At 65.4% G+C, this 113,284-nt stretch carries 105 protein-coding genes and 1 tRNA gene (2 of these 106 running past the window's edge); 54 read left to right on the forward strand and 52 right to left on the reverse strand.

The window, feature by feature from the left end:
* Window positions 1-715, reverse strand: partial view of a hypothetical protein gene (locus tag ACYVDN_RS14960; protein WP_460572977.1) — the 5' portion only. It extends 1,643 nt beyond the left edge of the window; the window shows 715 of its 2,358 coding nt (coding positions 1-715); its start codon is at window positions 713-715; its stop codon lies beyond the left edge, outside the window.
* Window positions 716-1,117: 402 nt separating this feature from the next.
* On the opposite strand from ACYVDN_RS14960, the gene ACYVDN_RS14965 reads away from it, so the two are divergent.
* Window positions 1,118-1,516, forward strand: coding sequence for a hypothetical protein (locus tag ACYVDN_RS14965; RefSeq protein ID WP_460572978.1), 399 nt, complete (start codon window positions 1,118-1,120; stop codon window positions 1,514-1,516).
* Here the strand turns inward: ACYVDN_RS14965 and ACYVDN_RS14970 are convergent.
* Window positions 1,513-4,200, reverse strand: coding sequence for an AAA family ATPase (locus ACYVDN_RS14970; protein WP_460572979.1), 2,688 nt, complete (start codon window positions 4,198-4,200; stop codon window positions 1,513-1,515). The two genes, ACYVDN_RS14965 and ACYVDN_RS14970, sit on opposite strands and share 4 nt — an antisense overlap.
* 725 nt (window positions 4,201-4,925) lie before the next feature.
* On the reverse strand, window positions 4,926-8,204 hold the full coding sequence (locus tag ACYVDN_RS14975; RefSeq protein WP_460572980.1) for a LamG-like jellyroll fold domain-containing protein: 3,279 nt from the start codon (window positions 8,202-8,204) through the stop codon (window positions 4,926-4,928).
* A 638-nt stretch (window positions 8,205-8,842) separates the two neighbouring features.
* On the opposite strand from ACYVDN_RS14975, the gene ACYVDN_RS14980 reads away from it, so the two are divergent.
* From ACYVDN_RS14980 to ACYVDN_RS14990, 3 genes are all read left to right on the forward strand, one after another.
* Window positions 8,843-9,853 carry a LacI family DNA-binding transcriptional regulator gene (locus tag ACYVDN_RS14980; protein WP_460572981.1) on the forward strand — a complete coding sequence of 337 codons (1,011 nt, stop codon included), beginning with the start codon at window positions 8,843-8,845 and terminating at the stop codon, window positions 9,851-9,853.
* 401 nt (window positions 9,854-10,254) lie between these two features.
* Window positions 10,255-11,073, forward strand: a complete 819-nt coding sequence (locus ACYVDN_RS14985; protein ID WP_460572982.1) for a carbohydrate ABC transporter permease — start codon at window positions 10,255-10,257, stop codon at window positions 11,071-11,073.
* A gap of 9 nt (window positions 11,074-11,082) precedes the next feature.
* A complete protein-coding gene (locus ACYVDN_RS14990) occupies window positions 11,083-12,858 on the forward strand; it encodes an amylo-alpha-1,6-glucosidase (RefSeq protein ID WP_460572983.1) in 1,776 nt (591 codons plus the stop codon).
* 364 nt (window positions 12,859-13,222) lie between these two features.
* Here the strand turns inward: ACYVDN_RS14990 and ACYVDN_RS14995 are convergent, their stop codons facing one another.
* The 7 genes from ACYVDN_RS14995 to ACYVDN_RS15025 form a co-directional block, all read right to left on the reverse strand.
* Entirely contained in the window at window positions 13,223-14,242 is a 1,020-nt protein-coding gene (locus ACYVDN_RS14995) for an aldo/keto reductase (RefSeq protein ID WP_460572984.1), read from the reverse strand.
* Window positions 14,239-15,294 carry an NAD-dependent epimerase/dehydratase family protein gene (locus ACYVDN_RS15000; RefSeq protein WP_460572985.1) on the reverse strand — a complete coding sequence of 352 codons (1,056 nt, stop codon included), beginning with the start codon at window positions 15,292-15,294 and terminating at the stop codon, window positions 14,239-14,241. Before ACYVDN_RS15000 ends, ACYVDN_RS14995 begins: the two co-directional genes overlap by 4 nt.
* A complete protein-coding gene (locus tag ACYVDN_RS15005; RefSeq protein ID WP_460572986.1) occupies window positions 15,252-16,217 on the reverse strand; it encodes a glycoside hydrolase family protein in 966 nt (321 codons plus the stop codon). Before ACYVDN_RS15005 ends, ACYVDN_RS15000 begins: the two co-directional genes overlap by 43 nt.
* Window positions 16,218-16,282: 65 nt before the next feature.
* Entirely contained in the window at window positions 16,283-16,984 is a 702-nt protein-coding gene (locus ACYVDN_RS15010; protein WP_460572987.1) for a hypothetical protein, read from the reverse strand.
* The gene (locus ACYVDN_RS15015) at window positions 16,981-17,898 is read right to left on the reverse strand and encodes a carbohydrate ABC transporter permease (RefSeq protein ID WP_460572988.1); all 918 of its coding nucleotides are present in this window, start codon (window positions 17,896-17,898) and stop codon (window positions 16,981-16,983) included. The genes ACYVDN_RS15010 and ACYVDN_RS15015 overlap by 4 nt, the downstream gene beginning before the upstream one ends.
* A complete protein-coding gene (locus ACYVDN_RS15020) occupies window positions 17,895-18,827 on the reverse strand; it encodes a carbohydrate ABC transporter permease (protein ID WP_460572989.1) in 933 nt (310 codons plus the stop codon). Before ACYVDN_RS15020 ends, ACYVDN_RS15015 begins: the two co-directional genes overlap by 4 nt.
* 7 nt (window positions 18,828-18,834) lie before the next feature.
* Window positions 18,835-20,178 carry an extracellular solute-binding protein gene (locus tag ACYVDN_RS15025; protein ID WP_460572990.1) on the reverse strand — a complete coding sequence of 448 codons (1,344 nt, stop codon included), beginning with the start codon at window positions 20,176-20,178 and terminating at the stop codon, window positions 18,835-18,837.
* Window positions 20,179-20,315: 137 nt separating this feature from the next.
* Between ACYVDN_RS15025 and ACYVDN_RS15030 the strand changes: the two genes are divergently transcribed.
* From ACYVDN_RS15030 to ACYVDN_RS15045, 4 genes are all read left to right on the forward strand, one after another.
* Window positions 20,316-21,335 (forward strand): LacI family DNA-binding transcriptional regulator, encoded by a 1,020-nt coding sequence (locus tag ACYVDN_RS15030; protein ID WP_460572991.1) that lies wholly within the window; start codon window positions 20,316-20,318, stop codon window positions 21,333-21,335.
* 308 nt (window positions 21,336-21,643) lie between these two features.
* The gene (locus tag ACYVDN_RS15035) at window positions 21,644-23,320 is read left to right on the forward strand and encodes a circularly permuted type 2 ATP-grasp protein (RefSeq protein WP_460572992.1); all 1,677 of its coding nucleotides are present in this window, start codon (window positions 21,644-21,646) and stop codon (window positions 23,318-23,320) included.
* Complete coding sequence (locus ACYVDN_RS15040; protein ID WP_460572993.1) at window positions 23,320-24,282, forward strand: alpha-E domain-containing protein; 963 nt, start codon at window positions 23,320-23,322, stop codon at window positions 24,280-24,282. Before ACYVDN_RS15035 ends, ACYVDN_RS15040 begins: the two co-directional genes overlap by 1 nt.
* The gene (locus ACYVDN_RS15045) at window positions 24,279-25,124 is read left to right on the forward strand and encodes a transglutaminase family protein (RefSeq protein ID WP_460572994.1); all 846 of its coding nucleotides are present in this window, start codon (window positions 24,279-24,281) and stop codon (window positions 25,122-25,124) included. Before ACYVDN_RS15040 ends, ACYVDN_RS15045 begins: the two co-directional genes overlap by 4 nt.
* Window positions 25,125-25,571: 447 nt before the next feature.
* Here the strand turns inward: ACYVDN_RS15045 and ACYVDN_RS15050 are convergent, their stop codons facing one another.
* The 3 genes from ACYVDN_RS15050 to ACYVDN_RS15060 all read right to left on the reverse strand — a co-directional run bounded on the left by ACYVDN_RS15050 (window position 25,572) and on the right by ACYVDN_RS15060 (window position 29,859).
* Window positions 25,572-27,029 (reverse strand): cation:proton antiporter domain-containing protein, encoded by a 1,458-nt coding sequence (locus ACYVDN_RS15050; protein ID WP_460572995.1) that lies wholly within the window; start codon window positions 27,027-27,029, stop codon window positions 25,572-25,574.
* A 167-nt stretch (window positions 27,030-27,196) separates the two neighbouring features.
* The gene (locus ACYVDN_RS15055; RefSeq protein WP_460572996.1) at window positions 27,197-29,191 is read right to left on the reverse strand and encodes a chloride channel protein; all 1,995 of its coding nucleotides are present in this window, start codon (window positions 29,189-29,191) and stop codon (window positions 27,197-27,199) included.
* 152 nt (window positions 29,192-29,343) lie between these two features.
* Window positions 29,344-29,859: a MarR family winged helix-turn-helix transcriptional regulator gene (locus ACYVDN_RS15060; protein WP_460572997.1), complete on the reverse strand. Its 516-nt coding sequence runs from the start codon at window positions 29,857-29,859 to the stop codon at window positions 29,344-29,346.
* 134 nt (window positions 29,860-29,993) lie between these two features.
* On the opposite strand from ACYVDN_RS15060, the gene ACYVDN_RS15065 reads away from it, so the two are divergent.
* From ACYVDN_RS15065 to ACYVDN_RS15090, 6 genes are all read left to right on the forward strand, one after another.
* Window positions 29,994-31,097 carry a cytochrome c oxidase assembly protein gene (locus ACYVDN_RS15065; RefSeq protein WP_460572998.1) on the forward strand — a complete coding sequence of 368 codons (1,104 nt, stop codon included), beginning with the start codon at window positions 29,994-29,996 and terminating at the stop codon, window positions 31,095-31,097.
* The gene (locus tag ACYVDN_RS15070; protein WP_460572999.1) at window positions 31,094-31,972 is read left to right on the forward strand and encodes a cytochrome c biogenesis CcdA family protein; all 879 of its coding nucleotides are present in this window, start codon (window positions 31,094-31,096) and stop codon (window positions 31,970-31,972) included. Before ACYVDN_RS15065 ends, ACYVDN_RS15070 begins: the two co-directional genes overlap by 4 nt.
* Window positions 31,969-33,240 carry a redoxin domain-containing protein gene (locus tag ACYVDN_RS15075; RefSeq protein ID WP_460573000.1) on the forward strand — a complete coding sequence of 424 codons (1,272 nt, stop codon included), beginning with the start codon at window positions 31,969-31,971 and terminating at the stop codon, window positions 33,238-33,240. Before ACYVDN_RS15070 ends, ACYVDN_RS15075 begins: the two co-directional genes overlap by 4 nt.
* Window positions 33,241-33,267: 27 nt before the next feature.
* On the forward strand, window positions 33,268-33,756 hold the full coding sequence (locus ACYVDN_RS15080) for a nitroreductase family deazaflavin-dependent oxidoreductase (RefSeq protein WP_460573001.1): 489 nt from the start codon (window positions 33,268-33,270) through the stop codon (window positions 33,754-33,756).
* A gap of 178 nt (window positions 33,757-33,934) precedes the next feature.
* Window positions 33,935-35,110, forward strand: coding sequence for an FAD-binding domain (locus ACYVDN_RS15085; protein WP_460573534.1), 1,176 nt, complete (start codon window positions 33,935-33,937; stop codon window positions 35,108-35,110).
* A 6-nt stretch (window positions 35,111-35,116) separates the two neighbouring features.
* Window positions 35,117-35,734: a TetR/AcrR family transcriptional regulator gene (locus ACYVDN_RS15090; protein WP_460573002.1), complete on the forward strand. Its 618-nt coding sequence runs from the start codon at window positions 35,117-35,119 to the stop codon at window positions 35,732-35,734.
* A gap of 51 nt (window positions 35,735-35,785) precedes the next feature.
* On the opposite strand, the gene ACYVDN_RS15095 is transcribed toward ACYVDN_RS15090, so the two are convergent.
* Window positions 35,786-36,349, reverse strand: coding sequence for a CGNR zinc finger domain-containing protein (locus ACYVDN_RS15095; RefSeq protein ID WP_460573003.1), 564 nt, complete (start codon window positions 36,347-36,349; stop codon window positions 35,786-35,788).
* Window positions 36,350-36,439: 90 nt separating this feature from the next.
* Between ACYVDN_RS15095 and ACYVDN_RS15100 the strand changes: the two genes are divergently transcribed.
* The 3 genes from ACYVDN_RS15100 (at window position 36,440) to ACYVDN_RS15110 (ending at window position 38,287) form a co-directional block, all read left to right on the forward strand.
* The gene (locus ACYVDN_RS15100; protein WP_460573004.1) at window positions 36,440-37,090 is read left to right on the forward strand and encodes a peroxiredoxin-like family protein; all 651 of its coding nucleotides are present in this window, start codon (window positions 36,440-36,442) and stop codon (window positions 37,088-37,090) included.
* Window positions 37,087-37,869: an SDR family NAD(P)-dependent oxidoreductase gene (locus tag ACYVDN_RS15105; protein ID WP_460573005.1), complete on the forward strand. Its 783-nt coding sequence runs from the start codon at window positions 37,087-37,089 to the stop codon at window positions 37,867-37,869. Before ACYVDN_RS15100 ends, ACYVDN_RS15105 begins: the two co-directional genes overlap by 4 nt.
* A 130-nt stretch (window positions 37,870-37,999) precedes the next feature.
* On the forward strand, window positions 38,000-38,287 hold the full coding sequence (locus ACYVDN_RS15110) for a putative quinol monooxygenase (protein ID WP_460573006.1): 288 nt from the start codon (window positions 38,000-38,002) through the stop codon (window positions 38,285-38,287).
* 263 nt (window positions 38,288-38,550) lie between these two features.
* Here the strand turns inward: ACYVDN_RS15110 and ACYVDN_RS15115 are convergent, their stop codons facing one another.
* The gene (locus ACYVDN_RS15115; protein ID WP_460573007.1) at window positions 38,551-38,754 is read right to left on the reverse strand and encodes a hypothetical protein; all 204 of its coding nucleotides are present in this window, start codon (window positions 38,752-38,754) and stop codon (window positions 38,551-38,553) included.
* A gap of 422 nt (window positions 38,755-39,176) precedes the next feature.
* Between ACYVDN_RS15115 and ACYVDN_RS15120 the strand changes: the two genes are divergently transcribed.
* Both ACYVDN_RS15120 and ACYVDN_RS15125 read left to right on the forward strand, forming a co-directional pair.
* The gene (locus ACYVDN_RS15120; RefSeq protein WP_460573008.1) at window positions 39,177-39,941 is read left to right on the forward strand and encodes an oxidoreductase; all 765 of its coding nucleotides are present in this window, start codon (window positions 39,177-39,179) and stop codon (window positions 39,939-39,941) included.
* Window positions 39,942-40,002: 61 nt separating this feature from the next.
* Window positions 40,003-40,467 (forward strand): MarR family winged helix-turn-helix transcriptional regulator, encoded by a 465-nt coding sequence (locus tag ACYVDN_RS15125; RefSeq protein ID WP_460573009.1) that lies wholly within the window; start codon window positions 40,003-40,005, stop codon window positions 40,465-40,467.
* 50 nt (window positions 40,468-40,517) lie between these two features.
* Here ACYVDN_RS15125 and ACYVDN_RS15130 read toward each other — a convergent pair whose 3' ends face one another.
* From ACYVDN_RS15130 to ACYVDN_RS15145, 4 genes are read right to left on the reverse strand one after another with little or no spacing between them, the layout of a single operon-like run.
* Window positions 40,518-41,945: a dihydrolipoyl dehydrogenase family protein gene (locus ACYVDN_RS15130; RefSeq protein WP_460573010.1), complete on the reverse strand. Its 1,428-nt coding sequence runs from the start codon at window positions 41,943-41,945 to the stop codon at window positions 40,518-40,520.
* A 46-nt stretch (window positions 41,946-41,991) separates the two neighbouring features.
* Window positions 41,992-42,705 (reverse strand): SDR family oxidoreductase, encoded by a 714-nt coding sequence (locus tag ACYVDN_RS15135; RefSeq protein ID WP_460573011.1) that lies wholly within the window; start codon window positions 42,703-42,705, stop codon window positions 41,992-41,994.
* A 16-nt stretch (window positions 42,706-42,721) separates the two neighbouring features.
* Window positions 42,722-43,357 (reverse strand): TetR/AcrR family transcriptional regulator, encoded by a 636-nt coding sequence (locus tag ACYVDN_RS15140; RefSeq protein ID WP_460573012.1) that lies wholly within the window; start codon window positions 43,355-43,357, stop codon window positions 42,722-42,724.
* Window positions 43,358-43,389: 32 nt separating this feature from the next.
* A complete protein-coding gene (locus ACYVDN_RS15145) occupies window positions 43,390-43,998 on the reverse strand; it encodes an FMN-dependent NADH-azoreductase (protein ID WP_460573013.1) in 609 nt (202 codons plus the stop codon).
* Between the two features lie 222 nt (window positions 43,999-44,220).
* Here ACYVDN_RS15145 and ACYVDN_RS15150 point away from each other — a divergent pair, with 222 nt between their 5' ends.
* The gene (locus ACYVDN_RS15150; protein WP_460573014.1) at window positions 44,221-44,829 is read left to right on the forward strand and encodes a CGNR zinc finger domain-containing protein; all 609 of its coding nucleotides are present in this window, start codon (window positions 44,221-44,223) and stop codon (window positions 44,827-44,829) included.
* Between the two features lie 11 nt (window positions 44,830-44,840).
* Here the strand turns inward: ACYVDN_RS15150 and ACYVDN_RS15155 are convergent, their stop codons facing one another.
* Window positions 44,841-46,055 (reverse strand): ROK family transcriptional regulator, encoded by a 1,215-nt coding sequence (locus ACYVDN_RS15155; protein ID WP_460573015.1) that lies wholly within the window; start codon window positions 46,053-46,055, stop codon window positions 44,841-44,843.
* 240 nt (window positions 46,056-46,295) lie between these two features.
* Between ACYVDN_RS15155 and ACYVDN_RS15160 the strand changes: the two genes are divergently transcribed.
* The 6 genes from ACYVDN_RS15160 (at window position 46,296) to ACYVDN_RS15185 (ending at window position 51,906) form a co-directional block, all read left to right on the forward strand.
* Window positions 46,296-47,639 carry a type 2 periplasmic-binding domain-containing protein gene (locus ACYVDN_RS15160; RefSeq protein ID WP_460573016.1) on the forward strand — a complete coding sequence of 448 codons (1,344 nt, stop codon included), beginning with the start codon at window positions 46,296-46,298 and terminating at the stop codon, window positions 47,637-47,639.
* A gap of 92 nt (window positions 47,640-47,731) precedes the next feature.
* On the forward strand, window positions 47,732-48,547 hold the full coding sequence (locus tag ACYVDN_RS15165) for a carbohydrate ABC transporter permease (RefSeq protein WP_460573017.1): 816 nt from the start codon (window positions 47,732-47,734) through the stop codon (window positions 48,545-48,547).
* The gene (locus ACYVDN_RS15170) at window positions 48,547-49,452 is read left to right on the forward strand and encodes a carbohydrate ABC transporter permease (RefSeq protein ID WP_460573018.1); all 906 of its coding nucleotides are present in this window, start codon (window positions 48,547-48,549) and stop codon (window positions 49,450-49,452) included. The genes ACYVDN_RS15165 and ACYVDN_RS15170 overlap by 1 nt, the downstream gene beginning before the upstream one ends.
* Window positions 49,453-49,486: 34 nt before the next feature.
* Complete coding sequence (locus ACYVDN_RS15175; protein WP_460573019.1) at window positions 49,487-50,620, forward strand: Gfo/Idh/MocA family protein; 1,134 nt, start codon at window positions 49,487-49,489, stop codon at window positions 50,618-50,620.
* Window positions 50,617-51,423, forward strand: a complete 807-nt coding sequence (locus ACYVDN_RS15180) for a ThuA domain-containing protein (protein ID WP_460573020.1) — start codon at window positions 50,617-50,619, stop codon at window positions 51,421-51,423. Before ACYVDN_RS15175 ends, ACYVDN_RS15180 begins: the two co-directional genes overlap by 4 nt.
* A 186-nt stretch (window positions 51,424-51,609) precedes the next feature.
* A complete protein-coding gene (locus tag ACYVDN_RS15185) occupies window positions 51,610-51,906 on the forward strand; it encodes a hypothetical protein (protein ID WP_460573021.1) in 297 nt (98 codons plus the stop codon).
* Window positions 51,907-51,927: 21 nt separating this feature from the next.
* Here ACYVDN_RS15185 and ACYVDN_RS15190 read toward each other — a convergent pair whose 3' ends face one another.
* The 4 genes from ACYVDN_RS15190 to ACYVDN_RS15205 all read right to left on the reverse strand — a co-directional run bounded on the left by ACYVDN_RS15190 (window position 51,928) and on the right by ACYVDN_RS15205 (window position 54,966).
* Window positions 51,928-52,572: a TMEM175 family protein gene (locus ACYVDN_RS15190; RefSeq protein WP_460573022.1), complete on the reverse strand. Its 645-nt coding sequence runs from the start codon at window positions 52,570-52,572 to the stop codon at window positions 51,928-51,930.
* Window positions 52,573-52,600: 28 nt separating this feature from the next.
* Complete coding sequence (locus ACYVDN_RS15195) at window positions 52,601-53,323, reverse strand: SDR family oxidoreductase (protein WP_460573023.1); 723 nt, start codon at window positions 53,321-53,323, stop codon at window positions 52,601-52,603.
* Between the two features lie 4 nt (window positions 53,324-53,327).
* A complete protein-coding gene (locus tag ACYVDN_RS15200; RefSeq protein WP_460573024.1) occupies window positions 53,328-53,858 on the reverse strand; it encodes a CGNR zinc finger domain-containing protein in 531 nt (176 codons plus the stop codon).
* Window positions 53,859-54,078: 220 nt separating this feature from the next.
* A complete protein-coding gene (locus ACYVDN_RS15205; protein WP_460573025.1) occupies window positions 54,079-54,966 on the reverse strand; it encodes an ArdC-like ssDNA-binding domain-containing protein in 888 nt (295 codons plus the stop codon).
* 673 nt (window positions 54,967-55,639) lie between these two features.
* Between ACYVDN_RS15205 and ACYVDN_RS15210 the strand changes: the two genes are divergently transcribed.
* From ACYVDN_RS15210 to ACYVDN_RS15225, 4 genes are all read left to right on the forward strand, one after another.
* Window positions 55,640-55,939 carry a hypothetical protein gene (locus ACYVDN_RS15210; RefSeq protein ID WP_460573026.1) on the forward strand — a complete coding sequence of 100 codons (300 nt, stop codon included), beginning with the start codon at window positions 55,640-55,642 and terminating at the stop codon, window positions 55,937-55,939.
* A complete protein-coding gene (locus ACYVDN_RS15215; protein WP_460573027.1) occupies window positions 55,939-56,169 on the forward strand; it encodes a hypothetical protein in 231 nt (76 codons plus the stop codon). The genes ACYVDN_RS15210 and ACYVDN_RS15215 overlap by 1 nt, the downstream gene beginning before the upstream one ends.
* Window positions 56,170-56,281: 112 nt before the next feature.
* A tRNA-OTHER gene (locus ACYVDN_RS15220) sits at window positions 56,282-56,360 on the forward strand.
* A 207-nt stretch (window positions 56,361-56,567) separates the two neighbouring features.
* Entirely contained in the window at window positions 56,568-57,578 is a 1,011-nt protein-coding gene (locus ACYVDN_RS15225) for an aldo/keto reductase family protein (protein ID WP_460573028.1), read from the forward strand.
* On the opposite strand, the gene ACYVDN_RS15230 is transcribed toward ACYVDN_RS15225, so the two are convergent.
* The 4 genes from ACYVDN_RS15230 to ACYVDN_RS15245 form a co-directional block, all read right to left on the reverse strand.
* Window positions 57,579-58,154, reverse strand: coding sequence for a hypothetical protein (locus tag ACYVDN_RS15230; RefSeq protein ID WP_460573029.1), 576 nt, complete (start codon window positions 58,152-58,154; stop codon window positions 57,579-57,581).
* A gap of 130 nt (window positions 58,155-58,284) precedes the next feature.
* Complete coding sequence (locus ACYVDN_RS15235) at window positions 58,285-58,575, reverse strand: Fe-S cluster assembly protein HesB (RefSeq protein ID WP_460573030.1); 291 nt, start codon at window positions 58,573-58,575, stop codon at window positions 58,285-58,287.
* A 102-nt stretch (window positions 58,576-58,677) separates the two neighbouring features.
* Window positions 58,678-59,388, reverse strand: coding sequence for a TMEM175 family protein (locus ACYVDN_RS15240; RefSeq protein WP_460573031.1), 711 nt, complete (start codon window positions 59,386-59,388; stop codon window positions 58,678-58,680).
* A gap of 71 nt (window positions 59,389-59,459) precedes the next feature.
* On the reverse strand, window positions 59,460-59,981 hold the full coding sequence (locus ACYVDN_RS15245; protein WP_460573032.1) for a hypothetical protein: 522 nt from the start codon (window positions 59,979-59,981) through the stop codon (window positions 59,460-59,462).
* Between the two features lie 166 nt (window positions 59,982-60,147).
* Here ACYVDN_RS15245 and ACYVDN_RS15250 point away from each other — a divergent pair, with 166 nt between their 5' ends.
* Both ACYVDN_RS15250 and ACYVDN_RS15255 read left to right on the forward strand, forming a co-directional pair.
* Window positions 60,148-61,296, forward strand: coding sequence for a Dyp-type peroxidase (locus tag ACYVDN_RS15250; protein ID WP_460573033.1), 1,149 nt, complete (start codon window positions 60,148-60,150; stop codon window positions 61,294-61,296).
* Window positions 61,293-62,102 carry a bacteriocin gene (locus ACYVDN_RS15255; protein WP_460573034.1) on the forward strand — a complete coding sequence of 270 codons (810 nt, stop codon included), beginning with the start codon at window positions 61,293-61,295 and terminating at the stop codon, window positions 62,100-62,102. The genes ACYVDN_RS15250 and ACYVDN_RS15255 overlap by 4 nt, the downstream gene beginning before the upstream one ends.
* Before the next feature lie 35 nt (window positions 62,103-62,137).
* Here ACYVDN_RS15255 and ACYVDN_RS15260 read toward each other — a convergent pair whose 3' ends face one another.
* From ACYVDN_RS15260 to ACYVDN_RS15270, 3 genes are all read right to left on the reverse strand, one after another.
* Complete coding sequence (locus ACYVDN_RS15260; protein ID WP_460573035.1) at window positions 62,138-62,272, reverse strand: hypothetical protein; 135 nt, start codon at window positions 62,270-62,272, stop codon at window positions 62,138-62,140.
* A 5-nt stretch (window positions 62,273-62,277) separates the two neighbouring features.
* On the reverse strand, window positions 62,278-62,544 hold the full coding sequence (locus ACYVDN_RS15265; protein WP_460573036.1) for a hypothetical protein: 267 nt from the start codon (window positions 62,542-62,544) through the stop codon (window positions 62,278-62,280).
* Window positions 62,545-63,137: 593 nt separating this feature from the next.
* Window positions 63,138-64,031, reverse strand: coding sequence for an SMP-30/gluconolactonase/LRE family protein (locus tag ACYVDN_RS15270; RefSeq protein ID WP_460573037.1), 894 nt, complete (start codon window positions 64,029-64,031; stop codon window positions 63,138-63,140).
* Between the two features lie 142 nt (window positions 64,032-64,173).
* On the opposite strand from ACYVDN_RS15270, the gene ACYVDN_RS15275 reads away from it, so the two are divergent.
* A complete protein-coding gene (locus ACYVDN_RS15275; protein WP_460573038.1) occupies window positions 64,174-65,619 on the forward strand; it encodes a mannitol dehydrogenase family protein in 1,446 nt (481 codons plus the stop codon).
* A gap of 56 nt (window positions 65,620-65,675) precedes the next feature.
* Complete coding sequence (locus ACYVDN_RS15280; RefSeq protein WP_460573039.1) at window positions 65,676-66,854, forward strand: glycoside hydrolase family 3 N-terminal domain-containing protein; 1,179 nt, start codon at window positions 65,676-65,678, stop codon at window positions 66,852-66,854.
* A gap of 216 nt (window positions 66,855-67,070) precedes the next feature.
* Here the strand turns inward: ACYVDN_RS15280 and ACYVDN_RS15285 are convergent, their stop codons facing one another.
* Complete coding sequence (locus ACYVDN_RS15285) at window positions 67,071-68,348, reverse strand: agmatine deiminase family protein (RefSeq protein ID WP_460573040.1); 1,278 nt, start codon at window positions 68,346-68,348, stop codon at window positions 67,071-67,073.
* Between the two features lie 213 nt (window positions 68,349-68,561).
* On the opposite strand from ACYVDN_RS15285, the gene ACYVDN_RS15290 reads away from it, so the two are divergent.
* Window positions 68,562-69,575 carry an NAD(P)-dependent alcohol dehydrogenase gene (locus tag ACYVDN_RS15290; RefSeq protein WP_460573041.1) on the forward strand — a complete coding sequence of 338 codons (1,014 nt, stop codon included), beginning with the start codon at window positions 68,562-68,564 and terminating at the stop codon, window positions 69,573-69,575.
* A gap of 13 nt (window positions 69,576-69,588) precedes the next feature.
* Here ACYVDN_RS15290 and ACYVDN_RS15295 read toward each other — a convergent pair whose 3' ends face one another.
* A complete protein-coding gene (locus ACYVDN_RS15295; protein WP_460573042.1) occupies window positions 69,589-70,890 on the reverse strand; it encodes a PucR family transcriptional regulator ligand-binding domain-containing protein in 1,302 nt (433 codons plus the stop codon).
* 280 nt (window positions 70,891-71,170) lie between these two features.
* Here ACYVDN_RS15295 and gabT point away from each other — a divergent pair, with 280 nt between their 5' ends.
* From gabT to ACYVDN_RS15315, 4 genes are all read left to right on the forward strand, one after another.
* Window positions 71,171-72,544 (forward strand): aspartate aminotransferase family protein, encoded by a 1,374-nt coding sequence (gabT, locus tag ACYVDN_RS15300; protein WP_460573043.1) that lies wholly within the window; start codon window positions 71,171-71,173, stop codon window positions 72,542-72,544.
* Window positions 72,534-74,000, forward strand: coding sequence for an NAD-dependent succinate-semialdehyde dehydrogenase (locus ACYVDN_RS15305; RefSeq protein ID WP_460573044.1), 1,467 nt, complete (start codon window positions 72,534-72,536; stop codon window positions 73,998-74,000). The genes gabT and ACYVDN_RS15305 overlap by 11 nt, the downstream gene beginning before the upstream one ends.
* Before the next feature lie 137 nt (window positions 74,001-74,137).
* Window positions 74,138-75,523 (forward strand): flavin monoamine oxidase family protein, encoded by a 1,386-nt coding sequence (locus ACYVDN_RS15310; RefSeq protein WP_460573045.1) that lies wholly within the window; start codon window positions 74,138-74,140, stop codon window positions 75,521-75,523.
* A 179-nt stretch (window positions 75,524-75,702) separates the two neighbouring features.
* Window positions 75,703-76,728, forward strand: a complete 1,026-nt coding sequence (locus tag ACYVDN_RS15315; protein ID WP_460573046.1) for an alpha/beta hydrolase — start codon at window positions 75,703-75,705, stop codon at window positions 76,726-76,728.
* Between the two features lie 130 nt (window positions 76,729-76,858).
* Here the strand turns inward: ACYVDN_RS15315 and ACYVDN_RS15320 are convergent, their stop codons facing one another.
* Complete coding sequence (locus tag ACYVDN_RS15320; protein WP_460573047.1) at window positions 76,859-77,245, reverse strand: nuclear transport factor 2 family protein; 387 nt, start codon at window positions 77,243-77,245, stop codon at window positions 76,859-76,861.
* Window positions 77,246-77,330: 85 nt separating this feature from the next.
* Here ACYVDN_RS15320 and ACYVDN_RS15325 point away from each other — a divergent pair, with 85 nt between their 5' ends.
* On the forward strand, window positions 77,331-77,684 hold the full coding sequence (locus tag ACYVDN_RS15325) for an ArsR/SmtB family transcription factor (RefSeq protein ID WP_460573048.1): 354 nt from the start codon (window positions 77,331-77,333) through the stop codon (window positions 77,682-77,684).
* Window positions 77,681-78,109, forward strand: coding sequence for an SRPBCC family protein (locus tag ACYVDN_RS15330; protein ID WP_460573049.1), 429 nt, complete (start codon window positions 77,681-77,683; stop codon window positions 78,107-78,109). Before ACYVDN_RS15325 ends, ACYVDN_RS15330 begins: the two co-directional genes overlap by 4 nt.
* 311 nt (window positions 78,110-78,420) lie before the next feature.
* Here the strand turns inward: ACYVDN_RS15330 and ACYVDN_RS15335 are convergent, their stop codons facing one another.
* Together ACYVDN_RS15335 and ACYVDN_RS15340 are read right to left on the reverse strand one after the other, a co-directional pair.
* Complete coding sequence (locus ACYVDN_RS15335; protein WP_460573050.1) at window positions 78,421-78,747, reverse strand: cupin domain-containing protein; 327 nt, start codon at window positions 78,745-78,747, stop codon at window positions 78,421-78,423.
* A gap of 197 nt (window positions 78,748-78,944) precedes the next feature.
* Window positions 78,945-80,399 (reverse strand): NAD(P)/FAD-dependent oxidoreductase, encoded by a 1,455-nt coding sequence (locus ACYVDN_RS15340; RefSeq protein WP_460573051.1) that lies wholly within the window; start codon window positions 80,397-80,399, stop codon window positions 78,945-78,947.
* Window positions 80,400-80,697: 298 nt separating this feature from the next.
* On the opposite strand from ACYVDN_RS15340, the gene ACYVDN_RS15345 reads away from it, so the two are divergent.
* Genes ACYVDN_RS15345 through ACYVDN_RS15355 form a run of 3 tightly spaced genes read left to right on the forward strand, consistent with a single transcriptional unit; the run spans window position 80,698 to window position 84,976 of the window.
* Window positions 80,698-81,561, forward strand: a complete 864-nt coding sequence (locus ACYVDN_RS15345; protein WP_460573052.1) for a MurR/RpiR family transcriptional regulator — start codon at window positions 80,698-80,700, stop codon at window positions 81,559-81,561.
* Window positions 81,562-81,568: 7 nt separating this feature from the next.
* Window positions 81,569-82,387, forward strand: a complete 819-nt coding sequence (locus ACYVDN_RS15350) for a serine hydrolase (protein ID WP_460573053.1) — start codon at window positions 81,569-81,571, stop codon at window positions 82,385-82,387.
* Window positions 82,388-82,441: 54 nt separating this feature from the next.
* The gene (locus ACYVDN_RS15355; RefSeq protein ID WP_460573054.1) at window positions 82,442-84,976 is read left to right on the forward strand and encodes a PKD domain-containing protein; all 2,535 of its coding nucleotides are present in this window, start codon (window positions 82,442-82,444) and stop codon (window positions 84,974-84,976) included.
* A 122-nt stretch (window positions 84,977-85,098) separates the two neighbouring features.
* Here the strand turns inward: ACYVDN_RS15355 and ACYVDN_RS15360 are convergent, their stop codons facing one another.
* From ACYVDN_RS15360 to ACYVDN_RS15375, 4 genes are read right to left on the reverse strand one after another with little or no spacing between them, the layout of a single operon-like run.
* Entirely contained in the window at window positions 85,099-86,757 is a 1,659-nt protein-coding gene (locus ACYVDN_RS15360) for a multicopper oxidase family protein (RefSeq protein ID WP_460573055.1), read from the reverse strand.
* Window positions 86,750-87,211, reverse strand: a complete 462-nt coding sequence (locus tag ACYVDN_RS15365; RefSeq protein WP_460573056.1) for a hypothetical protein — start codon at window positions 87,209-87,211, stop codon at window positions 86,750-86,752. Before ACYVDN_RS15365 ends, ACYVDN_RS15360 begins: the two co-directional genes overlap by 8 nt.
* A gap of 4 nt (window positions 87,212-87,215) precedes the next feature.
* On the reverse strand, window positions 87,216-87,680 hold the full coding sequence (locus ACYVDN_RS15370; protein WP_460573057.1) for a YybH family protein: 465 nt from the start codon (window positions 87,678-87,680) through the stop codon (window positions 87,216-87,218).
* 47 nt (window positions 87,681-87,727) lie between these two features.
* The gene (locus tag ACYVDN_RS15375) at window positions 87,728-88,921 is read right to left on the reverse strand and encodes an NAD(P)/FAD-dependent oxidoreductase (RefSeq protein ID WP_460573058.1); all 1,194 of its coding nucleotides are present in this window, start codon (window positions 88,919-88,921) and stop codon (window positions 87,728-87,730) included.
* A gap of 169 nt (window positions 88,922-89,090) precedes the next feature.
* Here ACYVDN_RS15375 and sigJ point away from each other — a divergent pair, with 169 nt between their 5' ends.
* Entirely contained in the window at window positions 89,091-90,032 is a 942-nt protein-coding gene (gene sigJ, locus ACYVDN_RS15380) for a sigma-70 family RNA polymerase sigma factor family protein (protein ID WP_460573059.1), read from the forward strand.
* Window positions 90,033-90,310: 278 nt separating this feature from the next.
* Here sigJ and ACYVDN_RS15385 read toward each other — a convergent pair whose 3' ends face one another.
* Both ACYVDN_RS15385 and ACYVDN_RS15390 read right to left on the reverse strand, forming a co-directional pair.
* Window positions 90,311-91,441 (reverse strand): dipeptide epimerase, encoded by a 1,131-nt coding sequence (locus tag ACYVDN_RS15385; protein ID WP_460573060.1) that lies wholly within the window; start codon window positions 91,439-91,441, stop codon window positions 90,311-90,313.
* A gap of 76 nt (window positions 91,442-91,517) precedes the next feature.
* Window positions 91,518-92,186: a TetR/AcrR family transcriptional regulator gene (locus tag ACYVDN_RS15390; RefSeq protein WP_460573061.1), complete on the reverse strand. Its 669-nt coding sequence runs from the start codon at window positions 92,184-92,186 to the stop codon at window positions 91,518-91,520.
* A 76-nt stretch (window positions 92,187-92,262) separates the two neighbouring features.
* Between ACYVDN_RS15390 and ACYVDN_RS15395 the strand changes: the two genes are divergently transcribed.
* Window positions 92,263-93,402, forward strand: a complete 1,140-nt coding sequence (locus tag ACYVDN_RS15395) for a Rossmann-fold NAD(P)-binding domain-containing protein (protein ID WP_460573062.1) — start codon at window positions 92,263-92,265, stop codon at window positions 93,400-93,402.
* 171 nt (window positions 93,403-93,573) lie between these two features.
* Here ACYVDN_RS15395 and ACYVDN_RS15400 read toward each other — a convergent pair whose 3' ends face one another.
* Window positions 93,574-95,292 carry an esterase-like activity of phytase family protein gene (locus ACYVDN_RS15400; protein ID WP_460573063.1) on the reverse strand — a complete coding sequence of 573 codons (1,719 nt, stop codon included), beginning with the start codon at window positions 95,290-95,292 and terminating at the stop codon, window positions 93,574-93,576.
* 152 nt (window positions 95,293-95,444) lie between these two features.
* Here ACYVDN_RS15400 and ACYVDN_RS15405 point away from each other — a divergent pair, with 152 nt between their 5' ends.
* From ACYVDN_RS15405 to ACYVDN_RS15420, 4 genes are all read left to right on the forward strand, one after another.
* Window positions 95,445-95,597: a hypothetical protein gene (locus ACYVDN_RS15405; RefSeq protein WP_460573064.1), complete on the forward strand. Its 153-nt coding sequence runs from the start codon at window positions 95,445-95,447 to the stop codon at window positions 95,595-95,597.
* A gap of 172 nt (window positions 95,598-95,769) precedes the next feature.
* Complete coding sequence (locus ACYVDN_RS15410) at window positions 95,770-97,182, forward strand: aspartate aminotransferase family protein (protein ID WP_460573065.1); 1,413 nt, start codon at window positions 95,770-95,772, stop codon at window positions 97,180-97,182.
* A 149-nt stretch (window positions 97,183-97,331) separates the two neighbouring features.
* The gene (locus ACYVDN_RS15415) at window positions 97,332-97,757 is read left to right on the forward strand and encodes a Rid family hydrolase (RefSeq protein WP_460573066.1); all 426 of its coding nucleotides are present in this window, start codon (window positions 97,332-97,334) and stop codon (window positions 97,755-97,757) included.
* 245 nt (window positions 97,758-98,002) lie between these two features.
* The gene (locus tag ACYVDN_RS15420; protein ID WP_460573067.1) at window positions 98,003-98,398 is read left to right on the forward strand and encodes a VOC family protein; all 396 of its coding nucleotides are present in this window, start codon (window positions 98,003-98,005) and stop codon (window positions 98,396-98,398) included.
* Between the two features lie 21 nt (window positions 98,399-98,419).
* Here ACYVDN_RS15420 and ACYVDN_RS15425 read toward each other — a convergent pair whose 3' ends face one another.
* The 6 genes from ACYVDN_RS15425 to ACYVDN_RS15450 form a co-directional block, all read right to left on the reverse strand.
* Window positions 98,420-99,016 (reverse strand): GNAT family N-acetyltransferase, encoded by a 597-nt coding sequence (locus ACYVDN_RS15425; RefSeq protein WP_460573068.1) that lies wholly within the window; start codon window positions 99,014-99,016, stop codon window positions 98,420-98,422.
* Window positions 99,017-99,096: 80 nt separating this feature from the next.
* Window positions 99,097-99,867 (reverse strand): TRIC cation channel family protein, encoded by a 771-nt coding sequence (locus ACYVDN_RS15430; RefSeq protein ID WP_460573069.1) that lies wholly within the window; start codon window positions 99,865-99,867, stop codon window positions 99,097-99,099.
* 113 nt (window positions 99,868-99,980) lie between these two features.
* Window positions 99,981-101,444, reverse strand: a complete 1,464-nt coding sequence (locus ACYVDN_RS15435; RefSeq protein ID WP_460573070.1) for an APC family permease — start codon at window positions 101,442-101,444, stop codon at window positions 99,981-99,983.
* A gap of 399 nt (window positions 101,445-101,843) precedes the next feature.
* Window positions 101,844-103,214, reverse strand: coding sequence for an LLM class flavin-dependent oxidoreductase (locus ACYVDN_RS15440; protein ID WP_460573071.1), 1,371 nt, complete (start codon window positions 103,212-103,214; stop codon window positions 101,844-101,846).
* A 61-nt stretch (window positions 103,215-103,275) separates the two neighbouring features.
* Window positions 103,276-104,520, reverse strand: coding sequence for an acyl-CoA dehydrogenase family protein (locus ACYVDN_RS15445; protein WP_460573072.1), 1,245 nt, complete (start codon window positions 104,518-104,520; stop codon window positions 103,276-103,278).
* Between the two features lie 43 nt (window positions 104,521-104,563).
* Complete coding sequence (locus ACYVDN_RS15450) at window positions 104,564-105,850, reverse strand: acyl-CoA dehydrogenase family protein (protein ID WP_460573073.1); 1,287 nt, start codon at window positions 105,848-105,850, stop codon at window positions 104,564-104,566.
* Between ACYVDN_RS15450 and ACYVDN_RS15455 the strand changes: the two genes are divergently transcribed.
* Both ACYVDN_RS15455 and ACYVDN_RS15460 read left to right on the forward strand, forming a co-directional pair.
* Complete coding sequence (locus ACYVDN_RS15455; RefSeq protein WP_460573074.1) at window positions 105,849-106,043, forward strand: hypothetical protein; 195 nt, start codon at window positions 105,849-105,851, stop codon at window positions 106,041-106,043. The two genes, ACYVDN_RS15450 and ACYVDN_RS15455, sit on opposite strands and share 2 nt — an antisense overlap.
* A gap of 233 nt (window positions 106,044-106,276) precedes the next feature.
* Window positions 106,277-108,136 (forward strand): ABC transporter ATP-binding protein, encoded by a 1,860-nt coding sequence (locus tag ACYVDN_RS15460; RefSeq protein WP_460573075.1) that lies wholly within the window; start codon window positions 106,277-106,279, stop codon window positions 108,134-108,136.
* 34 nt (window positions 108,137-108,170) lie between these two features.
* Here ACYVDN_RS15460 and ACYVDN_RS15465 read toward each other — a convergent pair whose 3' ends face one another.
* Window positions 108,171-108,518, reverse strand: a complete 348-nt coding sequence (locus tag ACYVDN_RS15465; protein ID WP_460573076.1) for an ArsR/SmtB family transcription factor — start codon at window positions 108,516-108,518, stop codon at window positions 108,171-108,173.
* Between the two features lie 65 nt (window positions 108,519-108,583).
* Between ACYVDN_RS15465 and ACYVDN_RS15470 the strand changes: the two genes are divergently transcribed.
* Window positions 108,584-109,795, forward strand: a complete 1,212-nt coding sequence (locus ACYVDN_RS15470) for an MFS transporter (protein ID WP_460573077.1) — start codon at window positions 108,584-108,586, stop codon at window positions 109,793-109,795.
* Between the two features lie 164 nt (window positions 109,796-109,959).
* Here the strand turns inward: ACYVDN_RS15470 and ACYVDN_RS15475 are convergent, their stop codons facing one another.
* A complete protein-coding gene (locus tag ACYVDN_RS15475; RefSeq protein WP_460573078.1) occupies window positions 109,960-111,243 on the reverse strand; it encodes an alpha-L-fucosidase in 1,284 nt (427 codons plus the stop codon).
* Window positions 111,244-111,511: 268 nt separating this feature from the next.
* Window positions 111,512-113,083, reverse strand: coding sequence for an MFS transporter (locus ACYVDN_RS15480; protein WP_460573079.1), 1,572 nt, complete (start codon window positions 113,081-113,083; stop codon window positions 111,512-111,514).
* A gap of 170 nt (window positions 113,084-113,253) precedes the next feature.
* On the opposite strand from ACYVDN_RS15480, the gene ACYVDN_RS15485 reads away from it, so the two are divergent.
* A protein-coding gene (locus tag ACYVDN_RS15485) for a magnesium transporter CorA family protein (protein ID WP_460573080.1) crosses the window boundary here: on the forward strand, window positions 113,254-113,284 show its beginning. Its footprint extends 938 nt past the window's final position; the window shows 31 of its 969 coding nt (coding positions 1-31); it begins with the start codon at window positions 113,254-113,256; the stop codon falls past the right edge of the window.

Consider the following 113,284-nt stretch of genomic DNA (forward strand, 5'->3'; position numbering starts at 1 on the left):
CACGCCCGATCTCGTCTGCAAGTCCGGCCCATTCGGAAGGCTCATTCGGGAGGTTTCGGAGAAGTCGCTCAAACTTGCCGCGTTCGGCGTTGATCGCCGCATTGTGCCCAGTGCTGAGAATTACGGAGTGCAACTTTCTACACACCGGGTCGTCACAATGGAAAGCTGGAACTCGCCGTGTTGACCTCAGAGTTCTCCGATACTCGCTCGTCCGTACACCTGAAGGGCCCACCACAAAGCGTCCATACTGAAAGACCCCGGGTGGTATCGAATCCAGGAGTTCGATCGTTTCCTCATTAGTTAGCAGGTCCTTTTCAACCTCGAACGTGGCCGCGAAGTAGTCGTACAGATCATTTCCGAAAAGGAAGGGAAAGCGGACTTTCCCGGCTGCGATTTGATCTGAGATGGCGCTAACAAGCTTAGATATATCGGTGTTGGCGACGTCGACAAACAGTTGGTCGTGGCCGAGAGTGAGAGCGCACATAAGATGGGCCTCCAGGCCAGGCACTTCCTCTTGGCGGATGAGGCGGCCCTTCATGTCACGTCCGGCATCCGTGAGTGCGATCGAGGTCGTGACTGCACTCGTCACCGAATACTTGTCCGGTATGATGCAGTCGGCCAGGAGGTCCATAAGGTCGACGACCTCTATGAAGCGCTGTCTCCACTCCGGGTCCTTGTGGATTTCAAGCAGTGTCTTCGCGGTCGTCCCGGCCATTGGTCCCTCAGTTCCTGAACTCGGCTTCTGATGGATACTCGTGGATGGTCACCATATGCGGCAAGCCCCATTTCGAGGCTGGGCAATCCGCTTGGGATGGTCCTGATATCGAAGTGGGGTCGGCGCTCGGACTCAATTCTGATGGGAAGAGGAGACTACCAGCGCGACCCTTCGCCGCGGTCTACAGTCACAGGTCGGGTGCCACGATCGAGCAGGTCTAATTCCAGACGGGGTGACGCGCCGCGATCGGAAGGCGGCGTCGTCGCATTGAGACTGCCATCTTTGACCAACGTCAACGTCCGGCTGGGCTCGCGCCGGAATCGAAGAGCCTGTAGAGATCTATCACAGCACCGCATGCGGGCCGCGGGAGCACGTGTCGCTCCCATGGGGGATGATTCTTCCGTGATTGGCGAACGCCCAGCCCCGCGACGCGACGGTGTCTCCGACAGTGAGGCGGTTGCGCTGTGCCGTCAGTGGATGGTGTATCTCGGCGAGACTGACGCGGTGGAGGCCGTCGGTCGTGTGGCTTCAGTCTGTGATCTTTTCAGTTCGCACTATGTCGCGTTGGTAGACAACAAGCAAGGGAACATCGGGCTCCCACTGGTCGAGAGGGGCATGGCCTTGGCTTCGGCTGATGGTCGACGCTGCGTGATCTTTCACTCTGGCGGTTGCCTTCCGAATGCGGGCCGGGCCGCGGATCAGGCCGGGATCGCGGTCATCATGTTCGATCCAGAGAACGGCGACATCGAAGCCACGAATCAGACGGCGGTCCCCGTCTGTCGCGGCTACCACCTTCCCTAGATGTGGGGTCCATCTCGTCGTACTGCAGGCGCGGTCACCAACGAGCCGGCCTGGTGCGAGGAGGCCGCCCTGCTCAGCTCGACCCTTGCTGCTTCCCGCGATGCATCCATCGTGGCTTCAACGCTGCCGCGTCGGAGCATGTCGACGAGTTCGGTCTTCGCGGCGCGTGTCGTTGGTGTCGTGAGGATGACATTGTTGTCGCGTCGGCCACGGGTCAGTCCGACATAGAGACCGGCAGCGTCGACGCCGGGGCCGACCAGTGATCTATCGGTGGTTTCGCCCTGAGCCCCGTAGACGGTGGAGGCGTAACCCAGGTGGAGGTGGTGCGCTGCGTAGCCGGGGTCGATCCTGCGCACCTGGGTGGAGTCGGTTGTTGAAGCGAGCACGATGGCATCGCCGGTGATCTGCGCGATGACCCAGTTCTGTCTGTTCTCGACGCCCGTTCTCGAATCATTGCGGCGAGTCTGGACGAAATCACCTTCCAGCAGCAACTGTCCGTCCTGGCCGGCCGCTGTCCGGTCGGTGCGCAGCGAGCCGTCCTGGATGCGACGGCTCTGGATGGCCTCGCTGACCTGCTGCGCCTCGGCATGCGTGGCGGTGACGAGCGAGATGGTCTCGTGACGGTTCGCCGCCTGGACCCAAGCGTCGACCATCGCACGCTGAGCCTCCAACGTGCTGGAAACCAGTTGGACGTGTCCCGACTCGATGAGATCTTCGGCGACCTTCTCGCGTTCATCTGCGCCCCGGGCCCTTCGCAGTCTGCGTGTGAACTCGGCCCAGGAAGCGTCCTTGAACCGATGAATATCGACAAGCTCAACACGGCCAGCACTATTGCGCCGGATGAGTTCCATGGCGCCTGAGTGGCCAACAGGAAGGGCTTGGTTCGGGTCGCCGACCGCGATGAGACCTGCCCCTGTCTCGCGGACAAGCGCGACAAGTGCGTTCGCCGCATCCAGCTCGAGCATCCCCGCCTCATCGACCACAATGCGGTCTTCAACGCGTACAACATGGTGACTAGGCCCGATGTACGGCTGCGCTGTCGCCGGATCGATCTCGCCAACGGACAGTCGGATCCAATTCGTCCGCCCTGCTTTGTCTTCAGGCCAACGCCATCCGTAGTCGTGGAGAAGCTGATGAAGCGAAGATGAGTCAGCGCCAGTCTCACGCCCGGCTACGCTCGCGGCCTTCTTCGTCGGAGCGACGAGCACCATGCGCCGGCCTTGCAGCCGCAACGCGGCCGCGGCCACTTTCAACATCGTGGTCTTCCCCGTGCCGGCGGCCCCAATGATCGTCGCGATCCCATGGCTACCGGCGATAGTGGCCGCGCCGGCAACCTGACCCTCGTCCAGCTGCTTGTCTGGGTCGAGCACGCCGGCGAGCTTGGTGATGTCCTCAAAGGAAGCTTCGACGCCATCGGCGGGGACGACCTCAAGTTGCCGCGCAAGCGAGTTCTTCGCGATCGCGGTCTGCGTGGCCACGAGATGCTTCACGTGGTTGGGGACGCCGTCCTCGTCGAGGAGCTGGACCGTGTGCGCGGCCACCGCCTGCTCGACGAGCTCGGCAATAACCGCATCAAGAGGTGCTCGATCGCTGACAATACCGGCGGTCGCCAACGCACGGAGAACGCCGGCGCGGACATCGAAAACACTGAAACGGCCACCAGTTCCCGTGGACCGGTCATCCGCATCCACGACTGCTCGCGCGGCCACCAAATCCAGATCAACGTCCGCCAACGCAACACCGCTCCGTGCGACCGCCGGCCGGACGACCGCCGCGGCGTCGACTGTATGGATCTCATCGCGGACAATGGCCGCCCAACTGTCCTCATCCAATTCGCGGGGTTTGTTCGGACGGCCGGTGGCCCACGCCCACCGGTCAATCTGGGTCAATACATCTCGTGATGCTTCCTCACCGGGATGCTGGGAGCGCCACCATTCCAACCGTTCGGCACGGTTCTGTTCGATCTGAGCCGACCGCTTCGACAACGGCCGCACCAAATGTGCGAGCTGCTCGACCTCTCCGTCCGCGTTCAATGTGAACCCCTTGGCCGCCAGCGCATCAAGCCACGCAGGATCAGTCCGTGCGGCCAGATCACCCTCGGCATTCACGACGTTCTGGAACCGCAATGCCACCCGCGTGTCCAGATTCGACCACCGGCCATCCCTGCCCTGCACCTTCACGCTCAGCCACAGATGACGGTGCTTATGCGGGTCCAACGACCTGGACCGTTCATGCTTCAACTCAACGACCTCAACCCTCGCGAGATCCTCACGGATCAGCCCACCGGCACCGCGCCTAGCGTTGAGCTCGGTTTGCCAGAGGTGGATGATGCGATCCCGTACCCGGTCCTGCAGATCCTCATACGCCGCATTCAACTCAGGGTCCAACAGGGCGGCGATGGAGAACGACTTCGGGGCGTTCACCGTCGCATCCAACACCAGATCCGCCACCGGAGACTCCAAGTCACGGCCCCGCCGTTCACCGGTGAGCGGATCGACACCATCCACCCACGCCCGCAGCTGCTGCCGGGTCAACAGATCATCACGGATCGACCCGTTCTCACAGATGTACCGGGTCATCGCCGCATCCGCGTAGTCGGCTGCGGCGATCACCCCAGCAGCATCTTTCGCGGTCAGTGTCGCGTCACAGACCCCGCCGAAGGCATACGCGACCGCTTGCTTCACTCCCTGCGAAGCAAGCCCACGCTTCCACCGTGCAACACCCCCACGCACCCCACCAGAGTACGCCTCTCACTGCAAAGTGCCTGCGTGCATTGCCAAAATCTATTCCAATACCACGTCCCTTCATCTGACCGACCTGTGTCCTTCGTGTCAGTTGGCCCTGTCGCAATCCTCAGTCCGATCAACCTCATCGGCAGTCCGGTCCGTCGTGTCCTAGCTGACTCCCTTCCGAGGAACGCTTCGTCCGAAGGGGAGTACCGAGAGCTTCGAGCTCGCGTTGCAGTTGGAGCACCCTTGCACGTGTCTGGAGGGCAAAGTCAGCTAGCGAGAATCTGGGGAGGCGGCGGATACGACCGCCGCGAAGGCGCTCCTCATCGTGCCGCAACGTGTTTGTCCCGGTTCATGGTCAGCGGATCGGGAATGGAACGTGGCGGCCAATAATCGTTGGCACAGACAAGTTGGGAGCGATATGGGCTAGCCGCTCCGCCTGGCGTGGAAGTCCCGTACCGTTTTCGTGTCGAGCTCCGCGGCAGGAGCTACCGTGGCGTGTTGGTGCGATAGCAGGGAAGGGTGCGAACGAGCCAGAGACAGGGGTTCATTCGCTCGGCGGCCGTCGTTGATCGGCGTTCAGCCTCGACCATGCGGCGGGGCAATATCTGAAGAACGGACTACAAATAGACGTCAGTTCGGGGTGGGCGAGTGGCGCCCACCCCGAACCAGGTGTGGTGCTAGCCGGTGACCTTGACGGTCAGGGGGTCGCTGGTAGTCGTGCCCGCAGCGTTCGTGAAGCCGACGGTGTAGGTGTAAGTACCTGCCGCCATTCCGCTCACCTGCAGTGTCGCTGTTTGAGCGTTCGGTGTGTCGGACTTCAGGGTGCCTTGACCGACGGCAACTCCGTCCTTGTAGAACGTGTAGGAGGTGGCGTTGGTTCCCCACCACAGGTTGGCTGTGATGGTGTAGGAACTCGCCCCGCTCTTCGCGTTGGAACTCAGGACCGGTTTTGCGGGGTTGGCCTGGGTCACTTTGACAGTGTCGTTGCCCGTAGCCGTTGTCCCCTTGCTGTTGATGAGTTCACCGCTGTACACGTAGGTGCCATTGATATTGCCACTGACAGGTACCGTGACGGTCTGCGCGCCCACTCCGTTGAATGTGAGCTTCTTCGTCGCGATCGGTTTGCCGTTCTCGTACAGCTTGAAGACCGAGCCCGTTTCACCCCACCACAGGTTCATCGTTACGTTGTAGGAACCGTCCTGAAGCCCTGTGTCCCATCCGTTGTCGTCCGAGAGCACAGCCTTGCCGGGGGCACTGGACGCGCCGTCCGGGATGGTGACCGAATTGGTCTGCGCCGAGTCGGGGCTTACGCCGGCCAGGTTCACGGCTTTTACCGTGAATGTGGCTGTATCCCCGGGCCAGACTCCCGTTATCTGCGCCGTCGTCGCGTCAGCACCTACGGTAGCCACGGGGTCCGATACGCCGACGCGGTACACCTTGTATCCGGTGATCGCGGTGCCGCCGTTGGATCCTGGCGCCGACCACGTGACGTCGATTGACGTTGCGTCCTTGTCGAGGGCTGCGGCTGCTGTCGGTGCTCCAGGAGCGGTGACAGCGTGCAGCGTCCAGAAGTGGTCGGCGGTGGCCGCGTCAGTGCTATCCGTTGTCGTGGTCTGCGTGCCGTTGACAATGGTGCCGTTCTGGCCCGTACCGGAGGAGTCGACCACAGTCGCGCCGCCGCCGGACTCATCGAACGCGTAGTGGACGACGTCCCCGGCTCCGGCCTGTCCCGAAGCCAGCGTCTGCACGTCAGTCGCGGACAGGGCTCGGTCGTAGATGTTGAAGTCGTCGACCGTAGCGTTCAGGGCAGGATCGCCGCCGTACTGAGACTTGCCGATGTAGTTGTTGGCGCTCGCCCCGAATGACGAAGGGCTGGCAGTCATGTTCGACTTCGTGCCGACAGCATTCCCATTGACATACAACGTCCCCGTCCCATTGGCAACGGTTACCGTGACAAGTGACCACTGGTTGAGTGGCAGGGTGTTGGTGGCGTTGATCTGCTGCTCACCGCCGGCGCCGCTTGTCGTGATCGCGTAGCGAAGTCCGCTTCCCGCCGTGAGCGTAAGGAACATGTATGCGTTGGTGCCCGTGCCGATGTCGAACACACGCGACCAGGTCGCGTTGCTTGCCGGGTTGACCCAAGCCGACACTGTGTAGTCCCCGGTCAGCGACTTCACGACGCCCGTGGGCATCTTCACATAGGCGTTGGTGCCACAGAACGACAGAGCCGTGCCGATCTTGCCAGGCTGCCTCGCACCAGCCGCCGTGCATGCGATGGTCGGGCTTCCGTCCGTCCATTGCTCCACCTGGGCCCCATCAGCCTTACTCATCCCGTCCACGGCGAGCACTAGGCCGGTGCCGTAGTTCGCGAAGCGGTAGTTGCCGTTGCCGTCAGGGATCGGCTGCCACAGGTGATCGTCGGTTCCCGCATCGTCACTCCACTCCACTACCGGTGCACCGTTGGTAGTCGATTGGTTCTGGATGCCAAGGTCCAGACCGCTTTCAGCATTCTGGATCTTGTAGAGGCCACTGCCAGCGTCCACCAGCTTCCACGTCTGTGTCGTGCTGCCGGCCGCCGTGGCCTGATTCACCAGAGTCCCCGAGGAGGACGAATCACCAGCAGTATCCAGGGCGAGTCCGCTGTTGACGTTGGTGATCGTGTAGATGCCCGCCAGGGTCGACTGCGTAGACGTGGCCGGTGTGACGACGATGTGGTACCCGTAGTCGGGATTCATCACAATGGGCACGTTGATCGATCCATCAGCTCCGACCTTGTACGTCACATTCGAGATCGTCGTCGGCCCTGCCACCGCTGTGGTGCGCCCGTGCGACGGCGTGTACTCGAGCTTCACATTCACCGCGCTGCCCAAGCTCGTCTTGTCCAGCCCGGCGATGTTGATCGTGGTCGCTCCGGTGGAACCACCTGTGATGACGTCCAGTTCCTTCTTGTCACTGGTGATAGAAGCCGCGGCGTCAAACGTCCCAGTCGTCGATGGTGGCGTGGAGGTGACCATGTCGCCGCTCATGTCCGCATACCAGGTGTATAGCCAGTACGCACCATTCGGCTTCCCGCCTTGGCCGGTAAGGAGGTCGCCGAGTGCTCCGGACTGGTTCCAGAACGCGAGTTCCGCATTCTGTACGCCAAGCCTCTCGAACTTCGCGAGATATCCCACCAACTGACCGGGGATACCCACCTGTGCCGGCGCGGCATATTCTTCGATGTCGATCGGGAGCGGGCCAATGCCCAGCGCCTTCTCATACCCCTCGACCTTGGCGATATCGCTGACGATCTTGCCCGAGTTCTCTAGCTCATGCCACGCCAGGATGTCCGGCACCGTATTGGTTGCCACTGCGTTCTGCAGGAAGTTCTGCATGTCATTGATGTTGTCCGACTCGCTCGGTCCTTGGATCGGCGTCGTCGGGTCCAAGCGCCGTACCTCGTTGTAGGTCTTCGTCCAGAAGTCCTCGAAAGTCCCGTTCTGGGACAGCCACGTATTGTCGGGCTCATTCCACAGCGCGTACGCCGCGAGATTCGTGATACCGGAAGCCTTTACCTGAGCTATCTGCTGGTCGACGACGTTGAACCAGTTGGCCCAGCTGAACTGGTATGGCCATCCTGGGTAGTAGTCCGAGAGCCGGTCGACGACCTTCGCGCCCGCCTTCTCCGCTTCCGGGTCCACTTGCAGGATGTCGCCGGTCGGCTGTTGAGTGCCCCCGGCAGGCTTCAGGACGAACTCGCTCGGCTTGATCGGCTCGACGAGTGAATCCGATGGAGTCGTCGCCGTTGCAAGGCCATAGAGAGAGCCGCTAGCGACATGGGTGACGGCGCGGAACGGCTCGTCTGCATGCACCGTGAGCGTGTTCGATGCGCTGGGCGCCGCTTGCGCCGGAACGGCGACAAACGAAAGCCCGGCCGCTGCCAGCACCGTCGCGCCCAGGGCTGCGCATGCCTTCAACGTGCGGCGCCCCTTGGCTCGCAAACGTGCATGAGAGCGTATCTGGTCGCCATCGGTCGCGGACCCGCCAGGTCGCGCACGGCCCAACCAAAGCGGATCCGGCCTTGATTTTTCTTGAGACATCATTGATCTCCGTTGTCTGGAACGCACCGTGCAGGGGGCACGGCACATGATTCAGGGAGTCACTTGAAGGGTCTTCATCGATGACACCTTCGCGTGACCATGACCATGCGTCGGACGTGCGCGCTTGGCGGACATTCGCTGTCGGCCGGAGGGCAGGATCCTCGACATTCCGTGCAGTCAGGTGCGTGAGCACGTGGCTCACTTCAGCGACGGCACACGGCTGGGCGACGGCGAAATCGTGTCTCGCGGAGGTCGCCTTCGCGGGTGCCTGAGGTGCACGCTAGCCGCTCCTCAAGCAGCCGTCAAGCGTCGAGGTGATGCGCTTCGACACCACCGGTTCACGAGTGCGATGATTCGGCGGACATTCCGCACCTCCCCGGAAATGCTGAAATTACAGGGGTGATCCGATGCCTGTTGCGATCCGGTCCTGTATGTGCATACACTCTCGTCGACGCGCTTCGACTATGCGCTTCGACTATGCACATTGACCAAGCGCTTCGATGAGGAGGTTCCCCGTGGTGACCAGCGCGGACGTTGCACGGCTCGCCGGTGTTTCGATGAGCACGGTGTCGTATGCGCTCTCGGGGAAACGACCTATCTCACAAGAGACCCGAGATCGGATTGAGAAAGCGATCGCCGAGCTTGGTTTTGCGCCGAACGCCGGTGCTCGAGCGTTGGCGTCGTCTCAGACTCATGTGCTTGGTCTGTTCGTGCAGTTCTTGCCCGACGAGTTCTCGCCGGCCATGTTGCAGTACGTGTTGCCGATCACCGATGCGGCACGTTCGGCGGGTTACGACACTCTCTTCGTCACGGAGGCTGATGGCCCGCACGCGCTGCAACGCATCGCGCAGTCGAACATGGTAGACGGGGTCGTGTTGTTGAACGTCGCCCACGAGGACATCAGATTGCCTGTGCTGCGCAGCATCCGTCAGCCCGGAGCGATGGTGGGTCTGCCGCGTAGTCCGGAGGGTTTCGACGTGTTCGACCTCGACTTCGCTGAGTCGGCGCGGATGCTCGTTGACCACCTCGCCGCGTTGGGTCACCGGGAGGTTATCCTCGTGACTCCGAATGAGCACGTGTATGAGCGTGGTTATGCGTATGCCTGGCGGTTCCGTGACGCCGCACTTGAGCGGGCGTCACGTCACGGCGTCCGGGTCTTCTCCTACCCTGGCCAGACCCAACAGCCCGGGCTGAATGAGCAGCTCCATCGCATTCTGGACGAGCGCCCCGAGGCGACCGCGGTGATCGTGCACAACGATGCCGCGATCGCAGCGCTCCCGTCGGTGCTGCACTCTCGTGGGTTGCGGGTGCCCGATGATCTCTCGGTCGTGGGCATCTATTCCGAAGACTTCGGCCGACTCTTCTCGCTGCCTTACACAGCGGTCGAGTCGTCGCCGGACACCTTGGGCCGCAGCGCGGTCCAAGCTCTGGTCGATCGTTTGGCCGAGCCTGAGGCCCATCTGGACCACGTGCTCGGACTCGTCGCACCGGAGATCACCGACCGAGGCAGCACCCGAGCTGTCTGACGGTCATCACGGCGTGCGCACGGACCAACGCCGCCCTGCAAGTCACATTTCAGAGAGGAAATATCGTGGACAAGATCCGCAAAGTCCGTGCCGTCGGCGCGACCATTCTGGCCGCTGGCCTGGCTGTGGCCGCCCTTGCTGGGTGCAGTAGTTCATCGAGCGGTGCTTCGACGGCGAAAGCAGGGGGCACCTACACCTTCTGGGACCCCTACCCGCAATACGACAACTCTTCGGCGTGGGCGAAGTTGGTCGAGAAGTGCGGTACCGAGAGCGGTGTCACCGTTCAGCGCACCGGCTACGACACGACCGCATTGTCGAGTAAGGCGCTGTTGGCCGGGCATCGTCATCGCAGTCATCTTCGGTGTCGTGTATGCGCGGCTCCAGCGCAGATTGGAGATCTGATGACCCACCGCCGCTCCTGGTGGCAGACGGCTACCGGCATCGTCCTCACCGCGATCATGCTCTTCCCGGTCTACTGGATGATCAACGTGTCGCTTACAAGGACCGAGAACATGCGGAAGAGTCCGCCGAATCTCATCCCCATCGACGGCACCTTGAAGGGCTACACCGTCGTACTGCAACAGCAGCTGCCCTACCTGGGCACGAGCCTTCTCATCGGGCTCGGCACTGTGCTCTTGACGTTGGTGATCTCGGCGCCCGCCGCGTACTCTCTCGCGAAGCTGCGGCCTCGCGGCCGAGGCACGCTGAACTTCGTGCTGCTGATCGCGCAGATGATCCCGGCGATCATCATGTCGATCGGGTTCTACGCCATCTACATCAAGCTCGGGCTACTGGGAAACGTGGTCGGCCTGATCATCGCCGACTCGACGATCGCCGTACCGTTCGGCGTGCTGATCTTCTCCGCATTCATGGCGGGAATTCCAGAAGAGCTGCTGCAAGCGGCCCGAATCGACGGAGCCGGCGCGTGGCGCACCTTCCGCTCCGTAGTACTCCCTGTAAGCCGTAACTCGATCGTCACGGTCTCGCTGTTCAGCTTCCTATGGGCGTGGTCGGACTTCCTGTTCGCCAACACCCTCGACGGCGGAGGAGCGCTGCAGCCCATCACTCTCGGCATCTACGCCTACATCGGCAACAACAACCAGGAGTGGAACGCGATCATGGCCACCGCCGTCGTGGCATCCATTCCTGCCGCGGTCCTCCTCGTGATCGCACAGAAGTACGTCGCTGCCGGCGTCACCGCCGGCGCCGTCAAGGACTGAAAGGCATCCATGACCTCCTTCGACCAGACCGCCGAGCGACAAGGCACGGCACCCGGCACAGATGTGGGCGACGAACCTACCTTCGACGTTCGGTCGATCCCGTTCAGCCGCCGGGGCTCCTGGCTCAACCTGTCGCCCGTTGTCGCTCTGCACCGCATCGAACCCGACATCCATGTGGTCTCCCACCTCACGGGAATGCACGCCGTGCTCCGCCTCACCCCACGGCACGGCGCTGCGCCCGCGGAGACTGTCGTCACTGCCACGCCGTCTACGCTGCGATGGCAGAGCGCGAGGGGCATGGTCGAGGCGGTCTTCGAAACCGTCGATCGTGTCCGCTTCCGTGGTCGAGGCCTCGGTATGCGGTTCGCAGAGGCCTCGACCGAGCTCACTCCGTTTACGGGGACATACCTCTTCACCGACCCTGTAGACGGGTCACCCGTCTACACCTCATACGAAACTGGCCGCCGATACCGCATAACAGCTCTTGAGGGCGACCTTATCGTCACGGGATCGGAAGCCCTCGGGGCCGCGGATCGCTGGGTCGAGACAAGTGGTGAGAGTTGGGAGGTCGTCGTCGAGGAGTACGAGACCTCACGCGTGCCCTACCTTGCGGGGTTCGCCTTCGATCAAAGTCGCGAGGTCGTCGTCGCCGAGTTCGACGCGTTTTTGGACCAAGTGGCGCCGTGGCGTACACCCGCCATGACCGCGACCGTTGCCGCCGTGTACGTGCTGTGGTCCGCCACCGTGCGGCCCGCTGGGTTCCTCGGTCGCGAGGGGGTGCTGATGTCCAAGCATTGGATGGACAAGGTCTGGAGCTGGGATCACTGCTTCAACGCCCTCGCCCTCGCCGGCGGCGCCCCACGTCTCGCCCTTGACCAGTTCATGCTGCCCTTCGACCACCAGACGGAGTCGGGTGCCCTGCCCGATTCTCTTACTCATTCGGAGGTGCTTTACAACTATGTCAAGCCGCCGATCCACGGCTGGGCGTTCGCACACTTGCGCGCCGCGCTCGCAGATGACATTTTGCAGCCCGAACTAGATGAGATCTACCGACGGCTCTCCGCGTGGAGCTCGTTCTGGCTCGACTCACGACGCGTGATCGGACACGCTCTGCCGCACTATCAGCACGGCAATGACAGCGGATGGGACAACGCCACTACCTTCGACCACGATCGGGTGATCGAGTCGCCGGACCTGGCCGCCTTCCTTCTCATCCAACTCCGCGTCCTCTCTTCCCTCGCACACGAACTCGCCGATCAGCATTCGGAGCGCGCGGATGCCTTACACGCGGAGGGGCAACACTGGTCGGCGGCGGCGAGCGAGGTCGCCGCCGGACTTGACGCTCTCTGGCGAGATGACGGCTACGTCGCGGTTGCGCCGTTCACTGGCCGAGAAGCCAAACGACGGAGCCTGCTCACCCTCCTGCCCATCGTGCTCGGCGAATCCCTGGACGACGCAGTGTCGGCGACACTAGCCAATGGCATTAGCGGTCACCTCACCACACACGGCGTCGCCACTGAACCAGTCGAGTCAGAAGACTACGAACCCGACGGTTATTGGCGAGGACCCATCTGGGCGCCCTCCACAGTGCTTGTCGAGGATGGGCTGCGACGCGCCGGCCACATCGAACTCGCCGATGCCGTGAGAACACGATTCCTACGACTCTGCGAGGAATCCGGCTTCGCCGAGAACTTCGATGCCATCACAGGTGAAGGACTGCGCGACCGCGCCTACACCTGGACGGCATCCGCCTACCTCCTCTTCGCCAAGGCCGCAACGAAGTAGGAATCTGACCGGTGGACCCCGGAATCCGTGCCCGGGGTCCACCGTCTAGGAATCCGTCATGCTCGGTCGGCGCAGATCAGGGCTCGCGCGGCGGAGCCAACGCGCGACCCTCTCGCGGCGTGTGTATCTACACACGCCGTCTTCAGTTGAGCAAGCGCCCTGTTTGGGATGACGCGTAGCGCTGACCTAAAGCCATTCGCCCCCCGTCTGTGACGAGCAGTTTCCTCGTCGTGACTTGCTGAAACGACATGCGCCGTCCGCGGACTTGGCGGTTGCGCCGCTAGGCGGGCTCGCTGGAGCCGCTGAACGCCCAGGGAAACCAGACCGGAAAAGACCTTCCCACCGCCGACGGACTGCCTGGAGGCTAGATGGTCCTCTGGCGCTGCTCGATTCCAGGGTGGCCGTAGGGGTAGTCAGAGGCTTCTGGATCGCTGGCCTGATCAAGCATTGTTCGATGCTCCTCCGCGAGTAATGAGTCGTCGGCAGACAGGTTTTCCTGCACTTGGGCAACGGTTCGCGCGCCGAGGATGATGGAGGTTACCTGATGTTGTGATGCGAGCCAGGCCAGGGCGACTTGCGCCGTGGTCGCGCCGGTCTGCTTCGCAATGGATTTGAGTGCCTTGAGCACTTCCCGGGTACGACGCAGCTGGTTGCGGCGATGCCAGGCCTCCATCCCGTCGCCGTCGGGATTGTCGCCCAAACGCGTCGATTTGGGTGGTGCCATCTCGAGGGAGTACTTCCCTGATAGCCAGCCGCCACCGAGCGGAGACCAAGGAAGGACGCCGAGACCGTTGTGCGCACACGCGGGCAGGATCTCCCATTCGACCTCCCGGACGAGAAGGTTGTACTGGGGTTGCATCGAGATCAGCGGAAAGCGACCGCGCGCAAGATCAGCTGCGGCCTGGATCTGCCAGCCCGTGAAGTTCGAAAGTCCTGCGTAGCTGACTTTGCCTGCGGCGATCGCGTCGTCGAGGAAGCCGAGGCTTTCCTCGAGGGGAGTGAGCGGGTCCCACGCGTGCAACTGGTACAGGTCGATGTGGTCAACATTGAGCCTGTGGAGGGATGCGTCGAGCGCGCGTGCGAGGTGGCGGCGTGAGAGGCCGGCGTCCCGGGGGTCGACGCCGACAGGGAAGCGTCCCTTGGACGCGAGAAAGACCCGGGATTTGTCGAGGGGTTCGAGACCGTGGAGCCAGCGACCGATGATGCTTTCGGCCGCACCGTCGTTGTAGACGTCCGCAGTCTCGATGAGGGTGCCGCCAACACTGAGGAAGAGGTCGAGCTGCTTGCGCGCTTCGTCTTCGTCAGTGACCGACCCGAATGTCATCGTGCCGAGCGCCTTGTCCGAGACGACAGCGCCAGAGTTTCCCAGAGTGGCGTACTTCATCTGCTTGCCTCCGTTGGGATTCTGAGGCTGCGCGGCCGGTACGCGATCGCCAGTGCGTCCATCGCCTGGTCGATTGATGGATCGATGGCCTTGCGTCCGGGGTCTGCGTCATGCCAGTTGATGATTTCCTGTGCTGCGCTGGTGAAGTCCGTGCATCGGCCCGCGAAGGCGGGTACTAGCTCTTTGATCTTGGTGTTGTCGAAGATCATGGATTGGGATTTGTCGCCTAGCAATGCTGCTCCCCATTCGGGATGGGCGGCGGCGATGGCGTCGGATGCGACGTGGATGAAGTCGGGTTCGACGCCTGCTGCGTTTGCGATGGATGCGTAGATGTGGTTCCAGGTCATCGGATCGTCGGAGGTGATGTGGAACGTTTCGCCGATCGCCCGAGGGTTGCCGAGGAGGCCAGTGAAGCCGACAGCGAAGTCGCGGCTATGGGTCATCGTCCAAAGTGATGTGCCGTCGCCGGGGATGATGATGGGCTGGCCTCGGCGCATGCGGTCGACCACGGTCCACCCGCCGTCGAACGGAACCATGGTGTGGTCGTAGGTGTGCGACGGGCGAACCACGGTCACGGGGAAGCCGGTACTGGCAAGGCTGGCAAGAGCGGTTTCACATTCGATCTTCGCTCGCGAGTAGGCCCAGTAGGGGTTGCTGAGCGGGGTGCGCTCGGTGATCGGTAGACGTTCGGGCGGTGTCTGGTAGGCGGACGCGGAGCTGATGAAGACGTATTGCCTGGTCTTGTCAGCGAAGAGTCTGTGATCGCGGTAGACGTGTTCTGGTTCGAAGACGAGCCAGTCGATGACGACGTCGTAATACGTGCCGGCGATGAGGCGTGCAATCGACTCCTCGTCGGCGATGTCTCCTTCGAGGGCCCTGACGCCGTCGGGGATGGGTCGGCCCTTTGCACGGGTGATGATGTCGACATTCATGCCGGCGGCAACGGCTTGCTGTGCGCACCATCGGCTGATGATGCCGGTGCCGCCGATAAAGAGGACGTTGAGTGCAGTCATGCTGGCTCGCTCACGGTTAGGTGCCCGGTTTCGGACCACGAAAGGGGGAGGGGATCGGAGATGGTGCCGTGGAAGGTGCCGTCGGGGTGGGTCGCCTCGAATGCGATCAAGACGGCCTGACCGTTCGGTGCAGTCGCGACGTGCCCGCAGTAGTACGTCTCGGCCACGAGGAGATAGGCCGTGGACGCGTCGATCGCCTCCAGCCCGTTTTCGAGGTTGATGGCCCAGATGCCGCCCTGGTCGCTGTCGGAGAGACGTTTCCCGGCGAGCTGGTGCGAGAAGCACGAGAAGAGGAGAACCTTGCGGCCCTCAATCGTGGCGATGTTGGGGACTTCGAGATGGAAAAAGCCCGCGCCGGGAGAGGTGAGAGGTTCGTGCACGGTCCAGGCGGCAAGGTCAGCGGAGGTGGCGTGCGCGATAACGCCTCGATCGAGCGGGTCGTGGCCGCTGTTCGCTCGGGCGGTGACCAGCATGTGCCATTGCCCGTCCGAAGGGTCCTTGAATACCCAGGGGTCGCGCCATGCCTCTCCGTGCTGGGCGCTGGTTTCGCGGGTCTCGTACCAGCGGGGATCTGCCGATATCCGAGGCGCGGACTGCTTCTGCCATGTCGCGAGATCGGTGGTCGTTGCGGTTCCAATGGTCTGGATGCTGATGCCGGCCGCCGGGTCGGGAAAGACGCTGCCGGTGTAGAACAGTGTCCAGCCGTGGCCGTCAGCGACGACGCTGCCTGTCCAGGTCGCACCGGCGTCGAAGTCGTCGGGTTCGCCCGGCGTGATGACGGGTGCGACCTCTTCCCAGTGAGTGAGGTCTTGGGACACCGCATGCCCGATCTGCGCTTGGCGGTGCCTTCGCTCGGGATCGACGGGGTTGCGGGGTGCATGGAGGAAGAAGAGATGGTATTCGCCCCGGTCTGTGGTGAGCCAGGAGTCCCACACCCATCGATCGGCAAGGTTGAGAGACATCGGTGGTCCTATCTGCCTGCGAGATGCAGGCGTCGATGGTTCATGTCCGGCTCCTGGCGCAGCGGTCAGGCTGAGTGCGAGAGGCCGGTTCGCCTGGGCACTATTCCGATCGCGCTGGCGGAGGTCCACACCGCGGCGTAACTGACGGCGGCCACAGGCACTGGCACGAGCAGGAGAAAGGACGCGGAGATCGATGTAGCTGCCCAGAACCCGAGGCCCATCACGGCCACGACGGCGACGACCGGTATCGGCCTTCGAGCCACGATGTGGAGCGCGTAGAGGAACAGGGCCATTCCGCGGAGGTTTTTGTTACTGATGCCCAGGGTGAGCGACGCGATTGCGCCCAGGAGGGTGAGCGCGAACACCGTGGAGGAGACGATCAGAGGGGCGAGTGTGATCACGGCCCGATCCACGATCCACCACTGGAGCGCCAGCAATCCGACCGCTGCGCTGAGCGCGGGTGCCGCCCAGGTTCCCATACCCAGAAGCGCGTATCGGCGAAAATACCGCAGAAGGGAGGTGGGCCGAACGTGGCATCCGAGGGCGATGTCGTTCATCTGTGCCTGCAGCACGGCGAAGAGTGGACCGACGATCACTGCCCAGGCTATGCAGGCTAAAGGCGTGATACCGGGGGTAAGTAGCTCGGTGATTATCGCCGCCGCCGAAACCGCACTGCCGGTAATGAGTAGCAGCGGCAGATTCCACCAGATGGCGCGCAGCATCTGGATGACCGGGTTCGTCGCTTCCGCCGGGTGTGTGGTACTCATCCGCGGATCCCGCTTGAGGCGACGCTGGCGACAAACTGTCGCTGGAAGACAAGAAACAGCACCAGCACTGGCACGACGACCATCGTCACCGCGGCGAAGACGACGACGACAGGGCCGGGGGCGGCGCCTCCTTGTAGCGAGACCAGGCCGAGCGGGAGGGTCATATTCTGTTGGCTGCTGATGAAGATCAACGGATTGAAGTAGTCGTTCCACGAGAGTTGGAAAAGGATGATGATCACCGCGGAGATGGCGGGTCCTGAAAGCGGGACGATCATGCGGAACAAGATCCACAGGTGACCGGCGCCATCGATGCGTGCTGCCTCGTCTAGTTCGCGCGGGATGGTGTTGAAGTATTGCCGCAGGAAGAAGATGGCGAACACGTTGATGAGCGCGGGGAGGATGAGCGCGGCGAGCGTGTCGACTAGGTGCAGGTTGCGCATGATGATGAACACGGGGATCACTGTGAGCTGCACGGGGACCATGAGCGCAGAGAGCAGGGCGATGAAGATGAACTCACGACCGCGGAACGGGAGGCGCGAGAACGCGTAGGCGGCCAGGATCGAGGTCAGCAACGCGCCGGCGGTGCTCAGAGTTGCCACGATGACGCTGTTGGCAGCCATCTGCCCGAATGGCACGAGGGGGAAGACTTGAGCGAAGTTGTTGAGGGTGAAGGGGATGGGGATCCAGTTCGGTGGAAGCTGGAATGCGAACTTAGCCTCAGTCAGGCTTTGCGAGATCAACCACACGATGGGCGAGAACATGACGATGCCCATGATGAGTAGGACGATGTCGAGAACGAGGGATCCAGTGCGCAGCGACCGTCGTCGTCGCCGCTTGGAAGCCGAGGATCGGACGTCATCCTGGGCGCCACCGCCAGATGCGGTCGGACGAGCGCTGAGGTGATTCGCGGTCATTGCTGGTAGACCCATCTGCGAGACGCCCAGAACTGCAGCGCCGTGACGGCCATGACGATCACGAAGACGAGGATCGCGATGGCTGACGCGTAACCGACGTTGAATGACTGAAACGCGGACTGGTAGAGATACTGAACGATTGACAGCGTCTTATTGCTGGGGCCACCCTGAGTGATGATCTGCATTGGGTCAAAGATCTGGAACGCCTGGATGAACGTGATGACAGTTGCAAAGAAGATCGTCGGTGACATGAGCGGCAGGGTCACGTTGAAGAATGTTCGCACTGGTCCCGCGCCATCGGTGTGTGCGGCTTCGATCAGTTCGCCCGGCACGGTCTGTAGGCCAGCCAGCAGGATGATCAATGTGTAGCCGATCGTGTGCCAGAAGTCGACACCGATGATCGCCGGAAGCGCCCAGTGCGGGTCAGTGAAGAACGCGGGAGTCTGAATGCCGATGAACTTCAGGTAGTAGGCGAAGTAACCGAAGGTCGGATCCAGCACGTACTTCCAAAGCAGCGCCACCGCGGCCCAGGAGATGAGCAGTGGGAAGAACAGCGTCGTCTTCACGAAGTAGGAGAGCGCCCGGTTCATGGCACGGTTGAGGGCGAGCGCGAGGAGGAGCCCGACTCCGACATGGAGGACGACTGAGGAGATCGCGAAGATGAACGTGTTGCCGAGAGACTGTAGGAGAACACTGTCGCTGAAGAGCTTTGCGAAATTGGTCAACCCTGCCGGTTCAGCTGGGGTGAGTAGATCCCAACTGAAGAAGGACAAGGCGATCGCGGCGATAAACGGACCGACGATAAAGGTCAGGAACAGGACACCGGCCGGGCTGATGAACGCGTAACCCAGCCAAGCTGGCTGCCGGTACCCCCGTGGTCGCCCCACATTGCGAGCGGCCACGGGGGTCTTTGAAATGGAGCTTGTCATCGCTGGATCAGAGAAGTCCGCTGATCGTCTTGTCCAGCTGTGCCAGGCCGGCGGATGCGGAGACGCCACCCTGCAGGATCTGCAGCCAGGTTTGCTGCACTGCGGTCTGGGACAGCGCGCCCTTGGCAATACCGGGGACGGCCGTGGCGTACTCGACGGAGGGGGCGAAGAGCTCGACGCCCTTGGGCGCTCCCTCCGTGAATGCTGAGCTGTTGGCGATGGATTCGCGAGCGGGCACGTTGGTGCCGCCGAGCTTCAGCAACGCGAGCGCCGCTTCCTTCGTGGTCAGGTACTGGACGAATTCCCACGCGGCGTCCTTGTTGGTAGACGAGGTGAGAATCGGGTAGTTGTCCCACCCGATCGGCGAGCCGTTCTGAGTCTTCTTCGGCCACTTCACAATCTGTACTTTGTCGGTGATGCCGACTGCCTTCACGTCCGTTGTGCCGGACCTCGAGGCCGGGTAGCAGGCTATCTTGCCCTGTGCGAGGAGCGTGGGCTGATCGTAGGTGCCGCCCGGGTTGGGTGCGTATCCAGCGTCATGCATCATCTTGCAGTACTCCGCCGCCTCGATCGCGGCAGGCGAATTGATGATCGATTTCGTCTGGTCCTCATTCAGGATGCCAGCGCCGTTGGTCAGGAGCCACGGCATGATCTCCTGGAACTGGTTGGGTAGGAATGGGGCGATGTATGCGCCCGTCTTCGCCTTGATCTTTTCCGCGGCAGCGGTGAAGTCGTCCCAGGTCCAATCGTCAGTGCCTGGAAGCTCGACGCCTGCGGCCTTGAACACATCGGTGTTGCAGTAGAGCAGGTTCGTGTTGTACCCGCCAGGCATGTAGTAGTTCGTTCCGCCCGGGTTCCCGAACTTGTCACTGAGTGCCTTCAGTGCCGGGTTCATGTCCTTGTAGTACTCGTCGATCGCTTTCTTGTTCTTGTCGATGTAGCTGTCCAGGTCTACGACGAGCTTCTTCGACCGGAAGATCCCGACGCCTTCGGTGGCGATGTCGATGACATCCGGTGCGGAGCCTCCGGCGATGCGGGTGGCGACAGTATTGGCGAAACCAGCCCAGCTGTCGGACGACACTCCCTCAGCTTTGAAGTTGATCTTGGGGTGCGCTTTCACGAATGGGGCGTACTGCTGCTCGACCGCTTTGTTGAGTGTCGCGCTCCCGAAGTACAGGTAGCTGAGGTTGCCGGACGCAGGGCCCGAGCCACCCCCACCACCGCTGGTGCAGGCGGCCAGTGCTCCAACTCCGGCGGTGGCCGCTGCGAACTGCAGGAAACGCCGACGGCTGACGCCGCTCGACGGGATCCTCGAGAACGTAGAACCTACGGTGCTGTGAGGTGATTCCACGGTGAATCCCTTCTTCGATCTGTCTTTGATCTATCGATCAGCGGGGGTGCATAATCGATTTAGCAAAATATGAACACATCGCCGGTGGCGTGTCAAGATGCTCCCAGGACTCGTGATGTTGCTCGGAGGGAGCGTGGATGGAGAAGCGAGTGACTCTGGCCGACGTGGCTCGACGTGCCGGGGTGTCGTCCGCGTCTGCGTCGCTGGCGTTGAACGGCGTCAGTGCTCGATTGGCCGAGGATACGCGCGCGCGCGTTCGTGAGGCTGCCCGAGAACTTGGCTACCGACCGAACATCGCCGCGCAGAGTCTGCGGACCGACCGGACTCACACGGTCGCGTTCGTCTCGGACTTCGTCGCGACCACTCGGTTCGCGAGCAGGCTAATCCGTGGCGCGATGAAGGCGGCTGATGAGCGGGGGATGGTGCTACTGGTCGTCGAGACGGAGGGGGAGTCGACGCGGGAGGAACGGGCGGTGCACACCGTTCTGGATCGCGCAGTCGACGGGATCATCATCGCGGCGATGACAGCTCGCGAGGTGCAGATTCCGGACTTCCCAGATTCGGTTCACGTTGTGCTGCTAAACGCGACAAACCCCCGATATCCACAGTCGATCTTGCCGGATGACTTCCGTGGCGGCGAGACAGCCGTTCGCCTGCTGACGGAGGTTGGTCACCGTCGAATCGCGCTCGTGGGATACGACCATGCGACAGGGATCGGAGGCTCGCCGTCACTGTCGCTTCGCCGCCGGCTCGCAGGCATTGACGCGCAGATGGCTCGAGATGGGGCAGAGTTCGTGGTTCAGGGAGGAAGCGAAGAGTGGGAGCCCCAAGAGGGCTACCGGATCGTGCGGACGCAACTCGAGGAATGCGTTCCTGACGCATTTCTCTGTCTCAACGATCGACTTGCGTTCGGGGCGTATCAGGCGATTCAGCAGAGAGGTCTAAGCATCCCCGATGATGTCTCGGTAGTCAGTTTCGATGACGACGAGATCGCCAGTTATGTCTTGCCAGGCTTGACCTCGATCGCGCTGCCCCACGAGGAGATGGGGCGACTCGCTCTCGAGCGCCTTGTCACCGAGCAGTCACCAACTGAGGTGCTGGTTCCTATGCCGGCCGTCGTACGCCAATCCATCGGGCCACGTCGGATCACGAGATGAAACCTCAATTGCGGCTTCGCTCCACGCGGCAACGCGTGAGGAATGCTACGACGAACACGACCGCGCCAGCGTCCTCGGGACAGATATAGCGCTTCGCGCGCATTGAGCATATCGACGTTCCGCCGCTGGTCGGCGCCGCGCCGTTCGCCCTCTAGTCCGCCCGAACGGTCGACACTGATCTCGATGCGGTCCTGGAGATTTCGGAGTAGAAGTGTCGTCCCCGATGGGGTAGCTCTTCCCTGCGACGGAGCCGACCGCGGTAACGACCGGGCAACACCCCCGCAATCTAGTGGGCATACTGTCGCCGCATGGGCGACCTCTTTCACGGTTACACGAGCACGACGGAGTTGGCACTTTCCGAGCCAAGAGCGCTGGCGTGGGATGAGATGTTCGCCGATCCCCGCGCAGGGGTCGCGGATCCGAGGTCTAGCTATGCGGACGTGTACGCCGCGCTCGCGCAGATGACCCAGGACGAGCTCCGGGGCCGCACCGAGTCCCTTGCGAGTTCGTATCTGGCCCAGGGCGTCACGTTCGACTTCGCGGGGGAGGAGCGGCCGTTCCCACTGGACGCGGTTCCCCGCGTGATAGACGCCGACGAATGGGCGATGGTCGAGGCGGGGGTGAAACAGCGTGTCAGAGCGCTCGAGGCTCTGCTCGCCGACGTGTACGGATGGCAGTCGTGTGTGCGTGACGGCGTGATCCCGGCTTCCGTGATCGGGTCGTCAGCACATTTCTATCGGCAGGCGTACGGCATCGAGAGTCCGAACGGCGTTCGGATCCAGGTTGCAGGGATCGATCTGATCCGCGATGAGTCGGGGGTCATGCGGGTGCTGGAGGATAACGTGCGTGTGCCGAGCGGGGTGAGCTATGTCATCTCGAACCGGCGGGTCATGGCGCAGACGCTTCCCGAACTGTTCCAGAGCATGCGCGTGCGGCCGGTCGGCGACTATCCGTACCGACTTCTGGGTGCGTTGAAGGCCGCGGCACCGGAAGACGTCGCAGATCCGACGATCGTCGTGCTCACGCCCGGCGTCTTCAACTCGGCGTATTACGAGCACACGCTGCTGGCACGTCTGATGGGGGTGGAACTCGTCGAGGGACGCGACCTGTTTTGCGCCGACGGTCACGTGTGGATGCGCACCACCAACGGTCCGGCTCGAGTCGATGTCATCTATCGGCGTGTCGACGACGACTTTCTCGATCCGCTCCAATTCCGCTCGGATTCAGTGCTCGGCCCGCCGGGACTGCTGGCCGTGGCGCGTCGCGGCAACGTCACCCTCGCCAACGCCGTCGGCAATGGTGTCGCCGACGACAAACTCGTGTACACCTATGTGCCGAACCTCATCAGGTACTACCTGTCCGAGGATCCGCTGCTGCCGAACGTGGACACGTGGCGGCTGGAGGATCCCGGGGCACTGGAAGAAGTGCTGGATCGGCTGGACGAGCTCGTGGTCAAGCCGGTCAACGGCTCCGGAGGCAAGGGACTCGTCGTGGGTCCGGACGCCTCCAGGCGCGAGCTGGGCGAGCTCCGCGAGCGACTCCTGGATGACCCGCGAGGCTGGATCGCCCAGCCGGTCGTGCAGCTGTCGACGATTCCCACGCTCGTGGATGACGGCATCCGTCCCCGCCATTCCGATCTGAGACCGTTCGCGGTCAACGACGGCGATGACGTCTGGGTGCTTCCGGGTGGGCTCACGAGGGTGGCGTTGCCGGCTGGTCAACTGGTGGTGAACTCCTCGCAGGGCGGGGGCTCGAAGGATACCTGGGTGCTGGAAGGCCACGAGCGCCTTCGCACAGGCGAGATGCCGGTCGCGCACGGCACCGAGGTGCCGAGGGTGCGCGACGTCGTCGCCGCCCAGACCGTGCCGGGCGGAGCCGCCCCGCCTGATCTCGGCCCCTTACACACTCCGACCGCCGCTCCAGTCGGGGTATCGCAGTACGACCAGGAGCAGCAGCAGCAACAACAGCAATCCCAGGAGCCGTGATGCTCAGCCGGATCGCGGAGTCCCTCTTCTGGATCGGCCGGTACCTCGAGCGTGCCGACGGGACAGCTCGAATTCTCGATGCTCATCTGCAGCTGTTGCTGGAGGATCCGTGGACCCAGGAGGACGAAGCCTGCCGATCGCTGCTCGCCGTCATGGGCGTGGCAGCGTCAGCCGGGGATGTCCCGAGCCTCGTCGCTGCCGAACCGATGCCCGCTGTGGGCCGCGACGATGTGTTGAGGCTGCTCGCGGTCGACCGGCAACAGCCGGCATCCATCGCCTTCAGCCTGTGGTCGGCACGGGAGAACGCGAGACGCGCGAGAGAGATCGTGTCGACGGAGCTCTGGGAATGCCTCAACACGACGACCGCCGAGATTCCGCAACAGGTCAGGCCGGACAAGGTTCACACGTATTTCCACTGGGTGCGCGACCGCGTGTCCCTGGCGGTGGGCATCAACGAATCGCTCATGGCCCGCGACGAGGCCTGGCACTTCTACCGACTCGGTCGCAACCTCGAACGAGCGGACATGACCGCCAGGCTGCTCGCGACGAGATCGCTGACGCACGCATCAGGTGTGAGCTGGACCACCATCCTGCGATCCTGCAGCGCCTACGAGGCATACCTGCGGACGTATCGGGGTGTCGCCTCGTCACGCAATGCCGCCGAGTTCCTTCTCCTGGACCGGCTGTTCCCGCGATCGATCATGTATTCGCTCTCGCATGCGGCGTTAGCTGTGCGGGACCTCGAGCCGGCGACCGCGCGCGTAGGCGTGTCTGACAGAGCCGCGCTGCTCCTCGGGCAGGTGATCAGCGGACTCGAGTACCGGTTGATCGGAGACATCGTCGACGACCTGCCGGCGAACATGGCGGCGGTGCAGCGCGCGACGAGCAATACGAGCGACGCGGTTCGGACACGGTACTTCCCGACCAATGCGCTTCCGACCTGGGTGGGTGAAATGTCATGAGACGCATGCACGTCCTGCACAGGACGGGGTTCCGATACCCCGAGGAGGTGACGGCGTCCTACAACGAAGCGCGGATGCTCCCCGCCCGCGGGGAAGGGCAGCTCGTACTCTCCTCCGACCTCGAAGTCACCCCTGGCGGGCGGCAGTTCGGATACTTCGACTACTGGGGCACCCAGGTGACGGCGTTCGAGGTGATCGTCCCGCACAGCGAGCTCATCCTCACGGCGCGCAGCCTCGTCGAGCTCACGCCGCGACTCCCGCCTGCCTCACCCGCAGACTGGCGCACAGTGACTCGCGCCGCCGCCCTCACCGTCGGTTACATCGAACAGGTGCGACAGACTCCGCGCACGAACCCGACCGACGACGTGGTGCGCCTCGCTCGGGACTGCAGGACCGAAACGCACGCGCCCGATCCCGCCGCGATGCTCATCTGTCGCCGGATCGGCGAGGCCATGCAGTACGTGCCGGGGTCCACCGGAGTTCACTCCACCGCGGCCGAAGCATGGGAGAAGCGCAGCGGAGTCTGCCAGGACATCGTGCACGTGGCACTTGGAGCACTCCGTTCCATCGGCATCCCCGCGCGCTACGTCTCCGGATACCTTCACCCCAGCCAGGACCCACAGACCGGCGAGACCGTCAGTGGTGAGTCGCACGCGTGGGTCGAATGGTTCAGCGGAGCCTGGCGCGGATTCGACCCGACCAACCTCATCGAGATCGGCGACCGTCACGTGCTCGTCGGCCACGGCCGCGACTACGACGACGTGGCTCCCCTCCGCGGTGTTTATGCCGGTCCAGGGGAGTCGGAACAGTTCGTGTCGGTCGAGATGACCTGTCTCGCATAACGCACAGGATCACCACGACTGGTGGTCAGAGGCGCCGCGCGCCCGTCTTGAGTTTTGTGGTCGTCGTTTTGATGTGCTTGGCCGTTGTTGGCGTGGCCATCGTTCGATTTCCTCGGGCTTCCGGCGGTCAGGACTACATTTCGCCACGACGTCCGAGCACATTCTGTGGCGCGTACTCCAGATGACGATCTGCTGCCTTAGCGAGGCGTCGTTCGCTGTCTTCCTCCGATGCTGCAGATGTGTCCGCAGATCAGCTCAGCTGGTTGACGCGGATCGTCACGGTGCGACGAGCCGTATAGCCCATGACCTTACAGAGGGGGAGAGCCAAATGTTATTCCAGCGGTTAGCGCGCTGACCGCCTTCCTAGATTCCGATTCGCTCCAAGGGCACCCCGTGAGTTTCGAGAGATCCGCCGGTATGCGAGGTGACCGGGCGGCCGGATGTTGATTAGTGGGTGGCGCGGAAAAGGCTGGTGATGTCGTGGTTGTCGTCGATGTCAGTGAGGACGACATCGCCAGCGTGTAAGCGCGTAGTGGTGCGGACAGGGATCATGTGACCGTTGCGGCTGATGAGAGTGATCCACGCATGCTCGCCGGCGATGAGTTGGCCGACGAGGGCACCCTCGGCGGTGGATCCTTCTTGCACTTCGTGTCTGTGTAAGGTCGCGGGCGGTGAGGCGAAGCGGATGTCCAGCGACCAGGGTCGCGGCGGGATCTCTCGCATCGGAACATGCAGGAGTGGGGCGAGCACGGGTACCAGGGTGCCTTGTAGAAGCACGGAGGTGAGGACGACGACGAAGATGACGGCGTAGAGCTCGTGGGCGTGCGGTGTGTCGGAGCTGACGATCAGCAGCCCGAGCAGGATCGGGACCGCTCCTTTGAGTCCCGCCCAGAGTATGAAGCCGCGCTCACCCCAGCTGATCCTGATCGGCAGTGAGAGCAGTCCGACGAACACGGGGCGGATGACGAAGATGAGCAGGGCGGCGATGCCGAGACCGCTCAAGAGGATTGCCGGGTCGGCGACCACTTTCAGTTCGACGGTGAGCCCGAGTACCGCGAAGGCGACGATCTCCGAGAGGCTTGCGATTCCAGAACTGAAGCGCTGGACCTCCGTTTTGTAGGGCGCGCGCATGTCGCCGATGAGGATGCCCGCGACGAAGACTGACAGGAAGCCGGATCCGCCCGCCACGGTGCCGAGGCCATAGAGGAACGCGGCTGCCGAGACGGCGAGGACAGAGGCCAGAGCGCCACTGGGCAGCACGAGTCTGCGCAGCAGAAAGCGCAAACCGATGCCGCCGAGGATTCCCACCGCCGCACCGATTCCGAGCTGCAGCGCGAATTCTAGAAGCCCGCTTCCGACGGCTGTCCACCCGGTCCCGGTCGCGGCTAGCAGACTGGCCATGATCGCAATTCCCACGGGGTCGTTGGCTCCGGATTCGCCCTCGAGGATCGTGCCGCTGCTTCCGCCGATCTCGCGACGCCCCAGGACTGAGAAGACGACGGCCGGGTCGGTCGGAGACAACGCGGCCCCCAACAGCAGCGATGCAGTCGTGTTCAGACCGAAAACGAAATGCGCGGCTGCAGCAATCGCGGCGGCCGTTGCCGCGGTCCCGGCGATTCCGAGCCACAGGATCGGGCCGCTTGCGGCACGGAATCGTCTCCACCCGATGTGCATCCCGCCGTCGAAGAGGATGAACGCCAAGGCCACGCTCACGATCCGCTCGTCCAGGAGCCTTCCCGCGGTGGATACCGGTGGAAGAAGGAGTGCGGCCAGAGCGGCGGCGACGAGGAAGAAAACTGGCGCCGGGATGCGCACACGCTGGCTCAGCAGCTGTGAGAGCACCGCCAGCACCAACGCCCCGGACACCACAGTGACCGTGATCGCAAACGACACACTCCCGGTCACCGGCGCCTCCAGTCAGGTCCAACCACCTGCCGACCAGACTTCCCGGCGCACCGACGCAACCTTATCCCCAACTACCCCATCCGGAACCCGCTCACGCCCTTCCGAGCATCCGTCCAACCCTTCTGAGCACCTGCTCCCGCCGACACGGATTCACAGGAGGGTTTGCGCTATGGTGTCTCGTCCCTCGCTGTGGTGGTGCGGGTGAGGAGGTTGATGCGGTCGCCGATCGCGATCGTGATCTCTGGGTCGGGCTGCCGGAGGCGGGGACCACGTGCGTAGGAGACTGGCAGATGGCCGGGCGGCCAGGTTATGGTGCCCAGCTTCTTTCCGAGAACCGGAGATGTCGGTGGGATTGTTACTTCAAGCAGCTGGTAGCCGGTCAGTGGTGTTGCCGCACCTGCTGGGGAGTGGTGGCCGGCTCCGCCGGTGTACTCGTCGACGGGGATGACGGTGACGTGTTTGCCGAGCTCGCGGGTCACGGTCTGGATCGCGGAGTGGTTCGTGATCCAGCCCTGGATGTGGCGACCGTCATCGGAGAGCACGGGAAGACCATCGCGTCCGTATTCGTCGAGCTGGCGGAGCACGTCGGTTATCGACTCGGTTGCGAATACGGCTTGCGGGTCGCGGCCGTGTGTGACTGTGCCGGGGAGGTCGGCGTCATCGGCATTCGGAGCCGCGTCCGTGTGGCTTGGTGTCGTGTTGTGGCGTACGTTGGCGAGTTCGATCGGAGTGCGGAGCGGCCTCATGACCTGTGCTGCGGTGAGGTCGGCGAAGGCGCGCCACGGAGCGGCACGGTCGATGTCTTGCCCTCGGCGCAGAAGCTTGGTGGTGTAGATGGTCCCGTAGCTGAGACCCCGGGAGACGGCGGTGGCGATTGCCACGGCGAGCATGACCGGCAACGTGAGGGTGAAGTCGCCCGTCATCTCCACGACGCTGGCGAATGAGGTCAGCGGTGCGCGGGCGGCGGAGGCGAACACGGCCCCCATGGCGACAACGGCGTAGAGGGCAGGATTGCCTGCGCTGGGGCCGAAGAGGTGATCGACGATGACGCCGAATGCCATGCCGGAGGTGACTCCTATGAACAGGGATGGTGCAAAGATGCCGCCGGAGCCGCCGATGGCGAGACTGATGCTGGTGGCCAGGATCTTTCCAGCGGCAAGGATCAGCAGGAACCAGAGGGCATAGTCACCGGCCACCGTTTTGAACATGACGGGGTATCCCACCCCGTACATCTGAGGCAGCGCGAGCAGGACCAGGCCGAGGACGAGCCCTCCGACTGCGGGCCGCAACCATTCGGGTCGACCTTTCCAGAGGCGGTCGGCGAGATCTTCCAGCCCGTAGAGCACGGTCTTGAACAGCAGTCCGATCAGTGCGGCGATCACAGCGAGTCCCGCGATCAACAGGTAGTTGCGCGGGTCGTGCAGCACGATGCCGGCGGGGAAGCCGGTGAGGAAGTGCTCGTTTCCGAGGAACGGGATGGCGACGGCGTCGGCGACCATCGCTGAGAGCATGACGGCGAACAAGGCATCCACCGACATCTCGCGCAGGATGATCTCGACCCCGAAGAACACCCCGGTGATGGGCGCGTTGAATGTGGCTGCGATGCCACCGCCTGCACCGCACGCGACCAGGATCCGCATCCGGTTCTCGGGCATCCTTATCCACTGGCCGAGGGTGGATGCCAGGGCCGATCCGATCTGCACGATCGGACCCTCACGTCCGACCGAGCCGCCGGTGCCGATCGTGATCGCCGAGGCCAGTGCCTTTACCACGGAGACTTGGGGTCGGATGCGGCCTCCGTTCTCCGCGACCGCGATCATCACCTCTGGTACACCGTGTCCTCGTGCTTCCCTGGCGAACCGGTAGACCAGCGGCCCGTACAGGAGGCCGCCGATCACCGGCACCACGACGAGAAACCCCAGGCCCAGCCACGGCAGATGAGTGCTGCCCACCCATCCGTCCTGCCCGAACTCGGTCTGCCCCGTGAACACCCAGGTGAAGAACGAGACAAGGTACCGGAAGAGGACAGCACCCAACCCAGCGCCCACTCCGACGATGATCGAGATCACGAACAATCCGGCACGGGAGCCGCGCAGGCCTGCGGCGATGCGGTCGGTGATACGCATGAATCGGCTGGGCGGCCGGAGCGCAGGATCGGTCATTCCAGTCCTCACAACTGTGCATGCAGAATCCGCGAACCTCCGAGTATTTCAGGGCGCGGTGCTTGCGAGACTACAACAGTTGCAGAAATGAAATTATTCGTGGAATCGACTCTCGAGCGCCACGTATGGCATGGTCGCCGTGCGAAGTATGGCTACAGGCCGAGCGGCAGGAGATCTTCGACGGTCGGTTCTCCGGCGGCGGCGTTGAAGAGGTCGAATGCCTCGAACACCTGCTTCTGCTGGGCCGGACTGAGCTGCGCGAGGATGGCACGGAAGTCGGCCCGGCGGCGATTGGTGACGTCGTTGACGATGCTCTCGCCCTCGGGGGTGAGGGCGATGATGACCTCGCGACGGCTCCCCGGGTTCTGCTCCCGTCTCACCCAGCCAGAGGCGACCATCCGATCCAGCGATCGGCTGAACGTGGAGAGATTGGCTCCGAGTCGCTCGGCCAAGATACCTGTGCGCTGCGGACCCAGGGCGCTCAGCAGCACCAGCACGCGGAACTGGGGGAGCGACACCGTTTCCAACACGTCGGCGAACGATCGGGCGATGACGCCGAGCATGGCTCGCGACGCGGTGAGGACCGCGGACACCGCCTCGTCGCCGGCGGAGTTCTCGCGACGCGTCATCGCATTCACGTCCTTCCCGCCCGCGAGCCGTGCGGGCACCTCCACTATTCCACCGCACGGGCGGCTCCCCGGGGACGAGGCCGCTCCGCACCCGTCACAGCTTCACCACAAGATGACTTGTATTAATGCAACTATTGTAAGAACGCAAGCGGCTGCGACTCGGAGGTTGATCGATGACGTCTGAGTCGCTCCTGGCTCTGCTCTCCTTCGGCTCGACGGGTGGCAGCGGCATGGGAGGCAGCGGCATGGGTGGGGCTGGCCCGATGGGCGGCCCGATGTCGATGACCGGCCCGATGTGGATGCCCGATCAACCGCTCACGTACTATCGCTTGTTTGCGTTTCATCCTCAGCCGATCCCGATCTTCCCCGTCCTCGGCGTGTTACTGGCGCTGTCTTACCTGGCCGGGATTCTCGTGCTGCGCCGCCGCGGCGACCGGTGGCCGGCGGGACGCACGGTGTGGTGGATGCTCGGGGTGTTCAGCCTCGAGCTGATGACGGCGACCGGCTTCGATGGCTACGGCATGGACTTCTTCAGCGTGCACATGGTGCAGCACATGGTGATCGGAATGGTGACCCCGGTCCTGCTCATGCTGGGCGCACCTGTCACGCTGATGCTTCGCACATTGCCAACGCCCGGCGGCACGCGAAGTCCGCGGCGACTTTTGCTGATGTTCTTGCACTCGCGTTTCGCCACGATCGTGGCAAGTCCCGTGGTCACCGTCGTGCTGTTCCTGTTCAGCCTCTACGCCCTCTACTTCACGACGTTGTTCGACTGGCTGATGTCCACCTGGTGGGGGCACAATCTGATGCTCGGGCACTTCCTGGTCATCGGATGCCTGTACTTCTGGGGCATCCTCGGCGTCGACCCTTCGCCCCGCCGCGGTGGCGGGCTGATGGGCGCGTTCTCCCGACCGGTGCTGCGGATCGCCGAACTCAGCGTGACGGTTCCCTTCCACGCATTCTTCGGCATCGTGTTCATGATGGCCACCACCGTCATGGTGACGTACTACGCGACCGCCCTGCCGTGGGCCACCTCGACCCCGTTGGCGGATCAGCAGGCCGCCGGGGGGATCGCATGGGCGTTCACCGAACTCCCCACGCTGCTCGTTCTGGGCGTGCTCTTCCTGCAATGGCAACGCGGCGACGACCGTCTAGCGAAACGACAGGCACGCCGGGCAGAGAAGTTCGGAGACATCGACCTGGACGCCTACAACGCCACACTCGCGGCACTCGCCCAACGCGACGAGGCCCTGGCACGGAACGACGGTCTGCGGTGATCGGCAGCGCAGCCATCGCCTACGCGTTCACGATCGGCCTGACCGGATTGATCAACCCGTGCGGCCTTCCCCTGTTGCCGGCATATCTGACGTTCTACCTCGACGGCTACGGCGACTGTGTAGGCCGGCAATGGCCGTCCCGACTCCTTGCGGCCCTGCGATCGGGTGGATGCCTGACCCTCGGCTTCGTCACCGTGTTCGGCTTCGCCGGCGTGGTGGAGGCATCACTGGAGACCGCGCTCGCTGATTTCGTGCCCTGTCTGATGGTCCTCGTCGGCGCAGCAATCGTCGTCTTCGGTGCGCTCTCGATGCTCGACAGGGCGCCCGCCCTGCACCTGCCTGGACTTCCGTTCCGCTCTGGACGAGGCGTGATCGCCATGATCGGGTTCGGTGCCGCTTATGCCGTCGGATCGCTGAGCTGCTCGCTGCCGATCTTCGTGGCTGCGGTGGGCTCCTCCTTCTCTGCAGCGTCTCCGGTGCAGAGCATTGCGGTGTTCGTGGCCTACGCGCTCGGCATGGGCCTGTTCGCCACGGCGGCTTCCGTGATCGCAGCCTTTGCCGGTCCCGCCGTGTTGCGGGCGCTCCATCCGGCGGCTCGTGTGCTGCCCCGCATCGCCGCTGGGATTTGCCTTCTCGTCGGCCTCTACCTCATGGCGTACTGGGGTCATGTTCTGGGGGCACCTGACGTCATCGCGCCGATCGTCGGCATCCTCGACCAGGTGCAATCGGCCGTCGTGTCGTGGCTGGACACATGGTGGATCGCCTGCGCAGTCCTCTGTATGACACTCGTTGCCGGCGCCTTCATCGCTTTAGCCCTGACCGGACAGCATCCACGGAGCTCTCACTCTGCACAGCAAGAAGGGAACAGCCGATGAAGGACGACAGACCGAACCACCCGACCGACGTCTCTGCCGGGTCGCAACAGAGGGGATCCCGCTGGCTCTTCGCGACCGCAGCCATCACGCTCGTCGTGCTCATCGCCGGTGTGTTCGCGGTGGTGATGTTCGCCCCTGGCGCCTCAAGGGGTGGCAAGCAGAACGACTATCAGGGCCGTCCGGGCATCAATAAGCCGACAGCGGACCTGCTCACCATGGATACCTTGGCTGGCGACGGCACGGTTCGGGCGCCCAGCTTCGACCTCACCAACGAGGACAACACGCCGCTGACCCTTGACCAATTCCACAACGATGTCGTCGTGCTGACCTTCAACGATGATCGGTGCGCCGACCTCTGCGCCCTCTTTGCACAGGACGTCATCGCCGCCGACCAGGATCTCAGCGCGAAAGCCCGCAAGCATGTTGCGTTCGTGTCGATCAACGCCAACCCCTACTACCCATCGACCGCCGATGTGCAGACGTGGACGAACCAGCACGGCCTCGCCCATGAGAACAACTGGTACTTCGGCACGGGCACACCGAAAGAGCTCGCCGCCGTCGCGCATGCGTATGCGGTGAACATCCAACTGGATCCCGCCACCAAGTCCGTCGCCCACGGCACCGAGATCTTCATCATCAAACCCAACGGCACCGACGCCGACCTCGCCGACTTCGGCACCCAAGACGCCGACACCGCGCCGTTCTCCCACGGACTCGCCGTCTTGGCCGACGACGCGCTGCCCGTATCTGAACGAGGGCACGTGACGGGCGAGGAGCTCCCTGCCGCGCTTGCAGGAGGCACAGGGATCGGCGACACTCCCGTGCCCGTCACTGGCCCCGCGCTCCGTTCTGCCGTCACCAGCAGTGGCTCAACCGCGATCTCAACAACCTCGAGCGCCTCCGATCACGGCGACTACACGGTGCTCGACTTCTGGTCGAGCACCTGCACCGCCTGCGGCGACCAACTCGACGCAGTTCAAGCAGAGCACACCGAACTGGGCAACGAGGTGAAATTCCTCGGCATCGACGTCGACGACGCCACCATCAACGGCGAGGCCACGATGACCGAACACCACCTGACCTTTCCGAACGTCTCGGATGTCAAAGGTGCTCAGGCTGCACGATTCCAAGCATCCGACCTGCCCTATACGGTCATCCTCTCTCCGACGGGCAAAGTGCTCGTGCGTCATCCGGGCGTCTTCACACAGGAAGAACTCGACTACGTGTTACGCACCATCGACAACAAGCTCCCCATGCTCACCGACTGACGACCACAGATGAGGAAGGACTCCGACATGCCGTCGTGGCTCAAACGCATACTCAGCGCACCGAACGCGCTCTACAAGTCGGGGCTCGGCCGGATCTTCGGACACCGATTCCTGCAACTCACCCACACCGGTCGCAAGACCGGCAAGCTGTACCACGTCGTCGTCGAAGTCGTGCGATACAACTCGACAACCGGCGAGGCCGTCGTCATGTCCGGCTTCGGCCGGCACAGCGGATGGTTCCGCAACGTCACCGCCGGCACACCCACCTGGGTCGACTTCGGCCGCGGCCCCGTTCGTGCCGACTGCAGGGTGCTCGACTGCGACGAAGGTGCCGAAGTCGTCCGTGAGTACGAACAGCGCATGCGCTTCGCCTGGCCCGTGGTGCGAATTGTGCTCAGCCGACTCGCCGGGTTCAGGTACCAGGACACCGACGCTGACCGCCGCCGCCTCGCACAATCCCTCCCGCTCACGGCGCTCACGCCGCACAGACTCGCAGCAAGACATTTTGATTCGTGAGTGCGACAGAGGAAGTCGGAGGCGCTGCCTTCATGTCGGATGCGATCCTCACCGGATCGCGCTGGATCCGCCTGCTGCCCGCCGTCGGTCGCCAGCGTTTTCCTTGCCACGAAACGCTGGCGGTGGGAGGATTAGACCGCTGGTCCAACTGACGGTCGAAGGGAGTTCACTCGTGCGTGTGTTGGTTGTTGGGGCGGGGATCGCCGGTCCTACCCTCGCGTATTGGTTGCAGAAGTTCGGGCACGAGGTCACACTGCTCGAGCGCGCCCCGCGGTTGCGTGAGGGCGGATACGTTGTCGACTTCTGGGGTGCCGGATTCGATGTCGCCGATCGAATGGGGATCGTGCCGCGCCTGATGGAAGAGGGCTACCGCTTTCGGGAAGCCCGTGAGGTCTCCGGCAGCGGCCGGCGCATCGCCCACTTTGACCCTCGGCACGTGATCGGCATCAGCGGAGGGCGGTTTGTCACAATCGGACGCTCGGACCTGTCCCGCGCGATCTATGAAGCCGCTAACGGCAATGTAGAGACAATATTCGCGGACACGGTGACCTCACTGAACGAGGACGCCGGCCGAGTGCACGTCGAATTCGAGCACGGTGCCCCGCGAGAGTTCGACCTCGTTATTGGCGCGGATGGCTTGCATTCGCGCGTGCGGAGGCTGGCATTCGGTCCCGATGAGGAGTTCGAACGCTACCTGGGCATCACCGTTGCTGTCTTCGACGTCCCGGGGTATCGCCCCCGTGACGAGTTGGTCGCGGTGATGCACACCGAAGTGGGTCACCAGGTGCTACGTCTGGCACTGCACGAGGACGCGACCATGTTCTGCTTCATGTTCCGTCACGACGGCGAAGTGCCACAGGACGACGTCACGGCACAACAAGAGCTTTTGCGACATCGGATGGTCAGCGTCGGCTGGGAGGTGCCCGATATTCTGGAGCGGATGCCGCAGGCCCGAACCTTCTACATGGACAGAGCAAGCCAGATCCGGATGCCATCGTGGTCCCACGGACACATCGCCCTGATTGGCGACGCAGGGGCGGCGCCCTCACTTCTAGCTGGCCAGGGTTCTGCACTGGCGATGATCGAGGCCTACGTGCTCGCATACGAGCTGCACGAAGCGCACGGCAACCTGCCGGCAGCATTCGCGGGGTACGAGCGACGGCTGGCACAGCTCGTGCTCGGCAAGCAGGACGCCGCCATCGGGATGGGCGCCGCTTTCGCGCCCCGCAATCGCATGCAGCTACTGGTGCGCAACACCTTCGTGAGCCTCATGGCCATCCCACCCATCGCGAACCTCGCGATGGGACGCAGCCTGATCGATCCCATCCGCCTCCCGCCTGCGCCGATCGGCTGAACGCACGTGCCACGACCACGTTTCCACGGTCTTCCGGCTGAACGTCAGAACGCCATCCTCCGTGCCGCTCTTAGCGAGTTCTCCACCCGCGGGTTTATGGATGCCTCGCTGAACAACATCATTAGCAGCACAGGCATCTCCAAAGGGTCGATGTACTACTACTTCGACGACAAAGTGGACTTGTACGGGTACCTGCTTCGCGCGCAAGTAAAGCAGATGATCGCCCACGCCGGCCCGTTTCCCGTCCCAGCGGCAACCGATCCTGACATGTTCTGGTCAACGATCGAGGACTATTGTCTGCGCCTCGTGGAGGAACTGGACGCATCACCACAAATCGCCAGCCTGTTGCGCGACGCGATGTCGGGCACAGGCGTAGCGGCCACACAACGGACTGAGCAGGATGCCGAGCAGGCCGTCGTGCCATGGCTGATCAAAGCTCTGGCGGCCGGGCAGGCGGCAGGGGCGATCCGCACCGATGTCGCCGACGGGCTGCTTCTGGCCGTTAGCACCGCAATCGGCAAAGTGATCGACTCGTGGGTCATCGTGGGTTCCCCGGATTCGCTGACCCACCGCACTGCGGTACACACGGTGATCGATATGCTCCGACGCGCAATCCAACCGTGAACGGTGTGAAGGTGAGCTACCGGTCAGCTGGTGCGGGGATGTCGAGTTGCCTCAGCGGGCGTTCGTCGTCGTTCGTTTGCTGGTGGCGTGCCGGCGTGCTCTCATTCGGGATCCGCACCGGGTGGAGCACCAGACGCGGCGTTTGTGGTCTTGGATGAACATTCGGTCGCAGTCTGCTGCGGCGCAGGTGCGTATCTGGTCGGCTTCGGTCGAGGTGATGAGCTGGATGAGGTCGACAGCAAGTGTGGCTGCGATCGAAGGGGTGTCGGTTGACGGCTCCAGTCTCAGGTGACGCTGCTGGGTGAGCTCCGGGTGCACCGGAGTGGTCGCGGCGATACGGTTCACGGCATCGATCACGTGGATAGGCAGAGGGCGTCCTGCCTCCAGGGCCTCCAGAAGAGCTCGAGCGAAAGACCGGACTGCGGTGACCTGCTCCCATGCCGTCTCGAACGCTGGCATCGTCGCGACGTGGTGGGACCTCAACCACTGGGTCAGGCTCGTCGAATCAGGGATGCGGTCGATCTGGCGTGACGCCCCGGTCACGAGGGTGTTGACCAGTGCGAGTGTCAGGGATCGTTCCTCGCCGTATGCCGATTCCGGTTCGCTGGCGGCCATACTCCCTCCGATCCATGACGGCTGTATGCGCTCTAGAGTGCACCATACTCAGGTTGCTAACGGTAACGAATCTAATTTACCGTTATGGATATGCATGAGATGACTTCGATGACCCCGATCGCTGATGCGGTCGCCGCTCTCCCCCCAACGGACCCGAACAGCGCGTTCGGTCGTGAGCAAGCCGCGCTCCGCCGCGAAGCGGCTCCGACTGGTGCGGTTCTGGGGAGTGTCTTTCCTGATCCTGTGGTGCTGGGGCCGGATGGGCGCCCAACGTCGATCGGTGCTCGGCGGGAGGGACGGCCGGCGGTGGTGGTGCTGTATCGGGGAGCGTGGTGTCCGTTCTGCAACATTGCATTGAAGACCTATAGGGATGAACTGCTTCCCTCTCTGCGATCAGGTCAGATTCAGTTGATAGCGGTAAGCCCTCAGCACCCGGATGGATCGCTGACAATGCAGGAGAAGCACGATCTCGACTTCGCTGTCCTCTCGGACCCGGGGAACCGGATCGCTCGTGGCTTGGGGGTCCTCACTCGACCAAGCGATGATGCCCGCCACCTACAGCTGGAGCACGGCCTGGACCTGACTGCCGTGAATGCTGATGGATCGATCGACGTGCCGATGCCGACCGTCGCGATCATCGACGCGAAAGGTCTGCTGCGCTGGATTGATACGCATCCCGACTACACAACGCGCACCGAACCCGCTCAGGTGCTTACCGCGATCAAGGACCTCGGACTGTGAACGCCGCGGCGGCCGGAAGCGTTCTTGTAGGCCGGAGAGCGCTGGTTACCGGTGCGGGTCGGGGGATCGGTCAAGCCATCGCTGTCTCGCTCGTCCACGCCGGCGTCACACACATCGTGCTAGTCGCACGGACGGCTTCCCAGCTGGAGACCACCGCTAGCCACGTTGAGGCCGCCGGAGCTGAGGCTTACATACTTCCGGCAGACCTAGCCAATGCTGAACAGATCGGCGGCCTTGCCGCCCGAGCGAGAGACGTGATCGGGGATGTGGACGTCCTGATCAACAATGCGGGCACAGTCGAGCCGTTGGGGCCGACCGCAACCCGCTCCGCTACAGCCATGCTCGACGCGTTCCGGCTCAACACCATCGCCCCGGCTCTCCTTGCGGGCGAGTTCTTGCCGCGAATGACGGAGAAGGGATGGGGAAGAATCGTGAACGTTTCCAGCGGCGTCGTCGCTCATCCGACCGGGATGATCGGCGGAAGCACCTACGCGGCGACCAAGGCCGCACTGGAGGCCCAGACCATCAGCATGGCCGCCGAATATGCGGATACCGGCGTCACGCTCAATGTGTACCGGCCGGGGGGTGTGGACACCGCGATGCAGCAGTGGATCCGCGACCAAGACCGGGAACAGATCGGGCATATCCTCCACGACCGCTTCGTCGCCAATTACGCCGCAGGCACGCTGCTGACCCCCGACGCCTCCGCGAACGCACTAGTCGCCCACTTGACTCGTGAGGAGACCGGCCAAATCTGGGACGTCGACGACCAGGACTGAGAGCACCCGAGGCGCGCGACTCGAGGGCGACTCGGCGAGGTGGTCAACCGTCGCTGGAGACCTCGGGTCCTGCAGGAATAACCACCCAAATGAAAGGACGCCGCTCATGGCACTTACCCTTGGACTACACGTGATCCTGGACGCCCAACCTGGTAAAAGCGATGAACTAGCCGCATTCCTGATCGCCGGCAGGGAAATCGCCATTACGGAACACGGCACGGTGACCTGGTACGCATTCAAGCTGAGCGAGACCCGGTTTGGCGTGTTCGATACGTTCGAAACCGCGCAGGCCCGGCAAGCACACATCGACGGCGAGATCCCGAAAGCCCTCGCTGGGATCCGGTCCAGCTTGCTCGCCGCCGATCCGATCATCGAGCCCGTCGACATTGTCGCCGCCAAGCCCGCCGCTCGCGGCTGAATCGCCAACTGGCCCGAACCGGTCCGGCTGAGGGAAAGACGAGGTCGGGCTGAAACTCCGCAGCTGTCTGCCGTGCTTGACCTCGAGTGCGGCAGTTGACGATAAGGGCCTCGTCGACCCCGTTCGTGGATGTCGAAGAGTTCCGAGATGCGCTCGCCCCGACGCACATCGATCCCGGTGAACCACCACCCCTCCAGAACAGGCGGGTAGGTCATCCCGAGACCGGACCCATCGGTGCTAAGGAGAGACGGGGACTGCTTGGGTCAGGAGAGCTTCTTGCTCGCCGTCCGAATTGTTTGTTGTGCCTTCTTCTTTGCCCGCGACCGCGCTTTGCGCACGGCCGGATCGTTCCAGACGGAATTCGCTGTCTGCATGATCTCCCGATACCGACGCCGTCCGGCCTTCGCGCCAAGTACATAGGCAACAGCCGCCACGGCGGCGAGCCCTAGAAGATACAACCCGCGCATGTTGTGCTTCCTCTCTAGCGTGTCGGGTTCCAGTAGACGCGGTCGGACGTCGCCTGTGGAGGGGTTGCCAAATCGCTCCGCGGGTGTGACGGCCGCTTCGCGGCCCCCTGTGATCGGGACATCAGGTCGCATCGAGAACTGGTTGTCGCCGGGCAGGAGGCTACTGACGAGAGGCTCGTAGACGGGTGTATGTCGACGAGCGAGTCCGGTCCTGATATGAACCCCGGGTGGTTCGTTGGTTCGCCTGGGGGGCCAGGCGAGGGGTTAGTGCGGATGCGCACTAACCCCAGACCGATGGGAATACTGAACCCCGCCAGTAATGTTGAGGGTTACTGAACCCCGCTAGTAAACATCGTCGGCGTGGGTTCGCCCGGGCTGTCTCGCGACGTCTGCTCGGGCAATTCCGTCACGAAAGGTCACTCATGTACATCTCAACTCCTGCGCTTCCTGACGAGTTCGCCGGTCGGCGCGCTGTGATCACGGGGGGTTCTCGTGGAATGGGTGCCGCGATCGCGCAGCGCCTTCTCGATGGTGGTGCAAGGGTCGTCACCAGTGCGCGCACGAGATCCGCATCCACGCCGACGGGCTCGACGTTCATTTCGGCGGACCTGCGTTCCGAGAGCGGGGCACGCGAGCTCGTCGATCAGGCCTTGCAGGCTCTTGGTGGGCTGGACATCCTGGTGAATGCTGCTGGGGCGTCCCGCGTGTTCCTGGGTGGTCCGGCCACGGTGCCGGATGTGGAGTGGCAGGACTCGTTGGAGATCAACTTCCTCTCCGCGGTGCGCGTGATCAATGCGGCGCTTCCCGCGCTCACCGAGTCGGGTGCGGGTGCGTCGATCGTCAACATCAGCACCGGTGCAGCAAAGTCTCCGGTGGTGCCGCTCCTGCACTACGGGGCCGCGAAAGCGGCTCTCGCCCTTTACAGCAGGGGCCTCGCGACTGCCCTGGCGCCCACCGGCGTCCGTGTGAATGTCGTGACGCCGGGGCCGGTGGAGACGCCAGGGGGGACGGAGATTCTGCAGACGGTTGCCGACGCGATGGGTGCTCCGCTGGAGGCACTGGCAGCCAACGTCCCGCTGGGCCGATTCGGTGACGCGCGCGACATCGCGGAGACCGTCGCATTCCTGACCTCGAACCGTGCCCAGTGGATCACGGGCGCTGACATCGACGTCGCCGGCGGTCAGTGAGGTGAAGGGGCCGGAGTTTTGGACACCGGCCCCTACACCAGGGGCTCAGTAGATTGGAGTCATGCCGCGATCTTCGGACGATGCCCGTCAGCTCGAGCTCGCGGCGGCGTTCACTGACCTTGGTCCTGCATGGGGCCGTTGGGTCACCGTGTGCACTCCAGCAGATTCGGTCAGCTACATTCGGCTGCGGCTGCTGCGAGTCCTTGAGCAACAGGGCGAGTCCACGATGACTCAGCTCGCCGACTTCCTGAACCTCACTCAACGGCGAATCACAGATCTGACCCTCGCGCTGACACGCGACGGATACGTTGATCGTCGGCCGAACCCACAGGACGGACGCAGCAGCATCATCAGCCTCACCGACGACGGCCGCGCACACCTCGCACAGACCTGGTCCGAATTCCAGACCGACGTCGCCGCCGCCTTCGGCGATCTGCCGGTGAAACAGCAACACGAACTCCTTGCGATCACCCCAGTGCTCACGGCGGCACTACGCAAGCGCATCGCGGAGAAACAGGCCGAGTAAAAACCGGCCCACCGGGCCAGCCCATTCGCTCCGGCGTGCCGACGGGTCGGCTAAGCCACGGCGGCGCTTTCACCCGGCTGGGACGTCGAGATCACTTTGTCGAATACCTCGTTGAGGGCTTCGGTGGAGCTGGGGTGGGTGTAGATCGAGTTTCGGAGGTCGGTTGCGGTGATCCGGTGGCGCATTGCGAGGGTGATCGTGTTGATGATCTCTTGAGCGTCGATCGAGAGGATGGCGGCTCCGAGGATGAGGTCGGTGTCGCTGTCGACGATGAACTTCATCACGCCGCGTGTCTCCTCGACGGTGTATGCGCGGGGCATGGCGATGATGTCAGCGACGTTCTCTCTGGATACCGTGATGTGCCGTCCTTGCTGGCGCGCTTCCCGCTCGGTCAGTCCGGCTGTCGCCAAGGGAGGAGTGATGAAGAGGGTGTGGGGGATGGCGACACGATCGGTCGTGGCGCGGGTTCCGTCTCCGTAAAGCTGGTCGAGGACGATTCGTGCGTCGTCGAGGGAGACGTAAGTAAATTGGGGTCCGCCATTGACGTCGCCGAGCGCGTAAATGTGGGGCTGGCTGCTGCGCAAGTGCGCGTCCACTATCACCGCGCCGTGTGGGGTCGTTTTCACGCCGGCCTGCTCGAGTCCGAGGTTGGCGGTGGCGGCTCGGCGGCCGGTGGCGGGAAGGATGGCGTCGGCGTCGACTGTGTGGAGTGTGCCGTGATGCCGGTAGCTGACCGTTGCGTGGTCTCCTTCGTCAGCGATGTCGACAACGGTGGCGCCGGTGATCAGGTGGATGCCGTCTCCGGTGAGGATGCTGGTAGCTGCGTCGGCGATGTCGTCGTCTTCTCGGGGAAGGAGCCGGTCGGCGGTCTCGAGGACGGTCACGTCTGCACCGAAGTGGCGGTAAATGGAGGCGAATTCGAGACCGAGGTAGCCGCCACCGATGATGACCAGTCTCTGCGGGAGGTGGTCCTTCTGGATCAGATCGGTGCTGTTGACCAGGTGTGGGCTCTCTTCGAGGCCAGGAATAGTGGGCAGGATCGGCTCGGAGCCTGTGTTGATGAGCATGGTCGGTGCCGTCACGGTGATCGCATCTTCGCCCTCGCCCACGACAACGGTGTGTGGGTCGATGAATGTGGCGCGGCCGGTGATTACTGTGGCGGTGTCTTTGCCGTTCAGGGAGTCGAAGTTGCCGGCGCGGAAGGCGCCGGTCAGTGATCGGACGCCTTCGATCGAACGCTGAAAATACTCTTGGGCGTCGTCGTCGAGGCGTTTCTCGCTGGAGTAGTGGACGAGCATCTTCGTAGGAACGCATCCGACGTTGGGGCATGTCCCGCCGTACATGTTCTCGGACTGTTCGATCAGGATGACCCGTTGTCCACGGTCGGCGGCGGCGTGTGCGACGGTCTTGCCGCCTTTGCCGAATCCGACTACGAGGAGGTCGGCGGTCAGGGTTGTTGCGCGAGCGATGTCGTTCATGATCTTGTCCTTGTTCGGTAGTTCGGGCCGGATATGCAGGCGGAGATCAGGTGAGGATCTCGCCGCCATCCACAGGGATGGATACGCCGGTTAGGAAGTCGGCGCTCAGGGCGAAGATGATCGCGGTGGCGACATCTTCGGGGGTGCCGATGCGATGTGCAGGGCTGCGCTGCGCCCGAGCCGCGAATAGCTCGGCCTTCGCTTCGTGGCCGAGACCGTCATAGGCGCCCGTGTCGATGGTTCCCGGTGCGATCGCGTTCACGCGGATCGGTGCCAGCTCGACGGCAAGGCCCCTGGTGATGGAGTCCACTGCCCCGTTCGTTCCTGCGACCGCCAGCACGCCCACGGTCGGTCGGATTGCGGTCGCTCCGGATGAGAGGAGGAAGGACCCGTCGGCGGACACGATCGGGGCAAGGTGTTTGGCGAGCAGGATCGCGCCGATGGCTTTGGTAGCGAACGACAGCGCAATAGTTTCGGCGTTAAGGTCGGAGACCTTGCCGCGGGCCCGGGCGGATGCGGTGGTCACCACGTGATCGAGGTGTCCAAGTCGCGAGGCTAGGGCCGCGATCGATTCCTCATCGGTCACGTCGACGGTCTCCACTGCGACTGGGACGCCTTTGTAGGCTTCGGCGAGTTTCGCTGCGTCACGGCCGGCGACGACAACCTCTGCGCCGTCGTGCATGGCGGCATTGGTCGCGGCTCGGGCGATTCCCGTCCCGCGGCCGATGATCAGAATCCTCTTACCTTCAAGCTTGGTCATACGAGATCCTTTCCCTTCATTTCACAACAGCCTCGGGGCGAGAGAAGCTCTCGATGTGGCCGAGGCCCATGTCGATCGACGTCGCCAACGGGGCGACATCACGCGCAGTCTGGGCGAGCGTGTACCCTCCCTGCAAGGCACTGAGCAATCCGATCGCCAGCTGATCGACGGGGGCTGTGGGCACCAACAGCCCTCTGGCCTGAATCCTGCGGAGGGCGTCAACCAGGAGCTCTTGCCACTCCGCGAAGAGATCGAGCAGGGATTGCTGCGCGACGTGATCGTGGTCCGAGACTTCGGAAGCCAGCGAGCCCAACGCACAACCGTAGGCCCCATGACGAAGGGCATTCTCCTGTACCAGGGCGTCGCGCCAGCGTCTGAGGCCAGCCATCGTCGACACATGAACCAAGGCCCGACGTTCTCGCTCCATGACGCGTTGCCCTGTCAGGCCGATGACGGCTCGCACCAGGGACTCCTTACCGGCGAAGTGGCCGTAGAACTGCGACTTGCTGACGCTACTGGCGGTGATCACGTCATCGAGCGTGGTAGCGGCCACTCCTCGGAGGTACATCAGCTCGGAAGCGGCCTCAATGATCCTGCCGCGCGTCTTCTCACCGCGAGAAGTCAAGCGTCGCGCCCGTGGCAGGTTCGTCATCGTCTTCAGTCTCAGCCGTAGGTGCGTAGCGGTTAGAAAGCACGGCCCGTGGCGGTGGCCCGCTCGATGGCGGTCGCCTTGTCGTCTTCGTGAGTGCTCGTCAGGACGGTGGGGCGCCAATCGATCTGCGTAACGTCAGTGATTCCCGCGAAGCGAAGCCAGTCGTTGAAATAGGTGGACTGGAAGTCCACACCGTACTGAATCGGGACACCATGTGAGTACACGCCGCTGACGTAGATCACGGCGGCCTTCTTGCCTTCGATGAGGCCCGTGTAGCCGGCATCCGGGGTAAAGCCGAAGACCCAGCCAGGCTGGGTGATGATGTCGATGTACTGCTTCAGGACGTACGGGATGCCGCTGTTCCACATCGGGACCGTGAACAGATAGGCGTCGGCCTCTGCGAAGCGTTCGAACACTTCGTGAGCCTGGTCCCACTCACGCGCCTGCTCCGCGCTTGGACTTCCGCCGGCGAAGATTGCCATCTTGGCTCCTGCGGCCAGAGTCCCGAAGGCGGGCAGCGTGCCGTCGAAGAGGTCGAGGTGATCGATGGTCGCGCCAGGGTTTGCCTGCTGGTAGCTGTCCAGAAACGCGTCACCCAACGCGTTGCTGTCGCTGCCGGCTCCGCGCGGGCTCGCGGACACGTGAAGCAAAGTGCTCATTCCGATAGTTCCTTTCGATATGGCGTGACCGGTTTCGCACTCGATCCGCGAGTGCTTGCGGTGTCAATCGGCGCTGGATTCGCTGGGTCTCACGGATGAACAAACATCCATCCGTTAGAAATGGACGATAGCATGCCTCACGGGTACAAGGCCATCTATCCGTGATAAGGTTGTTGAATGTTGGCGTCGGGTTCACGAACGTGGATGCTTCCGGAGGAGCCACTGCCCATTCGGCTGATGAACACGGTCTGGGCAGGCGCGGGTGAGGTACACGATGATTTCCACACGCCTTCGGATGTCGACGAGTGGCTCGACGCTGTCGGTATCGATCGGAACGGCGCATCGGCATCGCTGGATGATTTCGACGACGCGGTCCAATTGCGTGATGCTGTCCGGACGATCGCGGGGCATCAGACGGCGGACACCCGCCCCTTGCTGACGTCAATACCCCAGGACATCGATGACGCCGTTCAGGTATTGAACATGGTTGCTAGCCGAGGTCCTTCGGTGATGCTTCTGAGATCAGGCAACGGCTTTCAGCTTGGCGCTGGCGGCGACGCCCCGCCTATCGGCGCGGCGCTCGCGGACGTCGCGCGGAGCAGCATTGATCTGCTTGGTGGAGACGATGCGCCGAAAGTGCGGGCGTGCAACGCGCCAGGCTGTGTGCTCTATTTCGTCCAGTCGCATCCCCGCCGCGAATGGTGCTCGGTGATGTGTGGAAATAGGGCGCGAGCAGCGCGCCACTACGAGAAAGTACGTGAGTTGCGCAACATTCGTACGCTGCGGATCGAGGAGGAACACGGTATGGACTAGGTCTGCCAGCTCTAAAACACCATCAGCGTTGACGGATGCGGTGCGAGGAAATGGTCCATGACGAGTTCGGCCGCGCCCTGGGCGGCGATGTGCTCACCGATGGATGACCCCGAGACGGTCAGTTCGCGTGCCACGATCAGCTCCTTCCGCACGAGAGAGGGGAGAAGCGGCAGAAACGTCGCGCTCAGGCGCCCCCACAGCGGCCCCCCGAGCACGATGTGAGAGATGTCAAGAAGATTGACGAGCGCTCCCAGGGCGACGGCAACGCGCTCGGCCGACCGCTCGAGTATTCGCACCGCGCCCATGTGCTCTGCTGCCGCTAGGTCGCACAGTTGCGCGCAGGCTTCATCGATGGCGACCTGATCGTGAAGGTCGGGCAACGGCACCAGACCCGCGTTGGCGGCTTGGACGACGAGCGCTTCGGGCACACAGGCCGCTCCGAGGGTGCCGCGTCGGCCGCTCCATTCGAACCATTCCGCGTTTGGATCGACGAGCATCTCGCCGATCTCTCCGAAGTTGTTCGTTGTTCCGCGCAGGACCTGGTTGTCCAGGACGACTGATGCGCCTACGCCGAAGCCGAGATGAAGGAAGATGAAATCGCTTTCAGTCTGCGTCGCCGAACGCACCTCTGCCGTGGCCGAGGCTGTGACATCCTTCTCCAGCAGGACGGGAAGGGCGGTCGCGTCGTGGAGATCAGCTCGTAGCTGCACATTGCGCCATTGGGGCAGCTGCGGCGGGTCCAGGATGACGCCCGACCGCAGATCGAGCGGCCCCGGAGCGGCAATACCCAGACCCATGACGCGCTCCCGTTCTATTCCCGCCTCCGCGATGATGGCATCGACAGCGTCCGCGATCACGCCAGTGGCCCGACCTGGGTTCGAGGCTTGGGGCGTGCTGCGGTGCATCGTGTGCCGAACTTCACCCGAAAGATCCAGCAGTACGACTGTCAGGACCGCCGGCTCGATATGGACGCCAACGGAAAAGGCACCATCGGCGTTCACGACGAGCGGGATGCTTGGACGCCCTCGCTCGATGTTGCTCGGCGGACCCTCGATGATCAGCTCCTCATCGAGAAGGCGCCGGCTGATATTCGTGATCGTCTGCGGGCTAAGTCCCGATACTCGTCGGATATCCGCCCTGCTGGCACCGGGTGTCCGACGTACCAGGTCAAGTACCAGCGCCTGGTTGAAGTCTCCGAGACGGAGCTGATTGCTGCCTCGTCGCATCTTTGACCTCCGGGGTGATTCTATGAGCTTTCCGTAACGAGATTAAATCTAGCAGATCGATGAAGTCCCGTTCAGCGCACTCGCTCCGTATTGACGGTGATTTCGTCCGAAAGTCAAGCGTCGCTCAGTTTGTCTTGACACGAGCAACGCCCTCAGCTAGCGTCAACGCCGAGCTTTGATCCAAGCGTTAGACAAAAGAGTCGATGCGGTCGAAGCCAAAGCGCAGAGAGGTGAAACGCAATGAAGCGCATACGTGTCCTCGGGGCAGTGACGGTGGCGGCACTCGCCACGAGCGGCCTCGCAGCATGTACGAGCAGTTCCGGCTCAGGCAGCAGCGCCAGCACGATCTCGATCGTTGAGTACCAGCAGACGAGGGCGGATGCGGTCAAGAAGCTGATCCCTGAGTTCGAGAAGGAGATGGCTGCGAAGGGCCAGAAGATCAAGGTCAACCTGATCACGGACATCCTTACCGATGCACAGTTCGCGACCAAGATCACGCAGGAGTTCCATGCCGGCACCGCGCCGGACGTGATTGACGTTGGAGCGACCACCATCCCTGGTTACGCGTCCGCTGGGTACCTTCTACAGCTCGACGCATCGCTGAACAAGTGGTCAGGCTGGAAGACCTTCTACCCGAACGTCAAGACGTCGACGAAGCAGCCCGATGGGCATTACTACTCGATCCCGCACGAGGCCAATGTGCAGAATCTGTTCTTCCGCAAGGACGTGCTGACGAGCATGGGGATCGACACCTCCCAGCCCAAGACCTGGCCAGATCTGATCAGCAGACTGAAGCAGATCTCCGCGAAGACGGGCCAGGCGTCCATTGTCCTCCCGGCGGGAACGGCGTGGGGCGGTGGCACCTGGGCCGAGGGGTTCCTGCCTCTGATGGCCGGCACGGGAAGCACGTTCTACAACGAGAAGACTGGCAAGTGGACTCTCAGCAGCAAGGGGCTGACCGACACCTTTGATCTGTACAGCCAACTGACAAAGCAGAAGCTCCTTCCCGTGCAGGACCTGCTCAACCCCAACCCTTGGCAGCCGACGAAGTACGTCGATTTCGTGAAGGGCACCCTCCCGATCTCTGCTCAGGGAACGTGGGGATGGCGCTACGACTGGGGTCCCCAGGGTGCTGCCCCGATTCCAAACCTCACGGACAAGGTCACGACCTGGGACTATCCGGCACTCGCGAATGGAACGAAACCTTACTCAGTCGGAGGCGTTGGATTCGCATACGGCATCAATGCCAAGTCGAAGAACACCGATGCGGCGACCGAGTTCGCGGAGTGGTTGTCGTCCGGCTCCGCGGTCGCTCAGCAGCTTGTAGCCGTAGGCGCCGCCGCTCCGCGCTCGGGGATCACGAAGATTGAGCCGTACGCCAGTCAGCCCACGCTGTTGGACGCGGAGGTTCAACTGAAGACCAGCGTGCTCGCCCCTACGGGTGATGGAGCTGACCAGGTATCGCAGGCGGTGCAAGACGCCACCGAAAAGATCCTGACCGGCAGCGCGGACGGCCAACAAGCTGCGGCCTTCTTCAAGAGCGAAGCGTCGAACCTGCTCGGAAGCTCCTTGGTTGCGAAATGACCTCAGCGCCAACCCATGCCGGGCGGCGACACCGTCGGTCTCAGGGAAGAGGTCTTCTTCCTCTTCTCCTGGGGCCGGCGGTCCTCCTGATCGTGATCTTCGTCGTCGCGCCAGCCGGCTACAGCATCTATCTCAGCTTCACTAACACCCAGCTGATTGGATTCGCGGCGCGCAACCCGCAGTTCGTTGGCATCGACAACTACAGCTTCCTACTCAGCTCGCAGGACTTCCTGGCATCCCTCGGCCGCACCGGCATCTTCGTGTTGCTCTCGGCAATCATTGGCCAAACCGTGCTCGGAATGGGAGCAGCGCTCCTTCTAAGCCGCAAGTGGATGCGCGGCAGGGGACTGTTCGGCGCCGCCGTGCTCCTCCCGATGGTCGTGCCAGAAGTGGTTGCTTCGCTCGCATGGGCGAGCGTACTTGCGCAGGGCGGTCAGGGAACACTGAACATGCTGACCCATCTATTTGGCGCGGCGCCCGTAGCCTGGCTGCAAGCCGCACCGCTGGTATGCGTCATCGTGATCAACATCTGGCGAGGAATCGCGTTCGCGATGATCATGTTCCAATCAGCCTTGGAAGATGTTCCCGATGAGCTCATCGAGGCTTCACGAATCGACGGCGCCACCGCACGGCAGATATTCGTCAACGTAACGCTACCTCTCATCCGGGGGCCCGTTTTCCTCTATCTATTGCTGACGACCATCACCACTGTCGGTGTATTCGGTCTCGTGTACTTCCTCACTCAGGGAGGCCCCGGGGCATCGACGCAACTTGTTTCGATCTACATATTCCAGCATGCTTTTGAATATTCGCAGATCGGGCTCGGCAGCGCAGCATCGGTGATCCTTCTCGTCATACTCCTCGTACTCGGCCTGACGTATGTACGGCTTGCGAAGGTGGAGGTGTGATGTCCGCCACAATCACGACAACAAACGGGCCAGACGAACTGACTTCACGCGCCATTAGCGGTCGGCAACGTGATCACCGGCCGCTTACGCCGGCGAAAATCGTGCAGCGCGCTCTTCAGTATGCGTTGATCACATTGCTTGCTCTATTCTGTCTCATCCCGTTCGCCTGGCTCGTCCTTAGTGCTATCGATGCCCATGCAGGACCCGCCGTCCAATGGCCGACGTTCACCTTGGCCAACTTCGCACGCTTCTTCACTGACGCTGCAACGCCGCTGCTCCTCCTGAACAGCCTGATCATCTCCGTCGCAGCAACCGTGTTGAACTTGGCGTTTGGACTGATCGGTGCGTACGGGCTGTCTCGATTCCGTTTCCGCGGGCGAACGACATTCATGTTCGTCATCCTTCTCGTCCGCGTCATTCCTGCTCCAGCAACCATCGTCGCCTTGTACCTGATGCTGGTGCAGATGCACCTCGACAACAGCTACCTGGGCATCATCCTGGTTGAGGCCGCGGCGTCCCTGCCAGTCACCCTGTGGCTTCTGAAAGGGACCGTCGACGCGGTCCCGCAAGAAATCGAAGAGGCAGCCTGGATGGACGGGTGCTCACGGCTCGGCGCCATGTGGCGCGTGGTGTTTCCACTGCTAGGCCCCGGTCTCGGCGCAGCGGCGATGCTGGCCTTCATGTCAGTCTGGGGTGATTTCCTTACGCCACTGGTGCTGCTGCAATCACCGGAACTTTATCCATTGTCGATCGGACTTTTCCGGGCATTCAGCGCATTCAACCAGGTCGACTGGGGCCTCTTAGCCGCGAGCGCAATCGTTTACGTCGTGCCGCCAGCAATTCTCTACGGCGTGCTCCGCAAATACTTACTGCGATCAAGCCTCGGCGGCGCCCTCAAGGGCTAAGCGACATATACAGAAAGGTGGAAAGGAACAATTGATGCTTGAACGCTTACCCGTCGTCGTGGTCGGTGCGGGAGCAATGGGTCGAGAATGGATCCGCCTAGTAGGACGCAGCGCGATCACGGAGCTTGTCGGCGTCGTCGACCTCGACATCAGCCTTGCCGACCAGGTCGTGCGCGACGCTGGCCTCAGTACGGTGATCACCGGCACCGACCTGTCGACGGTGGCCACGCACTCAGGCGCGGCCGCCGTGATCAACGTCACTGTCCCGAACGCTCATCGCGTCGTCAATGAGGAAGCTCTGCGCTTGGGGTTACCCGTGCTTTGTGAGAAGCCGATCGCACCGACCCTATCCGAGGCCTTACGTCAGGTTGCTGTGGCGGACGTATGCGGACAGCTGCTCATGGTCAGCCAGTCCCGACGCTACTTCAACCACCTCACCGCACTTCGAAAGGCCGTCAGCCAGCTCGGAGCGCTCGGGACCGTCACTCAGGAGTTCTTCCATGCGGACCACGAGCCAGGGTTCCGCGAACAGATGGCGCACCCGCTCCTGGTGGACATGTCCATCCACCACTTCGATGCCCTTCGTTTTGCAACGAACGACGAACCGGTCAGCGTGCGCTGCAATTCCTGGAATCCACCATGGAGCTGGTACCGAGGGGACGCGTCCGCCACTGCGGACTTCTTGCTCGAATCGGGCGCCCGCTTCACGTACGCAGGTAGCAGATGTACGCCCGGGCTTCCGACCTCATGGAACGCAGCATGGCGAATCCAATGCGAGCTTGGGGCCGTGCGCTGGGACGGTGGCGCAGACCTCGACGTCGATGCCCGCGGCGTCGAGGCTGCTATCGGCAGCGATGAGGAAGAGTTTTCTGGGGCGTTAGCGGAGTTCGTCCACTCTGTCAGGACCGGGACGACGCCCCAGAACGAAGTCCGATCCAACGTGATGAGCCTGGCAATGGTGGAGGCCGCGGTACAAAGCAGCGCCGAAGGTGGTGTGGAGATCAGGATCTCTGAACTCCTCGAATCGGCCTATGCGCAAGCACTTCGAGAGGAGAGTTCCGCGGACATCGCTGCACGACTTCGATCCTGGGGAACGGGGCGCCACGGCATATCTGTCGGGCATTGGGGCAGACCGAAACTTGACGAGAAGACAGGAGTTACAGCATGAGTGACGACACGACAATCAACGTTGTGGTGTGGGGAGAGAACCGTCACGAACAGATCAACCCGGCTGTCCGTGACATCTATCCGAACGGAATGCACGAAACCATCGCCGCCGGGCTGCGGCACAGTCTCGGCGACCGTGTCGCCGTGGCGACGCACATCCTCGATGAACCCGAACATGGCCTCACGGAAGAGGTTCTCCGCTCCGCCGACGTCTTGCTGTGGTGGGGGCACACCGCGCACGACGAGGTCACCGACGAAGTCGTCGAGCGCATCCAACGAAACGTCCTGGAAGGCATGGGCATCATCGTGCTCCACTCCGGGCACCACTCGAAGATCTTCAAACGCTTGATGGGGACGACCTGCAGCCTCCGATGGCGAAACGACGGCGATCAAGAGCTTGTCTGGACCGTCGCTCCACGACACCCGATCGCCGCAGGCGTACCGCAACCGATCGTCATCCCTGGCCAAGAGATGTACGGCGAGTTCTTCGACATTCCAGAACCCGACGAAGTCATCTTCATCAGCAGCTTCTCTGGGGGCGAGGTCTTTCGTGGCGGCATCACCTACAACAGAGGCTACGGCCGCGTCTTCTACTTCAGCCCTGGGGACGAGGCGTACCCCGTCTACCACCACCGAGATGTGCAGCGAGTACTCGCCAACGCAGTCGAGTGGGCAAGGCCACGGGATGCTCGCGAGTCGTACGCGGTGACCCCCATGTACCGGAGGGGTGAGTACTACCAGGCTCTGCGCCAGACCGAAGGTGGGCCAGTCGACTTCTACACAGGAGAGCCCGTCGATGCCTAGGGGCGTAACTAAGCCTCGGACGCCAGCACGGTCCGCTATAGAAGGCAACATCTGGACGAGCGGCGGGGTTAGCACTCCGGTGAGGTCACCGGCGTCATCACTGATCGAGGCTGGCATGCGCGGCAGTTCTACGCTGTCAGAGGATGGCACCGATCATGTGCGATCTGGCGTCGAAAGGGGATGGTGATGGCACGGTCGATTGAGTGGTCGAAGGTCAGCCGCGAGCATGTGGAGCAGGCGCTTGGCGAGTATGACCGTTTGGGTTCGGGACGATTTTTCGACAGATTCGGGTTCGCGCCGACGACGACATACGACTTGGACCAGGACGGGAAGAAGTATCCGCCCAAGGCGATCCTGGGCGCCGCATACGAGCTAGCCACCGGCGAGAAGCTCTCCTCCGGCGATTTCGAGGGCGGTAGGAGCGGCGCGGTAAAGGTGCTGTCCAGTCTTGGTTTCACTGTTGAACCGCGCCAGCATGAGTGATCGCCAACTTCCCCGAGTTGCCTAATCGCCGAGGACGCGATCAGGAGGATGCCCCTCACCGTCCCTGTGGCGATTCCAAGGTGCTGCGTCCGGTCGCAGGTGTAACAGGAGGGCCAAGCAGACAAAGCCGAAGCCGACCCACGGCTGCAAGATGGCAAGGCCGGCGGCGATCGCGAACAACAGCAGCGCAATGAGAGACCGTCGGCGCGCGTGTCGGTACTCGTCCGGTCCGAACTCAGTTGAGGTGCGCAGGATCTCGCGTTCGAACAGGTTGTAGACACCGTCGGTGACCACGAACAGGGCCGTGTAGACGAAGACCGGTACCGCGGCCAGCTTCGACTCCGCGATCCATGCGGTCGCGAACGGTAGGAGCGACACAAAGAACAGGTGCCCGAAATTGATCCACATAAGCCGCAGGCTGGGAGCTTTGACGTAGCCCATTAAGTAGTGGTGGTTGATCCAGATGATCGCGATGAACACGTACGAGACCAGGTAGCTGATGATCGTCGGCCACAAAGTCAGCAGCGCTGTGAAAGTGGGCGTAACTGGAGGGCGCAACTCGAGCACCATGATGGTGATGATCACCGCGAACACCGCGTCGGTGTACGCCGATAAGCGCGACCCCGTGCTGGGCCTCATTAGCGCCACGACCGCACCCACCGGCATACGCTCGATTGGAGAATGCGGCCCCGAATCATGTGAGGGGTTCCCCGCCGTCGACACGGAGGGTGACGCCAGTGAGGAACCGGTTCGTCATCGCGAACAGAGCAGCGTCGGCGATGTCCTCGACCGTTCCGATGCGGCGAGCGGGGTTGTGCGTACGGAAATGCTCGAAGTAGTCAGCCTTGCCTTGCTCGCCTAACGAATCCCAGATGCCGGTGTCGATGACGCCTGGCGAAATTGCGTTGACTCTCACCGGCGCCATCTCGATCGCCAAAGAGCGGGTTAGGAAGTCGGCCGCTCCATTCGTAATCGCTACCCCGAGATAGCCGGCTGCCGGCTTGAAGGCCGCCACGCCTGAAAACAGCGTGAACGAGCCACCGGCCCGGAACTGGCCGGCGAAGTGTTGCGCGAGCATCACCGGGCCGATGACTTTAGTGTCGAAGGAACGCCGAAGTGCGTCGCGATCGAGATCCGCAAGCGTGCCGCGAGCCCGTGCCGAGGCGGTGGACACCAGGTGGTCCAGCGGACCGACACGATCAGCCAACGCAGCGATCGATGCGTCGTCGGTGAGGTCCACCTTCTCGACCCGAACGTCGTCTGCGTCGCCGGCGTAGTCGGCACGGAGCGAGTCAGCATCGCGGCTGGCGGCTACCAGCAGAGCGCCGCGCTGCCGAGCGGCGTCGACAATGGCTCGGGCGATGCCTGAGCCGCGGCCGATCACGAGGACGGTGGTGTCCTTCAGGGACTCAGCCATAGTTCTACCCCTTGGCCTTGGCCGTGTGGCGGCGGTGGTGGCGGGCGACGCGGGCGCGATTGCCGCAGATATTGGGCGTACACCAGACGCGCCGGACGTTGCCGGCGAGGAACAGCATGGAGCACTCCGGGTTCGCACAGCGCCGCAGCTGATTCGCGCGCACTGGGTCAGCGAGCAGCCCGATACCTTCCCGCGCGACGGCAGCTAATCGTGGATCCCCGCCGTACTCGCGATGCCACCGAGTCTGCACGCGCACTGCGTCGCCGTCGATCACCAAGCGTGGGCTACTAGGCGCGGCGTCCGCAAACCTGTTGAGCTCCTCAACAGTGGCCGCATCGGGCGAGCGCTGGTCGATGCGAGCTTCGAAAGCCTCCCGCAGCACCATACGCAAGCGTCGGGTTGGCACCGAGTTGGGAGCAGGTCCCTCCGGCAGCCTCCCGGCTTGCAGCTCCCACCAGGCCGTCTCCCGACCCTCGAGTAAATCAACGGCGGGCGTCACCGCCTGCATCAATGTGTCGACAAGATCCAATGCCACCGACGGCTCACCTCCCATCGGAAACCCAGCCCGCTGGACATCGTCTAGTGCGAGTGTAACGCTCACATGTCTACGTTACACATTAGGCATTGGATCGGAGGACGCTTCAGGAGCGTCAGCAAGTGACCTCACGTGATCAGGTGCTAATGGGGTCATGTGCACCCTAAGCATTACTTGCGCCCATCGAGTGCGTGTCTATCGAGGTCACTTGTCGTAAGGGCTAGTGGGTGGGTTGGATGATGCTGGCGAGTTGGTGCGTGAGGTTGAGGACGGTGGTGGCGGTGTCTTTGATGATGGTGGTGTCGCCGTGCGTCCATCCGGTGATGTATCCGATGGAGTAGCCAGTGGTGTCGAGGCCGGTGAGTGCGGCTGTGATGTAGGTGGTGGCTTCGGCTTCGGTTTCCATGCGCCCGCGGTGGAGGACGTATTCGGCCGGTTTGTTGGTGTGGCCGGCGAGGATGTGCGCTGTCTCGTGGAGCAGAGTTTTCGCGTACTGGGCTGGGCTGACGTGGGAACGGATCACGACGTCGCGGGTGGTGGGGTTGGTGTACCCGCTACGGGTGCCGTGCATCGGTTCGGACCTGACCTGCCAGCCCTGTCTGGTCAGGTAGTCGGTGAGCGGGGTGGTGATTCCGTGCTCGTTTGACCCGTCCAGCGGTTGGGCAAGCTCGGTATCGGCCTCTGGGCCGATCGGGTCGGTTTGGGTGATGTCGAACACGGACACGATCGGGAAGTACCGCACCTGAGCATCGGTTCCAGGTCCCTTCCGGGTGGTGTCGTCCTCGGTGTCTGTGTCCTCTGGTTGGTTGGTGTGTGTGGTGTGGCGGGTGGCGAAGATGCGGATGCCGTGTTCGCCTTTGCGCACTTGCCTGCCGAGTTGCTGCCATCTGGTGTATCCGGCGACCCGGGTGGCGTTGGGGAACTGGGCGAGGATCAGCAGGATGTTGTTCAGGCTGTAGGTGTGGAACGCGGCTGCCATCCGCACGAACCGTGCCCATTGGTCGGAGCTGGCGAATTGTTCGACTTGGGTGATGAGGGTGGCGTGCAGGGCTTCAACCTCGTGCTTGCGTCGGTCGTTCTTCGCTGCTGTCGTGCTGGTGGCGGTCATGGTGTGCTCCCTGTGCTGATCGTTGTTGTGGCCTTTCCGGCACGAGGATCGAGAGGGAGCGCAAGGGTGGGGTGTGCAGGGTCGGTGGAATACCGGAACCCGGCCGCGGGCGGGTGAGGATATGCCGCGAAAGCCCGAAGCACCCCAGCGTGTAGCGAACTACGATCAGACGCCGGAAAGGCCACCACTCACTCTTTGGAAGTTGACGGTTTGAGGATGAGCGGGCCGTCGCGGCTGTTCATGGCCTAAGGATCGTTCCCGGCCCTGGGGCCCCGTGAGGACCCATCGCTTGATCGCAACTAGGGCCCCATGTCGGGAAGATTCCGCCAGTTCTCTGTGGCCCTTCGGAGTCGTGGCAGAGGCGCGCCCCGCCGCAGGTCATCGATGCGTCGGGTTCATCGAGAGGGTCGCGATGTCTCAGAGCTACGTTGTGGTGCCGCCACGGAGGGCGGCGCTGTGCCCTTCTGGGGCGTGGTTTGCCTTTCCGCTGCGCGATCGTAGTTCGTTTCCGGGGTGTTCCGTGCCGGGCTTTCGCGGCATATCCTCCCTCCGCTTGCGCTTCGGTGCGGTATTCCACGGTCCCGGCACTTCACACCCCTCCCACTCACTCCTGATCTCTCCGCCGGAAGGCAAACAAAAACAGTCAGCAACAGATGACAGGGAGCGGGGAGTCATGAAGGCGGAGCTGGTGGAACTGGTCACCAAGGGCAGGACTGAGACGGTGGTGCTGATCTCGACACAGGAGCAGGCGATCACCCAGGAGGAGAAGAGAGAAGCAGCCCAACTGACGGTGTGGCTGGTCGATGAAGGCTGGACGGTCACCACGCGTGCTGACTCGCCGTTGGCGGATGTGGTCCGACGGGCCGCTCAGGCGATGCGTGGCAAGTACCGGGATGTGCCATCCGAGGAACCGAACGTGACCGTCTCACAGCATCAGTTGTCACCGCGTGCACGAGCGCTGGGGAGCCTCTGATGAGCAAGCGCAAGGTGCAGGAGGGCGAGCACCCGATTGCCGTGGTGGCGATGGATCACAACACAGCCGCTGAAGCACTCGGACTGAGCCCCTCCCGACTACGGCAGCACGTCCGGCTGGGCGACGTCACACCTCACTTCTCCGGCACGAAGCCCGTGTACCTCGTCACCGACCTAGAACGCTTCATTGAGCGACTGCCAACGCGACCGGAACACCTCATACAGATCTGACGGAACTGTGACGACGAACGCCGCCGAGGAAGCTGGCCGTGGATTTCCCACAAGTTCGGCCGTCATTGATTCGTCACGAATGTGTGCACTAATGTGTGAACTAGTGGAAGAAAAGCCCGGAATTACTGGTATCTCGGCCGTAGTCTTTATGACTACGGATCAGAAGGTTGGGGGTTCGAATCCCTTCGGGCGCACACTGTGTTGAGACAGTAAGAGAACGGCTCGCGAAAGCGGGCCGTTTTCGTATCTCAGGATTCCCATCAGCGCGACAGAGGACCAGCGGGTAGCGTTGCCGCTGTGCCGAGACCCTAGGGCCCCCGGTGTCGCGCTTGTCTAGTGCGTATCCGGGGGTTCGTTTTGCTCGGCGTCCCCCAGACTCCGCCGCGAGAGGAACGACAGTGCAGTTCAGGTACCTGGGCAACTCCGGATTCAAGATCTCCGAAATCACCTACGGCAATTGGTTGACGCACGGCTCCCAGGTCGAGAACGACACGGCAACGGCGTGCGTCCGTGCTGCGCTTGAGGCGGGCATCACCACGTTCGACACCGCCGACGTGTACGCGAACACCGCGGCCGAGACGGTGCTCGGTGAGGCGCTGAAGAACGAGCGCCGTGAGTCACTGGAGGTCTTCACCAAGGTCTTCGGTCCGACCGGTCCCAAGGGTCACAACGACGTCGGGCTGTCGCGCAAGCACATCCTCGAGTCGATCAACGGTTCGCTGTCACGACTGCAGACCGACTACGTCGACCTCTACCAGGCGCACCGCTTCGACTACGAGACGCCGCTCGAAGAGACGATGCAGGCGTTCGCTGACGTCGTGCGGCAGGGCAAGGCGCTGTACATCGGTGTCAGCGAGTGGACCTCTGAGCAGCTGCGCGCCGGCGCCGCGTTGGCGAAAGAGTTGAACATCCAGCTCATCTCGAACCAGCCGGAGTACTCGGCGCTCTGGCGTGTCATCGAGGCTGAGGTCGTGCCGACATCGCGCGAGCTCGGCATCTCGCAGATCGTGTGGTCGCCCGTCGCGCAGGGCGTGCTGAGTGGCAAGTACCTTCCGGGCGCACCGCTGCCCGAGGGAAGCAGGGCCACGGATGACAAGGGCGGCGCCAACGCTGTGTCACGGTGGCTGACCGATGACGTGCTCACCCGCGTTCAGCAGCTGACGCCGATCGCGAACGAGCTCGGGATCACCCCGGCTCAGCTCGCGGTCGCCTGGGTGCTGCAGAACGACAACGTTGCGACGGCGATCATCGGGGCGTCGCGTCCCGAGCAGGTGATCGAGAACGTGAAGGCATCCGGCGTCACGATTCCCGCCGAGCTGCTCGGCCGCATCGACGAGGTGCTCGGCGGCGCCGTCGAACGTGACGCCGCGCGCACGTCGGAGCGTTCCCCGAAGACCCGCGAGGCCTGATTACGGCTCGAACACCAACGGCGGCGGGCTGATCACCGTCTGGTACCACGACCACGACCCGCCCGAGAGCTGCTCGATGGCCACGTAGCACGGCTGTGAAGCGGGCAGGCCGTTCAGTGCAACTGTCAGCGACTGCTGGCCGTTGATGGTGCGGTTGCCGATGCCACCAGCGCTGGCTGCGCCGAACTGGCTCACAGAGAAGACCGTCGACTCCTGCGTCCACAGGTAGAACGTGAAGACGTAGTTGGCGGTGGAGGTGATGCCGTACGCATCCGCCTCGAAGTGCACCGAGACTGCGGGCGCACGCGAGGGGTTCATCGGGTAGTCGAAGCTCGCGTAGCTGGTCGGAGCATCCGTCTGCACGATCGTGGCCTGGATGAGCGTGGTGTTGGTTCGGCCTCGGCCGATGGGATGCGCCACCGAGAGTGAATCGATCGGCGACGGGAAGAAGACGGGCGGTCGTACGGTGATGAGTTTCGACCATTCGTCGGGCGTGATGTCGCTCGCAAAGGCCGAGAAGTCGACCTTGTGGGTGTCCAGGGCGTCCGCGAACTCGTTCGAGGTTGCATGAGACATGCGCGCAGCTTAAGTTCGCAGATCGGATGCCGCGACCCTCGCACGGGGGTATCTATGCGGAAGGGGTAGCGTCCACCCGGCGCTACCCCTTCCAGGTGACCGCTATTCGGCGGTCATCCACGTCAGACCATCAGGCCGGCGTCTGCGATCCGATCTGGAACCGCACGGCGCCCTGCTCGTCGAGCTGCGCGTCGAGCACCTTGTCGCTGAGCGCGGCCGAAGCGCTCTCGTCGATGAAGACATGGGCGTCGCCACCGATGATCACCTGGTCGTCGGCCTCGGGCGCCGGCACGACTGTCACCGAGAAGGCCGTGCCCTCCGGGTCCGGGCTGCTGATGCGCAGGCCCCCTTCCGACGAGTCGACCGTCTGGTCGGTCAGCGTCTTGACGATCGTGCGTGCGTTCTCGGTCAGGGTGAGCATGAGCTCTCCTTCCGCTTGCGGGACGATGAGTCGGCAACGATTCCGTACCTCGACCAGAGCTGCAACCCAAATGGGGGGGATTCTCCGGGGATGCCCAGGGTGCTATGCGCTCCGGCGCGGATCGGCCCCCGAGGTGTGAGGCTTCTTCGTCTTCTTGGGAGGTTTCGGCACCCCGAGCATCCGCGCAAACAGCCCCTGGAGCGGCCCGATGAGGAACATCAGGAAGAGGGGGTAATAGCTCAAGAACGGGAAAGCGATGGCGAGGCCCAGCGCGACGGCGAAGAGCACGGCCATCGAGATGTCCACCGATATCCCGGTGCGCAGATGGATGTCGGAGATGTCGTGCAGCACCGGATGAGCCCGCAGGAAGAGCCGCAACGCAAGGGTGAGCAGGCAGGTGAGGATCATGGTGCCGATGTAGACGATCTTCACGAGGCTGTCGTCGGCTCCGGCCTCGCCTGACAGTGCGGTGGCGACCGGGAGCCACACGATGGACAGCAACCACGCCATGTTGATCCAGAGGAGTGGAATCGAGATCAGGTTCACCTTGGCGAAGACGCGGTGGTGGTTGATCCAGAACATCGCGATGATCGCGAAGCTCAAGACGAAGCTCTGAAGCTGCTGCACGTGCTCGTTGAGCCAGGAGTCCACTCGGAGGCCCTTGATGTCTGTCGCGGCTTCCATGAGCGGGAGGATCAGCAGGGTCATCGCGATCGCGACGACGGCGTCGATGAACGCCTTGGCACGCTCAGCGCTGAACAGCCCCTCAGGGGCAGAGCCCTCCTGGCCATCCGGTGCAGCGTCGTCACTCACGCCAACGATGCTAACGGGCGGCGGTCGCGAGGCGGTCGTCTTGGGCGCAAGTCGACGACGCTCGTCGCGGGTCAGTGGGCGAGGATGCCCAGACCGACCACGATGAGACCCAGGACACCCGTGATGAGCGCGGACAGGATGCACCGCCAGACCGGCCTCCGTCGTCTCAGCGCTCCGAGGTAGCCGACCACCGCGAGCATCGCGATGCTGACCCACAGCGCGATGTAGTACGCGACGTACTCATCGAGCACGTGCACGACCGCGAGCAGGAGGAACACGGATGGGAGCAGCATGGCGAAGAGCATCCCCCGTGAGTGCCGCACGGCCTCTCGGAACGCTGCCCCGACGGGTATGTCCGACGGGTCACCACTCCCGTCGCCGAGAGCCGCGACCGTGCGGGCATACACGTGCGTGATCCAGAAGATCAGCGTCGTGACGACCACGAAGACGAGTACCTCGAGGTCGGTGTCGTACTCCCACCCGACGGTGATCAGTGCGCTCACCAGCACGATGCCGTACACCGTGGCCTCGCTGCTGAACACGTTCATGATGAACCGAGCAGACCCGCCGGGCCGCCCCTCGCCCTTCGCCATGTACGCGAACTTACCGCGACAGCGGCCGCGCGGGCAGGCCCTGCTCTCGGTCGACCTCGAAAGCACAAGGCGTCGGGATGCCCGCGCCTACGCCCTGCTGCACCGATCCGGCCCCCGCGGTGTCACCGCGTCACGCTATCGTGACAAGGACGGTGAAGGGGGCCGCATGTCTAGCGAGTACCGCGACCGAGTGCCGATCGACGCGCAGAGCGTTGACGCACCGCTCTCCCGATTCGCCGTCTTCCTGGTGCTCACCGTGCAGCCTGGCGCGGATGCCCTCGCCACCGTGCGCGAGACCATCTCCGGCATGGATGACGCGGTGAAGACCGTCGGATTCCGCGACCTCGGCGGCCACCTCTCATGCGTCGTGGGAATCGGTCGTCGGCTGTGGGATCGGCTTGTGCCCGACATCCGGCCCGCCGAGCTCGAGGTGTTCCCCGAAGTGCGCGGCGCCACGCACACCGCGCCCTCAACGCCGGGCGACCTCTTGCTGCACATCCGTGCCGATCGTGTCGACCTGTGCTTCGAGCTCGAACGGCAGCTGCTGGATGCTCTCGGCGACTCCGTGCGGGTGGCGGACGAAACACAAGGCTTCCGCTATTTCGACGTGCGCGACCTGCTCGGATTCGTGGACGGCACCGCCAACCCGATCGGGAGCGAGCTCGACGAGTCGGCGATCATCGGCGACGACGATCCAGCGTTCGCCGGCGGCAGTTACGTGGTGGTGCAGAAGTATCTGCACGATCTGGACGCCTGGGGCGCCCTCACCGTTGAGCAGCAGGAGGCCGTGATCGGCCGCACCAAGCTCGAGAACATCGAGCTGGATGACAGCCTCGTAGACCAGAAGGCGCACAAGACGCTCGCCACGATCGTCGACGACGACGGCAACGAGCTCGACATCCTGCGCGACAACATGCCGTTCGGGAGCCCGGCGTCCGGCGAGTTCGGCACCTACTTCATCGGATACTCCGCACGGCTCTGGGTGACGATGCGGATGATCGACCGGATGTTCATCGGGGATCCGCCGGGGTTCCACGACCGCATTCTCGATGCGTCCACGGCTGTCACAGGGAGCACGTTCTTCGTGCCGTCGAACCCCGTGCTGCAGGCTTTGGCCGATGTAGATGGCCTCAATGGGTTGACGAGCACCGCGGAGCGGGGCGACCCCCGTGGGTTGAGGAGCACCGCGGAGCGGCGCGTCTCGAAACCCGCCACCGAGCCGCCGGGCGCGGGCGACGGCGCCCTCGGCATTGGTTCGCTGAAGCAGACATCCGACGGCGACATCGCCGAAGAAACGGAAGGAACGGCATCATGAGTGATCACCTGCTGCGCCGCCACGCACCGCTCACCGACGCGGGCTGGGCGTTGCTCGATGCGGAGGCATCCGCTCGGCTTCCCGTCGCGCTCGGGGCACGCAAGCTGGTCGACTTCTCGGGTCCGCACGGTTGGGAGCACTCGGCCACGAACCTCGGGCGGGTCGGCGGTGTCGTCAGCGCACCCGAGGAGGGCGTGATCGCACGCAGCAGGCGGGTGCTGCCGCTCGCCGAGGTGCGCGCCGACTTCGTGCTGCGGCGCGAGGAGCTCGACTCGGCCGACCGTGGCGCGGAGGATGTCGACCTCGGCCCACTCGATGAGGCCGCCGTGCGCATCGCGCGCGTCGAGAACTCCGCGGTCTTCAACGGCTGGGACGCCCTCGGCATCATCGGCGTGCTTCCAGCCTCTCCGCACGAGCCGATCGTGCACACGAGCATGGCGGAGGAGTACGACGACGCGGTGACCCAGGCCGTTGCAACGCTGAAGCGCTCCGGCGTGGATGGTCCGTACGCGCTCGCGCTCGGCCCGACGCTGTGGACCTCGGTGATCGAGGCGAACGAGGGTGGGGGATATCCGCTCATCCGGCATCTGCGTGACATTCTGGGCGGACCCGTCGAGTGGGTGCCCGGTCTCGATGGAGCGGTTGTGCTCAGCCAGCGCGGAGGGGATTTCGTGCTCGAGGTGGGGGAGGATCTCTCGATCGGGTACGCATCGCACGACGCCCAGAACGTGAGCCTCTATCTGGAGGAGTCGCTGAGCTTCCGTGTCAACACGCCCGAGGCTGCGATCGCAATCGTCATCGCGTAGGCGTCCGTCGCGGGTGACGTGCTCAGCCGGGGCGATCAGGCACGGGCATCCGGTGAGATCGAAGGCAACGCTGCCGGCGTGACTGGCGCCTCGGCGCCCGCAGGCGCTCCGGCCGCCGGGGACAGCAGGTCCGCGGCGGCCAGAATGCCCTGCAAGGTGATGGTTCCCATGGCGGTCAGCGTCTCGTCAGCGAGTGGACGCTGGTCTGCCACGTGTGCTCCCGCGCGAGGCGGTCGCGTTCGGCGCTGTTGCGCTGTGAGGTGAGCTCACGGTCGAGAGTGCGACGTGCACGCTCCTCCCGTCGGCTCCACAGGATGAGCGCCAGACCTGCACGCATCGCGAGCCTGTCGAGAGGACTCGGAGGGTGCGAGTTGCGGGTCTGTCGCTCGGCGCGCGGCTCGGTGGTGGCCGAGCTGAGCGTCTCGAGGGTTTGCGTATTCATGATGATTCCTTTGGTGACGACGCACCGATCGATGCCGAGCCGAGGGATGCCACCGGGTCGGCGGAGCGGTGCTGATGGGTGGTGATGAGGCGAAGTGTGGACCGGTCGACCGGCATGAGAGCGCACGGAAGACCCGGTTCTGCGATGGGCAGTTCTGCGAAAGGCAGACGGAGGCCCAGCAGCGGGATGACGGCGCGACCAAAGCATGCCGAGCGCGGCATGCGAGGCGGGAACTGTCGGTGAGTCCGATGCGTCGCCTACCGGCGGGACGACTCGGACGGGTCGCTCAGAAGCGGATCTCTAGATCCGAGTTCGAACGTCGACCGTCAGTGCGCGGCGATAACCACTAGCAGGCCATCCCTGCGTGCGCACGACGTGCGCCGAGAACCACGCCCCCACGGAAGGCGAGAGCGTGCGGCTGAATGTGAGTGGTCACCATCATGACGTTCTCCCTTCGTGTTCCCATGCTCCAGCGCGGATCGCGCGAGCGGCTGGGTTGTGGTCTGCCGGAAACCCGGCCTTGGTTACGGTAGTGCACGGCGAGCGCCAGGCACAAGCATCCATGCAGATGCATGTTGAAAACGCCGAAGAAACTAGAGACGCCGCGCACCCTCGACCTTGACGCGGATGACGTAGAGCCTCGTGGTCGCTGTGATGTACAGCAGGTTGCGCTGCGGGCCGCCGAATTCGAGGTTCGCGGCGGTCTCCGGCAGGTGCAGTACGCCGAGCAGGGTGCCATCGGCGTGATAGACCTCGACGCCGTTCCCGCTCGCCGCCCACAGGCGGCCCTCTGTGTCGAGGCGGAGGCCGTCGTATCCGGCATCGGAGGCACACAGCTCGTGGCCGTCCACCAGGCGCCCGCTGCGCACTTCGAACACGGTGATCGTGCGGCGCTCGCTGTCCGTGACGTAGAGCAGCGATTCGTCGAGCGAGAAGGCGAGTCCGTTCGGCTGGGTCAGGTTGCTCGCGACGACGGTGAGGGAGCCATCCGGATGCCAGCGGTAGACGTTGCGGCTGCCGATCTCCTCCGTGCTGCGGTGTCCCTCGTAGTCGGTGAGGATGCCGTAGGTCGGGTCGGTGAACCAGATCGAGCCGTCGGAGTGCACGACGACGTCGTTCGGGCTGTTCAGGCGCTTGCCGTCGAACGAGTCGGCGATCACGCGCATCGAGCCGTCGTGTTCGGTGCGCACGACGCGCCGGTTGCCGTGCTCGCACGTGACGAAGCGGCCCTGGGGGTCGACGGTGCGGCCGTTGGTGAATCCGGCGGGGTGGGTCCAGACCTCCACACGTCCGCTCGTCTCGTCGTACCGGAGCACGCGGTCGTTCGGGATGTCGCTGAACAGCAGGAACCGACCCTGCGGTGAGTACGCGGGACCTTCCAGCCAGCGACCGTCGTCGAACAGGATGCGCAGCTCGGAGTCTCCGCCGATCTGGTCGAAACGTGGGTCTTTGCTCTCGAACACCGCCGCGATGCGCTCCGTCGTCATGCGTACATTCCACCGCATCGGCGCCCGTTCTGCGCACGAGGCCGCAATCGACGCGCGGATGTCGCCGCCATGTATGACACTGGTACCGCGCCGCATCACCCCACCCGTGACCCATCCCCATGGCCCAGGAGGCGAGACACCCATGACCTCACCCGTTGCGCAGCCGAACTACGACCGCGACGACCTGCGCGTCGGCATCGTGCACTTCGGCGTCGGAGGGTTCCACCGTGCTCACCAGGCGATGGTGCTCGACCGCCTGATGAACGAGGGCGAGGCGCTCGACTGGGCCATCTGCGGCGTCGGGGTGCTACCGGGCGACCGTGCGATGCGCGATGCGCTGCTGGCGCAGGGCGGTCGGTACACGCTCGTGCTCAAGCATCCCGACGGCACTCGTGAGGCACGCACCATCGGCTCGATCGCCGAGTACCTGTTCGCGCCGGACGACCCGGACGTCGTCGTGGAGCGGATGTCCGACCCGGCCGTGCGCATCGTGTCGCTCACGATCACCGAGGGCGGCTACAACACGAACCAGGTGACGGGGGAGTTCGACGAGGCCGACCCAGGCATCGTCGCGGACCTCGAACCCGGCGCGAGCCCACGCACGGTGTTCGGCCTGGTCACCGAGGCGCTGCGGCGAAGGCGGGAGCGTGGTGTCGCACCGTTCACGGTGATGTCATGCGACAACATCCAGGGCAACGGTCACGTCGCCTCGCGCGCCTTCACCCGATTCGCCGAGCTCAAGGATGCCGAGCTGGGGGCGTGGATCGCGCAGAACGTTGCGTTCCCGAACTCCATGGTGGACCGCATCACCCCCGTCACGACGGACGACGACCGCCGCATGATCGCCGAGGACTTCGGTGTGACCGACGATGCCTGGCCTGTGGTGGCTGAGCCGTTCTTCCAGTGGGTTCTCGAGGACTCGTTCCCCGCAGGCCGACCGCCGTTCGAGCACGCGGGCGTGCAGGTCGTCGAGGATGTCGAGCCGTACGAGCTCATGAAGCTTCGGCTCCTCAACGTCGGCCACCAGGGCATCGCCTACTTCGGCCGCTTGAGCGGATACACGTACGCGCACGAGGCCTCGCGCGACCCGCTCATCGTCGACCTGCTGCGCAGGTATTGGCGTGACGAGGCGAGGCCGACGCTCAAGCCGGTGCCCGGCGTGGACCTCGATGAGTACACGGAGACGCTCATCGAGCGGTTCTCGAACGAATACGTGCTCGACACCCTGGCGCGGCTGGCCGCCGAGTCGTCGGACCGCATCCCGAAGTGGCTGATTCCGGTGGTGCGCGAACAACTGGCTGCCGGCGGAGGCGTTCGTCGGTCCGCCGCGATCGTCGCCAGCTGGGCACGGTACGCGGAGGGCCTTGACGAGCAGGGGCGCCCCTTCGAGGTCGTCGACCGGCTGCGCGAACGGATGATGGCGAACGCCGCCAGACAACGCGAAGACATCATTGCGTTCCTCCGCGAGGAGTCGCTGTTCGGCGCGCTCGCCGACGACGAGGCGTTCGTCGGGGACTACACGTGGGCGCTGCGGTCGCTCATCGACGACGGCGCACAGGCGACGCTGCGGGAACTCGCCACGGAATAACGTGCTTGGTGGGGGCGAAGTGACGTGCGGGGTGGGGACGGAGTGACGTGCGCGGAGTGAGCGCTCGCATACTGAGGGCGGCCGCCGTGGTCGCCCTCGCGGGACTGCTGGGCGGATGTGCGGCATCCGCTCCCTCGCGCCACCACACCGCGACACCGACACGGCGTCCGACGCCGACCGCGACGGTGACCCCGACGCCGGTGGACCCGCTGGCAGGCATGACGCTGCAGCAGAAGGTCGGGCAGCTCTTCATGGTCGGAACGCAGGCGACGACCGCCGACCCGACGACCCTCTCCGCGGTCAGCGACCTGCACGTCGGCAACGTGTTCCTCGCCGGCCGGTCGCAGGGCGGCACCGAGGCGACGGCCGCGATCGTCAAGCAGTTCACCGCGCTGGTCGGCGCAGACACGACGGCAGGGCTTCCGCTCTTCGTCGCCACCGACCAGGAGGGCGGCGAGGTGCAGGTGCTGAGCGGGCCGGGCTTCGACGACATGCCGACCGCACTCGAGCAGGGATCGATGGCTCCGGCAGCGCTGCAGGCGGCCGCGACGCAGTGGGGGAGCCAGCTGCACGCTGCCGCTCTGAACATGAACCTCGCGCCGGTCGTCGATCTCATCCCGTCGCCCCAGGCCGCAGCGAACAACCCGCCGATCGGTGGCTTCGACCGTCAGTTCGGTTACGACCCCGCGACGATCACGAGCCACGCGAACGCCTTCCGCGCCGGAATGCAGACCTCGGGGATCGTCCCGGTCATCAAGCACTTTCCGGGCCTCGGTGCGGTCACCGAGAACACCGACACCGACTCCGGCGTGACAGACACCACGACGACCGCAACGAGCGCGAGCGTCGGAGTGTTCAAGACCGAGATCCAGGACGGCGCGCAGGTCGTGATGATGTCGACCGCGATCTACACGCAGCTCGACGCGAAGGCGCCCGCGGCGTTCTCGCCGACGGTCACGACGGGTCTCCTGCGGGGAACCCTCGGGTTCGACGGCGTCATCATGAGCGACGATCTCTCGGCCGCCGAGCAGGTCGACGCGTGGTCGCCCGCCGATCGGGCCATCCTCGCGCTCCAGGCGGGCGTCGACATCGTGCTCGTCTCCGCATCACCCGAGGTGGCCGCCCCGATGGTGGCCGCCGTGGTGGCGAAGGCCCAGACAGACCCGGCGTTCGCGAAGGTCGTGGACGACGCGGCCCGCCGGGTCGTCGAGCTGAAGCGCCAGCGGCTCGGGTAGCCGCCCGCCCACCCACCCGCCACGTTCTCGTCGAGCCACCACGTTCTCGCCGAACCACCACCGAATCGACGCGGATTGAGTGCTGGTTCGGCGAGAAAGTGGTGGCTCGTCGAGGGAAGCTCGTGTGCTGGCGCGAGGTCGGGGTTTCGAGACGCGCGCGGCTTCACTGCGAGCTCCTCAACCGGCGGGGAGACGGGCGGCTGAGCCGCAAGCTCATCAGCCCACGGAAGGCTGCTGCTGCGTGATGCAGTGGATGCCGCCGCCTCGCGCGAAGATGGCTCGGGCATCCACTCCCACGATCTCCCGTCCTTCATATGCCTCGGCGAGTATATTCAGCGCGACCTCGTCGTTCGGGTCGTCGAAGGTACCGACGATGACGGCGCCGTCGATCACGAGATGGTTGATGTAGCTGTAGTCGACGAAGTCCTCCTCGTCGCGCAGCACCTGAGGTGCGGGGAGCTCGATGATCTCCCACTCCTCGCCGTCCGGCGTGCGGGAGGCGCGCAGCGTCTCGATGGCCTCGACGGTGATCTCGTGATCGGGATGCGTCTCATCCTGCTGGCTGTGCACGAGTATGCGACCGGGTGACGGGATCGTGGCGACGATGTCGACGTGCCCGCGAGTTCCGAAGCGTTTCGCATCCCGATACAGGCCACGTCGCAGCCAGATGGGGTTGGTCGCGCCGATGGTGCGGGCGAGCTCGGTCTCGACATCCTCTTTGGTGAGATCGGGGTTGCGCTTCGGGTCGAGCTGCACCGTCTCGGTGAGCAGGACCGTGCCGAGCCCGTCGACGTGGATGCCGCCCCCTTCGTTCACAAGGCTGCTGACGACCCGCGTCGCACCGGCTCGAACGGCGACGAGGGCTCCGATCACGGAGTCGTTGCCCCACCGAGCCCAGTCCTGCGCGCCCCAGCCGTTGAAGCGCCAGGTGACGGCGCCCAGCCGTCCGTCCTCGTCGCGCACGAAGGTGGGACCGATGTCGCGCATCCACGCGTCGTCGAGCGGCGCGGCGACGATGTCGATCTCGGTCGACAGGTAGCGCCGGGCGACCCCGATGTCGTGCGGGTCGACCACCATGCTGACGGGCTCGAACCTGAGGATCGAGTGCGCCACCTCGCTCCACGCCGTGCGAGCGTCGTCGACGTCTTCGGCAGTCTCGCCGAGGTAGCCGCCGGCGGGCGGGAAGGCCATCCAGACGCGTTGCTGGCCGTCGGTTTCCGCAGGCATGCGCCAGGCGGCATCTGTCACGGAGAAGGTCTCGGTGACCTCGACGACATCGACGACCTCGCCGTTGGCATCCACTGCCACGATCTCGGTCTCGACGACCTCGACCTCGGTGATCTCGCCGTCCTCGCCCACGGCGAAGATCTCGGTCTCCGTGACCTCGACCTCGGCGACGTCGACAGCGACGACCTCGTCGTGCTCGGCGGCCGGCGCCTCAGCTGAATTCTCGAGCGACTCCTCATCGGGTCGCGCGTCACTTGCAGAAGTCATGTATTCCCCCGCCCTCCATCCTGGACCATCCGGGCGCTCGCACCCACCGCGGGTTTCGGGCCGATCCCCTCCCCAGGGCGGTGCCGGTGAAGGCATCCACCTTAACGCGACCGATCTGTGAGCTCTAAGGGCTTGCGCGTGGATGACCGACTCGTTCGTGCTCGATACTCGTAGGAGTGCCGCACGCCGACCGATCGACGAAGGAGTACGAACGTGGCCAATGTCGCTGCTGTCATGACCGCCCTGAACGCCATAGAGATTCAGGACCGCCCAGAGGCCTCCGCCGGACCAGGCGAGGCCGTCGTCGCCATCAAGGCCGTGGGAGTCTGCGGTTCGGATGTGTCCTTCTTCCGCTACGGCCGCATCGGGCCGTACGTGGTGGAGGGCGACTTCATCCTCGGCCACGAGGTCTCCGGCGACGTGATCGCGGTCGGCGAGGGTGTCGCGAATGTCTCGGTGGGGGATCGCGTCGCGATCGAGCCGAGCGTGCCCGACTGGAGCTGCGCGCAGTGCCGCGCCGGCAGGTACCACCTGTGCCCCAACCTGCGATTCCTCGCCACTCCGCCGGTGGATGGCGCGCTCATCCAGCAGCTGACGATCGACTCTCGCACCTTGTTCCGCATGCCCGACTCGATGACCTACGAAGAGGGTGCGCTCGCCGAGCCGCTGTCGGTCGGGCTGTGGGGATGCCAGCGCGCGGGCCTGCGACCCGGTGACAATGTGCTCGTGACCGGAGCGGGCCCTGTCGGACTGCTGGCGGCCGAGTCCGCCAAGGCGCTCGGTGCCGGCACGGTGACGGTGACGGATGTCTCGGCGCCCAGGCTCGAGCTGGCGGCGGCGCACGGGTTCGCGACCGAGCTGAGCGGTGAGGCGGCGGATGACCGAACCTTCGACATCCTTCTCGAATGCTCCGGTGCGCCGGGCGTGCTCGCAGAAGGCCTCGGCCGCCTCGGGCCCGCTGGCCGCGCGGCGGTGATCGGCATCTCGAAGGTGAATGCCGATCTGCCGCTGCACACTCTGAACTGGAACGAGATCACGATCTCGATGGTGAGCCGCTACCAGAACACCTGGCCCCTCGCGATCGAGCTGATCTCGTCGGGCAGGGTGGACCTGAGCGGACTGCACACGCACAGCTTCCCGCTCTCGCGCACGGCCGACGCGCTGAACATCGGCTCGACAGATCCGAGCGCGGTGAAGGCGATCATCTACCCGCAGCAGGTGGAGTAGTCCCGATTCGCCGTCATCCCAGACGCAGGGCCGTCCAGACCTCGGCGCGGTCGGCGAAGGCGGTGAAGTCGCGGTCGAGCAGACGCTCGGCGGTGCGGATGCGCGCGTGCAGCGTGTGCCGGTGCACGCCCAGTTCGCGCGCGGCAGCGTCGTAGACCCCGTTGTGCTCCAACCAGGTGAGCAGTGACACGGCGAGCGTGCCGTCGCGGTCCGTCGCGGTGAGAGGCTCGAGCAGCGCGGTGGCCCGGACGGGGGCATCCTCGTCCTCGGGCGGCAGCGGGGACGGGCCGCCCCCCGCCCGGTCTCTGCCAGCCCCCGGCTCCGCCGATGTCATCGGGGGCTCGGCCCCGAGCACGTCGTTCACCTGCGCGCCCGCGCGGTCGAGGACGTCGAGGGATGCCACGCTCAGCCCCGATGCCCTACCGAGCTCGTCAGCGAGACGACGGCTCTGCTCGATGCCGCTCAGGAGTGCGCGACGCAGCGCGGTGCGTGCCGACTCCAGAGCCTGACCCTGCTCAAGGGCGAGTCCCGCCAGCGCGACCACGCTCGTCACCACCTGCTGCGCGGCCTGATCCGGCTCGTCGGGGCCACCGTGCGCGAGTACTCCCAGCAGCCGATCGCCCGCGCCGATGGTCTGGAGCGCGATCACGGTGCCCGCCTCGGAGACCGTTGCGCCGGAGCGGCGGCGGGCTCGGAGCATCCGGCCTGCCTCGGCCGTCACGATCTCGCGGGCGGGCGCCGGCATAGCGCGGTCGGGGAAGACCCGGTCGATCGTGCCGGCGGCATCCACGAGGGCGACCCATCGGCCGAGCTGTCTGGCGAGCTCCGCGAGGGTGGCGTCGAGGCCGTCGGGTCGGAGGGCGGCAAGCGACACCGCGTGCTGTGCGGCGAGAGCCCAGGTGTTGCGGGCGTACGCCTGTTCGGCGACGAGGTCGGCGGCGTACCTCGCGACCGCGATGAACGGCGTGCGATAGGGGACGTCGAGGAGCGGCATCCCACCGCGCAGGCAGGCCTCGATCAGGCCTGGCGGGGTGTCACGGATGACCTCCGTGCCGAAACCCAGCGCGACGACGCCGCTGACGACGAGCCGTGCCACGTAACCGTCATAGTCGGAATCGGCGGACTCGAACTGGGTTCCGGTGGTCAGCAGCACCTGACCCGGGGTGAGGAACGGCGTCGGATCATCGAGATCGGAGCTGTGCACCCACGAGACCGCCGCGTCGAGGGCGCCATCCGGGAGAGCGTCCGGTGAAGTCAGCAGCCGGAGGCTGAGCTCGCGCCTGGCCAGCAGCAGACGGACCGTCGGGGCGGGCATGATTCGATTGTACGTTGTGTCCAATCGGGATATCTCCGATGTACACGATGTCCAGTGTCATCGGGTGCTGACCGCCCTAGTCTGAGGTCACGGCGCATCGCATAGACAGAGACACCTCCGCACCATGCGCATAACTCCTGCACATTGCCGCTGTGGGCGGGCTGTCTCCGCGGAATTCCGCGGCACAGCAAGCGTGCGCGAGCAGATCTGCAGGAGTTATGGACAAGGGGCGGGTCGCGGGGGTGCGGCAGCTGCAAAACCGACACGAATCGAGGCAAGGATGACCATCATCGACACGTCAGCAGGTGAGGCACCGGCCGCACACGTCGGAGGGCCGAGCCTTCCGCAGGAGCGACGTCTGGTCACCGAGATCCCCGGGCCGGAGTCGCGCAGGCTGCTCGAGCGCAAAGCCAAGGCGGTGGCGAAGGGCGTCGGGCACACCATCCCGGTGGCGACCGTCGCCGCGGGCGGAGGCGTACTCGTCGACGCAGACGGCAACTCGCTCATCGACCTCGGCAGCGGCATCGCGGTCACCGGAGTCGGCAACGCGGCGCCCCGCGTCGTCGAGGCGGTGCAGCGGCAGGTCGCGCAGTTCACGCACACCTGCTTCACCATCTCGCCGTACGACTCCTATGTGGAGGTCGCCGAGGCGCTGAACCGGCTCACCCCCGGCGACTTCGAGAAGCGCAGCGCCCTCTTCAACTCCGGTGCTGAGGCAGTGGAGAACGCGGTCAAGATCGCTCGCCACTACACGAAGAAGCAGGCGATCGTGGTCTTCGACCACGCCTATCACGGCCGCACCAACCTCACGATGGCGCTCACCGCGAAGAGCATGCCGTACAAGAGCGGCTTCGGGCCGTTCGCACCAGAGGTCTACCGCGTTCCGATGTCGTACCCGTTCCGCGACGGACTGAGCGGAGCGGATGCCGCAGAGCGAGCCATCAGCCAGATCGAGGCGCAGGTGCGCGCTGACAACCTCGCAGCCATCCTGATCGAGCCCATCCAGGGTGAGGGCGGCTTCGTCGTGCCGGCGGACGGCTTCCTTCCCGCCCTGCAGAAGTGGGCCAACGACAACGGCGTGGTGTTCATCGCCGACGAGGTGCAGACCGGATTCGCCCGCACCGGCACCATGTTCGCGAGCGAGCAGTTCGGCATCGTGCCCGACCTCGTCACGACGGCCAAGGGCATCGCGGGCGGGCTTCCGTTGTCGGCGGTCACCGGGCGTGCCGAGATCATGGACTCATCGCACGCGGGCGGCCTCGGCGGCACCTACGGCGGCAACCCCATCGCCTGCGCAGCCGCGCTCGCCACGATCGAGACCTACGAGCACGACGGCCTCGTCGAGCGGGCTCGCGAGCTCGGCACGCTGCTCTCCCGTCGCCTCGACGAGATGCGGGCGGCGGATCCGCGCATCGGCGACGTCCGGGGACGCGGTGCGATGATGGCGATCGAGCTGGTCGACCCCGCGACCGGGCGCCCGGACGCCGGGCTCACCTCTCGCGTGCTCGCCGCGGCGGTCGCCCAGGGGGTCGTGCTGCTCACGTGCGGGACGTATGGCAACGTCATCCGCTTCCTCCCCCCGCTGGCGATCTCCGATGAACTGCTGAATGAGGGACTGGACATCGTGTGGAAGGCGCTGACCGATGCTGAGTGAGAGTGACCTGCTTGCCGACGTGCCCGACGGGCTGTACATCGGCGGCGAGTGGAAGGCCGGCGAGCGGCCGAGCGAGCTGAAGGTGTACGACCCCGCGACGGGTAAGACGCTGAAGACGATCGCGGATGCCGCACCGGCCGACGGCATCCGTGCTGTCGATGCTGCTGTCGCTGCCGCCGACGCGTGGGCTGCAACAGCCCCGCGTGTTCGGGGCGAGATCCTGCGCCGCGCGTTCGATCTTTTGCAGGAGCGCGCGGACGACTTCGCGCTGCTCATGACCCTGGAGATGGGCAAGCCGCTCGCCGAAGCACGAGGCGAGGTCACCTACGGCGGCGAGTTCCTGCGCTGGTTCAGCGAGGAGGCCGTGCGCATCACCGGCCGCTACGGCGTGAACCCCGAAGGCACGGGGCGCATGATCGTCTCGCAGCATCCGGTCGGGCCGTGCTACCTGATCACGCCGTGGAACTTCCCCCTCGCGATGGCGACTCGCAAGATCGCGCCGGCGCTCGCCGCCGGATGCACCGTCGTGGTGAAGCCCGCGGAGCTGACGCCGCTCACGACGCTGTACTTCGCGAAGCTGATGGAGGACGCAGGCCTGCCGGGTGGCGTGCTCAACGTGATCACGACCACGACCTCCGGGCCGGTGTCGGAGCCGATCATCGCCGACAAGCGACTGCGCAAGCTGTCGTTCACCGGGTCGACCCCTGTGGGGCGCAAGCTGCTGCAGCAGGCATCCGAGAACGTGTTGCGCACCTCGATGGAACTCGGCGGCAACGCGCCGTTCGTGGTGTTCGACGACGCCGACCTCGACAAGGCTGTGGACGGCGCCATGCTGGCCAAGTTCCGCAACATCGGCGAGGCGTGCACGGCGGCCAACAGGTTCATCGTGCACGAAGCGGTGGCCGAGGAGTTCGCCGCCCGGGTGACCGAGCGCGTACGCGCGCTGAAGATGGGTCGCGGAACGGAGGATGGCGTCACCATCGGACCCCTCATCGACGACAAGGGCGTTGCCAAGGCATCCGAGCTGGTGGCGGATGCCGTTGCCAGGGGCGCGAACCTGCGCGTCGGCGGCTCCGCGGTAGACGGCGAAGGCACGTTCTTCGAGCCGACCGTCGTGACGGATGTCGTCGCGGGCAGTGACATCCTGCGCGAGGAGATCTTCGGGCCGGTGCTGGCGATCGCCCCGTTCACCGACGAGGACGACGCGGTTCGGCTTGCGAACGACACCGAGTACGGGCTGGTGAGCTACGTCTTCACGAAGGACCTGGCTCGCGGACAGCGCATGATCGAGCGCCTGCAGACCGGCATGATGGGGCTCAACGTCGGCGTGGTGTCGAACGCGGCCGCACCGTTCGGTGGCGTCAAGCAGTCCGGGCTCGGCCGCGAGGGCGGGTTCGAGGGCATCCACGAGTACCTCTCGACGAAGTACACCCTGACGCCGAACCCGTTCGCGTAGGGGCGTCCCCTACCGAGGACGTCCCACCGGAACCGTTCCGACCAGCGCCACTTGCGCTCTATTGCGCCACTTCAGCTGGCGCGATAGAGCGCAAATGGCGCAGTTGGCCGCCAGCACACTCCGCAACAGCGAACGTCATGACACAGAAGGAAGACACCATGAGCGGGATCGAGCGCGACGTCGTCGTCATCGGGGCAGGGGCATCCGGCCTCACGGCGGCGAACGAGCTGAAGAAGGCCGGCCACAGCGTGATCGTGCTCGAGGCCCGCGACCGGGTCGGCGGCCGACTGTGGACCGACACGATCGACGGCGCCATGCTCGAGCTGGGCGGCCAGTGGGTGTCGCCAGAGCAGGATGCCCTCAAGGACACGCTCGCAGAGCTCGGCCTCGAGCGCTACCCGCGCTACCGCGAGGGCGACAGCGTCTACGTCGGCGCCGACGGCAAGCAGACCCGCTTCACCGGCGAGATCTTCCCCGTCGGACCCGAGACCGAGAAGATCATGGTCGAGCTCATCCAGAAGCTCGACGACATGGTCGCCAAGGTCGACCCGAACCGTCCGTGGGAGACACCGGACGCCGAGTCGCTCGACCGCATCTCGTTCACCGGATGGCTGGCCGAACAGACCGACGACGTGGAAGCCCGGGACAACATCGCGCTCTTCATCGCAGGCGCCATGCTCACGAAGCCCGCGTACTCGTTCTCTGCACTGCAGGCGTTGCTGATGGCGGCATCCGCAGGCAGCTTCTCGAACCTGGTCGATGCCGACTTCATCCTCGACGAGCGCGTCGTCGGCGGCCTGCAGCAGGTGCCGATCAGGCTGGCGGAGCGCCTCGGGGATGACGTGCTGCTGGGCAATCCCGTGCGCACACTCCGCTGGCATGACGACGGCGTGACGGCGATCACCGACTCGGTCGAGGTGCACGCCAAGAGGGCCATCCTCGCCGTGCCGCCGCACCTGATCAGCCGGGTGAGCTTCGAACCTCCGCTGCCGCGACTGCAGCACCAGATGCACCAGCACCTCTCGATGGGATTCGTGATCAAGGTGCACGCCGTGTTCGAGCATCCGTTCTGGCGAGATGCCGGGCTCTCCGGCACCGCCTTCAGCCCTTATGAGCTCGTGCACGAGTCGTACGACAACACGAACCACGGCGACACGCGCGGCACGCTGGTGGGGTTCGTTTCCGACACGAACGCCGACGACGTGTTCCGCCTCTCGGCCGAGGAGCGCAAGGCGCGCATCCTGCAGTCGATGTCGCACTACTACGGCGCAGAGACGCTGAACCCCGTCGTCTACTACGAGAGCGACTGGGGCACGGAGGAGTGGACCCGCGGCGCCTACGCGGCGAGCTTCGACCTCGGCGGACTCGCTCGGTGGGGCGCCGACCTGCGCGAGCCGGTCGGGCCGATCTGGTTCTCGTCGAGCGACCTCGCCGGCGAGGGGTACCAGCACGTGGACGGCGCGATCCGCATGGGGCGTCGCGCCGCGGAGGCGATCGCCGCCCAGCTCTCGCCGGCCGAGTAGTGGCCCCGCTGGTCGAGTAGCGGCCGCATGGCGGACGCGTATCGAGACCCTTCTTCACCGCGGTCTCGATACGCGTGCCTGCGGCGCGCTACTCGACCAGCGGATGTGCCTGCCGGCCTGCGGCGCGATTCGACCAGCGGATGTGCCAGCGGGCGGGGATGCGTCGATAGGGTCGGGGCGTGGGGGAGAAGAACCAGCGACCCTGGTACCTGCGGCACGGGGTCATCGCGTGGGGTGCGGTGATCCTGGTGATCGCCATCGGGGCGATCTACTCGTTCGTCAGTCCGTGGCCGAGCGCGCTGCTCATCCGCACGGTGTTCGAGCAGAACGCGAAGAAGACGGTCGACATCATGCGGCCGTATGAGCCGACCAGCGGCATCCGTGAGCGGATGAACGTGCCATACGCCCCCGGCGGCTCATCGAACACCACCTTCGACCTGTTCGCGCCGACAGGCCAGGTGACACCGCGCACGACCGTGGTGTGGATCCACGGCGGTGCGTGGATCTCGGGCGACAAGAGCAACGTCGACCCGTACGTGAAGATGATCGCGTCGCACGGATACACGACCATCGCACTGAATTACACGGTCGCGCCCGAGGCGCAGTATCCGGTGGCGCTGAAGCAGCTCAACACGGCCCTCGGATACCTGGTGAAGCACGCCGCCGAGCTCGGCATCGATCCGGACAGCATCGTGCTCGCCGGCGACTCGGCCGGCTCGCAGTACGCTGCCCAACTCGCGGTACTGGTCACCAACCCTGCGTATGCGGAGAGGTTGGGCATCCACCCGGCATTGACCACGGAACAGCTCAGGGCGATGGTGCTGAACTGCGGCATCTACGACCTCGCGAAGATTCCTTCGGCTCCCGGGATCGGCGGGTGGGGCTTCCGTGCGGCGCTGTGGGCGTACTTCGGCACGAAGGACTGGTCGAATTCGCCGGGCGGCACGGCGATGAACACCATCGACTTCGTGACGAAGGCTTTTCCGCCGACCTGGATCTCCGGTGGCAACGCCGATCCGCTCACGGCCGGCCAGTCGAAGCCGATGGCCGCGAAACTGGAGGGCCTCGGCGTGCCCGTGACGTCGGTGTTCTACCCCAAGGACGAGACGCCGCCGCTCCCGCACGAGTACCAGTTCCACTTGAACGATGCGGCGGCGCGTTCGGCTCTGGCATCCACGATCGCGTTCCTGGGCACGGTGCGCTGACGCCGCACGGCCCCGCTGTCAACCCGCTCGCCCGTCCCGAAGTCATCGCCACTTGTTGCGGGTTCGGCGTTGGGGATTCCACGCCAAGCGGCGACGACTTTGGTGGGGCGGGTGTCTGGGCGGGTGCGGATCAAGCGGGTGACGCCGCGCGCTCGGCGAGTGCGGTGGTGACCGCCCCGAACGCGACCCTGTCGAAGACGAGCTCGATGTCGGTGATGCGGCCGTCATCCACGTGCAGGTTCTCAACGCAGACGACAGCGCCCGCAGGGGTGTCGGTGACGAAGTCGTAGACGACACAGGCGTGCGAGCGGTCCTCATAGACATCGCGGATGTCGTTGCGCACGAGCGCCGGGAGCAGCCGCCGGAGTGCCGTCAGCCACTCCGTTTTGTCGGAGCTGCCCGTGCCGACACGGGCTTCGAGCGTCTCCGCCAGCAGGTCGTCGACGGTGTCGAGGTCGTGGGCCCCGACCGCCTCGATATATGCGCGGGCGACACCCGCCGGAGTTGTAGTAGTCATGTCCGCACTCTAAATACAAATGGACATGAGTACAAGGGTGTACTTGTGGATGCTAGAGTCGCTGCAACGGCAGTGAGGAGTCGGGTTGGGAACGGGCACCGAAGCTTCGGCGAGTGAGCGAGCGGTGATCGACCGTGCGATGCGCGCTCTGGCAGACGGCAACCGGCGTGCGATCCTGGCCGAGATACGCGAGCATCCTCGCGCTGTCGGCGACATCGCGGGAGTGCTCGTGCTCTCGCAGCAGGTCGTCTCGCACCATCTTCGAGTGTTGCGAGACGCAGAACTCGTGGCGGAGACCCGCGACGGCACGCGTCATCTCTTCGTCGTGCGCACGGACGGGCTCGCCGCCGTGCGTGACTACCTGGACGGATTCTGGCCCGCCCAGCTCACCAGGCTGAAGGCTGCGGTCGAAGCAGCGGCGGAGAAGGCCGGCCGGTGACCGACTTCAACACGTCGATCGACATCGATGCTTCGCCCGATGCGGTATTCGACTTTCTGGTGACCGCGGAGGGAATGACGGCATGGATGGGAGAGTTCGCCATGCTCGAGCCCCGCGAGGGAGGCCGGTTCGAGGTGGACATCGCCGGCTATCCGGTCCGCGGACACTACCTCGAGGTGGATCCGCCCCGACGCGTGGTGGTGTCGTGGGGCTTTGCCGGAAGCGATGATCTTCCGCCTGGGGCGTCGCGCGTCAGCTTCGAGCTCGTGCCGATCGACGGCGGCACCCGCGTCGAACTGACGCACAGCGGCCTTCCGGATGCCCGACTCGCCGGGCACGGTAGCGGCTGGGCGCATTTCCTTCCGCGGCTTCGCGCGGCCGGCTCCGGGCATCCGCTTGGGGTGGACCGCTGGCGTCCGGCGTAACCGCCGCGTCTGCCGCCGGCGACCGCTGGTCGCCATCCACCCCGACGGGTCGTCGTCACCATCAACCCGGGGTCGTCGTCGCTTCACCCGCCCGAAGTGGTCGCCATTTGTTGTGGGCTCATCTCCGCCCCACCGCGAAGTCGTCGCCACTTGTCGTGGGTTCGGCGTCGGGGATTCCACACCAGGTGGCGACGACTTGGCGCGGGTGGTCTGTGGTGTCACCACCATCCGGCCGAGCCACCACCATCCCATCCCGCCCAACCACCACGATCTGGGCGCGGCGAGGTGTGGGTGGTGCCGAGACGGGCGGCTCAGGAGGCGGGGATCGCGTAGACCTTGCGGACGCGGTCGGCAACCCGCCAGATCGTACGGTCGCCGTTCGCGAAGTGGATGACGTCGCCGGGGCCGACCTCGAGCGTCTGTTCGCCGTCGAGGAGCTCGATGGTCGCCGAGCCCGCGATGATCACCGACACCTCGTCGATCTCGGTATCGCTCATCGCGCCGGCGGTCATCTCCCAGACGCCGATCTCGGTGCCGTTGACGTCCGAGAGCACAGCGTCGCCGGTCGTCGGCGACCCCTCGATGACCTGCTCGGGGGCGACCGGCGTGAAGACGAGTTCGGCGTCAAGTGCGTTCATGTGTCCATCTTCTCGTTCGGCAGGCTGGGTAGTCGGAGTTGGCGGGCTGCCGGATCGGCGTCGAGCCGGCATTGGGTCGCTATCGCGCCGGCTGGCGGATCGCTATTGCGCCACTTGCGCGCTATTGCGCCCGTCTAAGTGGCGCAATAGAGCGCAAATGGCGCAGTTGGGTCGGCGGAGCCCGGCGCTTCGGTGGCTCAGGAGTCGAAGCCGAGGCCGACGGCATCCATCGTGCGGAGGAACAGGTTGCGGTTGCCCTCGTTGTGGTCCGCGCGGTCGAGCGCCCACCGCATGAGGTTGACGCCGACCGACGCCGCGGGCTCCGGCGGGAACGGGAGCGGCCTGCTGCGCACCATCTTCAGCTCGGTGCGCTCGGTCCGGATGCCCGCCAGCAGGTCCAGCATCACCTCGGCGCCGAAGTGCGTGGCCGCCACCCCGAGCCCGGTGTATCCCGTCGCGTAGGCGATGCGCCCGTCCCGCGCCTTGCCGTAGAACGCGCAGAACCGGCTGCAGGTGTCGATCGCGCCCGCCCACTTGTGGGTGAACCGCAGGCCGTCCAGCTGCGGGAACGTGGTGAAGAAGTGCTCGGCGAGCCGCCGGTGGGTCACGTCGCGCACCTCGTAGTCCGAGCGCACCCGGCCGCCGTAGTGGTAGATCGCGTCGTATCCCCCGTAGAGGATGCGGTTGTCAGCACTCAGCCGGTAGTAGTGGAACTGGTTCGCGCTGTCGCCCAGGCCTTGCCTGCCGTGCCATCCGATGGCATCCAGCTGGGCATCCGTGAGCGGTTCGGTCATCAGCACGTAGTCGTAGACCGGCACGGTGTAGAGCCGGTTGCGCTTCAGCAGCGACGGGAAGACGTTCGTGCCGAGTGCGACCTTCTTGGCGCGAACCACTGCGGATGACGGGCGTCCGGTGAGGTCCAGCGCGGAAGTGTGCACATCCACGCCGTCGCCCACGCTCAGCCCCGAGGTGACCAGCCCGGTCACGGGGGTGTTCTCGAAGAGCTGCACGCCGGCATCCGCACACGCTCGCGCCAGCGCCCGCGCCAGTTTGGCCGGGTGCACGATCGCGCTGTCCTTCACGTGGAACAGTCCGCCGAGATAGGTGGGCGAGTGCACGGATGCCCGCATCGCCGCCTCGTCGAGGAAGACGGAGTCCTCGCCGTCGGCACCCTCGTGCAGCCACTCCAGCTGGTGCGGTTCGACGGCCAGGTCGATAGCGCCGTTGCGCTCCCAGTCGGCGTCGAGCCCCAGCTCCCGGATCGTCGCCTCGATCGCGTCGAGGTTCTCGCGTCCCATGCGCGCCAATCGGTCGTACTCGTCGGCGAAACGGGTACGGCCGTTCTCCTCGCCGTGGGTGAGGCTCGACTCGGCGAAGCCGCCGTTGCGACCGGAAGCCGCCCACGCGATCGTCTTCGCCTCCAGCAGCACCACCGAGCGCGACGGATCGCGGCGCTTGGCGAGTAGTGCGGTCCACAGACCGGAGTAACCGCCCCCGACCACGACGAGGTCGGCCGAGGTGTTCGACGTGAGCGACGGGTAGGCATCGCCCGGGGCGTCCTCGAGCCAGAACACTCCGCGGGCCGTGCCCGACAGCGCGTGGTCGACGGTGGCGGCGCTCGGGCGCTGACGCTCGAACACTGTTGTGCCCATGGGATGCCTCACTCGGGGTCTGGCGCATTCGACGGCGTGATCGCTCGCCCGCCGCTCCATTCTCGCAAGCGCCCTCACGCGGACGCCCGGGGATTCAGTCGCGAATCACCGCTGTTCCGGCCGATTCGTCCGCTCTCCGCGACCGCCGAGCCGGCCCCGAAAGGGGTCGACGCAGCCCCGGGGTGGTGGATATGATCTGCATCGATGGCCTCGATGATGAAAATGATTGACATGGGCTCGACGGTGGGCGTGTGAGTGGCGGGCGCATGGGTGACGCACGCATGAGCGGCGCTCGGCCATGAGCATCCAATCGAGCATCCAGGCGCGGACGGATGGCTATCCACCGTCGATGAAGCGCATCGCGGAGATCATCGTCGCCCGCCCTCAGGCGGTGCTGGAGCTGACGATCACGGAGCTCGCGCGGCTGTGCGAGACGTCGGAGACCACGCTCGTGCGCTTTGCGAGGACGCTCGGATTCGCGGGATACGCCGCGCTCAAGCTGCAGATGGCGGCCGAGCTCGCGGCCGAGACGGCTCAGTTGGGCGCGGCAAGCAGCTACGGATCCGACATCGCGCCGTCGGACACGCTCGCCGAAACCGTCGCGAAGATCAGCGGCTCGGAGCTGTTCGGCATTCGCGAAACCGCCGCGAGCATCGACCTCGACTCCCTGCAGAGAACGATCGATGCCGTCGCGGATGCGCAGCGCACGGTCGCCTTCGGAGTGGCCGCCAGCAACATGGGCGCGCGCGATCTCAGGGAGAAGCTGCTGCGCATCGGCCGCGTCGCTCTCGGATTCACCGACGCGCACGACGCCGTGAGCTCGGCGTCGCTGCTCGGACCGAACGATGTCGTGATCGGCTTCTCGCACAGCGGCCAGACGCGCGAGGTGTGCGAATTGCTCCGCGTCGCGCACGCGGGTGGAGCGACGACGGTGGCGATCACCAACGTGCCGGACTCGCCCGTCACGCGAGATGCCGATCTCGTGCTGCTCACGTCGGTACGCGAGACCACGTTCCGATCCGGCGCGATGGCGAGCCGCATCGCCCAGCTGACGATCGTCGACTACATCTTCGTCGGCGTCGCCCGCACGACGTACGAGGCCAGCGTTCAGGCGCTCAAGACCAGCCGCGAGAGCCTCACCCGGCTGCGCGGGGACAGGTAGGAGATCGGTGCCCGTCGTCGCTTACGTCCTGACCGATGAGCAGGGCCGAGTGCTTGCGTCCCGCAACGCGCGCACCGTTGTCTACGCGGCGTCCACTGTGAAGCTCGGGGTGATGCTCGCTGCCGTCATCGCGTCCGAACGGGGTGAGCTGAGTCTGGATGACCCACTCGAGTGCCGCCGCGAGTTCGAGTACACAGATGCAGATGCAGATGCAGATGCAGATGCAGATGCAGATGCAGATGCCGATGCCGATCCCGATCCCGATCCCGATCCCGAGACCTTTCGCCTCGATCCGGACGACAGCGACCCGTTGTTCCCCAGCGACGGCGAACAGGCGACCATCCGCGAGCTCGCCTCGATGATGATCGTGCGCTCGTCGAACGAGGCGACGAACGTGCTCTTCGACCGGCTCGGGCCGCAGCGGATCGCCGAGGCGTTCCGACTGTGCGGCGCCGGGGCGACGCGCATGGAGCGACGCATCGGCGATTGCCGCGCCGTGCGGGCGGGGCTCACCAACGAGACGACGGCCGCTGATCTGGTGGCGATCATGCGTCGCATCGTCGGCAGCGGCATGACGACGAGGACGAACGCCGAGTGGATGCGTGACGTGCTCGAGGGGCAGGAACATCCGCGGATCGGATCGGTCGTGCCTGACAGCGTTCCGTGGGGCTCGAAGGCCGGCGACGTGCCAGGCATCGAGCACGACGTCGCGTTCGTCGGGCCCGCCGGATCCCGCCGATATCTGGCGGTCTGCACGCGAGGATTCGAGCCCGAGCAGGGGCGAGAGGTCATCCGTGCGATGGCCGAAGCGCTGCTGAACGGGTAGCACGCGAGCTTTCCGGCCCATCGGGGGGCCGGATTCCCAAGGGAGGGATGACAGATGGCACACGCACATCGCAGAAGTCTCGGTTCAGGGTCGGGTGACGCGCCGCCCCCACGGCGCTGGCGCTGGCTTGCGGCGTTGGTGCCCGCAGCCCTGATCGCTTCGTTCGCTCTGGCCCAGCCGGCGTTCGCCGACACGCCGTCGAGCGACAGCGCGCTGGGTGCGAAGATCGCGAGCGTCGCGCTCAGCCAGGTCGGCAACGGCGACAACCCGGTCGTGACGGGTTTCGGCGGCCTCAACTGCAATCCGTACACGACGATGGTCGCCGGGTTCTCCGCCAACTCCAACGGCTGCGGCAACGATTCAACGTTCAACGTGCGCAACTCGAACGAGAACTGGTGCGCCGACTTCGTGAAGTGGGTCTGGCAACAGGCCGGCATCACGCAGGATATGAACACGATCAACGCAGCGGCCTCTAGCTTCGTGCAGTGGGCGATGGATGACGGCCAGACACCGGTCGCGGACTCGGGCACTCCTGTGGTGGGCGACGCCGTCGTGTTCTTCCACGCCGGTGCGATCACCCCTGCAAGGTATGCCGATCACGTCGGGATCGTCGTCGCCGTGCATCCTGACGGCACCGTCGACATGGTGAACGGCGACTTCAGCAGCTCCGTCAACGTCAAGGTGGAGCACGACGTCAACCTCGATCTGACCACCTTTGCGCACAACACCTGGAGCTCGGGCGAGGTGTGGACGCTGGTCTCGCCGCCGACGGCGGCGCAGCATGCGAACCCCCAGGCATCCATCTCGGGACCTGACACCGCGGTGGTCGGCACGAATGCCGTGTACCACGCACGCGGCTCCGAAAAGGGCGGCTCGATGACCGGGTACTACTGGATGTTCGGCGACGGCCGCGCCACGAACAGCAACGGTGCGGATGTCACGCACACGTTCGCCACGCCCGGCATGCACACCATCTCGCTGACCGCGACGTCGAACTTCGGCACCATCACCTCGATTACGAAGAACGTGAACGTGGTCGGGGCGTCGGCCTCGGTCGCCGCGGTGCCGTCGACCGACACGTGGTACTCGAGCTATCCGCTGTCGTACTACCGGTTCGTGAGGGCGAGCAGCGGTCTCGCGGCCGATGTGTGGGATGGCGCGAGCTGGCTTCAGCTGCAGACTGCAGGCACCCCGTCATCCACCGGGGCCATCGCCTCGCTCGCCTACAGCGACCCGGAAGTGAACTCCGCAACGACACCGCACGCCTATTACCGGGCGCAGGACGGATCGCTCGCCGAGACGTATCTCGGTTCGAACGGCTGGGTGAGCGCGACGCTGCCTGGCACGCCGGCAGAGGGTGCCGACGTGGTAGCCGTGTACGGGGCAGCCGGTCCCGAGGTGTTCTTCGTGGATGCCGCCGGGCACCTGAACGAGACGAGCGAGCGGTCGGGCACGTGGTCGACTGCGACCTTGTCGGGCTCTTCCGTGCAGGCGGCGCCTCTCGCGGTCGCCGAGACCGCCGGCGGGCCGACGCTCTTCGCGGTCGGACACAACGGCAAGCTGACCACGACATCGCAGGCCGGTCGCTCATGGCCGACGGTGCCCTCGAAGGTGGGCGCATCGAAGGATGCCAGGCTGTCGGCACTCACGACGCCCGATGGTGTCGCGAGCGTCGTCGTGAACGGTGCGGTCGGTGCGAGCGGCAAGGGCAGGCCCGCCCTCGTTCAGCTGACCCAGAAGTCGCGCGGCGCGTGGAACGTGACGGCTCTTCCGGGCAGCCCCGCCGCCGGTGCCGTCGCCGCGTCGACGTATGAGCTGCCGAGCGCGGTGTCAGGTGCGATCGGGAACTTCCCGAACCCGCCAGGGACGCTCGTGAACGGCCCGGCTCAGCCGCTCGGAACCGTTGTCGCGTATGCGGGCGCCGACGGGCATCCTGCGGTGACATACAACGACGGGTCCGGATGGCGGACCGCTTCGCTTCCCGGTACGACCACGGGCGTCACGGGAATCGCGGCCGAGCCGATCGCGCACCAGCCGCTGCAGGTGTACTTCGACACGGCATCCGGTCCCGCCATGGACACCACGGGTGACACTGCACCGCCGAGTGGACCGTGGACGACGCAGGACCTGCCCAAGGCGCCTGCGGCGTTCGCCGACCGGATCCTGCTGTATTCGGCAGGGTCCGGCGATCTGGCCGCAGCCCAGGCTGCTGCTGCGGCCGCCGGTCTGCCGTCGAGCCAGGTGACCACGTCGTATCAGGTGGCGTGGGCGGCGACGCTCTCCGGTGACCACTTCGTGATCGCTGTCGGGCAGGCCGCGTTGAACGCGCTCGAGTCCAACACGTGCGGGTGGACCAACCCCTCCGCCGTCGACCCGGGCAGCACGCCGTTCGACTACGTCACCCGAGCCCTGAACGTGCTGCCGGGCGCCGACCTGTTCATGAACGGGGCGGCCGCTACCGCGTCGCAGACGCAGCAGCGGGCGGTCGACATGGCGTACTACGCGGTGCACGGTGTGCTGCCTGCCGGCCAGACGGCGCTTCCCGCCGCGGCCGCGTCGGCGCACACCTGCCTCGGGTCCGCGTCGTAAGACGGCGAGGCGGGTTTCGAGACGCGCGCTTCGCGTGCTCCTCAACCAGCGGAAAGGGTGAGTCACCCGCCGTGGGTTGAGGAGCTCGCGGCGTAGCCGCGCGCGTCTCGAAACCCGCTCGCTCACATCAGCTCGAGGTTGGCCATCATGCCCATGTCCTCGTGCTCGGCGTTGTGGCAGTGGAACAGGTAGCGTCCGCGCCAGCCCTCGAAGCGGGTGATGAGTTCGACGGCTTCGCCCGGCCGCAATGACACGGTGTCCTTGAGCCCCGAGTCGTGCGCCAGCGGCGCCTTGCCGTTCCGTGTCAGAATGCGGAACCCCACCAGGTGCAGATGCACCGGATGATCCGCGTCGGCGATCAGCCGCCACACCTCGACGTCGCCGAGAACCGCGGTGACGTCCGGTCGGTCCGGATCGAACGGCTTGCCGTCGATCAGCCAGCCCTGGCCTGCGCCCATGCGTCCGGCCCGGAACGCGAAGTCACGCACGGCGGAGGCATCCGCTCGCCGCCAGGCCGGCAGATCGGTGGCGAGCGTGTGCGGAACACGGCTGTCGTCCTGCGCCGTGCGGGCGACGACGAAGGCCATGACATCCCTCGTCCGTCCGCTGCCGAGGGTGTTGACGAGCCGCACGCGGGAGCCGACGGGCAGACCCGCGAAGTCGACCACCACGTCGTAGCGCTCGGCCGGGGCGATGGGGATCGCGCTGAGCGTCACAGGCTTCGCGAGCAGTCCCTGGTCCGCGCCGACCTGTACAAGGTCGAGTCGTCGCCCGCCGTCGGTGATCGCCTCCAGGCTGTACTGCCGGGCGTTCGATGCGTTCAGGATGCGCAGTCGGTATCGTGCGGCATCCACTTCGTGCACGGGCCATGGAGCCCCATTGACCAGGATGACGTCGCCGAAGACCCCGCCGAGATAGTGGTCCTCCACGCCGGGCCGCCCCTTCAGCGTCGGGTCGTTCGAGGGGTAGGCCAGCTCACCGTCAGCACCGAACGCCCGGTCGCCGATCATGAGAGGGAGTTCGCGATCGCCGCATGGCAGACCGAGGTTCTCCTCGTCGTCGTCGCGGATCAGGTGCATTCCGGCCAGCCCTCGCCAGATCGCCGGGGCGGTGAAGTCCATGCGGTGGTCGTGGTACCAGAGCTGCGTCGGTCGCTGGTCGGACGGGTAGGTGTACTCGCGGGTGAGTCGCGTCACCACTGCCCGCGGGTCGTGCATGCCGTTCGGGGCATTCATTCCGGTCATGCTGCTCATGCCGGCCATGTCGTGCATGCCGCTCGCGGAATCGGTGTCGTCTCGGCTGCTCGCCGCGGTGTCGGGCCAGCCTGTCGGCAGCACCAGGTCGGTCGGGTACCCGTCCGACGCCGCCGGCGTGTGGCCGCCATGCAGGTGCACCACCGTCGGGACGGGGAGCTCGTTGTGGTGGGCGATCGTCACGGGCCGTCCGCGTCGCGCCTCGATGGTGGGCCCCGGGAAGGTGCCGCCGTAGGTCCACAGCCGCGTGCTGACTCGTGGCAGCACCTCGGCACGCACCTCGTGCTGGACGATCTCGTACCTGTCGGCCCCGCCACTCGTGGAGGCGGGCCTGAGCACGGCGGGGATCGGGAGCGGCACCGTGTAGGGCGCGGGGAGCGGAACCTGGCTGGTCAGCTGTGCGACCGCACTCGGCGACCGGGTGCCCAGCACGGCGGCGGTCGAGAATCCGGCCGCCGCCATCACGCCGAGCGACCCGCCGATTCCGATCAGCTGTCGCCGGGTGAGGCCGGCGGGAGTGTCACGCATCGTCGGTCATCCGCTCCGCTTGTTGCGGTGATTCGGGTGCCGCCGGGAATGCCTGCACCTTGCCGATCGGACCCCGCCAGGCCGTGATGAACTGCACGACGAGAGCGACGACGACGCCGACACCGAGCGGAATGTGCAGCCACAGCGGACCGTGCTCGCCGATGTAGTACTGCAGCGTCTCGGCGACGGCGATTGCGGCGGATGCCGGAAGCGGCCAGCGCACCCTCAGCCGCACGAACACCACGATCGCGACGACCAGCTGCGCGTATCCGAGCGTGGTGACGATGTTCGCGCCTATCTCGTGCCAGCCGAGGGCGTCGAAATCGCCGGAGAGATACACGCCGGCGAAGACCGGCTGGCCGATGACCGCAACGAGGTGCAACGTGACGACGGCCCGGAAGAACCAGCCGCTCGGCCAGGTGCGGGTGGGGGATGCCTGGGATGCGCTCACCATGTCGTCAGGGCTCGAGGCCCGTCATCCCCTTTCCGGTCTGGAAGTCCAACGGAACGGATGCCTGGTCGTGCACGATCAGCCACACTCCGTCGATCTTGCGGAAGCAGAACGTGCCGCGCACCCACATGCCGCTGGTAGCGGTGCCGTCGACGAGGGTTCCGCTGATGCGGCCGAAGCCGTGTGCGAACGCCACGACGTCTCCGACCTCGACCGCCAGGTCGCGCAGCTCATAGTGCAGGTCCGCGAACATGCCGAACGCACGCGTCCAGTTGCGAAGCTTGGCCTCGAGGCCGACGTGCTGCAGCGGCGGCTCGACGTCGAAGGACACGATGTCCGCCGCGTAGATACGGCCGAGGGCGTCGAGGTCCTTCTCGTGAAGCTTCTCGATCAGCGCGTCGATCTGGTGCCGGATGTCTGTCTCGTCGGCTGCTCGCTGTGCATCCGCCTCCATGGTTTCTGGGGTGGTCATCATCTTCTTCGTCTCCTCTGTTTGAGTCTCATCGTGGGTCCGATCCGCTACTCGACCAGCGGTTTCGCAGGCGCGAGTTGCGCGCTTGCGGGCCGCGGGCCGCCCTTCGGCCAGGGGAGGAGTCCGGGCTTGCGTGCCTCGATGCGGATCTTGCGCACGCTGAAGCGGCTCGTGAACTCCTTGTATCCGATGCCGAGCGGACCGGTGATGTAGAGGCTCATCGAGCTGTCGTCCTTATGGGCGAATTGGCGCACGGCCGCGTGGCGGCCGAGGCTGACGCACGATCCAGTGAGGGCGAGGTCGATCGATTTCGGAGCTGTGCCTGCGATGCGGCTCAGTACGGTGTTCGCCGCCTGCGCGCCGAGAGGACCCGCCGCCTGGCAGCTCATCCGCACCGGTTGTCCGGACGGCGCAGCGGCGTCGCCGGTCGCGACGATGCGGTCGTCGTCGATGCTGGTGAGCGTCTCGTCCGTGAGCAGTCGGCCCAGCTCATCGGTGCGCAGTCCGCTCGTCGCGGCGAGCGCGGGGGCCCCGAAGCCGGCCGCCCAGATGGTGAGGGCGCTCGCCTGCTCGGTGCCGTCGGTGAGGCACACGGACTCGGTGCCGACCGAGGCCACGCGCGCGGACTCCAGCACGGTGACGCCGTGGCGCGGCAGCCACGATGCGATGTAGCGGCGGGCGCTCGCGCTGAACGTCGGCACCAAGGCGCCTCCGCCGACCAGCGTGACGGTGCGCCCTTGTTCGGCGAGCTCGGCGGCGGTCTCGATGCCGGTGAGACCGCCTCCGACGACGGTGATGGGGGCATCCTGCGGCAGCTCGGCAAGTGCGGTGCGGATGCGCTGCGCCGCCTCGAACTCGCCGACCGGCAGTGCGAAATCGCGCGCTCCTGGTACGGACGGCGGCGCCGAGCACGTGCTGCCGACGGCGTAGATGACGTAGTCGAAGTCGATGGCATCTCCCGAGGCCAGATGCACCGTGCTCGCGGCGGTGTCGATGAGTGTCGCGGTGTCGACGACCAGCCGCACGTCATCCGCCAGGATCGTGTCGAAGTCGACCGTGGCATCTGCTGTGCCCGCGACGAGCTGGTGAAGGCGCACCCGCTCGACGAACTGTTGCCGGGGGTTGACGAGCGTGATGTCGACGTCGTCGCGCATGCGCAGATGATTGGCGGCGAGCGCTCCCGCGTAACCCCCACCGATCACGACGACCTGATGACGTGTGCTGCTTTCTGACGGCGACATGACCGACTTCCTTCTCCCGATCGCCGCACCCGCTGCGCGGCGTCTCACTAGTCCGACAGCACGAGGTCACGGAATGTCAGGCACCCGGTCACGGGAACGTCCTGCCTGACATCCGCACCACCTGACTTGTCGTACCTGTGAGGGCAGAATCGTTCGAGGGGACGAGAACATGACGATGAGGCAGGAGCCGGATGACCGGCTCGATCGAGGCGCGAGCACGGTCGACGGCACGCGACGGCAGCTGATCGGTCTTGCGTATCGGATGCTGGGTTCGGTGGCCGACGCGGAAGACGTCGTGCAGGAGGCGTACGAGCGCTGGTATGCGATGTCGCCGGACGAGCAGGATGCCATCCGGTCGCCGGGCGCGTGGCTCACGACGGTCACGAGCCGCCTCTGCCTCAATGTGCTGTCGTCTGCGCGGGTGCGACGCGAGACCTACGTCGGCGAGTGGATCCCCGAGCCGGTGCCCGAGTCCGCCGAGTGGCTCACCGGGCGTTCCGGCGGTGCTTCCGTGGACCCCGCCGACCGCGTCACGCTCGACGAGTCGATCAACATGGCGTTCCTCGTCGTTCTCGAGTCGCTGACGCCCGCGGAACGCGTGGCGTTCATCCTGCACGACGTGTTCTGCTACTCGTTCGCGGAGGTCGGCGACATCGTCGGACGCACCCCCGGGGCGTGCAGGCAGCTGGCATCATCGGCGCGGGCGCGCATCCGGGCGTCGCGCAACGGCGCCCCTCGGAGCCCGTCGACGCCCACCGCCACGCAGGCCAGCATCATCAGGAGCTTCAAGGTGGCGTGGGAGGCGGGCGACGTGGATGCCCTCGTCGGGCTGCTCGATCCGGATGTCACCGCGACGAGCGACGGCGGCGGACGCGTCAACACGGTGCTGCGCCCGATCGAGGGCATCGACCAGATCGCGCGTTCGTTCCTGAAGTTGAAGAGCGTCTTCCTCGATCTGACCATCTCGGAGCGCACGGTGAACGGGCAGCCCGGCCTGATCGCGCAGCGCGACGGCGTCACCGTGTCGGTCTACGCGTTCGAGATCGAGGATGACCGCATCACCCACATCTGGGCCATCCGCAACCCGGAGAAGCTCCGCCCCTGGAGGTGAGGTGGTGCCCGCCGGTACCCTCCCGGCTATTGCGCCCGGAGTACCCCTCCCGGCTATTGCGCCCGGGGTACCCCTCCCGACTATTGCGCCATTTGCGCTCTATTGCGCCAGCAAGAGTGGCGCAATAGAGCGCAAGTGGCGCTGGTGACGGGTCAGGTGGCCGCCCTCGCGGGTTGAGGAGCACCGCGAAGCGGCGCGTCTCTCGCGGGTTGAGGAGCACCGCGAAGCGGCGCGGCATGCACCGCGTGCTCCTCACCCCACGGTATGCGCAGCGGGATCTACTCGCCCTGAGGCGACACAGCGAGACCGCGGATGCCCAGGCCGGGCTCGCCGGACATGGAGACGACGTCCCCGTCGTAGTGAATGCCGCCGAGGACCGGCGACTCCGACATCCACAGCCCCGCGTCGAGGTCGTGTGCGATGCCGGCCGAGCTGCCGTCGACCGCAGCGACCGCATCGATCGACGCCGCAACCGCCGCCACGGCCGCGATGCCGACCTGGCTCTCCATCATGCAGCCGACGATGGTGGCGATGCCGGCGCTCGCCGCGAGGTCGCGCACGGCGAGGGCCTCCCGGATTCCGCCCGTCTTGGCGAGCTTGATGTTGATCAGGTCGGCGGCGTTGCGGGCGATCACCTCGCGGGCATCCCTGCTCGTCCACACACTCTCGTCGGCGAGCACCGGCGTCTCGACGTTCGCGGTCACGAACGCCAGACCCTCCAGGTCATCGCGATGCACCGGCTGTTCGATGAGCTGAACGGCGAGACCGAGGTCTTCCCACGCGCGGATGACGTCGACGGCCTGCTCAGGGGCCCAGCCCTGGTTCGCGTCGGCGCGGAGCGTGACATCCGGGCCGACGGCATCCCGCGCGGCGCGCATGGCGGCGATGTCGTCTCCGCCGGCGCCGACCTTGAGTTTGAGGGTGTGGAAGCCGGCATCCCTGTGTCGAACGGCCGTCCGAACGAGAGCCTCGATTCCTGCGTCGTTCGCGACTGCGGACAGGGTCATGTCGGTGCGAACGCGCGCGTTGGATGCCCCGAGCAGCTCGTACAGCGGGACTTCCGACTGCTGCGCGGCCAGATCGTAGATCGCACAGTCGACCGCCATCCGAGCGGCGGAGTTGCGCACGACGGCGCGTTCAAGCGCCAGGCTCGCGCCAGCAGGGTCGTCGACCGGGAGCCCGAGGACGGCATCTCGCAGCGGACCCTCCACCGCCGCCGTCACGCTCGCGACGCTCTCGCCGGTCACCCGCCAGCTCGTCGGCGCCTCGCCCCAGCCGCTGCGCCCCTCTGCATCGACCACCTCGACGAGCAGCGCGTCGATCGAGGTCGCGGTGCGCACCGCCGTCACGAACGGCCGCACGAGGGGAACGGACCTGCGGTGCAGCCGCACGGCGGCGATCGTGGTCATGGGTTCCAACTTGACATACTTCGTCTTTGCTGTGCCACTTCGGTCATCCAGGTGCGTCTGCCCGTCGCAACGCGGCTCAGCCGGTGACGCCGAGGCCCGCGGCGACGCCCGCACGGATGCGCGCCGCCCGCTCGGCGGGAGTCGCCTTCGGGTCGAGCAGCACGGCCTGTGCGACGGCCGAGCTCGCGCCGACGAACGCACCGGCCAGGCCGGCGGCCTGCGGGGCATCCAGGTTCTCGAAGCGGGCGAGCAGGGCAGCGCCGATCTGCTTGGTCGCCTCGAGCTGTGCAAGGGCGCCGCGCGCTCGCACGGCGGCAACCGAGTCGACCAGGCGCAGGCGCAGGGCGGCGCGCTCGCTCACGAGGTCGTCGTCCGGGGTCGTCGCCGAGGCGTCGAGCGCGCGGAGCAGCACCTGCGCGGGCTGCTCGTCGGGGGCGGCCTCGCGGATCGTGCGCACGGCCAACTCGATCCTGTCGTCGCCCGGAGCGAACAGCAGGGCATCCTTGCCCTCGAAGTATCCGAAGAACGTACGCGTTCCGATGTCGGCCGCCGCAGCGATGTCGGCCACCGTCGTCTCGTCGTAGCCCTTCGACGCGAAGAGCTCGACGCCCGCACGCACGATGCGTTCCCGTGTCTGCGCTCGCTTGCGTTCCCGCAGCGTCTGCATGCCGCCTGGCTGCGCGCCGTCCGCCGAAATGCTCCCCGCCGACATGCCGCCCGCCTGTGCGCCCTCAGTTGCACTCACGGTTGACATCCTAGCAGTCGATGCTAAATTGCACTTGATGCGAATATGCATCGAGTGCAGAAATATGAAGGAGAGGATGATCGTGGTTCGCACCGTGCTCATCTCGGGCGCCGGAATAGCCGGAACGACACTCGCCTGGCAGCTCGCCGCCATCGGTATCGAGGTCACAGTGGTCGAGAAGTCCGCCGGACAACGATCGAGCGGCAACCCCGTCGACGTTCGCGGTGATGCGCTCGACATCGTGGCGGCGATGGGCGGCGAAGAGCGCCTGAGGGATGCCGCGACGCGGGTCACCACGCTCGTCGCAGTGAACCGAGCGGGCAGGCCCTTCGCGAGCATCCCCGCCTCTGCGGCGGCGGGAGGAGTCGCAAGCGTCGAGGTTCCGCGATCGGAACTCGTGCACATCCTGTCCGATGCGGCAGCGCCCAGGGTGCGCCTCGTCATGGACGAGTCCGTCGCTGCGCTGCACCAGCGCGCAGAAGGCGTCGACGTCGAATTCGAGTCGGGCGCCGCAGCGACTTTCGATCTCGTGGTCGGCTCGGACGGGCAGCACTCGCGAGTGCGCTCGCTCGCGTTCGGCCCTGAAAGACGGTTCGCCAGCCGGCTCGGCATGTTCGTCGCGACCGTCGAGTCGCCGGGGGAGCAGCTCGACCCTCACGTGGTGACGATGCTCAACGTGCCAGGGCGATCGTTCACGCTCCATCCCTCGAGCGGCCGGCCGGGTGGCGCGTTCATCTTCCACAGCGAGCTCGCCCTCGACCCCGACCGTCGGGAATGGGACCGCGCCATCGTCGCTGACGCCTATGCGGGACTCGGATGGCGGGTGCCCGAGTTCGTCGAGCGATTCACGACCGCCGACGAGGTCTACTTCGACACCGTCACCAGGATCGCGCTCGAATCGTGGTCGGTCGGCCGGGTGGTGCTGCTCGGCGACGCGGCATCGTCGGTGTCGCTCTTCGGCGACGGGTCGAGCCTGGCCATCGTGGGTGCGCGCACGCTCGCGCAGGCGATTGCGGGGCATCCGTCGGATGTCGCCGCGGCGCTCGCGGAGTACGAGGCCCGCCACAGGGAGCTGGTCATGCCGAAGCAGCGAGGAGTGCGCCCCATGTCGAACTTCTTGGTGCCGCGCACGGCGGCCGGATTGGCCACACGGAATGCCGGGCTGCGTGCGATCTCGGCCGGCGCATCACTGCGCGATGCACTGCGCAGGCGGTGATGTGCTCGGACCCTGAAGCGCGGTGGATGCCCGGAACCCGCTGGTCGAGCAGCGCCGACCGTAGGTCGACGCGTATCGAGACCACGCACCGATCCGGCACGGGTCTCGATACGCGTGCCGCTGCGCGGCGCGCTACTCGACCAACGAAGTCTCGCAGCACCATCCAGTGCCTCAGCGCAGGTCCTTCACGCCCTTCGGCGCAACGAGGATCGTGACGGTCGCCGTGCTGTTCGCGTCGTTCAGCTTGGTGGTGTCGATCTTCAGGTACTCGCCGTCGTCCTGAGTGCCGTTCGGCAGCATCTTGGCGTGCAGCTGATACGGAGTCGTCGAACCGGTGACTCCGTCGATTCCGAAGTCGTTGTCGTTGCTGACCACGAGCGTCTTGCCGCCGTCGGTCGTCGCGACGCCTTCCACCTTGTCGTGGCCGAAGAATCCGCCGGTCGGGTCGAGCTTGGTCACGAGTGCGCCCAGGTCGACATCCGTCGCCTTCTTCACCGGAGTGATGCCCACCGAGGCGAGCGCCGTGGTGGCGGTTGCGGTGTCATCCGTGCCGACGAAGGCCTCGATCGAGCTCTGCGCGGCGCCGACGAGCAGCCCGCCCTTCTTCGCGTTGTAGGTCGCGCTCGTGACCTTCGAGCTCGGACCGACATCGGTCGCCCCGGTCAGGTCGATCTTGTAGAGCTGCTTGAACGCGTTCGGCTCGAAGTTGCCGTCGCGCTCATCCACGATGAACTGCGTGTTCGAGATGGCCGTGATCTCGCTGACCGCGCCCGCGTGAATCTTCGGGTCGGTGAGCAGGTAGAGGTACTCGTGCGTGGCCTTGGTCTTGAGGTTGTAGGTCACGATGCGAGTCGGCGCCACCTGAGCGGGCTTCGCGGTGAGGTCGGGCGTCTGCAGCGCCGACTGCATGATGCCGACCAGCGTGCTGCCGTCGGGCGTGATCGTCAGACCCTCCATGCCCTTGTTCGGCACACGCTGCGCCAGCTCGGCGGGCAGGCTGCCATCGAACGGCGAGAGGCGGCCGATCTGCCTGCCGTTCTTGTCGAAGTGCGTGATGAAGGGGCCGTACTCGTCGGAGACCCAGAACGTGCCGTCCGGAAGTGCGACGAGGCCCTCGGAGTCGTAGCCGTTCGGGCTCTTCGGCAGCACGTTGCCGTTGATGTCCTCGATGGTCTCGCCCGTGTCGGCCTGGCCATTGACGAGGCCGTTGTAGCCAGAGCCGTCGGCGGCCCTCAGCGGGATCGTCTTCTCGAGAACGGCCTTGCCGTCGACGAGCTTGAACTTGCCGATCGCCGGGTTGAACGTCGGCATCGGTTCCATCTTCGAGCCGTCCGGCACGTCGACGTTCGGACCGCGATCGGTGAGGCCGTAGACCTCGTCGGACGAGTGCGGAACGGGGGCGACCGAGGAGCCGTATGCGCCTCCGGTGATCTTCACGCCGCCGATCGTGGCCAGCGGAGGAAGGTTCGTCTTGAACAGCGAGACGGCGTCGTTGACCGTGTAGGTGAACGAGTCGGAACCGACGAAGCCGGCCTGCGGCGTGTACGAGAACGTGCCGTCGCTGTTCAGAGCAAGCGTGCCGTGCGCCGTGTTCGTGTGCGAGACGATCGTGGCGGATGCACCGGAGTCGTTGTCGAGGATGCTGTACTTCGGCTTGATCGACTGTCCCTGGGAGATGAGGTAGGAGTCGGCGTTCGCGGTGGCGGGACCATTGGCGTGGCCGTTGCCGCCCTGGTTCCCGTGGTCACCGCCCTGGCCGTTGTTGTTGCCCTGGCTGTTGCCGGCGGCGAACGGGTGCGCCGGCGCGGCCGATGCGGCACCGGCGGTGACGCACGACAGCGCCACTCCGAACGCTATGGCTGAGGTGAGGATGACTGATCTGCGTCGCATTGGGGGCTCCTTCGCGGAATGAATGCACGAAGGAGCCTTCTCGCGGCAGGTGACTCTGTCAGGACGTTCAGGTGGCGAAATGTGAGACCAACGGTGAACGAGGAGTGACTCGGCGCTGTCCCGTGGGTAGACCGGCGCGGTACCGTGTGCTCATGTTCAGAAGGTTTCTGCACGGGCTCGGGGCGGTTGTTCTGCGAGTGCTGGACGCTCTGCGGATCATCCTTTCGGGCATGGATGGCCGTCGCAATGCCGATGAGAGCGCGGCGAAGCTGTACCAGCAGCCCCGCGATGAGTATCGACCCTGACCTGCTCCATCTGCAGAGCTGAGACCCGCGAGGGGTGAGGCCCAGGGGACGGTCGCACGGGAATCGCGGGGGAATCGGGCGATTCGTCCGTGCAGGGTGTGGTCGGGCATCCGTCGTCAGCAGAATGATGGGATGACGTTCGTCGCGCAAGGCGACGGGGAGGCAGGGCACGATGACGAGCACTGAGACCGTGGCGACGGGATTCGGCTACGACGAAGCCGATCTGCAGGCGAAGGCCCGCGATCACCTGTGGATGCACTTCGCAAGGCAGTCCGTGATGGAAGACGGCGCAGGCGTCCCCATCATCGTGCGCGGCGAGGGTCACCGGGTGTGGGACATCCAGGGCAAGGAATACATCGACGGGCTTGCCGGGCTCTTCACGGTCAACGCCGGTCACGGCCGCAGGCGTCTGGCGGAGGTCGCGGCCAAGCAGGCAGAGCAGCTGGCGTTCTTTCCGATCTGGTCGTACGCGCATCCCTCGGCGATCGAGCTCGCCGACCGGCTCGCCGGCTACGCTCCCGGCGACCTGAACCGCGTGTTCTTCACCACCGGCGGCGGCGAGGCGGTCGAGACCGCGTTCAAGCTCGCGAAGTACTACTGGAAGCTGCGCGGCAAGTCCACGAAGCACAAAGTGCTGTCACGCTCCATCGCCTATCACGGCACCACGCAGGGCGCTCTTGCACTCACGGGCATCCCGGAGATGAAGCAGATGTTCGAGCCGCTGACGCCCGGTGGCTTCCGTGTGCCGAACACCAACTTCTATCGCGCGGCCGAGCACGGAGCCCCAGCGGATGACCTCGAGGCGTTCGGCCAGTGGGCCGCCAACCGCGTCGCCGAGATGATCGAGTTCGAGGGCCCGGACACGGTCGCCGCGATCTTCCTGGAGCCCGTGCAGAACGCCGGTGGCTGCTTCCCGCCGCCTCCCGGATACTTCCAGCGCGTTCGCGAGATCTGCGACGAGTATGACGTGCTGCTGGTCAGCGACGAGGTGATCTGCGCGTTCGGTCGCATCGGCAGCATGTTCGCGTGCGATGAGCTCGGCTACCAGCCCGACATGATCACCTGCGCGAAGGCCATGACGAGCGGATACTCTCCGATCGGCGCCTGCATCGTCAGCGAGAAGGTGTACGAGCCGTTCAAGCACGGACAGGCGTCGTTCCCGCACGGGTACACGTTCGGTGGTCATCCGGTCTCCGCTGCCGTTGCGCTGGAGAACCTCGACATCTTCGAGGAGGAGCGCCTCAACGAGCACGTGCGCGAGAACTCACCGCTGTTCCGTGCTGAGCTCGAGACCCTGCTCGACCTGCCGATCGTCGGCGACGTGCGTGGCGCCGGGTACTTCTTCGGCATCGAGCTCGTGAAGGACAAGGCGACGCGGGAGACGTTCAACGACGAGGAGTCGGAGCGACTGCTGCGCGGATTCCTGTCGAAGGCGCTCTTCGACGCAGGGCTGTACTGCCGTGCGGATGACCGGGGGGACCCCGTCATCCAGCTGTCGCCGCCGCTCACGATCGGTCCGACCGAGTTCGCGCAGATCCGCGAGATTCTGCACGACGTGCTCACCGAGGCGTCGAACCGCCTGTAGCGCGCGGGACGGGACCACGCCCCGCGTCATCACCGCGTGGGTGTGGCCACCGCCCACCTCCGCCCGGCTCCAAGTCGTCGCCACTTGTTGTGGGTTCGACCGGAGGGATTCCACGGGAAGTGGCGACGACTTGGGGAGGGTGGGGCCGCATGGATGAGCGTCAGGTCAGGCCGACCAAGCGGACGGCGATCGTCTCCCCGGCCTGGGCCGAGTTCTTCGAGGAGACGGGTATTCCGGCGGCCGTGAGCGACGGTGCCACCGTCTACGTCACCGGCCACACCGGAGAAGAGGAGGACTCGACGTTCTCGTCCGATCCGGAGCAGCAGATCAGGCGCACGTTCATCAACATCGCTCAGACCCTTGCCGAGGCCGGCACGGATTGGTCGGAAGTTGTCGAGATCTCCTCTTTCCACGTCGGCCTGCGACGTCAGGCGGCCGCGCTCGACCGTGTCACACGCGAGTTTCTGGCCGAGCCGTTTCCCGCGTGGACCGCGGTGGGGGTGACGGAGCTCTGGTACGAGGAGTCGGTCGTGGAGATGAGCTGCATCGCCGTGCGAGGCGGACCGCGGAGCTGATCCGCGTGGGCGATACCCACCTCGAAGTCGTCGCCACTTGATGTGGGTTCGGGGCACCCACCTCGAAGTCGTCGCCACTTGATGTGGGTTCGGCTGGAGTGATTCCACACGAAGTGGCGAGGGCTTGTGGGGTGGGTGGGGTGGGGCCGGTGGGGACCCACGGCCCTGGGATGCTCGGCCGGGCGCGGCCATTGGAGCGGGCGTTCGACCCGCGTAGCGTGGAGCCGAGACGACGGAGGCGTGGCATGGCGACCGTGAGTGTGCGATACATCGTGGACGACGTCGACGAGGCGATCGCGTTTTACGTCGAGCGGCTCGGATTCCAGGTGGTGATGCATCCGGCGCCGACGTTCGCGATGCTGAACAAGGATGACCTGCGGTTGGTGCTCAGCTCACCGAGCACCGTGGGCGGCGGCGGCCAGAGGATGCCCGACGGCTCGGTGCCCTATCCGGGCGGTTGGAACCGGTTCGCGCTGCAGGTCGACGGCCTGGATGACCTGGTAGGCCGACTGCGCGTCGAAGGGGTTCACACCCGAAGCGAGATCATCGACGGGGTCGGCGGCAGGCAGATCATCGTCGACGACCCGTCGGGGAATCCGGTGGAGCTTTTCGAGCCGACGATCGACGAAGCTCGGCTGTAGGCGGCCGCGCCGCTCAGCCGGTCACCCGATCTTCTTGCGCATGACCCAGCGGTCGCGTCCCGCGAGGTGTGACGTGGTCAGCGCGGCTCGCTCGAATCCCGCCTCCTCGAACAACAGGGTGCTGCCGACGTACCCGGAGATCGTGTCGGCCCGACGCTCGCCCGACGGTCCTGACAGGTCGAGCGGATATCCCTCGACCACGGTCGCGCCGTGCTCTGCCGCGTGCCGTACGGCACCGTCCAACAGGTGGTGCAAGAGCCCCTGCTTGCGGTAGGGCGGCTTGACGACGAAGCAGACGATGGACCAGGCATCCTGGTCATCCACGAACGGGATCGTGCGCGAGTTCATGAGCGTCCGTTGGGATGACCGGGGAGCCACGGAGCACCAGCCGGCCGGCTCCCCGTTCACGTAGGCGAGCACACCCGGCCCCGGTTCGTGCTCGCACTCGTTCATCATGTACGCGCGCGGATCGCCGGACCGTGAGTCGCGGTACGCCATGCACCAGCATCCCTTGCCGTCGGGCTTCTTGACGCCGACGACCTCGTAGAAGCCGTCCCAGTGACCGAACGCCGGTACGACCTCGATCGTTGCGCCTTCGAGGGGAATGCGTGCGACCATGATGCGGCCAGGGTAGCGCCGACCCCCGACATCCGGGCCGCTCACGGCGCATCCGAACTCGAGCCGAACGAGAACGAGCGTCAGTTCCCGTCGTCGACGTTGAGCCCGAGCATCCGCAGCTCCTCCTGCGACTTGCCGGCCAGCTTGCGTCCGAGGAGCGGACGCCGGTCTGAGTGGACCTTGAGCCCCTTCGGCTCCCGGGCGAGCGGCTCCTCCCAGCCGAGGTAGAGCGCGAGCACCCGGAACACGAAGCCGACCAGGAAGGCGATGGTCACGCTGATCCAGTACTCGACGCCCGCCTCGTCGAGCAGAATCCAGACGAGGCCGGTGCCGATCGCCGTCGCGACGAACCACTCCCCGCGGACGAACTGCTTGGGCGTCACGCCGCTCGTCACGTCGATCAGGTAGCGGCCGGCGGTCGGTGCGATGACCGCCATGGCGAGCGCGCCGAGGATCGGGTATCCGGCCTCGATCGCCTTCTGCGCGCCGATGATGGCGTACCAGGGGAGCGAGAACGACGTCATGAACTGGAACGCGCCCTCGCGGAACAGCTGGCCGCGCGCGTAGGCGAGGAAGTAGCCGATGATGCCTGCGATCAGACAGAAGGTGATGTACGCAGGATTGATGAACGCCGACGGCGCCTGCCCCAGGATGACGTCGCGGATGACGCCGCCGGCGATACCCCCGATGATCGCCATCAAGACGATGCCGACGAAGGTGTAGTTGCGATAGTGGTCGGGGCGACGCGCGAGCAGCGCACCGTTGAGCGCGTTGGTCGTCGCAGCGATCAGATCGACGAAGGTTCCCTGACCGAACAGCGACCAGGTGCCGAACGTGAGCTCGGTGTGCATGGGCGTACTCCCTCTAAACCCGCGCGACGCAGCGACGCGCGGTGCAACCCTAGTTGCGGGTTTGCACCGCGGACATCGTGCGATTCGGGGGAAAGCAGGATGCCCCGCTCCGCCTACTCGGACGAGACGAGCTCCTCACGAGCCGCCGCCCTGCGCCGCACGCTGCGCGCCACGATGGGGCCGAGCGCGAACGCCACGGCGAGGAGCACGATGACGCCGATCGCGAGCGGAACGCTTCCGCCGACCAGCGACGGCAGGTTCAGGATGATCAGGATCAGGAAGCCCAGCAGACCGACGAATCCGAGGATCGGCGCGACCAGCGTCCTCCAGCGGCCGCGGCCGTGGGCACCAGCCCGGCGGAAGAACACGACGACAGACACGCTCGTGATCGCCAGCAGCACCACGACACCAACCGACGAGAAGCCCGCCAGCCACGTGTAGAACTGGTTGATCGGGTCGAGCCCGGCGATCGCGCCGACGAGCAGGAGCACGCCGACGACGACGGCGGTGGCGATCGAGGCGCGGTGCGGGGAGCCGTGCCGGTCGTGTGCGACCGACAACCTCGAGGGGAGCGCTGCGCGACTGGACAGGGAGAAGATGTAGCGCGACACGATGTTGTGGAACGACAGGATGCACGCGAAGAGGCTCGTCACGAAGAGCACGTTGATGATGTCTTGACCGACCTTTCCGAGGTAGGTCAGGGTGACATCCGTCAGCATCGTTCCACCGCTCTTCGTCGCCACCTCGACGGCGTGGCTGTCGCCCACCGCGGTGATCAGCGCCCAGCTCGACACCGCGTAGAACACGCCGATGAGCACGAGCGAGAGGTAGGTGGCGCGCGGGATGGTGCGGTCGGGGTTGCGCGCCTCGTCGCGGAACACGGCGGTGGCCTCGAACCCGATGAAGCTCAGGATGGCGAATAGGATGCCCAACCCTGGCGCCCCCGAGACGATCGCCGACGGCGTGATGATGCCGGTCGAGGGGCCTTCAGGACCGCCGTTGAACACGACAGCGGCATCGAGCGCCACAACGATGACGACCTCGGCGATGAGCAGCACCGCGAGCACCCGGCCGGAGAGGTTGATGTTGCGGTAGCCGAGGAACGTGACGATCGCGAACACCACGATCGCGTACGCCCACCACGGCACGTTCGGCACGCCGTAGGAGTGCAGGAGGGTGTTGATGCCCGGCCCGATCAGGCCGTAGACGCCCGCTTCGAGGGTGAGGTACGACAGCAGCGCGACGAAGCCGGTGCCGAGGCCGGCGCTGAATCCGAGGCCCTTGTCGACGTACGAGTAGAAGGCGCCAGCAGACTTCACGAACGGCGTCATCGTGGTGAAGCCGACCGCGAAGAGCAGCAGGACGACTGTGGCGATGATGAACATGGCCGGGAAGCCTGTGCCGTTGCCGTTCGCGATGCCGAGCGGTACGGGGCCGCCGATGACGCCGAGCGGTGATGCCGCCGCGACGACCATGAACACGATGCTGGCGACGCCGAGGCTGCCCCTGAGGCGTGGGGCCGGTTTGCGTCCGGTCGCGTCGTCGACCGCGTCGGTGAGGGTCTCGTCGAGGGCCATGGTCGTTCCGTCCGTCGGGGAAGAGTGGAGTGAGAGGTGCGCGTGGGGATGTCGCGTGACGCTGACGCAGTTGTGCGTTCGTGCACTGAAGCGTGGCGCGAGACTATCGCCGCGCCTCGTCGCGCCGCGATTCACATGACGTTGTGTTTCGGTTCGCGCCGCACCCCCTGCGCATAACTCCTGCAGATCGCCGCGGCCGTGCGAGCCCATCCGCGGAATTCCGGGGGTCGACGGATTCCCGGACTGGGGATAGCAGGAGTTATGCGCAGGGCGGGCGGCCCAGGCGGCAAGGCGGTTGGCCCAGGCGGCGGTGCCGGTGGGGCGGAGGTCGGACGGGCCCGGGTCGAGGGCCGGGCGGGGCCGGCCGGGTCAGCCGAGGCAGGGCGGGGCCGGCCGGGATCAGCCGAGGGCGACCTGGGCGGCGGCGTGGGCCGGATCCACCGCAGGACCGTGGCCGGTGAGCTTCTCGCGGAGAGTGCCCTGCTCGTACGCCGTCTTGTAGCGACCGCGGCGCTGCAACTCCGGCACGAGCAGCTCGGCGACCGCCTGGTACGTCTCCGGCACGGCGGCAGCGGCGAGGTTGAACCCGTCGATGCCGGTCTCCTCCACCCACTCCTCGAGCTGGTCGGCGACCGTTGTCGGCGACCCGACGAAGACGGGGCCGTCGCCGCCGATCTTCACGTAGTCGGCGATCTCGCGCACCGTCCACACCCTGTTCGGATCCGCAGACGAGAACGCCTTCACCGTGCTCTGGATCGCGTCTGACTCCTGCTCGGTGAGCGGCGCGTCAGCGTCGAGGCGGGAGTAGTCGATACCGGTCCAGCCGGCCATCAGCACGAGCGCACCGAGTGGGGATGCCACGTCGAGGTACTCCTCGAACCTGGCCTGCGCCGCAGCATCCGTCTCGGCGACGATCACCGTCTGCTGATTGATGATCGGAACGGCGGATGCCTGCCTGCCGGCCGCTGAGATCGCCTCGCGGAGCGCGGCCACCTGCTTCGCGAGCACCGCCTTGCTGGGCGCCGCGACGAAGACGCTCTCCGCATGCTTCGCGGCGAACCTCATACCCCGCGGCGACGCACCGGCCTGGAAGATGAACGGCGTGCGCTGCGGACTCGGCTCCAGAAGGTGCAGACCGGGAACGCGGAAGAACTCGCCATGGTGTCCGATGGGGTGCACCTTGGTCGGGTCGGCGTAGACGCCACTGGCGACATCCGCGATCACTGCGTCGTCTTCCCAGCTGCGCTCCCACAGCTTGTAACAGACCTCGAGGTACTCGTCCGCGATGTCGTACCGGCGATCGTGAGCTTCCTGGCCGTCGACGCCGAGGTTGAGGGCGCCGCTGTTGAGGTACGACGTGACCACATTCCAGCCGATGCGGCCCTTGGTGAGGTGGTCGAGCGTCGACATGCGGCGCGCGAACGGGAACGGATGCTCGAACGACACGCTCGCCGTCACCCCGAAGCCGAGGTTGCGGGTGACCGACGCCATCGCGGGCACCAACTGCAGCGGATCGCCGACCGGGAGCTGCGCGCCGGTGGACAGCGCGCCGTCAGGGCTGCCGCCGTACACGTCGTAGACGCCGAGCACGTCCGCGAGGAACACCACATCGAAGAGCCCGGCCTCGAGCGTCTTCGCCAGCTCCACCCAGTAGTCGAGGTCGAGGTAGCGGCGGGACTCGTCCCGGGGATGCCGCCACAGCCCTGGCGAGAGGTGCCCGACGGTGTTCATGGTGAAGGCGTTGAGGCGAATGTGGTTCGGATCGGGCACGGATGCTCCTTCGTGGTCGTTGTGAGGGGTGGGCTTCGAGACGCGCGCCTCCAGCGCGCTCTCAACCCGCGGGGGCTGCGGTGGTGGTGGTAGCGGCGGGCTTAGCGGCGGCGACGCCCACGGCCCACTCGTAGGGCGGCTCGGCGCCGTTCACCAGGGCGTCGCCCACGATGCGGGCCTTGAACGCCGTCGGGTTGTGTTGCGCGACGGTTCGCGCGTTGCGCCAGTGCCGATCGAGCCCGAGACCCGTGCCGGCAGCGGATGCCCCGAGCCCCTCGAACAGATCCGTCGCGTTCTGCAGCGCCAGCTTCGACACCACGACCTGCGCATTCGCCGATGCGAGTTCCGCCGCGCGCTTCGTGGATGCCCGTTCCTCATCGCTGCCCGCCTCGTACGCGCGCTGCAGGGCCTGCGCGCCGAGCCGGGTGGCGGCATCCGCTGCGAACGCGTTGGCGGAGAGACGTCCGATGTTCTCCAGCAGTTGCGGGTCGTCCGACGAGCGTGGAGTGTTGCCGTGGCTGAACGCCCTGGCGCGGGTGCGCAGCAACGAGGCGGCGTCATCGAGGGATGCCCTCGCGATGCCGGCCAGCACCGCGACGAGCGTCAGCTGGTAGAGCGCGGTCTGGTAGTGGAACCGCTCCCCGAACGCGTACACATGCTCCGCTCGCACGGGCGCGGCGTCGAACACCGCCGTTCCGCTGCCGGTGAGGCGCTGGCCGAAGCCGGTCCAGTCGTCGGTCACGGTGACCGAGTCGCCGACGGTCGGCACGAGCGCCGCGACTTCGACACCGTCCGGTGTGAGCGCTGTGGCATCGATCCACTCGGCGAAGATGCTGCCGGTCGTGTAGTACTTGCTTCCGGTGATGGACCATCCGTCCGGCGCGGGGGTCAGCCGGGTCCGCGTGTCGCCGAGGGCCACATTGCCGATCTCGGTGACGGCGTTGCCGACCATCTCACCGCGCGAGAAGCGGACGAGCCAGGCATCTCGCTCCGCACTCTGCGGTGCGTTGAGCCTGTCCTCGACGAACGCGATGTGGCCGCGGAACGCCTGCACGATGTGCGGGTCGGCCGCCGCCAGCTCGACCAGCAGAGCGAACAGCTGCTCGAGGCTGGCGCCGTCGCCGCCATGCGCGATCGGCACGCGCACCGCCGTGAATCCTGCCCGCTTCAGCAGCTCGATCTGCTCGAACGGCAGTTCCCGCCGCTGCTCGCGCTCGGCGGCACCGTCGGCGACCTGAGCGAACACCGGGCGGTACTTCGCGAAGAGCGCGTCATCGGTCGGTGGGAGGTCATGGGTCGCGGGCATCGGATCTCCTTACGGTTCGGGTACGGCCCGGCCAGCGGCAGGCTCAGGTGTAGAGCGACACGGGCTGGACGGCCCCGGTGAGGTAGTTGGCGCCGACCTCGATCTTCTTGTACTCGACCGGGTCGTGCAGGCTGTGGGTTCGCACGTCACGCCAGAAGCGGTCGAGCCCGATGCTGGTCTTCGTGGAGCTCGCTCCCGTCAGCTCGAAGACGCGGCTGGTGACATCCAACGACACTTCGGTCGCGACCACCTTGAGCTGGGCGATGGCGACCTCGAGCTCGGCGCGGTCCTCGGCCGTGGTGGCGCCGCCGAGGACGATCGCCTCGTCGAAGCGGCGGTTCAGCGCGTCGGCGAGGGCGCGCACGGCGGCCGTGCGCGACACGAGCTCCCCGAACGTGCGGTGGGTGATCGGATCGTCGGCGTACCTGTCGACGCCGGAGAGGAACCACGAGTTCGGGCGGGCGAGCGTGAGCTCCTTCGCCTCGGCGAGCGCGCCTTCCGCGACCGCGAGGTAGATGTTGCCGAAGAGCAGTTGCACCCCGGGCGTGACGACGGAGGAGAAGGGCTCGCCGGCGTCCACTCCGATCACGTCGGATGCCTCGACCCGCACATCCGTGTATCGAACCGAGCCGCTCGCGGATGCCCGGTAACCGATGTTGTCCCAGTCGTCGAGGAAGTGGATGCCGTCCCTGTTCGTCGGCAGTGCGAACACCGCGAGCTGTCCGTCGAGATCGCCGCCCTCGGCCACCGCTCCCGCGATCACGACGTCGGCGACGGCTGCACCGGTGGCGAAGCGCTTGAGGCCGTTCAGCACGTATCCGTCGCCGTCGGCGACCAGAGAGAGGTCGGGGCTCACCGGGTTGAAGGAGTCGCTCCACAGCCATCCGCCCGGTGTCTCGCCCCCTCGTACGCTGGCGCGGTACCAGTCGAGCTGTCGCTCGCGGTCGCCGCCGTAATACGTGATGCACGCCTGGTTCAGGTAGTGGTAGCCGAGGATCTGGCCGAGCGACGCATCCACTCGGGCGATCGCCCGCACCGCGCGGAACGCCGTCTCCCAGTGCCCACCGACGCCACCGGCCTCGGAGGGCACGATCAAGTCGACGAGAGCGGAGGTCTTCAGCACCTCGACTGCCTCGCGCGGAAGTGCTCCGCTGCGGTCTCGTTCCCGCGCTCCGTCGGCCAGGTCGGACGCCACGCCGTCCGCCACCGCACTCCAGTGGTTCAGTTCCTCCGGGCTCGCCGTGCCGCTCCACGGGCTGCGCTCCCAGTGAGGGTCGGTGTCCGCGACGCTCGTCGCGACGGAGTCGTGTTCGACGGCGATGTCTGTCATGGCTGAATCCCTTCCGGATGCCGACCTCATTCGGGCCACAGACCGTGCCATCGGGCCGACGTCGTCGCGCGACGAATCGGCCGACGGCTTCGGCGGTGTGTCCGTCGATTCTGTCGGATGCCCGGTGGATGCCGTCTGCGCCGCCGCAACACTCGGTAACGTCGTCCGATTCGTCCCTCCTCCCGTGGGTTGAGGAGCACGCGAAGCGCGCGTCTCGAAACCCGAATGGTCCTGCGGTGGCGGGCGGGTTTCGAGACGCGCCGCTCCGCGGAGCTCCTCAACCAGCGATAGCGCGGGAATGAATTCAAGCGATATATCGTTGACTGGTCGTGTTGCGCTGTGGTCGAACGTGCCCCGTGATCTAGGGCGAGCATGGGCGGCACGGGGCACACTGTGGAGCGGCGCACTGGATCAGAAGGAGGCCTCATGAGCGGAATGGGACCCATGGCTCGCGGCCGTGTCGGCGGCAGGGACATCGCGGCGCAGAAGGCGGCGAACGCGCGGGCGCCGAAGATCCCGCATCTCTTGCGCAGGGTGGCGGAGCTCTTCGCGCCCCACAAGGTGGCGCTGTCGGTGACGGTCGTGCTGGTGCTCGTCTCGGCTGCCCTGTCGGTGATTCCCCCGTTGCTGACCGCGCGGGTGTTCGACGTGGGGCTGTTCCCCAAGTCGGGGCATCCGAACTATCAGGCCACGGTGATCCTCGTGGCGGCGATGATCCTCATCTATCTGGTCTCCGGCGGTATCGGGGTCTGGCAGACGTACCTCACCGCGACGGTGGGCAACAAGGTGATGGGGTCGCTGCGAGTGCGGCTGTTCCGACACCTGCAGTCGATGGAGCTCAGCTTCTTCACCCGCACGAAGACCGGCGTCATCCAGTCGCGTCTGCAGAACGACGTCGGCGGAGTCTCCAACGTACTGACGAACACCATCTCGAGCGTGCTCGGCAACATCGTGACGGTGATCGCGGCGTTCGTCGCGATGATCCTCCTGAACTGGCAGCTCACGCTGATCGCCGTCGTGCTGATGCCGTTCCTCGTCATCGCGCAGCGCAGGGTCGGTCAGGTGCGTGCGCGCATCGCGACGGCCACCCAGGAGTCGCTGTCCGACATGACGGCCATCACGCAGGAGACGTTGAGCGTCTCGGGCATCCTGCTCTCCAAGAGTTTCAACCGGCAGCGTGCAGAGACCGCACGGTACGAGGACGAGAACCAGACGCAGGTCGCGCTCCAGGTGAAGGAGACGATGAGCGGCCAGTGGTTCTTCGCGATGGTGCAGATCTTCCTGTCATCCATTCCCGCGATCGTGTACCTCGTCGCCGGACTGCTGCTCGGTCGCGGCGCGACCGACATCACCGCGGGAACCATCGTCGCGTTCACCACGGTGCAGGCGCGGCTGCTGTTCCCGCTGATCGGCATCATGCAGACCGCCCTCAATCTGCAGACCTCGAGCGCTCTGTTCGCCCGCATCTTCGAGTACCTCGATCTGAAGCCGGCGATCGGAGACCGGCCCGACGCGATGGATGTCGCACCTGGCGCCCCCGTCGGGGAGATCGAGTTCCGCGGGGTCACCTTCCGTTACCCGGATTCCCGCCCCGGCGAGCGCGCGACCCTGGACGACGTGGACTTCACGATCCACCCCGGACAGTTCGCCGCCTTCGTCGGACCGAGCGGCGCTGGCAAGACGACAGTGTCGTACCTGGTGCCGCGCTTCTACGAGGCGAGCGATGGCGCCGTGCTGTTCGCGGGAACCGACGTGCGCGACCTCAAGCACGAGTCCCTCGTCGACCACATCGGCATCGTGAGTCAGGAGACCTATCTCTTTCACGCGACCATTGCGGAGAACCTCAGGTACGCGGCGCCGGATGCCACGCAGCAGCAGCTCGAGGCGGCGGCGCGTGCGGCGAACATCCACGACACGATCGTCGGGTTCCCCGACGGCTACGACACGATCGTCGGTGAGCGCGGCTACCGGCTCTCCGGCGGCGAGAAGCAGCGCATCGCGATCGCACGGGTGCTGCTGAAGGATCCAGAGGTGCTCATCCTCGACGAGGCGACCAGCGCGCTCGACACCATCTCGGAACGGGTCGTGCAGCAGGCGCTCGACTCGGCTGCAACGGGTCGCACCACGATCGCGATCGCACACCGACTGTCCACGATCGTCGGAGCGGATGTCATCTTCGTGGTCGACCACGGGCGCGTCGTCGAGCGGGGAACGCACGGCCAGCTGCTCGAAGCCGGCGGCGTCTACGCCCGCCTGTACGAGGAGCAGTCCGCCGTCGTGGCCTGAGGCTCTGCCGGCCAGCCCTCGAGCGGCGCGCCGCTCACCCTTCGAGAAGCGAGTCGATCAGCCCGGGGAAGCGGGCGTCGAGCTCTGCCCTGCGGAGCACGATCAGGTGGGTGCGGCCGCTCACCGTCCACTTGGTGAGGCCCGACTCACGCAGCGTCTTGAAGTGATGCGACATCGTCGACTTCTGCACCCCCGCCAGGGCGGCGACCTCCGACTTGAGCCGAGGTTCGCCGTCAGCGAGCCTGCGCACGATGTCGAGCCGGATCGGATCGGCGAGCGCACGCAGCACCTCGACCAGCTCCACGTCGGCGAGGTCGGGAACGGGGTAGTGCTCGTAGCCACCGGCGCTCTCGGTGGGCGCCTCTGATTCGCGTTGGGCCACGACACTCTCCGGACGGTCGAAAAATAGTTCGACAAACGTCGAACTATTGAGCTATCTTTGACGGTATGACCGTCATCGAACAATCATACCGCGGGTCGACACTTCGGCTCGTTCTCCTCTCACTCGGAATGTTCGTCGTCGGCACCAACGCGTTCGTCATCGCCGGACTGCTGCCGCACATCGCGCAGGATCTCGGCACGAGCCAGGCATCCGTGAGCTACACCATCACCGTCTACGCGTTGCTCGTCGCCGTCGCGTCTCCGCTGGTCACGATCCTGCTGCCGCGGGTGCCGCGATCCGTGCTCATGTCGGCAGGGGCTCTGCTCTTCACGATCGGTGTCATGGTCGCCGCGCTTAGCACCTCGCTGACCGGATTCGTCGTCGCCCGCATCATCGCCGCGCTCGGGGGCGCGGCCCTCGTGCCGACCGCGAGCGCAGTGGCGGCCACGCTCGGCGCGCCAGAGCACCGAGGTCGTGCGCTCGCCGTGGTCGGCGCCGGCTTCACGCTCTCGGTCGCCGTCGGGTCGCCGCTCGGCACCGCACTGGGCAGCGCATTCGGATGGCGCGCCCCGATGTGGGCGCTCGCCGTGCTCGGAGCGGTGGTCACCGTGGTCATCCCGCTCATGTTCCGCGGTGTAGCGCGCCCCGCGCCCGTCGCACTGCGTCGCAGGCTCCAGCCTCTCGCGGATGGCCGCGTTCTGACGGCACTCGCTGCGGCACTCTTCATGACGGCGAGCTTCAACGTCGTGTACATCTTTTCGGCGCAGGTCGCGCGTCCCTCCACGGGCGGATCCGGTGAGCTCCTTGCGGTGCTGCTGCTCGTCTACGGCGTCGCGGGCGTGGTCGGCAACCTCTTCGCAGGCCGTCTCACCGACCGGTACGGCAGCCGTGCCAGTGCGACGGTCGCGCTTCTCACGCAGGCCGCAGCGCTCGCGGCACTCGCCGCTCTTGACTGGTCGTTCGGGGCATCCATCGCGTTGTTCGCGGTGTGGGGAGCCGTCGCATCGAGCATGGCGATTCCGGTGCAGCATCGGCTCGTGAGCATCGAGCCCAAGCACGCTCAGCAGACCATGGCGTGGTACTCCACGGCGATGTACCTCGGCATCGCCATCGCACCTCCGCTGGGAAACCTCGCGCTCGGCGTCGCCGGCCCGTGGCTGGTTCCCGTCGTGGGAGCCGTCGTCAGCGTGATCGCGCTGGTGCTGTTCCTCGTCGGCTACCGGGCCCGGCGGATGCCCACCCTCACGTCACCCGTCGCGACCCTGGCCCAGCGCTGACGCCCTTCTCGCCGGAAGGCCTTCCCGCGGGTTGAGGAGCACGCGGCGTAAGCCGCGCGCGTCTCGAAACCCCGATGTCTGCGGGGCGGGTTTCGAGACGCGCGCCTGCGGCGTGCTCCTCAACCCACGGTGACGCGTGTCACGGCACGTCGACCAGCGATCGGCTACCGCAAGAAGAGCTCGATGACCGGCACAGCGACGTCGGGGCGACGCACCGGGAGGGTGAGGGTCAGCGTGCCTGCCGGCTGCCCGCCCTGGGACATATTCTGCGCAGTGGCGTTCGGGTCGATGACCCGCATGCCCAGCTCGGATGCGTCGTTCAGCAGCTGCGCATACTCGACGTGCTCGGCGAGGCCGGGCAGGTGCAGCGTCTCGAACGGCCACGCGAAGAGGTGCACGTAGAGCCGGTCGCCGCGCTGCGTGTACCGAACGTCGGTCGGCGGCGTGAACGAGCTCGCGCCCGCACCGTAGATGGAGCGCGAGTGCAGGCGCATCCACTCGCCGATTCCGTCGAGCGAGTCACGTGCGTTGTCGTCGAACGCGCCGCGGCCGTTCGGGCCGACGTTGAGCAGCAGGTTGCCGCCCTTGGAGACGCCGTCGACCAGCATGCGAACGAGCATGCCGACATCTTTGTAGTCCGTGTTGTCGCGATCGTAGCCCCAGCTTCCGTTCAGCGTCTGGCACGCCTCCCACAGCACAGGCTTGCCATCGACCTCGAGCGCGCGATCGGGCTGGTACTGCTCGGGCGTGACGAGGTCGCCGGGGATGCCCAGCCGATCGTTCACGATGATGCCGGGCTGCAGCTCCCGCACCATCGCGAGCAGCTCCTCGGAGCCCCACTCCTCCGCACCCTTCGCACCCCACACGACGGGCTCGTGGTTCACGGCGTAGGAGAAGTCGAAGAAGAGGTAGTCGACGCGTCCGTACCTGGTGAGCAGCTCGCGCACCTGGCCGTGGAGGTACTCGCGGTAGCGGGCCAGGTCACGTCCCTCGTTGAGGTCGGCCGCATTGGGCTCGTCGCGCTGCGGGTGGAATCCGTCGACCGTGAAGTCGGGGTGGTGCCAGTCGAGGAGCGAGTGGTAGAAGCCGACCTTGAGCCCGGCATCCCGAACCGCCTCGACGAACTCGGCGACGATGTCGCGCCCGAACGGCGAGTGGGTCGATGTGTAGTCGGTGAGGTCGGAGTCCCACAGGCAGAACCCGTCGTGATGCTTTGTGGTGAGCACCACGTACTTCATGCCGGCGGCCTTGGCCGATGCGGCCCATTCGCGCGCGTCGAAGAGGTCGGGGTCGAAGTGCCGTGCGTAGCGCTCGTACTGGTCGACAGTCATCCGCTCACGGTTCATCAGCCACTCGTGGCGGCCGCCGAGCGCGTAGACGCCCCAGTGGATGAACATGCCGAAGCGGTCGTGGGTGAACCACGCAGAGGGCTCGGTCGACGACGTCATGATGGATGCCTCCGCAGGGGTGATGCGATCGGGTTACACCGAAAGGTCTGATGTCTCAGCACCCATCCTGCCGCATGACGCCGTCTCGCGGAACCCAACCCCCGAGACATCGGAGCTATGCGCTCCCCGTGCTCCTCAACCTGCGATAAGGGAAACGCGACCATCCACGCGACGCACCACGCTCGCCGATGCGGCGGCGTGACGGCGCATCGACTGCAACCATGCGCCCCGCCGACCGCGGTGCGCCGGGCGGGGACCGGCGCACAAGCTAGTGCAGGGAGACCCGTTTCGGGAGGGCGAACACCAGCAGGAACGCAGCGACCGCGAAGATCGCGCTCACCATCATCGCCAGGGCCGCGCCGTCGCCGAACGCGGTCGCCAGGCCGTGATCGACGAACTGCTGGATGGCCTGCTTGATGGCATCCGCTCCACCTGCTCCGTGCTCTTGCGCGATCTTGGCGGCCTCGGCCTTGCTGGGGGCGAACGACGAGGGGATCTGCGAGAACAGCACGCTGCCGATCACCGCGATGCCGATGGCCGAGCCGACGCGCTGCATCGTCTGGATGACCCCGCTCGCCGCCCCGGCCTCCGAGGTGTCGACGGTGGCGACGATGAAGCGGGCGTTCGGCGCGATGAAGAGACCGCTGCCGAAGCCGGCGACGAGGAGCGGCGGGAGCAGATCCCAGCTGACGAGGTCGGTGGTGGGTACGAGCCACAGGATGAGCCACAACGCGATCAACCCGAGCGAGACCAGTCCGGTGCCGAGGCTCAGCACCGCACGGCCCATGCGTTGCGCGAACCGGTCGCTCAGCGCGGCGCCGACGATGCTGCCGATCGAGAACGGAAGCGACACGAGGCCCGACTCCAGTGCTGTGTGCTGCAGGCCCGCCTGCCAGAGCAAAGAGATGGTGAAGAAGATGCTGGTGAACGCCGCGAAGTAGATGAACGCGAGCAGCACTCCGCCGGTGAATTGCGGGTGGGCGAAGAGGTGCGGCGGCACCAGCGGTTCCGTCTTCGTCCTGGCGACGTGTCTCTCCCAGAACGCGAACAGCACGAGCAGCACGAGGCCGGCGATGAGGCTGATGAACGTCCAGGCCGGCCATCCCTGATCCTCGCCCTCGATCAGCGGCACCAGAAGTGCGACGAGGCCGGCGATCGCGAGGAGCAGTCCCAGGGCATCCGTCGACAGCTTCTTGCCCTCTGCACCACCCGGAACGAGCAGCAGGGCCGCGACCACCGTGATGACGCCGATCGGTGCGTTCACGAAGAAGATGGACCGCCATCCCTCCGCCTCGCCGAACGCCTGGATGAGCAGACCGCCGACGAGCGGGCCGAGGGCCGTCGAGATGCCGATCACGGCGCCCATCACGCCGAACGCGCGGCCGCGGATCCTTGGCGGGAACATCAGCTGGATCATGGATGCCACTGCCGGCACGAAGATGCCGCCACCGAGGCCCTGCACGACGCGTGCGACGACGAGCTCGGTGCTCGACTGCGCGAGACCGCACCACACGCTGGCGAGGGTGAAGATCGCGATGCCGACGACGAACGTCCACTTGTGGCCGAAGCGGTCGCCGACGCGACCTGCGGGGATGAGCAGCACGCCGAACGCCAGCGCATAGCCCGAGATCACCCACGACAGCGTCGCCTCGTTCGCGTCGAGGCTCGTGCGGATGGTCTGCAGTGCGACGTTGACGATGCTCGTGTCGAGCAGCGCCATGAACATGCCGGCCAGCAGAACGATGAGCGCCCACCAGGCGCGTCTGCTCACCGTGGTGCCGTTGGGGTCGGGTGCTAATGCGAAGGAGCCGGTGGAGGGGCTGGGTGCGTTGTTCGACACCGGACAAGTTGACCACGTGCGCCCGCATCCCGTCGACAACGTTGCGATGGCGGCTCGTTCACGGATGTCCGTTGTCGCTCGGCGGCGGCGATTACGCTGTCCGTACCCTCTCTTTCGGGGGTCTCGTCACACCCCCATCTTCGACACGATCCCACGCTCGGAGCTCGCCCATGCGCATCCTCGACTCCATCGACGACGAGT

It is taken from the genome of Humibacter soli (assembly GCF_054779035.1).

What these genes read in the sequence shown, in the direction of transcription:
- ACYVDN_RS15260 (WP_460573035.1), bottom strand. Translation starts at nt 62,272, where the DNA reads ATGGGAACCATCACCTTGCAGGGCATTCTGGCCGCCGCGGACCTGCTG.
- ACYVDN_RS15365 (WP_460573056.1), bottom strand. Translation starts at nt 87,211, where the DNA reads ATGGTGAGCGCATCCCAGGCATCCCCCACCCGCACCTGGCCGAGCGGC.
- ACYVDN_RS15120 (WP_460573008.1), top strand. Translation starts at nt 39,177, where the DNA reads ATGTACATCTCAACTCCTGCGCTTCCTGACGAGTTCGCCGGTCGGCGC.
- ACYVDN_RS15130 (WP_460573010.1), bottom strand. Translation starts at nt 41,945, where the DNA reads ATGAACGACATCGCTCGCGCAACAACCCTGACCGCCGACCTCCTCGTA.
- ACYVDN_RS15015 (WP_460572988.1), bottom strand. Translation starts at nt 17,898, where the DNA reads ATGACCGCGAATCACCTCAGCGCTCGTCCGACCGCATCTGGCGGTGGC.
- ACYVDN_RS15340 (WP_460573051.1), bottom strand. Translation starts at nt 80,399, where the DNA reads ATGGGCACAACAGTGTTCGAGCGTCAGCGCCCGAGCGCCGCCACCGTC.
- ACYVDN_RS15230 (WP_460573029.1), bottom strand. Translation starts at nt 58,154, where the DNA reads ATGTCTCATGCAACCTCGAACGAGTTCGCGGACGCCCTGGACACCCAC.
- ACYVDN_RS15455 (WP_460573074.1), top strand. Translation starts at nt 105,849, where the DNA reads ATGGCTGAATCCCTTCCGGATGCCGACCTCATTCGGGCCACAGACCGT.
- ACYVDN_RS15185 (WP_460573021.1), top strand. Translation starts at nt 51,610, where the DNA reads ATGGCACGGTCGATTGAGTGGTCGAAGGTCAGCCGCGAGCATGTGGAG.
- ACYVDN_RS15080 (WP_460573001.1), top strand. Translation starts at nt 33,268, where the DNA reads ATGCCGTCGTGGCTCAAACGCATACTCAGCGCACCGAACGCGCTCTAC.
- ACYVDN_RS15245 (WP_460573032.1), bottom strand. Translation starts at nt 59,981, where the DNA reads ATGGCGAAGGGCGAGGGGCGGCCCGGCGGGTCTGCTCGGTTCATCATG.
- ACYVDN_RS15205 (WP_460573025.1), bottom strand. Translation starts at nt 54,966, where the DNA reads ATGACCGCCACCAGCACGACAGCAGCGAAGAACGACCGACGCAAGCAC.
- ACYVDN_RS15450 (WP_460573073.1), bottom strand. Translation starts at nt 105,850, where the DNA reads ATGACAGACATCGCCGTCGAACACGACTCCGTCGCGACGAGCGTCGCG.
- ACYVDN_RS15405 (WP_460573064.1), top strand. Translation starts at nt 95,445, where the DNA reads ATGTTCAGAAGGTTTCTGCACGGGCTCGGGGCGGTTGTTCTGCGAGTG.
- ACYVDN_RS15385 (WP_460573060.1), bottom strand. Translation starts at nt 91,441, where the DNA reads ATGACCACGATCGCCGCCGTGCGGCTGCACCGCAGGTCCGTTCCCCTC.
- ACYVDN_RS15425 (WP_460573068.1), bottom strand. Translation starts at nt 99,016, where the DNA reads ATGGTCGCACGCATTCCCCTCGAAGGCGCAACGATCGAGGTCGTACCG.
- ACYVDN_RS15345 (WP_460573052.1), top strand. Translation starts at nt 80,698, where the DNA reads ATGAGCATCCAATCGAGCATCCAGGCGCGGACGGATGGCTATCCACCG.
- ACYVDN_RS15155 (WP_460573015.1), bottom strand. Translation starts at nt 46,055, where the DNA reads ATGCGACGAGGCAGCAATCAGCTCCGTCTCGGAGACTTCAACCAGGCG.
- ACYVDN_RS15420 (WP_460573067.1), top strand. Translation starts at nt 98,003, where the DNA reads ATGGCGACCGTGAGTGTGCGATACATCGTGGACGACGTCGACGAGGCG.
- ACYVDN_RS14985 (WP_460572982.1), top strand. Translation starts at nt 10,255, where the DNA reads ATGACCCACCGCCGCTCCTGGTGGCAGACGGCTACCGGCATCGTCCTC.
- ACYVDN_RS15125 (WP_460573009.1), top strand. Translation starts at nt 40,003, where the DNA reads ATGCCGCGATCTTCGGACGATGCCCGTCAGCTCGAGCTCGCGGCGGCG.
- ACYVDN_RS15135 (WP_460573011.1), bottom strand. Translation starts at nt 42,705, where the DNA reads ATGACCAAGCTTGAAGGTAAGAGGATTCTGATCATCGGCCGCGGGACG.
- ACYVDN_RS15410 (WP_460573065.1), top strand. Translation starts at nt 95,770, where the DNA reads ATGACGAGCACTGAGACCGTGGCGACGGGATTCGGCTACGACGAAGCC.
- ACYVDN_RS15020 (WP_460572989.1), bottom strand. Translation starts at nt 18,827, where the DNA reads ATGACAAGCTCCATTTCAAAGACCCCCGTGGCCGCTCGCAATGTGGGG.
- ACYVDN_RS15190 (WP_460573022.1), bottom strand. Translation starts at nt 52,572, where the DNA reads ATGCCGGTGGGTGCGGTCGTGGCGCTAATGAGGCCCAGCACGGGGTCG.
- ACYVDN_RS15160 (WP_460573016.1), top strand. Translation starts at nt 46,296, where the DNA reads ATGAAGCGCATACGTGTCCTCGGGGCAGTGACGGTGGCGGCACTCGCC.
- ACYVDN_RS15475 (WP_460573078.1), bottom strand. Translation starts at nt 111,243, where the DNA reads ATGACGTCGTCGACCGAGCCCTCTGCGTGGTTCACCCACGACCGCTTC.
- ACYVDN_RS15175 (WP_460573019.1), top strand. Translation starts at nt 49,487, where the DNA reads ATGCTTGAACGCTTACCCGTCGTCGTGGTCGGTGCGGGAGCAATGGGT.
- ACYVDN_RS15395 (WP_460573062.1), top strand. Translation starts at nt 92,263, where the DNA reads ATGATCGTGGTTCGCACCGTGCTCATCTCGGGCGCCGGAATAGCCGGA.
- ACYVDN_RS15310 (WP_460573045.1), top strand. Translation starts at nt 74,138, where the DNA reads ATGACACAGAAGGAAGACACCATGAGCGGGATCGAGCGCGACGTCGTC.
- ACYVDN_RS14995 (WP_460572984.1), bottom strand. Translation starts at nt 14,242, where the DNA reads ATGAAGTACGCCACTCTGGGAAACTCTGGCGCTGTCGTCTCGGACAAG.
- ACYVDN_RS15270 (WP_460573037.1), bottom strand. Translation starts at nt 64,031, where the DNA reads ATGACGACGGAGCGCATCGCGGCGGTGTTCGAGAGCAAAGACCCACGT.
- ACYVDN_RS15140 (WP_460573012.1), bottom strand. Translation starts at nt 43,357, where the DNA reads ATGACGAACCTGCCACGGGCGCGACGCTTGACTTCTCGCGGTGAGAAG.
- ACYVDN_RS15375 (WP_460573058.1), bottom strand. Translation starts at nt 88,921, where the DNA reads ATGTCGCCGTCAGAAAGCAGCACACGTCATCAGGTCGTCGTGATCGGT.
- ACYVDN_RS15055 (WP_460572996.1), bottom strand. Translation starts at nt 29,191, where the DNA reads ATGACCGATCCTGCGCTCCGGCCGCCCAGCCGATTCATGCGTATCACC.
- ACYVDN_RS15115 (WP_460573007.1), bottom strand. Translation starts at nt 38,754, where the DNA reads ATGCGCGGGTTGTATCTTCTAGGGCTCGCCGCCGTGGCGGCTGTTGCC.
- ACYVDN_RS15460 (WP_460573075.1), top strand. Translation starts at nt 106,277, where the DNA reads ATGAGCGGAATGGGACCCATGGCTCGCGGCCGTGTCGGCGGCAGGGAC.
- ACYVDN_RS15095 (WP_460573003.1), bottom strand. Translation starts at nt 36,349, where the DNA reads ATGGCCGCCAGCGAACCGGAATCGGCATACGGCGAGGAACGATCCCTG.
- ACYVDN_RS15035 (WP_460572992.1), top strand. Translation starts at nt 21,644, where the DNA reads ATGGGCGACCTCTTTCACGGTTACACGAGCACGACGGAGTTGGCACTT.
- ACYVDN_RS15415 (WP_460573066.1), top strand. Translation starts at nt 97,332, where the DNA reads ATGGATGAGCGTCAGGTCAGGCCGACCAAGCGGACGGCGATCGTCTCC.
- ACYVDN_RS15430 (WP_460573069.1), bottom strand. Translation starts at nt 99,867, where the DNA reads ATGCACACCGAGCTCACGTTCGGCACCTGGTCGCTGTTCGGTCAGGGA.
- ACYVDN_RS15275 (WP_460573038.1), top strand. Translation starts at nt 64,174, where the DNA reads ATGACCTCACCCGTTGCGCAGCCGAACTACGACCGCGACGACCTGCGC.
- ACYVDN_RS15215 (WP_460573027.1), top strand. Translation starts at nt 55,939, where the DNA reads ATGAGCAAGCGCAAGGTGCAGGAGGGCGAGCACCCGATTGCCGTGGTG.
- ACYVDN_RS15030 (WP_460572991.1), top strand. Translation starts at nt 20,316, where the DNA reads ATGGAGAAGCGAGTGACTCTGGCCGACGTGGCTCGACGTGCCGGGGTG.
- ACYVDN_RS15180 (WP_460573020.1), top strand. Translation starts at nt 50,617, where the DNA reads ATGAGTGACGACACGACAATCAACGTTGTGGTGTGGGGAGAGAACCGT.
- gabT (WP_460573043.1), top strand. Translation starts at nt 71,171, where the DNA reads ATGACCATCATCGACACGTCAGCAGGTGAGGCACCGGCCGCACACGTC.
- ACYVDN_RS15305 (WP_460573044.1), top strand. Translation starts at nt 72,534, where the DNA reads ATGCTGAGTGAGAGTGACCTGCTTGCCGACGTGCCCGACGGGCTGTAC.
- ACYVDN_RS15370 (WP_460573057.1), bottom strand. Translation starts at nt 87,680, where the DNA reads ATGACCACCCCAGAAACCATGGAGGCGGATGCACAGCGAGCAGCCGAC.
- ACYVDN_RS15005 (WP_460572986.1), bottom strand. Translation starts at nt 16,217, where the DNA reads ATGTCTCTCAACCTTGCCGATCGATGGGTGTGGGACTCCTGGCTCACC.
- ACYVDN_RS15210 (WP_460573026.1), top strand. Translation starts at nt 55,640, where the DNA reads ATGAAGGCGGAGCTGGTGGAACTGGTCACCAAGGGCAGGACTGAGACG.
- ACYVDN_RS15045 (WP_460572994.1), top strand. Translation starts at nt 24,279, where the DNA reads ATGAGACGCATGCACGTCCTGCACAGGACGGGGTTCCGATACCCCGAG.
- ACYVDN_RS15100 (WP_460573004.1), top strand. Translation starts at nt 36,440, where the DNA reads ATGCATGAGATGACTTCGATGACCCCGATCGCTGATGCGGTCGCCGCT.
- ACYVDN_RS15335 (WP_460573050.1), bottom strand. Translation starts at nt 78,747, where the DNA reads ATGAACGCACTTGACGCCGAACTCGTCTTCACGCCGGTCGCCCCCGAG.
- ACYVDN_RS15195 (WP_460573023.1), bottom strand. Translation starts at nt 53,323, where the DNA reads ATGGCTGAGTCCCTGAAGGACACCACCGTCCTCGTGATCGGCCGCGGC.
- ACYVDN_RS15150 (WP_460573014.1), top strand. Translation starts at nt 44,221, where the DNA reads ATGCTTCCGGAGGAGCCACTGCCCATTCGGCTGATGAACACGGTCTGG.
- ACYVDN_RS15400 (WP_460573063.1), bottom strand. Translation starts at nt 95,292, where the DNA reads ATGCGACGCAGATCAGTCATCCTCACCTCAGCCATAGCGTTCGGAGTG.
- ACYVDN_RS15470 (WP_460573077.1), top strand. Translation starts at nt 108,584, where the DNA reads ATGACCGTCATCGAACAATCATACCGCGGGTCGACACTTCGGCTCGTT.
- ACYVDN_RS15170 (WP_460573018.1), top strand. Translation starts at nt 48,547, where the DNA reads ATGTCCGCCACAATCACGACAACAAACGGGCCAGACGAACTGACTTCA.
- ACYVDN_RS15010 (WP_460572987.1), bottom strand. Translation starts at nt 16,984, where the DNA reads ATGAGTACCACACACCCGGCGGAAGCGACGAACCCGGTCATCCAGATG.
- ACYVDN_RS15295 (WP_460573042.1), bottom strand. Translation starts at nt 70,890, where the DNA reads ATGCCCGCCCCGACGGTCCGTCTGCTGCTGGCCAGGCGCGAGCTCAGC.
- ACYVDN_RS15075 (WP_460573000.1), top strand. Translation starts at nt 31,969, where the DNA reads ATGAAGGACGACAGACCGAACCACCCGACCGACGTCTCTGCCGGGTCG.
- ACYVDN_RS15250 (WP_460573033.1), top strand. Translation starts at nt 60,148, where the DNA reads ATGTCTAGCGAGTACCGCGACCGAGTGCCGATCGACGCGCAGAGCGTT.
- ACYVDN_RS15360 (WP_460573055.1), bottom strand. Translation starts at nt 86,757, where the DNA reads ATGCGTGACACTCCCGCCGGCCTCACCCGGCGACAGCTGATCGGAATC.
- sigJ (WP_460573059.1), top strand. Translation starts at nt 89,091, where the DNA reads ATGACGATGAGGCAGGAGCCGGATGACCGGCTCGATCGAGGCGCGAGC.
- ACYVDN_RS15265 (WP_460573036.1), bottom strand. Translation starts at nt 62,544, where the DNA reads ATGAATACGCAAACCCTCGAGACGCTCAGCTCGGCCACCACCGAGCCG.
- ACYVDN_RS15065 (WP_460572998.1), top strand. Translation starts at nt 29,994, where the DNA reads ATGACGTCTGAGTCGCTCCTGGCTCTGCTCTCCTTCGGCTCGACGGGT.
- ACYVDN_RS14990 (WP_460572983.1), top strand. Translation starts at nt 11,083, where the DNA reads ATGACCTCCTTCGACCAGACCGCCGAGCGACAAGGCACGGCACCCGGC.
- ACYVDN_RS15445 (WP_460573072.1), bottom strand. Translation starts at nt 104,520, where the DNA reads ATGCCCGCGACCCATGACCTCCCACCGACCGATGACGCGCTCTTCGCG.
- ACYVDN_RS15235 (WP_460573030.1), bottom strand. Translation starts at nt 58,575, where the DNA reads ATGCTCACCCTGACCGAGAACGCACGCACGATCGTCAAGACGCTGACC.
- ACYVDN_RS15320 (WP_460573047.1), bottom strand. Translation starts at nt 77,245, where the DNA reads ATGACTACTACAACTCCGGCGGGTGTCGCCCGCGCATATATCGAGGCG.
- ACYVDN_RS15255 (WP_460573034.1), top strand. Translation starts at nt 61,293, where the DNA reads ATGAGTGATCACCTGCTGCGCCGCCACGCACCGCTCACCGACGCGGGC.
- ACYVDN_RS15355 (WP_460573054.1), top strand. Translation starts at nt 82,442, where the DNA reads ATGGCACACGCACATCGCAGAAGTCTCGGTTCAGGGTCGGGTGACGCG.
- ACYVDN_RS15040 (WP_460572993.1), top strand. Translation starts at nt 23,320, where the DNA reads ATGCTCAGCCGGATCGCGGAGTCCCTCTTCTGGATCGGCCGGTACCTC.
- ACYVDN_RS15435 (WP_460573070.1), bottom strand. Translation starts at nt 101,444, where the DNA reads ATGGCCCTCGACGAGACCCTCACCGACGCGGTCGACGACGCGACCGGA.
- ACYVDN_RS15285 (WP_460573040.1), bottom strand. Translation starts at nt 68,348, where the DNA reads ATGACTTCTGCAAGTGACGCGCGACCCGATGAGGAGTCGCTCGAGAAT.